General features: G+C 51.6%; 106 protein-coding genes, 7 tRNA genes and 4 pseudogenes (2 of these 117 only partly in view). 39 read left to right on the forward strand and 78 right to left on the reverse strand.

What is annotated here, in order from left to right; genetic code table 11:
* From nfrA to cusR, 4 genes and pseudogenes are all read right to left on the reverse strand, one after another.
* A pseudogene (gene nfrA, locus ACJHWT_RS03570) lies at positions 1-434 on the reverse strand (bacteriophage adsorption protein NfrA); it reaches 2,539 nt to the left of the window's first position.
* Positions 421-2,658 (reverse strand): cyclic di-3',5'-guanylate-activated glycosyltransferase NrfB, encoded by a 2,238-nt coding sequence (gene nrfB / locus ACJHWT_RS03575; protein ID WP_000383921.1) that lies wholly within the window; start codon positions 2,656-2,658, stop codon positions 421-423. The pseudogene nfrA and the gene nrfB overlap by 14 nt, the downstream one beginning before the upstream one ends.
* A gap of 149 nt (positions 2,659-2,807) precedes the next feature.
* The gene (gene cusS, locus ACJHWT_RS03580; RefSeq protein WP_000253850.1) at positions 2,808-4,250 is read right to left on the reverse strand and encodes a Cu(+)/Ag(+) sensor histidine kinase CusS; all 1,443 of its coding nucleotides are present in this window, start codon (positions 4,248-4,250) and stop codon (positions 2,808-2,810) included.
* Positions 4,240-4,923 (reverse strand): copper response regulator transcription factor CusR, encoded by a 684-nt coding sequence (gene cusR / locus ACJHWT_RS03585; protein WP_000770953.1) that lies wholly within the window; start codon positions 4,921-4,923, stop codon positions 4,240-4,242. The genes cusS and cusR overlap by 11 nt, the downstream gene beginning before the upstream one ends.
* Before the next feature lie 156 nt (positions 4,924-5,079).
* On the opposite strand from cusR, the gene cusC reads away from it, so the two are divergent.
* The 5 genes from cusC (at position 5,080) to pheP (ending at position 12,690) form a co-directional block, all read left to right on the forward strand.
* On the forward strand, positions 5,080-6,462 hold the full coding sequence (cusC, locus tag ACJHWT_RS03590) for a Cu(+)/Ag(+) efflux RND transporter outer membrane channel CusC (protein ID WP_000074193.1): 1,383 nt from the start codon (positions 5,080-5,082) through the stop codon (positions 6,460-6,462).
* A 23-nt stretch (positions 6,463-6,485) separates the two neighbouring features.
* A complete protein-coding gene (gene cusF / locus ACJHWT_RS03595) occupies positions 6,486-6,818 on the forward strand; it encodes a Cu(+)/Ag(+) efflux RND transporter periplasmic metallochaperone CusF (protein ID WP_000709877.1) in 333 nt (110 codons plus the stop codon).
* A 15-nt stretch (positions 6,819-6,833) separates the two neighbouring features.
* Positions 6,834-8,057 carry a Cu(+)/Ag(+) efflux RND transporter periplasmic adaptor subunit CusB gene (cusB, locus tag ACJHWT_RS03600; protein WP_000717127.1) on the forward strand — a complete coding sequence of 408 codons (1,224 nt, stop codon included), beginning with the start codon at positions 6,834-6,836 and terminating at the stop codon, positions 8,055-8,057.
* Positions 8,058-8,068: 11 nt separating this feature from the next.
* Positions 8,069-11,212 carry a Cu(+)/Ag(+) efflux RND transporter permease subunit CusA gene (cusA, locus tag ACJHWT_RS03605; RefSeq protein WP_001695523.1) on the forward strand — a complete coding sequence of 1,048 codons (3,144 nt, stop codon included), beginning with the start codon at positions 8,069-8,071 and terminating at the stop codon, positions 11,210-11,212.
* A 101-nt stretch (positions 11,213-11,313) separates the two neighbouring features.
* Positions 11,314-12,690 carry a phenylalanine transporter gene (gene pheP, locus ACJHWT_RS03610; RefSeq protein ID WP_000786320.1) on the forward strand — a complete coding sequence of 459 codons (1,377 nt, stop codon included), beginning with the start codon at positions 11,314-11,316 and terminating at the stop codon, positions 12,688-12,690.
* A 67-nt stretch (positions 12,691-12,757) separates the two neighbouring features.
* Here the strand turns inward: pheP and ybdG are convergent, their stop codons facing one another.
* From ybdG to ACJHWT_RS03640, 6 genes and pseudogenes are all read right to left on the reverse strand, one after another.
* Positions 12,758-14,005: a mechanosensitive ion channel YbdG gene (gene ybdG, locus ACJHWT_RS03615; protein WP_001153132.1), complete on the reverse strand. Its 1,248-nt coding sequence runs from the start codon at positions 14,003-14,005 to the stop codon at positions 12,758-12,760.
* Between the two features lie 107 nt (positions 14,006-14,112).
* A complete protein-coding gene (nfsB, locus tag ACJHWT_RS03620; protein ID WP_000351450.1) occupies positions 14,113-14,766 on the reverse strand; it encodes an oxygen-insensitive NAD(P)H nitroreductase in 654 nt (217 codons plus the stop codon).
* Between the two features lie 78 nt (positions 14,767-14,844).
* Positions 14,845-15,228 carry an MmcQ/YjbR family DNA-binding protein gene (locus ACJHWT_RS03625; protein ID WP_000360948.1) on the reverse strand — a complete coding sequence of 128 codons (384 nt, stop codon included), beginning with the start codon at positions 15,226-15,228 and terminating at the stop codon, positions 14,845-14,847.
* Positions 15,229-15,292: 64 nt separating this feature from the next.
* A complete protein-coding gene (locus ACJHWT_RS03630; protein ID WP_000682518.1) occupies positions 15,293-15,541 on the reverse strand; it encodes a DUF1158 domain-containing protein in 249 nt (82 codons plus the stop codon).
* A 65-nt stretch (positions 15,542-15,606) separates the two neighbouring features.
* Complete coding sequence (locus ACJHWT_RS03635; RefSeq protein ID WP_001130638.1) at positions 15,607-16,725, reverse strand: YbdK family carboxylate-amine ligase; 1,119 nt, start codon at positions 16,723-16,725, stop codon at positions 15,607-15,609.
* 204 nt (positions 16,726-16,929) lie between these two features.
* Positions 16,930-17,198, reverse strand: a pseudogene (locus ACJHWT_RS03640) (hypothetical protein).
* Here ACJHWT_RS03640 and hokE (ACJHWT_RS03645) point away from each other — a divergent pair.
* A complete protein-coding gene (gene hokE, locus ACJHWT_RS03645; RefSeq protein ID WP_000956465.1) occupies positions 17,167-17,319 on the forward strand; it encodes a type I toxin-antitoxin system toxin HokE in 153 nt (50 codons plus the stop codon). The pseudogene ACJHWT_RS03640 and the gene hokE (ACJHWT_RS03645) overlap by 32 nt on opposite strands.
* A gap of 119 nt (positions 17,320-17,438) precedes the next feature.
* Here the strand turns inward: hokE (ACJHWT_RS03645) and ACJHWT_RS03650 are convergent.
* Positions 17,439-17,702, reverse strand: a pseudogene (locus ACJHWT_RS03650) (hypothetical protein); the annotation flags it as partial.
* On the opposite strand from ACJHWT_RS03650, the gene hokE (ACJHWT_RS03655) reads away from it, so the two are divergent.
* Together hokE (ACJHWT_RS03655) and hokE (ACJHWT_RS03660) are read left to right on the forward strand one after the other, a co-directional pair.
* On the forward strand, positions 17,671-17,823 hold the full coding sequence (gene hokE, locus ACJHWT_RS03655) for a type I toxin-antitoxin system toxin HokE (protein ID WP_000956465.1): 153 nt from the start codon (positions 17,671-17,673) through the stop codon (positions 17,821-17,823). The pseudogene ACJHWT_RS03650 and the gene hokE (ACJHWT_RS03655) sit on opposite strands and share 32 nt — an antisense overlap.
* A 350-nt stretch (positions 17,824-18,173) precedes the next feature.
* On the forward strand, positions 18,174-18,326 hold the full coding sequence (gene hokE, locus ACJHWT_RS03660) for a type I toxin-antitoxin system toxin HokE (protein WP_000956465.1): 153 nt from the start codon (positions 18,174-18,176) through the stop codon (positions 18,324-18,326).
* Between the two features lie 121 nt (positions 18,327-18,447).
* On the opposite strand, the gene entD is transcribed toward hokE (ACJHWT_RS03660), so the two are convergent.
* Together entD and fepA are read right to left on the reverse strand one after the other, a co-directional pair.
* Positions 18,448-19,068 carry an enterobactin synthase subunit EntD gene (gene entD, locus ACJHWT_RS03665; RefSeq protein WP_077249492.1) on the reverse strand — a complete coding sequence of 207 codons (621 nt, stop codon included), beginning with the start codon at positions 19,066-19,068 and terminating at the stop codon, positions 18,448-18,450.
* A gap of 174 nt (positions 19,069-19,242) precedes the next feature.
* Positions 19,243-21,483, reverse strand: a pseudogene (fepA, locus tag ACJHWT_RS03670) (siderophore enterobactin receptor FepA).
* 242 nt (positions 21,484-21,725) lie between these two features.
* On the opposite strand from fepA, the gene fes reads away from it, so the two are divergent.
* The 4 genes from fes (at position 21,726) to wzz(fepE) (ending at position 28,376) form a co-directional block, all read left to right on the forward strand.
* Positions 21,726-22,928: an enterochelin esterase gene (gene fes, locus ACJHWT_RS03675; RefSeq protein ID WP_000125799.1), complete on the forward strand. Its 1,203-nt coding sequence runs from the start codon at positions 21,726-21,728 to the stop codon at positions 22,926-22,928.
* A 2-nt stretch (positions 22,929-22,930) separates the two neighbouring features.
* Positions 22,931-23,149: an enterobactin biosynthesis protein YbdZ gene (ybdZ, locus tag ACJHWT_RS03680; protein WP_000885787.1), complete on the forward strand. Its 219-nt coding sequence runs from the start codon at positions 22,931-22,933 to the stop codon at positions 23,147-23,149.
* Positions 23,146-27,027, forward strand: a complete 3,882-nt coding sequence (gene entF, locus ACJHWT_RS03685) for an enterobactin non-ribosomal peptide synthetase EntF (RefSeq protein ID WP_000077757.1) — start codon at positions 23,146-23,148, stop codon at positions 27,025-27,027. Before ybdZ ends, entF begins: the two co-directional genes overlap by 4 nt.
* Before the next feature lie 215 nt (positions 27,028-27,242).
* Positions 27,243-28,376 carry an LPS O-antigen length regulator Wzz(fepE) gene (gene wzz(fepE), locus ACJHWT_RS03690; RefSeq protein WP_410232310.1) on the forward strand — a complete coding sequence of 378 codons (1,134 nt, stop codon included), beginning with the start codon at positions 27,243-27,245 and terminating at the stop codon, positions 28,374-28,376.
* On the opposite strand, the gene fepC is transcribed toward wzz(fepE), so the two are convergent.
* Genes fepC through fepD form a run of 3 tightly spaced genes read right to left on the reverse strand, consistent with a single transcriptional unit; the run spans position 28,373 to position 31,178 of the window.
* The gene (gene fepC, locus ACJHWT_RS03695) at positions 28,373-29,188 is read right to left on the reverse strand and encodes an iron-enterobactin ABC transporter ATP-binding protein (RefSeq protein WP_000140635.1); all 816 of its coding nucleotides are present in this window, start codon (positions 29,186-29,188) and stop codon (positions 28,373-28,375) included. The two genes, wzz(fepE) and fepC, sit on opposite strands and share 4 nt — an antisense overlap.
* Positions 29,185-30,177, reverse strand: coding sequence for an iron-enterobactin ABC transporter permease (gene fepG / locus ACJHWT_RS03700; protein WP_000640943.1), 993 nt, complete (start codon positions 30,175-30,177; stop codon positions 29,185-29,187). Before fepG ends, fepC begins: the two co-directional genes overlap by 4 nt.
* Entirely contained in the window at positions 30,174-31,178 is a 1,005-nt protein-coding gene (gene fepD, locus ACJHWT_RS03705) for a Fe(3+)-siderophore ABC transporter permease (protein ID WP_001317683.1), read from the reverse strand. The genes fepG and fepD overlap by 4 nt, the downstream gene beginning before the upstream one ends.
* 110 nt (positions 31,179-31,288) lie before the next feature.
* Here fepD and entS point away from each other — a divergent pair, with 110 nt between their 5' ends.
* Complete coding sequence (entS, locus tag ACJHWT_RS03710; RefSeq protein ID WP_001041758.1) at positions 31,289-32,539, forward strand: enterobactin transporter EntS; 1,251 nt, start codon at positions 31,289-31,291, stop codon at positions 32,537-32,539.
* A 3-nt stretch (positions 32,540-32,542) separates the two neighbouring features.
* On the opposite strand, the gene fepB is transcribed toward entS, so the two are convergent.
* On the reverse strand, positions 32,543-33,499 hold the full coding sequence (fepB, locus tag ACJHWT_RS03715) for a Fe2+-enterobactin ABC transporter substrate-binding protein (protein WP_001234308.1): 957 nt from the start codon (positions 33,497-33,499) through the stop codon (positions 32,543-32,545).
* A 188-nt stretch (positions 33,500-33,687) separates the two neighbouring features.
* Between fepB and entC the strand changes: the two genes are divergently transcribed.
* From entC to ACJHWT_RS03750, 7 genes are all read left to right on the forward strand, one after another.
* Entirely contained in the window at positions 33,688-34,863 is a 1,176-nt protein-coding gene (gene entC, locus ACJHWT_RS03720; RefSeq protein WP_001317684.1) for an isochorismate synthase EntC, read from the forward strand.
* A 9-nt stretch (positions 34,864-34,872) separates the two neighbouring features.
* On the forward strand, positions 34,873-36,483 hold the full coding sequence (entE, locus tag ACJHWT_RS03725) for a (2,3-dihydroxybenzoyl)adenylate synthase EntE (RefSeq protein ID WP_000026794.1): 1,611 nt from the start codon (positions 34,873-34,875) through the stop codon (positions 36,481-36,483).
* Between the two features lie 13 nt (positions 36,484-36,496).
* Positions 36,497-37,354, forward strand: a complete 858-nt coding sequence (gene entB / locus ACJHWT_RS03730; protein WP_001007147.1) for an enterobactin biosynthesis bifunctional isochorismatase/aryl carrier protein EntB — start codon at positions 36,497-36,499, stop codon at positions 37,352-37,354.
* Complete coding sequence (gene entA, locus ACJHWT_RS03735; protein ID WP_000347657.1) at positions 37,354-38,100, forward strand: 2,3-dihydro-2,3-dihydroxybenzoate dehydrogenase EntA; 747 nt, start codon at positions 37,354-37,356, stop codon at positions 38,098-38,100. Before entB ends, entA begins: the two co-directional genes overlap by 1 nt.
* A gap of 2 nt (positions 38,101-38,102) precedes the next feature.
* Complete coding sequence (entH, locus tag ACJHWT_RS03740) at positions 38,103-38,516, forward strand: proofreading thioesterase EntH (RefSeq protein WP_000637953.1); 414 nt, start codon at positions 38,103-38,105, stop codon at positions 38,514-38,516.
* 180 nt (positions 38,517-38,696) lie between these two features.
* On the forward strand, positions 38,697-40,802 hold the full coding sequence (cstA, locus tag ACJHWT_RS03745; RefSeq protein WP_001043146.1) for a pyruvate/proton symporter CstA: 2,106 nt from the start codon (positions 38,697-38,699) through the stop codon (positions 40,800-40,802).
* Positions 40,803-40,974: 172 nt separating this feature from the next.
* Positions 40,975-41,172, forward strand: a complete 198-nt coding sequence (locus ACJHWT_RS03750) for a YbdD/YjiX family protein (protein WP_000460431.1) — start codon at positions 40,975-40,977, stop codon at positions 41,170-41,172.
* Between the two features lie 9 nt (positions 41,173-41,181).
* Here ACJHWT_RS03750 and hcxA read toward each other — a convergent pair whose 3' ends face one another.
* The gene (gene hcxA, locus ACJHWT_RS03755; protein WP_410232311.1) at positions 41,182-42,270 is read right to left on the reverse strand and encodes a hydroxycarboxylate dehydrogenase HcxA; all 1,089 of its coding nucleotides are present in this window, start codon (positions 42,268-42,270) and stop codon (positions 41,182-41,184) included.
* A 108-nt stretch (positions 42,271-42,378) separates the two neighbouring features.
* Between hcxA and ybdL the strand changes: the two genes are divergently transcribed.
* On the forward strand, positions 42,379-43,539 hold the full coding sequence (gene ybdL, locus ACJHWT_RS03760) for a methionine-oxo-acid transaminase (RefSeq protein WP_000183970.1): 1,161 nt from the start codon (positions 42,379-42,381) through the stop codon (positions 43,537-43,539).
* Here ybdL and ACJHWT_RS03765 read toward each other — a convergent pair whose 3' ends face one another.
* From ACJHWT_RS03765 to dsbG, 4 genes are all read right to left on the reverse strand, one after another.
* On the reverse strand, positions 43,540-44,169 hold the full coding sequence (locus tag ACJHWT_RS03765; RefSeq protein WP_000502941.1) for an IbrB-like domain-containing protein: 630 nt from the start codon (positions 44,167-44,169) through the stop codon (positions 43,540-43,542).
* A complete protein-coding gene (locus ACJHWT_RS03770; protein ID WP_000029774.1) occupies positions 44,142-45,362 on the reverse strand; it encodes a phosphoadenosine phosphosulfate reductase in 1,221 nt (406 codons plus the stop codon). Before ACJHWT_RS03770 ends, ACJHWT_RS03765 begins: the two co-directional genes overlap by 28 nt.
* 146 nt (positions 45,363-45,508) lie before the next feature.
* The gene (citR, locus tag ACJHWT_RS03775) at positions 45,509-46,411 is read right to left on the reverse strand and encodes a DNA-binding transcriptional repressor CitR (protein ID WP_001295853.1); all 903 of its coding nucleotides are present in this window, start codon (positions 46,409-46,411) and stop codon (positions 45,509-45,511) included.
* Positions 46,412-46,616: 205 nt separating this feature from the next.
* On the reverse strand, positions 46,617-47,363 hold the full coding sequence (gene dsbG, locus ACJHWT_RS03780; protein WP_001346360.1) for a thiol:disulfide interchange protein DsbG: 747 nt from the start codon (positions 47,361-47,363) through the stop codon (positions 46,617-46,619).
* A 371-nt stretch (positions 47,364-47,734) separates the two neighbouring features.
* On the opposite strand from dsbG, the gene ahpC reads away from it, so the two are divergent.
* Complete coding sequence (gene ahpC, locus ACJHWT_RS03785; RefSeq protein ID WP_000052796.1) at positions 47,735-48,298, forward strand: alkyl hydroperoxide reductase subunit C; 564 nt, start codon at positions 47,735-47,737, stop codon at positions 48,296-48,298.
* Positions 48,299-48,468: 170 nt separating this feature from the next.
* Entirely contained in the window at positions 48,469-50,034 is a 1,566-nt protein-coding gene (gene ahpF, locus ACJHWT_RS03790) for an alkyl hydroperoxide reductase subunit F (protein ID WP_000887629.1), read from the forward strand.
* Positions 50,035-50,154: 120 nt separating this feature from the next.
* Here the strand turns inward: ahpF and uspG are convergent, their stop codons facing one another.
* From uspG to citC, 11 genes are all read right to left on the reverse strand, one after another.
* Complete coding sequence (gene uspG, locus ACJHWT_RS03795) at positions 50,155-50,583, reverse strand: universal stress protein UspG (RefSeq protein ID WP_001295855.1); 429 nt, start codon at positions 50,581-50,583, stop codon at positions 50,155-50,157.
* A 124-nt stretch (positions 50,584-50,707) separates the two neighbouring features.
* Positions 50,708-50,797 (reverse strand): small membrane protein YldA, encoded by a 90-nt coding sequence (yldA, locus tag ACJHWT_RS03800; protein ID WP_001287361.1) that lies wholly within the window; start codon positions 50,795-50,797, stop codon positions 50,708-50,710.
* Positions 50,798-50,939: 142 nt separating this feature from the next.
* Entirely contained in the window at positions 50,940-51,350 is a 411-nt protein-coding gene (gene rnk / locus ACJHWT_RS03805; RefSeq protein ID WP_000089731.1) for a nucleoside diphosphate kinase regulator, read from the reverse strand.
* 229 nt (positions 51,351-51,579) lie between these two features.
* Entirely contained in the window at positions 51,580-52,386 is an 807-nt protein-coding gene (rna, locus tag ACJHWT_RS03810; RefSeq protein WP_001295857.1) for a ribonuclease I, read from the reverse strand.
* Positions 52,387-52,499: 113 nt separating this feature from the next.
* Complete coding sequence (gene citT / locus ACJHWT_RS03815) at positions 52,500-53,963, reverse strand: citrate/succinate antiporter CitT (RefSeq protein WP_000050340.1); 1,464 nt, start codon at positions 53,961-53,963, stop codon at positions 52,500-52,502.
* Between the two features lie 50 nt (positions 53,964-54,013).
* Positions 54,014-54,892, reverse strand: a complete 879-nt coding sequence (gene citG / locus ACJHWT_RS03820; protein WP_000062476.1) for a triphosphoribosyl-dephospho-CoA synthase CitG — start codon at positions 54,890-54,892, stop codon at positions 54,014-54,016.
* The gene (gene citX, locus ACJHWT_RS03825; RefSeq protein WP_000550407.1) at positions 54,867-55,418 is read right to left on the reverse strand and encodes a citrate lyase holo-[acyl-carrier protein] synthase; all 552 of its coding nucleotides are present in this window, start codon (positions 55,416-55,418) and stop codon (positions 54,867-54,869) included. Before citX ends, citG begins: the two co-directional genes overlap by 26 nt.
* A 3-nt stretch (positions 55,419-55,421) precedes the next feature.
* Positions 55,422-56,954 carry a citrate lyase subunit alpha gene (gene citF / locus ACJHWT_RS03830; RefSeq protein WP_000192246.1) on the reverse strand — a complete coding sequence of 511 codons (1,533 nt, stop codon included), beginning with the start codon at positions 56,952-56,954 and terminating at the stop codon, positions 55,422-55,424.
* Between the two features lie 10 nt (positions 56,955-56,964).
* Positions 56,965-57,873 (reverse strand): citrate (pro-3S)-lyase subunit beta, encoded by a 909-nt coding sequence (gene citE, locus ACJHWT_RS03835; RefSeq protein ID WP_000622357.1) that lies wholly within the window; start codon positions 57,871-57,873, stop codon positions 56,965-56,967.
* Positions 57,870-58,166: a citrate lyase acyl carrier protein gene (gene citD, locus ACJHWT_RS03840; protein ID WP_000700703.1), complete on the reverse strand. Its 297-nt coding sequence runs from the start codon at positions 58,164-58,166 to the stop codon at positions 57,870-57,872. Before citD ends, citE begins: the two co-directional genes overlap by 4 nt.
* Positions 58,167-58,180: 14 nt before the next feature.
* Positions 58,181-59,239 (reverse strand): [citrate (pro-3S)-lyase] ligase, encoded by a 1,059-nt coding sequence (gene citC, locus ACJHWT_RS03845; RefSeq protein ID WP_000467716.1) that lies wholly within the window; start codon positions 59,237-59,239, stop codon positions 58,181-58,183.
* Positions 59,240-59,617: 378 nt separating this feature from the next.
* Here citC and dpiB point away from each other — a divergent pair, with 378 nt between their 5' ends.
* Both dpiB and dpiA read left to right on the forward strand, forming a co-directional pair.
* Positions 59,618-61,276, forward strand: coding sequence for a sensor histidine kinase DpiB (dpiB, locus tag ACJHWT_RS03850; protein WP_001317686.1), 1,659 nt, complete (start codon positions 59,618-59,620; stop codon positions 61,274-61,276).
* Positions 61,245-61,925, forward strand: a complete 681-nt coding sequence (gene dpiA, locus ACJHWT_RS03855; RefSeq protein ID WP_000126500.1) for a two-component response regulator DpiA — start codon at positions 61,245-61,247, stop codon at positions 61,923-61,925. Before dpiB ends, dpiA begins: the two co-directional genes overlap by 32 nt.
* Positions 61,926-61,965: 40 nt before the next feature.
* On the opposite strand, the gene dcuC is transcribed toward dpiA, so the two are convergent.
* Positions 61,966-63,351 carry an anaerobic C4-dicarboxylate transporter DcuC gene (gene dcuC / locus ACJHWT_RS03860; RefSeq protein WP_000955057.1) on the reverse strand — a complete coding sequence of 462 codons (1,386 nt, stop codon included), beginning with the start codon at positions 63,349-63,351 and terminating at the stop codon, positions 61,966-61,968.
* A 588-nt stretch (positions 63,352-63,939) separates the two neighbouring features.
* On the opposite strand from dcuC, the gene pagP reads away from it, so the two are divergent.
* Both pagP and cspE read left to right on the forward strand, forming a co-directional pair.
* Complete coding sequence (gene pagP / locus ACJHWT_RS03865) at positions 63,940-64,500, forward strand: lipid IV(A) palmitoyltransferase PagP (RefSeq protein WP_001317689.1); 561 nt, start codon at positions 63,940-63,942, stop codon at positions 64,498-64,500.
* Between the two features lie 174 nt (positions 64,501-64,674).
* Entirely contained in the window at positions 64,675-64,884 is a 210-nt protein-coding gene (gene cspE, locus ACJHWT_RS03870; protein ID WP_000034825.1) for a transcription antiterminator/RNA stability regulator CspE, read from the forward strand.
* 53 nt (positions 64,885-64,937) lie between these two features.
* Here cspE and crcB read toward each other — a convergent pair whose 3' ends face one another.
* Positions 64,938-65,321: a fluoride efflux transporter CrcB gene (crcB, locus tag ACJHWT_RS03875; protein ID WP_000939738.1), complete on the reverse strand. Its 384-nt coding sequence runs from the start codon at positions 65,319-65,321 to the stop codon at positions 64,938-64,940.
* A 95-nt stretch (positions 65,322-65,416) separates the two neighbouring features.
* Here crcB and ACJHWT_RS03880 point away from each other — a divergent pair, with 95 nt between their 5' ends.
* Entirely contained in the window at positions 65,417-66,205 is a 789-nt protein-coding gene (locus ACJHWT_RS03880; protein ID WP_410232312.1) for a deaminated glutathione amidase, read from the forward strand.
* Between the two features lie 128 nt (positions 66,206-66,333).
* Positions 66,334-66,537 (forward strand): twin-arginine translocase subunit TatE, encoded by a 204-nt coding sequence (gene tatE / locus ACJHWT_RS03885; RefSeq protein ID WP_000503931.1) that lies wholly within the window; start codon positions 66,334-66,336, stop codon positions 66,535-66,537.
* 100 nt (positions 66,538-66,637) lie between these two features.
* Here the strand turns inward: tatE and lipA are convergent, their stop codons facing one another.
* The 15 genes from lipA to leuS all read right to left on the reverse strand — a co-directional run bounded on the left by lipA (position 66,638) and on the right by leuS (position 82,172).
* The gene (gene lipA, locus ACJHWT_RS03890; protein ID WP_000042632.1) at positions 66,638-67,603 is read right to left on the reverse strand and encodes a lipoyl synthase; all 966 of its coding nucleotides are present in this window, start codon (positions 67,601-67,603) and stop codon (positions 66,638-66,640) included.
* 208 nt (positions 67,604-67,811) lie between these two features.
* Positions 67,812-68,765 carry a YbeF family transcriptional regulator gene (locus ACJHWT_RS03895; RefSeq protein WP_000378060.1) on the reverse strand — a complete coding sequence of 318 codons (954 nt, stop codon included), beginning with the start codon at positions 68,763-68,765 and terminating at the stop codon, positions 67,812-67,814.
* A 259-nt stretch (positions 68,766-69,024) separates the two neighbouring features.
* On the reverse strand, positions 69,025-69,666 hold the full coding sequence (gene lipB / locus ACJHWT_RS03900) for a lipoyl(octanoyl) transferase LipB (protein ID WP_000284036.1): 642 nt from the start codon (positions 69,664-69,666) through the stop codon (positions 69,025-69,027).
* A gap of 100 nt (positions 69,667-69,766) precedes the next feature.
* On the reverse strand, positions 69,767-70,030 hold the full coding sequence (gene ybeD, locus ACJHWT_RS03905) for a DUF493 family protein YbeD (RefSeq protein ID WP_000850550.1): 264 nt from the start codon (positions 70,028-70,030) through the stop codon (positions 69,767-69,769).
* A gap of 109 nt (positions 70,031-70,139) precedes the next feature.
* Positions 70,140-71,351 (reverse strand): D-alanyl-D-alanine carboxypeptidase DacA, encoded by a 1,212-nt coding sequence (gene dacA, locus ACJHWT_RS03910; RefSeq protein ID WP_001092082.1) that lies wholly within the window; start codon positions 71,349-71,351, stop codon positions 70,140-70,142.
* Positions 71,352-71,490: 139 nt separating this feature from the next.
* A complete protein-coding gene (rlpA, locus tag ACJHWT_RS03915; RefSeq protein ID WP_001231428.1) occupies positions 71,491-72,579 on the reverse strand; it encodes an endolytic peptidoglycan transglycosylase RlpA in 1,089 nt (362 codons plus the stop codon).
* A gap of 10 nt (positions 72,580-72,589) precedes the next feature.
* Positions 72,590-73,702 carry a peptidoglycan glycosyltransferase MrdB gene (gene mrdB, locus ACJHWT_RS03920; RefSeq protein ID WP_000131719.1) on the reverse strand — a complete coding sequence of 371 codons (1,113 nt, stop codon included), beginning with the start codon at positions 73,700-73,702 and terminating at the stop codon, positions 72,590-72,592.
* A gap of 2 nt (positions 73,703-73,704) precedes the next feature.
* Positions 73,705-75,606 (reverse strand): peptidoglycan DD-transpeptidase MrdA, encoded by a 1,902-nt coding sequence (gene mrdA, locus ACJHWT_RS03925; protein WP_000776191.1) that lies wholly within the window; start codon positions 75,604-75,606, stop codon positions 73,705-73,707.
* A 30-nt stretch (positions 75,607-75,636) separates the two neighbouring features.
* Complete coding sequence (gene rlmH, locus ACJHWT_RS03930; protein WP_000776104.1) at positions 75,637-76,104, reverse strand: 23S rRNA (pseudouridine(1915)-N(3))-methyltransferase RlmH; 468 nt, start codon at positions 76,102-76,104, stop codon at positions 75,637-75,639.
* 3 nt (positions 76,105-76,107) lie between these two features.
* Complete coding sequence (gene rsfS, locus ACJHWT_RS03935; protein ID WP_001161664.1) at positions 76,108-76,425, reverse strand: ribosome silencing factor; 318 nt, start codon at positions 76,423-76,425, stop codon at positions 76,108-76,110.
* A 259-nt stretch (positions 76,426-76,684) separates the two neighbouring features.
* Positions 76,685-77,296, reverse strand: a complete 612-nt coding sequence (locus tag ACJHWT_RS03940; RefSeq protein ID WP_001241901.1) for an adenosylcobalamin/alpha-ribazole phosphatase — start codon at positions 77,294-77,296, stop codon at positions 76,685-76,687.
* A 23-nt stretch (positions 77,297-77,319) separates the two neighbouring features.
* Positions 77,320-77,961, reverse strand: a complete 642-nt coding sequence (gene nadD / locus ACJHWT_RS03945; protein ID WP_000838889.1) for a nicotinate-nucleotide adenylyltransferase — start codon at positions 77,959-77,961, stop codon at positions 77,320-77,322.
* Between the two features lies 1 nt (position 77,962).
* Positions 77,963-78,994, reverse strand: coding sequence for a DNA polymerase III subunit delta (holA, locus tag ACJHWT_RS03950; protein WP_000620512.1), 1,032 nt, complete (start codon positions 78,992-78,994; stop codon positions 77,963-77,965).
* Positions 78,994-79,575 (reverse strand): LPS assembly lipoprotein LptE, encoded by a 582-nt coding sequence (gene lptE, locus ACJHWT_RS03955; protein WP_001269673.1) that lies wholly within the window; start codon positions 79,573-79,575, stop codon positions 78,994-78,996. Before lptE ends, holA begins: the two co-directional genes overlap by 1 nt.
* A gap of 14 nt (positions 79,576-79,589) precedes the next feature.
* Positions 79,590-82,172 carry a leucine--tRNA ligase gene (gene leuS / locus ACJHWT_RS03960; RefSeq protein ID WP_410232313.1) on the reverse strand — a complete coding sequence of 861 codons (2,583 nt, stop codon included), beginning with the start codon at positions 82,170-82,172 and terminating at the stop codon, positions 79,590-79,592.
* Positions 82,173-82,406: 234 nt separating this feature from the next.
* Between leuS and ACJHWT_RS03965 the strand changes: the two genes are divergently transcribed.
* Entirely contained in the window at positions 82,407-82,889 is a 483-nt protein-coding gene (locus ACJHWT_RS03965; RefSeq protein WP_001044880.1) for a zinc ribbon-containing protein, read from the forward strand.
* A 44-nt stretch (positions 82,890-82,933) separates the two neighbouring features.
* On the opposite strand, the gene rihA is transcribed toward ACJHWT_RS03965, so the two are convergent.
* The 5 genes from rihA to gltI all read right to left on the reverse strand — a co-directional run bounded on the left by rihA (position 82,934) and on the right by gltI (position 87,204).
* Positions 82,934-83,869, reverse strand: coding sequence for a pyrimidine-specific ribonucleoside hydrolase RihA (gene rihA, locus ACJHWT_RS03970; protein ID WP_025491897.1), 936 nt, complete (start codon positions 83,867-83,869; stop codon positions 82,934-82,936).
* Between the two features lie 117 nt (positions 83,870-83,986).
* Positions 83,987-84,712, reverse strand: a complete 726-nt coding sequence (gene gltL / locus ACJHWT_RS03975; RefSeq protein WP_000631391.1) for a glutamate/aspartate ABC transporter ATP-binding protein GltL — start codon at positions 84,710-84,712, stop codon at positions 83,987-83,989.
* Complete coding sequence (gltK, locus tag ACJHWT_RS03980; RefSeq protein WP_000272824.1) at positions 84,712-85,386, reverse strand: glutamate/aspartate ABC transporter permease GltK; 675 nt, start codon at positions 85,384-85,386, stop codon at positions 84,712-84,714. Before gltK ends, gltL begins: the two co-directional genes overlap by 1 nt.
* Positions 85,386-86,126: a glutamate/aspartate ABC transporter permease GltJ gene (gene gltJ, locus ACJHWT_RS03985; protein WP_000020941.1), complete on the reverse strand. Its 741-nt coding sequence runs from the start codon at positions 86,124-86,126 to the stop codon at positions 85,386-85,388. The genes gltK and gltJ overlap by 1 nt, the downstream gene beginning before the upstream one ends.
* A 169-nt stretch (positions 86,127-86,295) precedes the next feature.
* Entirely contained in the window at positions 86,296-87,204 is a 909-nt protein-coding gene (gltI, locus tag ACJHWT_RS03990; protein WP_001298614.1) for a glutamate/aspartate ABC transporter substrate-binding protein GltI, read from the reverse strand.
* A 454-nt stretch (positions 87,205-87,658) separates the two neighbouring features.
* Between gltI and ACJHWT_RS03995 the strand changes: the two genes are divergently transcribed.
* Positions 87,659-89,536, forward strand: coding sequence for a rhomboid family intramembrane serine protease (locus ACJHWT_RS03995; protein WP_001276779.1), 1,878 nt, complete (start codon positions 87,659-87,661; stop codon positions 89,534-89,536).
* Between the two features lie 77 nt (positions 89,537-89,613).
* On the opposite strand, the gene lnt is transcribed toward ACJHWT_RS03995, so the two are convergent.
* The 5 genes from lnt to miaB form a co-directional block, all read right to left on the reverse strand.
* Positions 89,614-91,152 (reverse strand): apolipoprotein N-acyltransferase, encoded by a 1,539-nt coding sequence (gene lnt / locus ACJHWT_RS04000; RefSeq protein WP_000853028.1) that lies wholly within the window; start codon positions 91,150-91,152, stop codon positions 89,614-89,616.
* A 24-nt stretch (positions 91,153-91,176) separates the two neighbouring features.
* Positions 91,177-92,055, reverse strand: coding sequence for a CNNM family magnesium/cobalt transport protein CorC (gene corC / locus ACJHWT_RS04005; protein ID WP_001278605.1), 879 nt, complete (start codon positions 92,053-92,055; stop codon positions 91,177-91,179).
* Between the two features lie 89 nt (positions 92,056-92,144).
* Positions 92,145-92,612 (reverse strand): rRNA maturation RNase YbeY, encoded by a 468-nt coding sequence (gene ybeY / locus ACJHWT_RS04010; RefSeq protein ID WP_000084467.1) that lies wholly within the window; start codon positions 92,610-92,612, stop codon positions 92,145-92,147.
* A complete protein-coding gene (locus tag ACJHWT_RS04015; RefSeq protein WP_001018040.1) occupies positions 92,609-93,649 on the reverse strand; it encodes a PhoH family protein in 1,041 nt (346 codons plus the stop codon). The genes ybeY and ACJHWT_RS04015 overlap by 4 nt, the downstream gene beginning before the upstream one ends.
* A 152-nt stretch (positions 93,650-93,801) precedes the next feature.
* Complete coding sequence (gene miaB, locus ACJHWT_RS04020; protein ID WP_000162740.1) at positions 93,802-95,226, reverse strand: tRNA (N6-isopentenyl adenosine(37)-C2)-methylthiotransferase MiaB; 1,425 nt, start codon at positions 95,224-95,226, stop codon at positions 93,802-93,804.
* A gap of 145 nt (positions 95,227-95,371) precedes the next feature.
* Here miaB and ubiF point away from each other — a divergent pair, with 145 nt between their 5' ends.
* Positions 95,372-96,547, forward strand: coding sequence for a 3-demethoxyubiquinol 3-hydroxylase (ubiF, locus tag ACJHWT_RS04025; protein WP_001695539.1), 1,176 nt, complete (start codon positions 95,372-95,374; stop codon positions 96,545-96,547).
* Positions 96,548-96,700: 153 nt separating this feature from the next.
* Here ubiF and ACJHWT_RS04030 read toward each other — a convergent pair.
* From ACJHWT_RS04030 to ACJHWT_RS04060, 7 genes are all read right to left on the reverse strand, one after another.
* A tRNA-Gln gene (locus ACJHWT_RS04030) sits at positions 96,701-96,775 on the reverse strand.
* A gap of 37 nt (positions 96,776-96,812) precedes the next feature.
* Positions 96,813-96,887 (reverse strand) — tRNA-Gln (locus tag ACJHWT_RS04035).
* Between the two features lie 48 nt (positions 96,888-96,935).
* Positions 96,936-97,012: transfer RNA gene (locus ACJHWT_RS04040), tRNA-Met, on the reverse strand.
* 15 nt (positions 97,013-97,027) lie between these two features.
* A tRNA-Gln gene (locus ACJHWT_RS04045) sits at positions 97,028-97,102 on the reverse strand.
* A gap of 34 nt (positions 97,103-97,136) precedes the next feature.
* Positions 97,137-97,211, reverse strand: a tRNA-Gln gene (locus ACJHWT_RS04050).
* Positions 97,212-97,234: 23 nt separating this feature from the next.
* Positions 97,235-97,319: transfer RNA gene (locus ACJHWT_RS04055), tRNA-Leu, on the reverse strand.
* 9 nt (positions 97,320-97,328) lie between these two features.
* Positions 97,329-97,405 (reverse strand) — tRNA-Met (locus ACJHWT_RS04060).
* Positions 97,406-97,736: 331 nt separating this feature from the next.
* Between ACJHWT_RS04060 and ACJHWT_RS04065 the strand changes: the two genes are divergently transcribed.
* Positions 97,737-98,174, forward strand: a complete 438-nt coding sequence (locus ACJHWT_RS04065) for a hypothetical protein (protein WP_000943489.1) — start codon at positions 97,737-97,739, stop codon at positions 98,172-98,174.
* 41 nt (positions 98,175-98,215) lie between these two features.
* Here the strand turns inward: ACJHWT_RS04065 and asnB are convergent, their stop codons facing one another.
* The 5 genes from asnB to nagB form a co-directional block, all read right to left on the reverse strand.
* Complete coding sequence (gene asnB, locus ACJHWT_RS04070; RefSeq protein WP_000337084.1) at positions 98,216-99,880, reverse strand: asparagine synthase B; 1,665 nt, start codon at positions 99,878-99,880, stop codon at positions 98,216-98,218.
* A gap of 395 nt (positions 99,881-100,275) precedes the next feature.
* Entirely contained in the window at positions 100,276-101,028 is a 753-nt protein-coding gene (nagD, locus tag ACJHWT_RS04075) for a ribonucleotide monophosphatase NagD (RefSeq protein ID WP_000153129.1), read from the reverse strand.
* Between the two features lie 47 nt (positions 101,029-101,075).
* On the reverse strand, positions 101,076-102,296 hold the full coding sequence (gene nagC / locus ACJHWT_RS04080; RefSeq protein WP_000187594.1) for a DNA-binding transcriptional regulator NagC: 1,221 nt from the start codon (positions 102,294-102,296) through the stop codon (positions 101,076-101,078).
* Positions 102,297-102,304: 8 nt separating this feature from the next.
* Positions 102,305-103,453: an N-acetylglucosamine-6-phosphate deacetylase gene (gene nagA, locus ACJHWT_RS04085; RefSeq protein ID WP_000271154.1), complete on the reverse strand. Its 1,149-nt coding sequence runs from the start codon at positions 103,451-103,453 to the stop codon at positions 102,305-102,307.
* 59 nt (positions 103,454-103,512) lie between these two features.
* On the reverse strand, positions 103,513-104,313 hold the full coding sequence (gene nagB, locus ACJHWT_RS04090; protein WP_001237072.1) for a glucosamine-6-phosphate deaminase: 801 nt from the start codon (positions 104,311-104,313) through the stop codon (positions 103,513-103,515).
* Positions 104,314-104,645: 332 nt separating this feature from the next.
* On the opposite strand from nagB, the gene nagE reads away from it, so the two are divergent.
* Both nagE and glnS read left to right on the forward strand, forming a co-directional pair.
* Positions 104,646-106,592 carry a PTS N-acetyl glucosamine transporter subunit IIABC gene (nagE, locus tag ACJHWT_RS04095; protein WP_001023120.1) on the forward strand — a complete coding sequence of 649 codons (1,947 nt, stop codon included), beginning with the start codon at positions 104,646-104,648 and terminating at the stop codon, positions 106,590-106,592.
* Positions 106,593-106,794: 202 nt separating this feature from the next.
* Positions 106,795-108,459, forward strand: a complete 1,665-nt coding sequence (gene glnS / locus ACJHWT_RS04100) for a glutamine--tRNA ligase (RefSeq protein WP_001287170.1) — start codon at positions 106,795-106,797, stop codon at positions 108,457-108,459.
* Between the two features lie 30 nt (positions 108,460-108,489).
* Here glnS and ACJHWT_RS04105 read toward each other — a convergent pair whose 3' ends face one another.
* A complete protein-coding gene (locus ACJHWT_RS04105; protein ID WP_000649026.1) occupies positions 108,490-108,648 on the reverse strand; it encodes a hypothetical protein in 159 nt (52 codons plus the stop codon).
* A gap of 258 nt (positions 108,649-108,906) precedes the next feature.
* Here ACJHWT_RS04105 and chiP point away from each other — a divergent pair, with 258 nt between their 5' ends.
* The gene (chiP, locus tag ACJHWT_RS04110) at positions 108,907-110,313 is read left to right on the forward strand and encodes a chitoporin ChiP (protein WP_001258811.1); all 1,407 of its coding nucleotides are present in this window, start codon (positions 108,907-108,909) and stop codon (positions 110,311-110,313) included.
* 49 nt (positions 110,314-110,362) lie between these two features.
* Entirely contained in the window at positions 110,363-110,689 is a 327-nt protein-coding gene (chiQ, locus tag ACJHWT_RS04115) for a ChiQ/YbfN family lipoprotein (RefSeq protein ID WP_000733594.1), read from the forward strand.
* 83 nt (positions 110,690-110,772) lie between these two features.
* On the opposite strand, the gene fur is transcribed toward chiQ, so the two are convergent.
* The 5 genes from fur to ybfF all read right to left on the reverse strand — a co-directional run bounded on the left by fur (position 110,773) and on the right by ybfF (position 113,375).
* Entirely contained in the window at positions 110,773-111,219 is a 447-nt protein-coding gene (gene fur, locus ACJHWT_RS04120; protein WP_000131702.1) for a ferric iron uptake transcriptional regulator, read from the reverse strand.
* The gene (gene uof / locus ACJHWT_RS04125; RefSeq protein ID WP_001695552.1) at positions 111,212-111,298 is read right to left on the reverse strand and encodes a fur leader peptide; all 87 of its coding nucleotides are present in this window, start codon (positions 111,296-111,298) and stop codon (positions 111,212-111,214) included. Before uof ends, fur begins: the two co-directional genes overlap by 8 nt.
* A 209-nt stretch (positions 111,299-111,507) precedes the next feature.
* The gene (gene fldA / locus ACJHWT_RS04130) at positions 111,508-112,038 is read right to left on the reverse strand and encodes a flavodoxin FldA (protein ID WP_001018618.1); all 531 of its coding nucleotides are present in this window, start codon (positions 112,036-112,038) and stop codon (positions 111,508-111,510) included.
* A gap of 139 nt (positions 112,039-112,177) precedes the next feature.
* Complete coding sequence (ybfE, locus tag ACJHWT_RS04135; protein ID WP_001300829.1) at positions 112,178-112,471, reverse strand: LexA regulated protein; 294 nt, start codon at positions 112,469-112,471, stop codon at positions 112,178-112,180.
* 139 nt (positions 112,472-112,610) lie between these two features.
* On the reverse strand, positions 112,611-113,375 hold the full coding sequence (gene ybfF, locus ACJHWT_RS04140) for an esterase (RefSeq protein ID WP_000773272.1): 765 nt from the start codon (positions 113,373-113,375) through the stop codon (positions 112,611-112,613).
* A 184-nt stretch (positions 113,376-113,559) separates the two neighbouring features.
* Here ybfF and seqA point away from each other — a divergent pair, with 184 nt between their 5' ends.
* The gene (gene seqA, locus ACJHWT_RS04145; protein ID WP_000848387.1) at positions 113,560-114,105 is read left to right on the forward strand and encodes a replication initiation negative regulator SeqA; all 546 of its coding nucleotides are present in this window, start codon (positions 113,560-113,562) and stop codon (positions 114,103-114,105) included.
* Between the two features lie 25 nt (positions 114,106-114,130).
* On the forward strand, positions 114,131-115,343 hold the 5' portion of the coding sequence (gene pgm / locus ACJHWT_RS04150; protein ID WP_001317696.1) for a phosphoglucomutase (alpha-D-glucose-1,6-bisphosphate-dependent). It continues 428 nt past the right edge of the window; the window shows 1,213 of its 1,641 coding nt (coding positions 1-1,213); the start codon lies at positions 114,131-114,133; its stop codon lies beyond the right edge, outside the window.

Raw genomic sequence — 115,343 nt, forward strand, 5'->3', positions numbered from 1 at the left:
TCGCACGCTTTTTGCTGGGCAAGCAGTTCTTCAACAGTCGTAACGCTTTTCACTTCAACTGGAATAGCCGCCAGACTGCGCTCAAGTCGGGCATCTCCTGGGTGACGTTTCAGTTGATCCTCAAGCAACAGCCGCGCCCGGTCATCATGACCAAAATGGCGATAGGCTTCCGCAAGGTATAAAGTTAGCGGAATATTATCCGGCACCTGTTGGTGTATATATTCAAATTCGCGGATGGCGGTTGCTTCGTCGTTATTTTTCTGTGCCTTCAGCGCCTTATCGAGACGGGGATAAATAACAAAATGGCGATAATCGCTCAGCCCCAGCTCTTCTGCGCTGGTGCCGATATTGTCTGCGAGTGCGCTGGTACTCAATAAAGACGTCAGCAGTAAACCAGACCATCCGATGACGCGATTAAGGTTATTCTCCTTCATTTTCGGACTCCAGTTGCGCAACCTGTTCTGGGTTTAAACCTGCTTTGAGTAATAGTGATTGCATCGAAACTTGTAATTCGCGTTGAATTGTCAGGACGCGATCCAACGTTTCCTGGCTGATAACGCCTTCGGTGACCAAAAACTTGCCGAGCGGCAGAGAACTGCGTTCATGGCGCAATAACAACACGTTAATTGCTGAACGATTAATATGACCGAGCGTGGTCAGTATTTCGGCGAACAGGAACTGATGCGGCACATATTGCCGCCAGATTTCAACGGCCTGCTGTTCCGTGAGCCACTGATGCTGAACCGCATTGTACAACATTGCCCGCGGATCGTGACCGCGTCGGCGTGCATACCAGTGACGTAACCCCGTGACAATTTGTCCGCGCAGAACAATGACGTAACGCACTTTGCGTCCGACTTTACGCGTCAGGGCTGCCAGCGAAACCGGGTCAATACCATCTTCACTGCCGACAATTAACTCATCATTTTCCAGACGCAGCGGCAGCACTGCATAATGCAGCGCCACGGAAGCCGGCATTTCGGCAATCAGTGATGAAGGGATCTGCCAGGCGTCGATCGACTCCCACGCCACGCCGTTTTGCTCTGCCAGCGCCTGTGCCAGCTGTTCGGCGCTAATCAGCCCCTGCATCAGCATTGAACCGCCCAGGCGTAGACCTTCGACGCGATTACGCAGTGCTGTATCGAGTTGTTCTTCAGTGATGACCTGATTTTCCAGCAGAATTTGGCCTAACGGGCGCAACGAGCGGGTATCGCCAGTCACGCTGGGGAAGTCATGCGTTGTTTTATCCCACGCGACGCGACGTGGATCGCCGTGTTGAAGTACCTGTTTTAACGCGCGCCAGTTGGCCATGAAGTTAATCAGGTTGCCCCAGAAAAGACGCAGGACAGATAGCAGCCCCTGCGTCAGGCCGTAGTAGCCAGTAACGAAAATCACCCGCTGCACGATGCGGTTAATCATCAAGCCAAAGTTTAGCCACAGCAGAGTCATTAACCATGCGCTGCCGCTGAAAATAGAAAGGAAATGCCAGGCATCGGGCCACAAACTTTCATACGCCAGCAACAGCAAAAGCTGTATCATCACCAGCATCGCGAGGAAGCTGACAAAGTTACTGATTGCCCCTTTGCGGTCGCGCCAGAGAAAGTAGTTCAGCGTCAGGCTGGAGGTCCATTTGTGGGTTTTAAAGCCCTGGAAAACAATGCCGATGATCCAGCGAGATTTTTGCCGAACCGCAGTCGAAAAGGTATCGGGGAAATATTCGCGCACGCAGATCATGTTTGACGTCCGCGCATGCTGTAAAAATTTACGCTGCTCGCGTTCTTTGGCTTCGTCCACCACCGGAAAACGGACAAAAATTTCCGTCATACCTTTCTCTTTCAGGCGGAAGCCAATGTCGTAATCTTCAGTCAGACTCTGCACGTCGAAAGCAATACCGTCACCGTCAGCTAACAGTGCGGTCACGGCGCGGCGGCTGAAACAGGTGCCGACGCCTGCGCTGGGCACCTGTCCGGCGAGGGCTTCACGCACCGGAACATCTTTGCCATGCAGTTCTGAAAACTCATCAATGTAGGTCATGCTGGTGAAGTGCGTCCATTCGCGTTCGAACGGATACACTGGGATCTGAATCAGATCTTTACGCTCGACCAGATAGTTGAACAGACGCAATTCCATCGGTGAAATCACATCTTCGGCGTCATGCAGAATAAAACCAGCAAAAGCGAAATTGGCGCTACGTTCAAATTGGGTGATGGCGTCCAGCACGTTGTTCAGACAGTCGGCTTTGCTGGTGGGGCCAGGACGCGCGCAGACTACCTTATGCACGTTCGGGAAGCGAGCGCACACTTCGTCAACATCACGCTGAGTATCGGGGTCGTTGGGGTAGGTGCCAACAAAGATATGATAGTTTTCGTAGTCGAGCGTGGTCGCCGCCAGCTCGGCCATATTGCCGATGACGCCCGTTTCATTCCACGCCGGAACCATAATCGCTAACGGTTTTTCATCTGGTTTATACAGTTCGCGGTAACTCATTCGCGGGTAGCGGCGATAAACACTCAACTTGCGTTTAATGCGGCGTACCCAGTAGACGACATCAATAAAAAAATCGTCCAGCCCGCTGATGAACATAATGACCGCTAACGTTATCGCGATTACTTTTAAGCCGTAGAGCCAGGTAGCAAAAACATCAAGAAGCCAGTCCACACAAAAACCTTACATTAACGCTGGTTATGTTTAGGGTGGCGTATATTAAGGTTTTTTATGAATTGTGACAGCTTTTTATCATTAATAGGTATTACTATTGCGGCATGTTATTTTTACACTGGTTATAAAAGTTGCCGTTTGCTGAAGGATTAAGCGGGTAATATGATAACAAACCTTGTCCCCCGTGCATCTGACGTTACTGCAACAGTGCCTTTATGCGCGACAACAATCGATTTCACTATCGCCAGACCAATGCCGCTACCTTCGCCTTTTCGCTGGCGGGAAGGATCAATGCGGTAGAAACGGTCAAACAATCGCGGTAAGTGTTCGGGCGCAATGGGCGTACCGGGGTTTTCGACGGTAACTTGCACCAGGTGATCGACCGTCTGGCAGCGCACGACAATTGTCTCTCCGGTTGGCGTATAACGCAGGGCATTAGAAAGCAGGTTGCTTAACGCCCGACGCAGCATCAGCGGATCGCCCGCAACCTGACACTCGTCGCCAACAAACCGCAGCTCCACGCCGCGATCTTCTGCTAACGCCTCGAAAAAATCGAACACTTTGCCGACTTCATCCGCCAGGTTGAGCATTTTCTTTTCGGGGATTAGCTGGTTGTTATCGGCCTGAGCGAGAAACAGCATATCGCTGACCATTTTCGCCATTCGCGTCAGCTCTTCGAGATTAGAGTAGTGCACATCTTCCAGCTCCTTCTGGCTGCGCGACTGGCTGAGGGCGATTTCCGTTTGCGTAATGAGATTAGTAATAGGTGTGCGAATTTCGTGGGCGATATCCGCTGAGAAATTGGACTGGCGGGTAAAGACATCCTCAATACGCTCGATCATATGGTTGAACGACAGTACCAGCTGTTCCAGCTCAATGGGCACGGTCTGCGGGTCAAGGCGAACGTCGAGATCTTTCGAGGTAATGTTCTGGATTTGACGGCTGACGCTGCGGATCGGCGCGTGACCTTTATGTACCGCCAACAGCACGATAAAGACGATCAGGATGCTAATGATCGATGCGGTCATTACAAGTTTATTCATCAAATCATTTATGTAATGAAGATGAAAATCGATCGAAAGCGCAATGTAGAGCGTATAAATCGGTTTGCCGTCCACCAGTGGGCCAACCGGCAAGCTAATCATCCGCCAGTTGCTGTGTTCCATATGCCCGTGACCGTGGCCCGGCATCATCATCGTCGGGCCGGAAAGGAGATACACCTCGCCGCCCTGCGCGTCTTTATCGGGTATGGCGTCACGCGTAAACTCGCGGATATCCGGCGCTCCGGGGGAGTGATACACCGTTTTACCGTGGCTATTTGCCAGGGAGATCAACACATTGGAATAACCACTGACGATATCTTCCAGCGTCATTAAGCGTCGGGCTTGCGTTTCGTCAGGGTGATTAAGTACCCGTTCAAGGGTGGCGCTAATCTCCTTTAAATCATTAATATCCTGCTCGGCAAAATGCACTTTTACCGAGTGGATCATGATCCATGCAAAGGCGAAAAACGCCGCGATGGTGGCGAGGCTGATAAAAAAGGTCAGGCGGGTTGCCAGCGAAAACGGGCGCTGAAATGGCTTACTGACCATCCGGCACCTCTAGCATGTAACCCACGCCGCGCACGGTTTGAATCAGCTTCGGCTCAAAGTCGTTGTCGATTTTGCCACGCAGCCGCTTCACCGCCACATCAATGGCGTTAGTGTCGCTGTCGAAATTCATGTCCCACACCTGTGAGGCAATAAGTGAGCGGGGCAGTACTTCGCCCTGATGGCGAAGGAAAAACTCCAGCAGAGTAAATTCTTTACTGGTCAGAGTGATGCGCGTGCCACTGCGGGTGACTTTGCGGCTGACGAGATCGACCATCAGATCGGCAACCTGAAACTGACTTTCGATAATCACCGCCGCCCCGCGCCGCAGTAGAGTGCGCACCCGCGCCAGCAGTTCAGCAAAAGCGAACGGCTTCACCAGATAGTCATCCGCCCCCAACTCCAGCCCCTTGACGCGATGTTCAATGGTGCCAAGCGCGGTAAGCAACAGAATCGGCATCCCCTTATTGGCGGAACGCAACATGCGCACGATATCCCAGCCGTTCACGTCCGGCAGCATAATATCGAGGATTATCAGATCATAATCACCGGTCATCGCCAGATGGTAGCCATTCAGCCCGTTGTCGGCCAAATCGACCACAAAACCGGCTTCGGTTAACCCTTTGGTCAAGTATTCTCCGGTTTTCTTTTCATCTTCGACAATCAACAGTTTCATATTTCCTCCGCATGTTGCCCGGGCAATTCTAGAGTAGCGGGATCAGATGGCAATCGCTTATTGGCAAAATGACAATTTTGTCATTTTCCTGTCACCGGAAAATCAGAGCCTGGCGAGTAAAGTTGGCGGCATAAAATCACCAGAAATTATGAGCCTATGTCTCCTTGTAAACTTCTGCCATTTTGTGTGGCCCTTGCGCTAACCGGTTGTTCACTGGCACCGGATTATCAGCGCCCGGCAATGCCCGTGCCGCAGCAGTTCTCACTCAACCAGAACGGCCTGGTTAACGCAGCAGATAACTACCAGAACGCGGGCTGGCGCACCTTTTTTGTTGATAATCAGGTGAAGACGCTGATTAGCGAGGCGCTGGTGAATAACCGGGATTTGCGCATGGCGACGCTGAAAGTGCAGGAAGCGCGGGCGCAATATCGTCTGACCGATGCCGACCGCTACCCACAGCTCAATGGCGAGGGCAGCGGCAGCTGGAGCAACAATCTTAAAGGCGATTCAGCCTCGACGCGGGAGTTCTCGACTGGCCTTAACGCCAGCTTTGATCTCGATTTTTTCGGTCGCTTAAAGAACATGAGCGAAGCCGAGCGCCAAAATTATTTAGCCACTGAGGAAGCCCAGCGCGCGGTGCATATTCTGCTGGTTTCTAATGTCGCGCAAAGCTATTTCAATCAGCAGCTGGCGTATGCGCAATTGCAAATAGCCGAAGAAACGCTGCGTAATTATCAGCAGTCATATGCGTTTGTCGAAAAACAACTGTTGACAGGTAGCAGTAATGTTCTGGCGCTGGAACAGGCTCGCGGGGTGATTGAAAGTACCCGCAGCGACATCGCTAAACGTCAGGGGGAACTGGCGCAGGCGAATAATGCATTGCAACTGTTATTGGGAAGCTACGGCAAGCTGCCGCAAGCGCAGACAGTAAACAGCGACAGCCTGCAAAGCGTTAAATTACCGGCGGGCTTGCCGTCGCAAATCTTATTGCAGCGCCCTGATATTATGGAAGCTGAACACGCGTTAATGGCGGCTAATGCCAATATTGGTGCTGCGCGTGCGGCATTTTTCCCGTCTATCAGCCTGACCAGCGGAATATCAACCGCCAGCAGCGATCTGTCGTCATTATTTAACGCCAGCAGCGGGATGTGGAATTTTATTCCTAAAATTGAGATCCCCATTTTTAATGCCGGACGCAACCAGGCCAATCTGGATATCGCCGAAATTCGCCAGCAGCAGTCGGTGGTGAATTATGAACAGAAAATCCAGAACGCCTTTAAAGAAGTGGCAGATGCGCTGGCATTACGTCAAAGCCTGAACGATCAAATCAGCGCCCAGCAGCGTTATCTGGCGTCGCTGCAAATTACTTTGCAACGGGCGCGGACATTATATCAGCACGGCGCAGTCAGTTATCTGGAAGTGCTGGATGCCGAGCGTTCTTTATTTGCAACCCGACAAACTTTACTTGACCTGAATTATGCCCGTCAGGTTAACGAAATTTCTTTATATACCGCCTTAGGGGGCGGTTGGCAGCAATAATTTTTAACTCCAGGAGAGAATAAATGAAAAAAGCACTGCAAGTCGCAATGTTTAGTCTGTTTACCGTTATTGGCTTTAATGCCCAGGCTAACGAACATCATCATGAAACCATGAGCGAGGCACAACCACAGGTCATTAGCGCCACCGGTGTGGTAAAAACCATTGATCTGGAAAGCAAAAAAATCACCATCCACCACGATCCAATTACCGCGGTGAACTGGCCGGAGATGACCATGCGCTTTACCATCACCCCGCAGACGAAAATGAGTGAAATTAAAACCGGCGACAAAGTGGCGTTTAATTTTGTCCAGCAGGGCAACCTTTCTTTATTACAGGATATTAAAGTCAGCCAGTAACCCAGGTTTAATGAGATGAAAAAAATCGCGCTTATTATCGGCAGCATGATCGCGGGCGGTATTATTTCTGCGGCAGGTTTTACCTGGTTTGCAAAGGCTGAACCGCCCACAGAAAAAACGCCGACCGCAGAACGTAAAATCTTATTCTGGTACGACCCGATGTATCCCAATACGCGGTTCGATAAACCAGGTAAATCGCCGTTTATGGATATGGATCTGGTGCCGAAATATGCCGATGAAGAGAGTTCTGCGTCTGGTGTACGCATTGACCCGACCCAGACGCAGAATCTGGGGGTGAAAACGGCGACCGTCACGCGCGGGCCGCTGACTTTTGCCCAAAGTTTCCCGGCGAATGTCAGTTACAACGAGTATCAGTATGCCATTGTGCAGGCTCGCGCTGCCGGGTTTATCGATAAGGTGTATCCGCTTACCGTGGGCGATAAAGTACAAAAGGGCACACCGCTTCTCGACCTGACCATTCCCGACTGGGTGGAAGCGCAGAGTGAGTATTTACTGCTGCGCGAAACCGGCGGTACGGCGACCCAGACTGAAGGCATTCTTGAGCGACTGCGACTGGCGGGAATGCCGGAGGCGGATATTCGCCGCCTGATCGCCACGCAAAAAATCCAGACTCGCTTTACGCTCAAATCGCCCATTGATGGCGTGATCACCGCGTTTGATCTGCGCGCGGGAATGAATATCGCCAAAGATAACGTGGTCGCGAAAATTCAGGGTATGGACCCGGTGTGGATCACTGCCGCGATCCCGGAGTCCATCGCCTGGCTGGTGAAAGATGCCTCGCAGTTTACGCTCACCGTTCCGGCACGACCTGATAAAACACTCACCATCCGCAAATGGACGCTGCTACCCGGCGTGGATGCCGCAACCCGCACGCTGCAGCTGCGCCTGGAAGTCGACAACACCGACGAGGCGCTAAAGCCGGGAATGAACGCCTGGTTGCAACTCAACACCGCCAGCGAACCGATGCTGCTCATTCCGTCACAAGCGCTGATTGATACCGGCAGCGAACAGCGGGTGATTACCGTTGATGCCGACGGGCGCTTTGTACCGAAACGCGTTGCCGTTTTCCAGGCATCGCAAGGCGTCACCGCATTACGCTCTGGTCTGGCGGAAGGTGAAAAGGTGGTTTCCAGCGGCCTGTTCCTGATTGATTCCGAAGCCAATATTTCTGGCGCACTGGAGCGGATGCGCTCTGAAAGTGCTACCCATGCGCATTGAGGGAATAACCAATGATTGAATGGATTATTCGTCGCTCGGTGGCGAACCGTTTTCTGGTGCTGATGGGCGCGTTGTTTCTGAGTATCTGGGGCACCTGGACCATCATTAACACGCCAGTGGATGCACTGCCGGATCTCTCTGATGTGCAGGTGATTATTAAAACCAGCTATCCCGGTCAGGCACCGCAAATCGTTGAAAATCAGGTGACTTATCCGCTAACCACCACCATGTTGTCGGTGCCTGGCGCGAAGACTGTGCGCGGTTTCTCGCAGTTTGGCGACTCTTATGTGTATGTCATTTTCGAAGATGGCACCGATCCGTACTGGGCGCGCTCGCGGGTGCTGGAGTACCTCAACCAGGTACAGGGTAAGCTGCCTGCGGGAGTCAGCGCCGAGCTGGGGCCAGATGCCACGGGTGTTGGCTGGATCTATGAATATGCACTGGTGGATCGCAGCGGTAAGCACGATCTTGCCGATTTACGCTCATTGCAGGACTGGTTTCTCAAATATGAGCTGAAAACCATTCCTGACGTTGCGGAAGTGGCGTCGGTAGGCGGTGTGGTGAAAGAGTATCAGGTGGTTATCGATCCTCAGCGCCTGGCGCAATATGGCATCAGTCTCGCCGAAGTAAAAAGCGCGCTGGATGCTTCAAACCAGGAAGCGGGTGGTTCGTCGATCGAACTGGCGGAAGCGGAATATATGGTGCGAGCCAGCGGCTATCTGCAAACGCTCGACGACTTTAATCACATCGTTTTAAAAGCCAGTGAAAATGGCGTGCCCGTTTATCTGCGTGATGTTGCGAAGGTCCAGATTGGCCCGGAGATGCGCCGGGGCATTGCCGAACTGAACGGCGAAGGCGAAGTGGCGGGCGGGGTGGTGATCCTGCGCTCCGGCAAAAACGCCCGAGAAGTAATCGCCGCCGTGAAGGACAAACTGGAAACGCTGAAAAGTAGTCTGCCGGAAGGTGTGGAGATAGTTACAACATACGATCGCAGCCAGCTCATTGACCGCGCCATCGACAACCTCAGCGGCAAGTTGCTGGAAGAGTTTATTGTGGTGGCGGTAGTCTGTGCGCTGTTTCTCTGGCATGTGCGCTCGGCGCTGGTGGCGATTATTTCGTTGCCGCTGGGGTTGTGTATTGCTTTTATTGTCATGCACTTTCAGGGACTGAACGCCAATATTATGTCGCTGGGCGGCATTGCGATTGCCGTCGGGGCGATGGTCGATGCCGCTATCGTCATGATCGAGAATGCGCATAAACGGCTGGAAGAGTGGCAGCACCAGCATCCTGACGCCACGCTGGATAATAAAACGCGCTGGCAGGTGATTACCGATGCGTCTGTTGAAGTGGGGCCGGCGCTGTTTATCAGTCTGCTGATTATCACGCTGTCGTTTATCCCGATCTTCACCCTGGAAGGGCAGGAAGGGCGTCTGTTTGGCCCGCTGGCGTTCACCAAAACCTATGCGATGGCGGGTGCGGCGCTACTGGCGATCGTAGTGATCCCGATCCTGATGGGCTACTGGATCCGTGGCAAAATTCCGCCGGAAAGCAGTAACCCGCTCAATCGCTTTTTGATTCGTGTTTATCATCCGCTGTTGCTGAAAGTACTGCACTGGCCGAAAACCACGCTGTTGGTGGCAGCGCTTTCGGTGCTGACGGTTCTCTGGCCGCTCAATAAAGTTGGCGGGGAATTTTTACCGCAGATCAATGAAGGCGACTTGTTGTATATGCCATCGACGCTGCCGGGGATTTCCGCAGCAGAGGCGGCGAGCATGCTGCAAAAAACCGACAAGCTGATTATGAGCGTACCGGAAGTGGCGCGGGTATTTGGCAAAACCGGGAAAGCGGAAACCGCCACCGATTCAGCTCCACTGGAGATGGTAGAAACGACTATCCAGCTTAAGCCGCAGGATCAGTGGCGGCCTGGCATGACGATGGACAAAATCATTGAGGAACTGGATAACACCGTGCGTCTGCCGGGGCTGGCGAATCTGTGGGTGCCGCCAATTCGTAACCGTATCGATATGCTCTCGACTGGCATTAAAAGCCCTATTGGCATTAAAGTTTCCGGCACTGTGCTGGCGGATATCGACACGATGGCGGAGCAAATTGAAGAAGTGGCGCGAACGGTGCCAGGCGTGGCTTCTGCGCTTGCTGAGCGTCTGGAAGGTGGGCGTTATATCAACGTTGAGATTAACCGTGAAAAAGCCGCGCGTTACGGTATGACGGTGGCGGATGTGCAGTTGTTTGTGACTTCTGCGGTGGGCGGGGCGATGGTTGGCGAAACGGTGGAAGGGATTGCTCGTTATCCAATTAATCTGCGTTATCCGCAAAGTTGGCGCGATAGCCCGCAGGCACTGCGCCAGTTGCCGATCCTCACGCCGATGAAGCAGCAAATCACCCTGGCAGACGTGGCTGACGTTAAAGTCTCTACCGGACCGTCGATGCTGAAAACCGAGAATGCGCGCCCGACGAGCTGGATTTATATCGATGCCCGCGATCGTGACATGGTGTCGGTGGTTCACGATCTGCAAAAAGCGATAGCTGAAAAAGTGCAGTTAAAACCGGGCACCAGCGTGGCATTCTCCGGGCAGTTCGAGCTACTGGAGCGCGCCAACCATAAGCTGAAACTCATGGTGCCGATGACGTTGATGATCATCTTCGTGCTGTTGTATCTGGCGTTCCGTCGGGTGGGCGAAGCGTTGCTGATTATCAGCAGTGTACCGTTTGCGCTGGTGGGTGGCATCTGGTTGCTGTGGTGGATGGGCTTTCATCTTTCCGTGGCGACGGGTACCGGTTTTATTGCCCTTGCCGGGGTTGCTGCCGAATTTGGCGTGGTGATGCTGATGTATTTACGTCACGCCATAGAGGCCGAGCCGTCGTTGAATAATCCGCAAACATTCAGCGAGCAGAAGCTGGATGAGGCGTTGTATCACGGCGCGGTCCTGCGCGTGCGCCCGAAAGCGATGACGGTGGCGGTGATTATCGCTGGTCTGCTGCCGATTCTGTGGGGAACGGGAGCAGGTTCAGAGGTGATGAGCCGGATTGCCGCGCCGATGATTGGCGGCATGATCACCGCGCCTTTGCTATCGCTGTTTATTATCCCGGCGGCGTATAAGCTGATGTGGCTGCACCGACATCGGGTACGGAAATAAAAGCAGGATACCCGGTTTAACCGTGTGGATTGTGTCTTGCGACGATGGGCACTAAATGTTAAAAGGTGCCCCTCAACAAAAAAGACACACAGGGGAAAGGCGTGAAAAACGCGTCAACCGTATCGGAAGATACTGCGTCGAATCAAGAGCCGACGCTTCATCGCGGATTACATAACCGTCATATTCAACTGATTGCGCTGGGTGGCGCAATTGGTACTGGTCTGTTTCTTGGCATTGGTCCGGCGATTCAGATGGCGGGTCCGGCTGTATTGCTGGGCTACGGCGTCGCCGGGATCATCGCTTTCCTGATTATGCGCCAGCTTGGCGAAATGGTGGTTGAGGAGCCGGTATCTGGTTCATTTGCCCACTTTGCCTATAAATACTGGGGACCGTTTGCGGGCTTCCTCTCTGGCTGGAACTACTGGGTAATGTTCGTGCTGGTGGGAATGGCAGAGCTGACCGCTGCGGGCATCTATATGCAGTACTGGTTCCCGGATGTTCCAACGTGGATTTGGGCTGCCGCCTTCTTTATTATCATCAACGCCGTTAACCTGGTGAACGTGCGCTTATATGGCGAAACCGAATTCTGGTTTGCGCTGATTAAAGTGCTGGCGATCATCGGTATGATCGGCTTTGGCCTGTGGCTGCTGTTTTCTGGTCACGGCGGCGAGAAAGCCAGTATCGATAACCTCTGGCGTTACGGTGGTTTTTTTGCCACCGGCTGGAATGGGCTGATTTTGTCGCTGGCGGTAATTATGTTCTCTTTCGGCGGTCTGGAGCTGATTGGGATTACTGCCGCTGAAGCGCGCGATCCGGAAAAAAGCATCCCTAAAGCAGTGAATCAGGTGGTGTATCGCATCTTGCTGTTTTATATCGGTTCACTGGTGGTTTTACTGGCACTCTATCCGTGGGTGGAAGTGAAATCCAACAGTAGCCCATTTGTGATGATTTTCCATAATCTCGACAGCAACGTGGTGGCTTCTGCGCTGAACTTCGTCATTCTGGTGGCATCGTTATCGGTGTATAACAGCGGGGTTTATTCTAACAGCCGCATGCTGTTTGGCCTTTCTGTGCAGGGTAATGCACCGAAGTTTTTGACTCGCGTCAGCCGTCGCGGCGTGCCGATTAACTCGCTGATGCTTTCCGGAGCCATCACTTCGCTGGTGGTGTTAATCAACTATCTGCTGCCGCAAAAAGCGTTTGGTCTGCTGATGGCGCTGGTGGTAGCAACGCTGCTGTTGAACTGGATTATGATCTGCCTGGCGCATCTGCGTTTTCGCGCGGCGATGCGACGTCAGGGACGTGAAACACAGTTTAAGGCGCTGCTTTATCCGTTCGGCAACTATCTTTGCATTGCCTTCCTCGGCATGATTTTGCTGCTGATGTGCACGATGGATGATATGCGCTTGTCAGCGATCCTGCTGCCGGTGTGGATTGTATTCCTGTTTGTGGCATTTAAAACGCTGCGTCGGAAATAAGGCATTCACGCTACATCCGACAAAACGATGTCCGCTCTCATCCATTCGATGAGAGCGTTTTTTTTAATTACTGCTTAAATGCACCCGCCAGAGAGCGAATATCATTGCCGGTTGGCGACTGATGAAGTCGCAGACCAAACTCTTCGACAATCGCAAATATGTGATCGAATATATCAGCCTGAATGCTTTCATATTCCAGCCACACCACGGTATTAGTAAACGCGTAGATCTCAAGCGGTAAACCGTTATCGCCCGGAGCTAATTGGCGCACCATTAAGGTCATATCTTTGCGAATCCGCGGATGATTCCGCAGATATTCGTTCAGATAGGCACGAAAGGTTCCAATATTGGTCATTCGGCGCAGGTTTAATACCGACTCCGTAGAACCTTGCTGGCGATTCCACTCATTAATTTCCTGATGGCGGCTGGTTAAATAAGGCTTTAACAAATGCGCTTTATTCAGACGTTGCATTTCGTCTTCATCAAGAAAACGAATACTGGTGACATCAATACTGATACTGCGCTTAATACGTCGCCCGCCAGATGCTGACATCCCGCTCCAGTTTTTAAAGGAGTCAGAAACCAGAGACCAGGTGGGAATAGTGGTAATGGTATTGTCCCAGTTACGTACTTTGACGGTGGTTAACCCAATATCGATCACCGCGCCATCCGCGCCGTATTTCGGCATCTCCAGCCAGTCGCCCAGTTTCAGCATATCGTTCGCGGAAAGCTGAATACCTGCCACCAGACCAAGAATCGGATCTTTAAATACCAACATCAGCACGGCAGCCATTGCACCAAGACCGCTGATCAGAATCGCTGGCGACTGACCAATCAGCAGCGAGATCATCAAAATGCCGACCAGAATCGCGCCGATCAGTTTAATCCCCTGAAATATCCCTTTCAGCGGTAACTGAGATGCCGCCGGGAATTTCTGCGCCAGATTCAAAATCACATCCAGCAACGAGAAGACTGAAAGCAGCGCATACATCATGATCCACAACTGCGCGCAGGTAGTCAGAATATCTGCCGCTTCGGTGCCTTTTTGTAGCCAGAATACCGCCTGAATATTGACGATAATCCCCTGCAGGGTAAAAGCTAAACGGTGGAAGAGTTTATTCTGGGTAATGATTTGCAACCAAAGCCGTGAACTGGCGATGGCGCGTTTTTCGAAGGTCCGCAGTACCACCCAATGCAAAAAAATATGCACCACGACGGCGGTCAGAAAAATAATACCGAAAATCATCACCATTGAGGTGGTGTGATCGATCTCAATACCCGCTAAATCTTCAACCTGGGATATTAAATCCTGCATAACGTCTCCTTTATACAACAGCAGACTATGATGACGGCTGAAACAGGGTTATGCAAATCAGGAGAATCTGAGGGGAAATAGCCGGGCAGATGCCCGGCAAGAGAGAATTACACTTCGGTTAAGGTGATGTTTTGCGGCAGACGAGATTTCGGCAGCGTAGCGTTAAAATCTTCAACGCTGTGATGACCCACCGGAACAACTACCAGACTGGTGTAGCCTTTCTCTTTCAGACCAAATTCTTCGTCGAGGATGGCGGCGTCAAAACCTTCGATGGGTACCGCGTCCAGACCCAGCGCCGCCACGCCGAGCAGGAAGTTGCCGACGTTGAGATAAACCTGTTTTGCCATCCACTCTGCATCATCATGCAGATCTTTACGGTGCATATCGGCGAAGAACTTGCGACCTTTATCGTTCGCGGCTTTCGCTTCCGGCGTGGCAAAGCGGCCATCGGCATCTTCCTGGTCAACAACCAGCTTCAGCCAGGCATCGTCCATCGCGGTTTTTGCACAGAACACCACGACGTGCGAGGCATCAAGCATTTTACGCTCGTTGAATACGTAATTATCGGCAGCGGATTTGGCAACACGCGCTTTACCTTCTTCCGTGCTGGCAACAATAAAATGCCATGGCTGGGAGTTGGTGCTGGATGGGCTGTATTGCAGTAGCGTTTTTATCTGCTCGGCCTGTTCCGGGGTAAGTTTTTTGCTGGCATCAAATGCCTTAGTGGAATGACGCTTTAAGGCGACAGAAATGATATCCATAAAGACTCCATGTGAAAGTAATTTTGCGTGCCAGCAGATTACAAGGATCGAGATGAAATGGTAAGCGAGAAAAATGCGCTATTGATTTACGGTTGAGTCAGGACGCAGTCGTTTTTGATCGCGTTTAGCCAGACCATCAACCACCAGATTCCACGAATCGTTGATCAGATCGCGAAGTAACGCTTCGGAGATTTCCTCGCCGGGATACACCGAAATCCAGTGCTTTTTATTCATGTGATACCCTGGCTTGATGCTTGGGTATATTTGCTGATTTAGCAGGGATTTTTGTGGATCGGACTTCAGATTGATAAAGGGGACGCCGCGCAGCTCCGACGACAGCATAAAAATCTTGCCGCCAATTTTAAAAACATCGAACTCCGGGCCAAAAGGCCAGCAAAGCTCGACAAAGGGTAACTCAAGAGCCAGGCGTTTCGCCGTTTCGTGCAGTGATTGCTTATCCATAAACGTTCCTTTAGGCGAAGGAGAATAAGCAAAGTATGCCGCGAAGTTCGGCGATAATCGACGTTTAATCCGCCAGCGAGAACCAGCGTCGCCAGATAAAGCGCAGAACAAAATACTCAATAGCGCCCAGCACTAAAAACCACAGACAAAACAATAAAGTGTAAAGCTGGCTAAGATCCATCAGATGGAACATGGTCACCAGTTTTTGTGCCAGCGTCAGCCCCAGTGCGGGGGCGGGCAGCAGCAGGCAAGAGAGGAAAGCCATCAGCAAAATGCCTGCTGCGGTGGTCAAGGTTTCTAAAGGGTGTTTCATAACATTGTTAAATGTAAGTTAAAACACCATTGTCAGGGATATTCTTCTGTAAGGCAATTCCCGGCTTAGTCACCAGCCCAGATCTCACAATGCTTTTTCACCAGCCCAATCAGCGAGCCGCCATCGGCGACGAAATCGCGCATCAGCTGCGCTTCATTCAGACCGCTGACGACCTGGTGATGCAGGGCCTCAATCGCACTCGATGCACCCATTTTATGTGCCGAAGGGGCGATTTTTTCCAGCAATCGCAAGGTGTCTTCCGTCAATGGTCGACGATCGCCAGTGTGCGGATCGGTAATGACGCCTTCCAGCCCATAGCGGCAGGCCTGGAAACGGTTGAATTTATACAGCAGGTAATCTTTCTCCTGATGTTTAAACGGGCGTTCCGTCAGTAACCAGTGGGCGGTAGCCTGAATCAATCCTGCCATATTTACCGCATGGCTAAGAGTTAACGGGGTATCCATTACCCGAACCTCCACCGTGCCAAAATGAGGACTGGGGCGAATATCCCAGTGCAGATCTTTAATGCTGTCGATCATCGTGGTGTAACTCAGGCAGCGAAACAGGGCTTCAAATTGTTGCCAGTTACTGACCCACGGCATCGGGCCATTATCGGGAAAGGCGGAAAAAATATTCGGTCGTGAGGAGGCAAAACGCGTATCCGTTCCTTGCATATATGGCGACGCGGCGGAAAGGGCGATAAAGTGCGGCACAAACCGTGACAAGCCGTGCAGCAAATAAATGGCATCATCGCCACTGGCGCAACCAACATGGACATGCTGACCAAAAACGGTCGCCTGTTGAATGAGATAACCAAAGTTTTCCAGCGTTCGTTGATAGCGTTCGTTATCGCATACCTCCTGACGCTGCCATTTCTGAAACGGGTGCGTGCCACCGCCGCAAATTTCCAGATGATGGTCTGCGGCTGCCTGCAATACGACTTTCTGCATCGCTGAAAATTGCCCGGCAGCCTGGTTGATATCACGGCAAACATCCGTCGCCAGCTCCAGCATACTTTCGGTGATATCGTGCTTTACCTCTCCGGCCGTGATCTTATTTTTAACCGCGTCAATCAGCATTGAAGAGTCCTGGCTTAAGTCATAGCCCGGCGGATTAACCACCTGCATTTCCAGTTCAATACCGAGGGTAAAAGGTTCAGAAACATGAAAATCGGGTAATGGCATAGGTTTCTCTTATGTTGGCGTTTTCTATTCAGTATAGAAGTCGGAGCGGCTGGGCGAGATGCGGAAGTTCTGGAATGTTTCTTTTTTTGATGATGGTGACTGAAGCAAATTGGCTACATTTTGCAATATGACAAGTTATGGCAGTGCGGACTGGTGGCGAAGAATTTTGACGATTGAGGCATGCAGAATAAAACGGGTTCAGCTTCAGTTGATCAAATGAGGATTGAGAAGTCCGAAACAGGACTTACTGTATAAATAAACAGCTGTTTTGCTAAGGAAGGGTAAGATAACGGCGGGTGCCTGAAGCTTTCCGGTTTCAGGTTTACTCTGAGGTCTGGAAAGATGAAGCCCCAGGAGATATTTCTATCAATCCTGGGGCTGCCACTCCAAACCCAAACAATTTGGATGGTAGTCCCTTCTTCGCATGGAGGCAATATAAACATGCTGACGAAATATGCCCTTGTGGCAGTCATAGTGCTGTGTTTGACGGTGCTGGGATTTACGCTTCTGGTCGGAGACTCGCTGTGTGAGTTTACGGTGAAGGAACGTAATATTGAGTTTAAGGCTGTTCTCGCTTACGAACCGAAGAAGTAGCCGTTGTGCGGGGAGTAATCCCCGCATATCCGGTTGTCAGGTCAGGATGGTAAGGCACCTGCTTTACACTTTCGCCCGCGGTCAGTGATGGCTGCGGGCGATGTCGTTTTAAGGGCAATGATCAGTTTTGCCAACAGAAGTCCGAAACAGGATTCACTGTATAAATAAACAGTTATTTTGCTGAGGAAGCGTAAGATAACGGCGGGTGCCTGAAGCTTTCCGGTTTCAGGTTAACTCTGAGGTCTGGAAAGATGAAGCCCCAGGACGATATTTCTATCAACCCTGGGGCTACCTACCCAAACCTGAACAATTTGGATGGTAGTCCCTTCTTCGCATGGAGGCAATATAAACATGCTGACGAAATATGCCCTTGTGGCAGTCATAGTGCTGTGTTTAACGGTGCTGGGATTTACGCTTCTGGTCGGAGACTCGCTGTGTGAGTTTACGGTGAAGGAACGTAATATTGAGTTTAAGGCTGTTCTCGCTTACGAACCGAAGAAGTAGCCGTTGTGCGGGGAGCAATCCCCGCATATCCGGTTGTCAGGTCAGGGTGGTAAGGCACCTGCTTTACACTTTCGCCCGCGGTCAGCAATGGCTGCGGGCGATTTCGTTTTACGAGCAATAACGAGTGTTGCCAACAGAAGTCCGAAACAGGACTCGCTGTATAAATAAACAGTTATTTTGCTAAGGAAGGGTAAGATAACAGCGGGTGCCTGAAGCTTTCCGGTTTCAGGTTAACTCTGAGGTCTGGAAAGATGAAGCCCCAGGAGATATTTCTATCAATCCTGGGGCTGCCACTCCGAACCTCAACAACTCGGATGGTAGTCCCTTCTTCGCATGGAGGCAATATAAACATGCTGACGAAATATGCCCTTGTGGCAGTCATAGTGCTGTGTTTAACGGTGCTGGGATTTACGCTTCTGGTCGGAGACTCGCTGTGTGAGTTTACGGTGAAGGAACGTAATATTGAGTTTAAGGCTGTTCTCGCTTACGAACCGAAGAAGTAGCCGTTGTGCGGGGAGCAATCCCCGCATATCCGGTTGTCAGGTCAGGATGGTAAGGCACCTGCTTTACACTTTCGCCCGTGGTCAGTGATGGCTGCGGGCGAATCGTACCAGATGTTGTCAATTAATCGTGTTGGCACAGCGTTATGACTATTTTTTCTTTTATCTGCCAGTGCACAGCAAACTGCTCATCCTCTAGTCGAATGATGAGCTGCTGTTTATTCCAGCTAATTATTTGATAATCCAGAAAACCTTGAGCGGCCTGTATCTTGCTTGCCTTAAATGCGCTCTCTTTGGCGGAAAATGCCAGTGTCAGCGCCAGAGAAAAGGTTAAACCGCATTCTGCGAGTCGCTCGTGTTCTGCTGGTGTAATAATGTTGTCTGTCAATTCTCTTGCGGTTTGTACAGAGAAAATCTCTTCGATATCAATGCCAATCGGTTGACGAGATACCACGGCTAATGCCGTAGCCCCACAGTGGCTAATACTGCCGTATACCTCCGCAGGCCACACAGGTTGGCGTAGCTCGCCGATTGCGGGCACACATTTATAGCCATATTCCCGCAGCGCATAAACTGCAGCGATCCGTCCGGCTAAATGCTCTGTTTTACGTTTACGTCCAGCGTGTTGCAGTTGCGCGTAGTGCGGCAGCCAGAGTAAATCCTGCTCGCGAAAACTCGCCGGATCAAACTCAACAAAATGCAGCGTATGTCCTACAAAGGGGAGGGAGGTATGCGTAGTTTTCATGTCGACCATATTAGAGAATGATGACAAACGCAAAACTGCCTGATGCGCTACGCTTATCAGGCCTACGTGGTCCTGCAATATATTGAATTGGCAAGATTTTTGTAGGCCGGATAAGGCGTTCACGCCGCATCCGGCATGAATTACGCGCACTTTGTCAACAATCTGACGTTAGCATCAGAAGTGAGTATTAATGCTCATATACCACGTACGTCCCGGCTCGTTATAGGTATACGCCCCGGCACCGGCGATATAGTTGGCTCCTGCCAGATCGCCCGTGGTCTGGGCATTACCCGCACGCCACAAACGTTTGTCGAACAGGTTGTCCACGCCGCCGGTCAGACTGACATTCTTCGTCACATCCCAGGTCGCGCTCAGACCCACAATGCTGTAAGGACTGATTTCTTTGGTTTCCGGTCCAACCGCTGGCTGACCTTTATAGTTGTACTTCTTCGGCTGCTGCTTGCCGTACCAGGTGAAGGTTGTTTGCATCGACAAATCTTCCCGTGCCTGCCAGCTCAGCGTTGAGTTCAACGTATACTCCGGGATGATCGACAAACGGTCGCCCGTGGTTTTGTTTTCACTCTTCAGCATATAAGTGATGTTATTGGTCCACATCACCGTTTCGCTAACCGGTACGTTTAACGATCCTTCCAGACCTTCAACCACCGCTTTCGGTACGTTATCCCACTGATAGAGATCGGTGCCGACTGCGTTTTGCCCTACAGCCACATAGCCCGCTTCAATCTTATTGCGATAATCGTTACGGAACCAGGTGACGCCCGCCAGCCAGCCGTCGCGCTTGAACTCCAGGCCAATCTCTTTGTTAATACTGGTTTCCGCTTTCAGGTCATCATTACCTTGCAGATAGCAGCCGCCCGCGCTGGCATAGCAGCCCTGACCTTTACTGTAGAGAATGTAGTTTGGGTTAGTCTGGTACAGACTCGGCGCTTTATAAGCACGGGCAATGCCCATTTTCAGCGTGAAGTCATCGCCTAAACCTTGCGATATGTTCAGCACCGGACTCCAGTTATTGCCGACAATACTGTGATGATCGAAACGCAGCCCCGGCGTTACGATGGTGCTGTCAGTTAGCTCCATATTGTTTTCGGCAAACAGCGAGAAAATTTCTGCTTTTGAATACGGGCTACGGTCGGTGGCACTCACGCCATCAATAGCGCCGCCGGTATTCGTCCCGGTGAGCGCCTGGGTGTTGGAACTCAAGTCCTTCATCCGCTGCTGATTCCACTCCGTACCCAGCGTCAGCGTCTGGTTAACGAGGAAATCAATCGGCAGGTTAACTTCGCTGTGCAGCATCACGTCATCGAGATCGATATCGACGAAATCCTGTGTCGCTTTTTCGTTAAATTTCCCTTCGGTACCGCCCGCCAGACCTTCCGGAATACGCGAGTTACGGGTGTGTTCGTACTGCACCCAGTTGCTGGTGGTCACGCCGTTATCCCAGCCGCCGTTCCATGTCAGCGAGTAGTTCTGGCGATACAGACGGTTGGTTTCATCGCCATATTTCGAGCGGGTATAGGAGTCAGAGTTGGTGTTCTGGGTATCGCCCGCATACAGGTTACCCTGGCGGCTGTAACCCGCTTCCAGTTCCAGCGATTGCAATGGTGCGAAGTCCCAGCGCACCACGCCGTTAATATCTTTATTGATCACCCCTTCGCGCCCGGCTGGTAACGTCGTGGCATACGTTCCGGCACGCGCGGACTGATGGCCCTGGTTGATATCCCACGCGTCAGCCTGAGTTTTGTCGAGGTTGCCATACAAGCGGAAGCTGAATTCGTCGCCCAGCGGACCGGTGAGGCTAAAGTTAGTGCGTTTGGTGGCACCTTCCTCTTTATGTTCTGGCGCATTGAAATAAGCGTCCCACGAGCCGTGCCACTCACCACTGCCTTTTTTGGTAATGATGTTAACCACGCCGCCCGCCGCGCCGTTGCCATAACGCGCAGCTGCCGGACCACGCAGAACTTCAATACGTTCAATCATTTCAGGTGGCACCTAGGAGGTATCACCACGGGTATCGCGCTCGCCACGCCAGCCCTGACGCACCGAGTTACGGCTGCTTACCGGCTTGCCGTCAATCAAAATCAGCGTGTTTTCCGGACCCATACCGCGAATATCAATCTGGCGGTTATTCCCACGCTGACCACTGGTGGAGTTACCGGTCAGGTTAACGCCTGGCATGGTACGGATGATCTCCGACACATCGCGGGCAACCGGGTTTTTGCGGATTTCATCTGCGGTGATGGTCGAAACGCCAGGTGCCTGCAAGTTCTGCTCGGCGGCGGTAACGACAATGGTATCGTCATGTGAAACAGGAGTATCGGTCGGCTCTTGTGCCTGCGCTACCCCATAAATCCCCAGATTGACCAACAAGGCCAGGGAATGAATCTTCTTGTTCATTGTTTTATTCCTGCATTTTTGCCACGAATTGCAACTGTCGGGCATGGTCGTCATCAACACGACGCATCCCGCTACCGCGAAAACCTTTGATCCTGAAAGACACGCAGTGCAGTTGGTTAATTAATGTCCGCGCTTCCCACGGCGCGCCATTACGCTATTGCAAATGCAAATAGTTATCAATAATATTATCAATATATTTCTGCAATCAATGAAAAATTGCACAGTAAACATGGGGTTATGGTGTGACGGCGTTAAAAGTAGGAAGTGAGAGCTGGTGGCAGTCGAAACATGGCCCGGAATGGCAGCGTCTGAATGACGAAATGTTTGAGGTCACTTTCCGGTGGCGTGATCCCCAGGGTTCTGAAGAATACTCGACGATAAAGCGCGTATGGGTCTACATCACTGGTGTGACCGATCACCATCAGAACAGCCAGCCCCAGTCGATGCAGCGAATTGCAGGCACCAACGTCTGGCAGTGGACGACACAACTTAATGCCAACTGGCGCGGCAGCTACTGTTTTATTCCCACCGAACGCGATGACATTTTTTCTGCACCATCCCCCGATCGCCTCGAATTACGTGAAGGCTGGCGAAAACTATTACCCCAGGCGATAGCCGATCCGCTGAATCCACAAAGCTGGAAAGGCGGGCGAGGGCACGCTGTTTCTGCACTCGAAATGCCGCAAGCGCCCCTACAACCGGGATGGGATTGTCCGCAAGCGCCAGAAACACCTGCCAAAGAAATTATCTGGAAAAGTGAGCGGTTGAAAAATTCACGCCGTGTATGGATTTTTACCACTGGCGATGCAACAGCAGGAGAACGTCCGCTGGCAGTTTTGCTCGATGGCGAATTTTGGGCGCAGAGTATGCCTGTCTGGCCTGTGCTGACTTCGTTGACCCATCGTCAGCAACTTCCTCCAGCCGTGTATGTGTTGATCGACGCTATTGACACCACGCACCGCGCCCACGAACTGCCGTGTAATGCGGATTTCTGGCTGGCAGTACAGCAAGAGTTATTACCCCTGGTGAAAGCTATTGCCCCTTTTAGCGATCGCGCCGATCGCACCGTGGTCGCCGGGCAGAGTTTTGGTGGGCTTTCCGCGCTGTATGCCGGACTGCACTGGCCTGAACGCTTTGGCTGTGTATTAAGCCAGTCAGGATCGTACTGGTGGCCGCATCGGGGCGGGCAGCAAGAAGGTGTTTTACTTGAGCAACTTAAAGCTGGTCAAGTTAGTGCCGAAGGTCTGCGCATTGTGCTGGAAGCGGGTATTCGCGAGCCGATGATCATGCAGGCCAATCAGGCGCTGTATGCGCAATTACACCCCATAAAAGAATCCATTTTCTGGCGTCAGGTTGACGGCGGACATGATGCGCTTTGTTGGCGCGGTGGCTTGATGCAGGGGCTAATCGACCTCTGGCAACCACTTTTCCATGACAGGAGTTGAATATGGCATTCAGTAATCCCTTCGATGATCCGCAGGGAGCGTTTTACATTTTGCGCAATGCGCAGGGGCAATTCAGTCTGTGGCCGCAACAATGCGCCTTACCGGCAGGCTGGGACGTTGTGTGTCAGCCGCAGTCACAGGCGTCCTGCCAGCAGTGGCTGGAAGCCCACTGGCGTACTCTGACACCGGCGAATTTCACCCAGTTGCAGGAGGCACAATGAGCCAGCATTTACCTTTGGTCGCCGCACAGCCCGGCATCTGGATGGCAGAAAAACTGTCGGATTTACCCTCCGCCTGGAGCGTGGCGCATTACGTTGAGTTAACCGGAGAGGTTGATGCGCCATTACTGGCCCGCGCGGTGGTTGCCGGATTAGCGCAAGCAGATACGCTGCGGATGCGTTTTACGGAAGATAACGGCGAAGTCTGGCAGTGGGTCGATGATGCGCTGACGTTCGAACTGCCAGAAACTATCGACCTGCGAACCAACATTGATCCGCACGGTACTGCGCAGTCATTAATGCAGGCGGATTTGCAACAAGATCTGCGCGTCGATAGCGGTAAACCACTGGTCTTTCATCAGTTGATACAGGTGGCGGATAACCGCTGGTACTGGTATCAGCGTTATCACCATTTGCTGGTCGATGGCTTCAGTTTCCCGGCCATTACCCGCCAGATCGCCAATATTTACTGCGCATGGCTGCGTGGCGAACCAACGCCTGCTTCGCCGTTTACGCCTTTCGCTGATGTAGTGGAAGAGTACCAGCAATACCGCGAAAGCGAAGCCTGGCAGCGTGATGCGGCATTCTGGGCGGAACAGCGTCGTCAACTGCCACCGCCCGCGTCACTTTCTCCGGCACCTTTACCGGGGCGCAGCGCTTCGGCAGATATTTTGCGCCTGAAACTGGAATTTACCGACGGGGAATTCCGCCAGCTGGCTACGCAACTTTCAGGTGTGCAGCGTACCGATTTAGCCCTTGCGCTGACGGCTTTGTGGCTGGGGCGATTGTGCAACCGCATGGACTACGCTGCCGGATTTATCTTTATGCGTCGACTGGGCTCGGCGGCGCTGACGGCTACCGGACCCGTGCTCAACGTTTTACCGTTGGGTATTCACATTGCGGCGCAAGAAACGCTGCCGCAACTGGCAACCCGACTGGCAGCACAACTGAAAAAAATGCGCCGCCATCAACGCTACGACGCCGAACAAATTGTCCGTGACAGTGGGCGAGCGGCAGGTGATGAACCGCTGTTTGGTCCGGTACTCAATATCAAGGTATTTGATTACCAACTGGATATTCCTGATGTTCAGGCGCAAACCCATACCCTGGCAACCGGTCCGGTTAATGACCTTGAGCTGGCCCTGTTCCCGGATGAACACGGTGATTTGAGTATTGAGATCATCGCCAATAAACAGCGTTACGCTGAGCCAACGTTAATCCAGCATGCTGAACGCCTGAAAATGCTGATTGCCCAGTTCGCCGCGGATCCGGTGCTGTTGTGCGGCGATGTTGATATTATGCTGCCAGAAGAGTATGCACAGCTGGCGCAGATCAACGCCACTCAGGTTGAGATTCCAGAAACCACGCTGAGCGCGCTGGTGGCAGAACAAGCGGCAAAAACACCGCATGCTCCGGCGCTGGCAGATGCGCGTTACCTGTTCAGCTATCGGGAAATGCGCGAGCAGGTGGTGGCGCTGGCGAATCTGCTGCGTGAGCGCGGCGTTAAACCAGGCGACAGCGTGGCGGTGGCGCTACCGCGCTCGGTCTTTTTGACTCTGGCGCTACATGCAATTGTTGAGGCTGGTGCGGCCTGGTTACCGCTGGATACCGGCTATCCGGACGAACGCCTGAAAATGATGCTGGAAGATGCGCGTCCGTCGCTGTTAATCACCACCGACGATCAACTGCCGCGCTTTGCCGATGTTCCAGATTTAACCAGCCTTTGCTATAACGCCCCGCTTACACCGCAGGGCAGTGCGCCGCTGAAACTTTCACAACCGCACCACACGGCTTATATCATCTTTACCTCTGGCTCCACCGGCAGACCGAAAGGGGTAATGGTCGGGCAGACGGCTATCGTTAACCGCCTGCTTTGGATGCAAAACCACTACCCGCTTACAGGCGAAGATGTCGTTGCCCAAAAAACGCCGTGCAGTTTTGATGTCTCGGTGTGGGAGTTTTTCTGGCCGTTTATCGCAGGGGCAAAACTGGTGATGGCTGAACCGGAAGCGCACCGCGACCCGCTCGCTATGCAGCAATTCTTTGCCGAATATGGTGTAACGACCACGCACTTTGTGCCGTCGATGCTGGCAGCATTTGTTGCATCGCTGACTCCGCAAACCGCTCGTCAGAATTGCGCGACGTTGAAACAGGTTTTCTGTAGTGGTGAGGCCTTACCCGCTGATTTATGCCGCGAATGGCAACAGTTAACCAGCGTGCCGTTGCATAATCTATATGGCCCGACGGAAGCGGCGGTAGATGTCAGCTGGTATCCGGCTTTTGGCGAGGAACTGGCACAGGTGCGCGGCAGCAGTGTGCCGATTGGTTATCCGGTGTGGAATACAGGCCTACGTATTCTTGATGCGATGATGCATCCGGTGCCGCCGGGTGTGGCGGGAGATCTCTATCTCACCGGTATTCAACTGGCGCAGGGGTATCTTGGACGACCCGATCTGACCGCCAGCCGCTTTATTGCCGATCCTTTTGCCCCTGGCGAACGGATGTACCGTACCGGAGACGTTGCCCGCTGGCTGGATAACGGCGCGGTGGAGTACCTCGGGCGCAGTGACGATCAGCTAAAAATTCGCGGGCAGCGTATCGAACTGGGCGAAATCGATCGCGTGATGCAGGCACTGCCGGATGTCGAACAGGCCGTGACCCACGCCTGCGTCATTAACCAGGCTGCCGCAACGGGAGGCGATGCGCGTCAGTTGGTTGGGTATCTGGTGTCGCAATCAGGCCTGCCGCTGGATACCACTGCATTGCAGGCGCAGTTGCGCGAAACATTGCCACCGCATATGGTGCCCGTGGTTCTGCTGCAACTTCCGCAGTTGCCGCTTAGCGCCAACGGCAAGCTGGATCGCAAAGCCTTACCGTTGCCTGAACTGAAGGCACAAGCGCCGGGGCGTGCGCCGAAAGCGGGCAGTGAAACGATTATCGCCGCGGCATTCTCGTCGTTGCTGGGTTGTGACGTGCAGGATGCCGATGCTGATTTCTTTGCGCTTGGCGGTCATTCGCTACTGGCAATGAAACTGGCTGCGCAGTTAAGTCGGCAGTTTGCCCGTCAGGTGACGCCGGGGCAGGTGATGGTCGCATCAACCGTCGCCAAACTGGCAACGATTATTGATGGTGACGAGGACAGCTCCCGGCGCATGGGATTCGAAACCATTCTGCCGTTGCGTGAAGGTAATGGCCCGACGCTGTTTTGTTTCCATCCTGCGTCCGGTTTTGCCTGGCAGTTCAGCGTGCTCTCGCGTTATCTCGATCCACAATGGTCGATTATCGGCATTCAGTCGCCGCGCCCCAATGGTCCCATGCAGACCGCGGCAAATCTGGATGAAGTCTGCGAAGCGCATCTGGCAACGTTACTTGAGCATCAACCGCACGGCCCTTATTACCTGCTGGGTTATTCGCTGGGCGGTACGCTGGCGCAGGGTATTGCGGCGCGACTGCGTGCCCGTGGCGAACAGGTGGCATTTCTTGGCTTGCTGGATACCTGGCCGCCAGAAACGCAAAACTGGCAGGAAAAAGAGGCTAATGGCCTGGACCCGGAAGTGCTGGCGGAGATTAACCGCGAGCGCGAGGCCTTCCTGGCGGCACAACAGGGAAGTACTTCAACGGATTTGTTTACCACCATTGAAGGCAACTACGCTGATGCTGTGCGCCTGCTGACGACTGCTCATAGCGTACCGTTTGAAGGTAAAGCGACGCTGTTTGTTGCTGAACGCACACTTCAGGAAGGTATGAATCCCGAACGCGCCTGGTCGCCGTGGATTGCGGAGCTGGATATCTATCGTCAGGATTGTGCGCATGTGGATATTATCTCTCCAGGGGCGTTTGAAAAAATTGGGCCGATTATTCGCGCTACGCTAAACAGGTAAATTAATATTATCCATAAACCCATAATTACAGGAAATGATTATGGGTTTATCATTTATTTAATTTATAAGTTTGGTGGATATTTCTCTTAAATAGAGTGAATGTTGCATTCAGTGGAAGGAATTTACAAACTTCAGCTTCGGATAATTCTCACCAACTGGTAAAGTGAGCGCCGTGGAGATTTCCCCCTATTGGACTCATTTTCAGGTTATACCCCATGTCATCACTGAATATTAAACAGGGAAGTGACGCTCATTTTCCCGAGTATCCTCTGGCGTCGCCCAGTAATAATGAAGTTGATTTACTTAATCTAATTGAAGTTTTATGGCGGGCCAAAAAAACGGTCATGGCGGTCGTTTTTGCGTTTGCCTGCGCAGGTTTACTGATCTCTTTCATCCTGCCGCAAAAATGGACCAGCGCGGCGGTTGTCACGCCTCCAGAACCTGTTCAGTGGCAGGCGCTTGAGAAAACATTCACTAAGCTTCGTGTGCTGGATCTGGATATCAAAATTGATCGTACAGAAGCATTTAACCTGTTTATCAAGAAGTTTCAGTCGGTTAGCTTGCTGGAAGAGTACCTGCGCTCAACACCTTATGTGATGGACCAATTAAAAGAGGCGAAAATCGACGAACTGGATTTGCATCGCGCAATTGTCGCATTGAGCGAAAAAATGAAAGCGGTTGATGACAATGCCAGTAAGAAAAAAGATGAGTCTGCATTGTATACTTCCTGGACGCTAAGTTTCACCGCACCCACCAGTGAAGAGGCACAGAAAGTGTTGGCCGGGTATATCGATTATATCTCTGCGTTGGTGGTGAAAGAGTCGATAGAAAACGTCCGTAATAAACTGGAGATCAAAACCCAGTTTGAAAAAGAAAAACTGGCTCAGGATCGCATTAAAACGAAAAATCAACTTGATGCAAACATTCAGCGCCTCAATTATTCACTCGACATTGCCAACGCGGCAGGAATTAAAAAGCCCGTATACAGTAATGGTCAGGCCGTTAAAGATGACCCCGATTTCTCTATTTCTCTCGGCGCAGACGGTATTGAACGCAAACTGGAAATTGAAAAAGCAGTCACTGACGTTGCGGAATTGAACGGTGAATTACGTAATCGTCAGTATCTAGTCGAGCAATTAACAAAAACAAATGTCAACGATGTGAATTTTACACCGTTTAAATATCAGTTGCGTCCGTCATTACCCGTAAAAAAAGACGGTCCGGGTAAGGCGATTATTGTGCTCCTTTCTGCGTTGATCGGCGGTATAGTGGCTTGTGGTGACGTGCTATTGCGCCATGCGATGGCATCCAGAAAACAGGATGCCATAATGGCAGACCACTTAGTTTAAATCTTCGCGGTTGAAGGTGTCGTTCGTCCGAGCGGCACCACGAGCGGCGTTCCGGCAACCGGATCGTCAATAATCATGCAGCGCAGACCATAAATGCGCTCGATCAGTTCAGCAGTGACAATCTCCTTCGGCGCTCCCTGAGCAACAATTTTCCCTTCCCGCAATGCAATCAAATGGCTGGCGTAACGACAGGCCTGATTAAGATCGTGCAGCACCGCCGCCAGGGTATAGCCTTTCTCGCGGTTCAGTTCGCTTAACAGTTCCAGCAAATCAATCTGATGACTGATATCCAGCCAGGTCGTGGGTTCATCGAGCAGCATAATTGCCGTTTCCTGGGCCAGCACCATTGCTATCCACGCTCGCTGGCGTTGTCCGCCAGAAAGGGTATCCACGCTTTGATCTGCCAGATGAGTGATTCCCGTGGCCTGCATCGCTTTCGTTACCGCGTCTTCATCTTCTTTGCGCCAGCGGGTAAACAGCGGTTGATGCGGGTAACGCCCACGCGCCACCAGCTCCTGCACGGTGATATCTCCCGGCGTGGTGGCGTTTTGCGCCAACAGGCCAATCCGGCGTGCAACCTCTTTACTGGCGTAATGTTGAATGTGCTCGCCATCCAGCCAGACATGCCCGTGAGCAGGCGTCATCAGGCGGCTTAAGGTACGCAGCAACGTGGATTTACCGCAGCCATTTGGCCCGATAATTGCCGTGAAGTGACCATCAGGTATTTCTACAGTCAGATTTTCCGCAACGGTATATTTGCCATATCCGAGGGTTAACTGTTCGCCGCGCAAACGGGCTACTGATTCGGTCATTTTTTGCGAGACTCCTGAATTAACAAGACGATAAGGTAAATACCACCGAGGCTGACGGTAACGACGCCAACCGGAAGTTGATACGGCATAAACAGTAGTTGGGCGCAGAGATCGGCCACCAGCAGTAACAACGCCCCGCACAGCGCCGCCTGGGTTAGCCCCCAGCGAGCGGTGCCACTAATGCGGCGGGCAATGTGCGGCGCGACTAAAGCAATAAAGGAAATCGGCCCGGCAAGCGCTGTTGCCGCAGCGGTAAGCACTACGGCGACCAGCATCATTAACAGCCGCGAACGTTCGACGCTGACGCCCAGCGCACATGCGGTATCATCGCCCATTTCCAGCAAGCGCATTCGCCGCACCAGCAAGGAGGCGGCAATGAGCATCAATATAATGATTGGCGCGGAAGGTGAGGTTTTTGCCCACGTCAGGCCGTTGAGCGATCCGGCATTCCACAAACCCGCTGTTAGCGCCGTTTCTAAAGACGCTTTCAGCAACAGCCAGGTATTAAAGGCCACCAGCATGGCGCGAACACCGATACCGATAATAATCAACCGAAAGGTGTCGATACCGTTACGCCAGGCGAGCAGCCAGACCAACAGCGAGGTGACAATACCCCCCGCCATTGCTGCCAGCGCGATAGCCGTCAGATCCTGACCAAACAGCACCATCGCCACCAGTACGCCGCTCCATGCCCCGGTGTTAAAGCCCATTACGTCAGGGCTGCCGAGCGGGTTACGCATCAGCGACTGAAAAATCGCGCCGCTGACGCCCAGCGCCGCGCCAATCAACAGCGCCATCAGCACGCGTGGTAAACGCCATTCGGTGACCACCATCGTCATACTGCGCGGCGCATCGCCCATCAGCGCGGCGAATACCTGCGAGGTTTCCAACGTGATGGCACCGCTGCGTAATCCCCAGATACCTGCAACCACACAGGCGGAAACCAGCAGCAAACAGGTGATAATTAATCGGCGAGAGACGTAAATCATGCGCCACCTCGCGTTTTACGTCGCACGAGGAAGATCAGCACCGGTGCACCAATAAACGCACTGACCACGGAAACTCGCAGTTCGCCGGGCACAATCACCCGCCCGATGATATCGGCAAACAGCAGCAGGGCAGGGGTGGCAAGTAGCGTGACGGGCAGCGACCAGCGATGATCTGCTCCAACCAACCAACGCGCCATATGCGGCATCATCAGGCCAATAAAGGCAATCGGGCCAACTACCGCCGTCGCACTACCACAAAGCACGGTAATCGCCAGCAGACCAATCAACTGTGTGCGCGCCACGCGGCTGCCCAGCGCTGTCGCGGTGTCACTGCCGAGGCTTAAACTGTTCAGCGCGCGGCTCAGTAATAGCGCGGTTGCTCCGGCGATCAGCACCGGGATCAGCACAACTTTTAAGGTATATAGATTGCGAATATCCAGCGAACCGGCTTGCCAGAAACGCAGTTGATCGTAGACGTCAGGATTAAGCAGGGCGATGCCGCTGGTCAGCCCTTCCAGCACCGCCGCCAGCGCCACGCCCGCCAGGGTTAAACGCACCGGACTTAACTGCCCGCCGCCCTGGCTGCCGGTAAAGGCAACAATCAACGAGGCCACCAGCGCCCCGGCGAAGGCCATCGCCAGTTGTTCCTGCGCGGATGAGTAACCAAACAGCGCCGCACCCAGCACAATGGCAAAGCTGGCTCCGGCGTTTACGCCAAGCAAGCCGGGGTCGGCAAGTGGGTTTCGGGTGAGGGTTTGCATTAACGCCCCGGCAAGCCCAAGCGCGCCGCCTGCCAGTAAACCGGCAAGGGTGCGCGGCAGCCGCGCGTCGAGCACGATGGTGCAGTCGGCGCTCTGGCAGGTGCCGGAGAGGGCCTCCAGCACTACGGAAGCGGGGAGTGATTTTGCCCCAATGAGCAGGCTTAATGCCGTCGCGATAATCAGTAATAACAGCAATCCGGGCACGGCAATGGCGCGTGTCACGGCAACAGAACCAGACATACGAACTTCCATGATAATGAAATTAATTATCGTTATCGATCTTATTTGGATATGTTAGCATGTGCAGCCTAAGAATAGGTATTTAAAATATTTGATGGCAAGGCATTGTAATGAATAAACAATCCTGGCTGCTTAACCTCAGCCTGTTGAAAACGCACCCGGCGTTTCGCGCAGTATTCCTCGCTCGTTTTATCTCAATTGTGTCTCTGGGTTTGCTCGGCGTCGCGGTACCGGTGCAGATCCAGATAATGACGCATTCTACCTGGCAGGTGGGGCTTTCGGTGACGCTGACCGGCGGCGCGATGTTTGTTGGCCTGATGGTCGGCGGTGTGCTGGCGGATCGCTATGAGCGCAAAAAAGTGATTTTGCTGGCGCGCGGCACCTGTGGCATTGGCTTCATTGGACTGTGCCTTAATGCACTGCTGCCGGAGCCGTCATTGCTGGCAATCTATTTACTTGGTTTATGGGATGGTTTTTTCGCATCACTTGGCGTTACGGCGCTACTGGCGGCGACACCTGCACTGGTAGGGCGTGAAAACTTAATGCAGGCCGGGGCGATCACCATGTTGACTGTGCGCCTGGGATCGGTGATTTCGCCCATGATTGGCGGTTTACTGCTGGCGACCGGAGGCGTAGCCTGGAACTACGGGCTGGCGGCGGCGGGCACGTTTATTACCTTGCTACCGTTGTTAAGCCTTCCGGCGTTACCACCACCACCGCAGCCGCGTGAGCATCCGTTGAAATCATTACTGGCAGGATTTCGTTTTCTGCTCGCCAGCCCGCTGGTAGGAGGGATTGCGCTGTTGGGTGGTTTATTGACGATGGCGAGCGCGGTGCGGGTACTGTATCCGGCGCTGGCTGACAACTGGCAGATGTCGGCGGCACAGATTGGTTTTCTCTATGCGGCGATCCCGCTCGGCGCGGCTATTGGTGCGTTAACCAGCGGGAAGCTGGCACATAGTGCGCGACCAGGGTTATTGATGCTGCTCTCCACGCTGGGATCGTTCCTCGCCATTGGTCTGTTTGGCCTGATGCCGATGTGGATTTTAGGCGTGGTTTGTCTGGCGCTGTTCGGCTGGTTGAGTGCGGTCAGCTCGTTGCTGCAATACACAATGCTGCAAACGCAAACCCCGGAAGCGATGTTAGGGCGGATTAACGGTTTGTGGACGGCGCAAAACGTGACGGGCGATGCCATAGGCGCGGCGCTGTTAGGCGGTCTGGGAGCGATGATGACACCGGTTGCTTCCGCAAGCGCGAGCGGTTTTGGTTTGTTGATTATCGGCGTGTTGTTATTGCTGGTGCTGGTGGAGTTGCGGCGTTTTCGCCAGACGCCGCCGCAGGTGACAGCGTCCGACAGTTAATGCTTAAAACAGCGCCTTAAGTCGTTCCAGCACTTGCATGGCGCTGTAGTAATCCAGTCGGAACGTCTCGGTTCCCAGCGCATAAACCTGCTTGTTTTGTACTGCAGGCAGGTGCGCGAGCAGCGGATTGGCATAAATCGCATCGGCATCTTTCTGATCACCGGCGAACAGGAATAGTGACTCGCCATTTAACCCTGCAGCCAGATTTTCCCCACCAAGCTGAATGATGTCATGGCGTTTACCCTGGCTTTGGCTGGCATTTAACCCTGCGGGTAACTTCGCCAGCGTAAAGCCGAGTTGTTCCAGCATCTGCCCTTGTGCTGATTCCGGCGTCCAGAGATTGGCACTGTGTGCAGCGGCAGTATAGACAATGGCAGTGACCGGCTGCGGCGGTAATTTGATTTGCTCTTTCGCCGCCGCCAGTTGCTTATCAAACTGCGCAATCCGCTCTGCCGCTTGTTTCTCATGCCCGGTAATTTCGCCAAGTTGCGTTAACAGCGCCTGCCAGCTTTTGTCGTCGTAATTGATGATTAATGTCGGGGCGATGGTGGAAAGCTGATCATACAGCGCCAGCGCCGAATCACCGCCGGTTGCGCTAATTAAAATCAGATCCGGCATTTGCGCGGCAACGGCTTCGGCGCTCGGTTCGCCGATATAGAGCCGTTGCAGTTTGCGTTCTTTCGCCACCTTGCTCCACTGGCGTAAAAAGCCCTGGTCATCCGCTACGCGGTTATTCGGCGTGGTCGCGCCGCTGGCGATCACCGGAGCATCAATCGCCAGCAGTGAGCCGGTCAGGGTGACGCTGGTGGAAACAATACGCTGCGGCTGGCTTTCCAGGGTATGAGTGCCCCGGCTGTCAGTAATCTGACGCGGCCAGTCGGCAGCCTGAACTGCGGCTATTCCTGAAAGCAAAAGTCCTGTTAATAGAAGGGCGTTGCGGTAGAGCGGGGCGAGTCTCACAAGTCAGCTTCCTGTTATTAATGAAGTTAATGCTTCTCATTTTCATTGTAACCACAACCAGATGCAACCCCGAGTTGCAGATTGCGTTACCTCAAGAGTTGACATAGTGCGCGTTTGCTTTTAGGTTAGCGACCGAAAATATAAATGATAATCATTATTAAAGCCTTTATCATTTTGTGGAGGATGATATGGATACGTCACTGGCTGAGGAAGTACAGCAGACCATGGCAACACTTGCGCCCAATCGCTTTTTCTTTATGTCGCCGTACCGCAGTTTTACGACGTCAGGATGTTTCGCCCGCTTCGATGAACCGGCTGTGAACGGGGATTCACCCGACAGTCCCTTCCAGCAAAAACTCGCCGCGCTGTTTGCCGATGCCAAAGCGCAGGGCATCAAAAATCCGGTGATGGTCGGGGCGATTCCCTTCGATCCACGTCAGCCTTCATCGCTGTATATTCCCGAGTCCTGGCAGTCGTTCTCCCGCCAGGAAAAACAATCTTCAGCCCGCCGTTTTACCCGCAGCCAGTCGCTGAACGTGGTGGAACGCCAGGCAATTCCGGAACAAGCCACGTTTGAACAGATGGTTGCTCGCGCCGCCGCACTTACCGCCACGCCGCAGGTCGACAAAGTGGTGTTGTCACGGTTGATTGATATCACCACTGACGCCGCCATTGATAGTGGCGTATTGCTGGAACGGTTGATTGCGCAAAACCCGGTTAGTTACAACTTCCATGTCCCGCTGGCTGATGGTGGCGTTCTGCTGGGGGCCAGCCCGGAACTGCTGCTACGTAAAGACGGCGAGCGTTTTAGCTCCATTCCGTTAGCCGGTTCCGCGCGTCGTCAGCCGGATGAAGTGCTCGATCGCGAAGCGGGTAATCGTCTGCTGGCGTCAGAAAAAGATCGCCATGAACATGAACTGGTGACTCAGGCGATGAAAGAGGTACTGCGCGAACGAAGTAGTGAGTTACACGTCCCTTCTTCTCCACAACTGATCACCACGCCGACGCTGTGGCATCTCGCAACTCCCTTTGAAGGTAAAGCGAATTCGCATGAGAACGCACTGACGCTGGCCTGTCTGCTGCATCCGACCCCCGCGCTGAGCGGTTTCCCGCATCAGGCCGCGACCCAGGTTATTGCTGAACTGGAGCCGTTCGACCGCGAACTGTTTGGCGGCATTGTGGGTTGGTGTGACAGCGAAGGTAACGGCGAGTGGGTGGTGACCATCCGCTGCGCGAAGCTGCGGGAAAATCAGGTGCGTCTGTTTGCCGGAGCGGGGATTGTGCCTGCGTCGTCACCGTTGGGTGAGTGGCGCGAAACAGGCGTCAAACTTTCTACCATGTTGAACGTTTTTGGATTGCATTAAGGAGCGAGGATGAGCATTCCATTTACCCGCTGGCCGGAAGAGTTTGCCCGTCGCTATCGGGAAAAAGGCTACTGGCAGGATTTGCCGCTGACCGACATTCTGACGCGACATGCTGCGAGTGACAGCATCGCGGTTATCGACGGCGAGCGGCAGTTGAGTTACCGGGAGCTGAATCAGGCGGCGGATAACCTCGCGTGTAGTTTACGCCGTCAGGGCATTAAACCTGGTGAAACCGCGCTGGTACAACTGGGTAACGTCGCTGAACTTTACATTACCTTTTTCGCGCTGCTGAAACTGGGCGTTGCGCCGGTGCTGGCGCTGTTCAGCCATCAGCGTAGTGAACTGAACGCCTATGCCAGCCAGATTGAACCGGCGTTACTGATTGCCGATCGCCAACATGCGCTGTTTAGCGGGGATGATTTTCTCAACACATTTGTTGCAGAGCATTCTTCCATTCGCGTGGTGCAGCTGCTCAACGACAGCGGTGAGCATAACTTGCAGGATGCGATTAACCATCCGGCTGGGGATTTTACTGCCACGCCATCTCCTGCTGATGAAGTGGCCTATTTCCAGCTTTCCGGCGGCACCACCGGCACTCCGAAACTGATCCCGCGCACTCATAACGACTACTACTACAGCGTGCGTCGTAGCGTCGAGATTTGTCAGTTCACACAACAGACGCGCTACCTGTGCGCGATTCCGGCGGCTCATAACTACGCCATGAGTTCGCCGGGATCGTTGGGGGTATTTCTCGCTGGCGGCACTGTCGTTCTGGCTGCCGACCCCAGCGCCACGCTTTGCTTCCCATTGATTGAAAAACATCAGGTCAACGTTACCGCGCTGGTGCCGCCCGCAGTCAGCCTGTGGTTGCAGGCACTGGCTGAAGGCGAAAGCCGGGCGCAGCTTGCCTCGCTGAAACTGTTACAGGTCGGTGGTGCACGTCTTTCTGCCACGCTTGCGGCGCGTATTCCCGCAGAGATTGGCTGCCAGTTACAGCAGGTATTCGGCATGGCGGAAGGACTAGTGAACTACACCCGACTTGATGATAGCGCGGAGAAAATTATCCATACCCAGGGTTACCCAATGTGTCCGGACGATGAAGTGTGGGTTGCCGATGCCGAAGGAAATCCACTGCCGCAAGGGGAAGTTGGACGCCTGATGACCCGCGGTCCGTATACCTTCCGTGGCTATTACAAAAGCCCGCAGCACAATGCCAGCGCCTTTGATGCCAACGGTTTTTACTGTTCCGGCGATCTGATCTCTATTGATCCAGAGGGTTACATCACTGTGCAGGGGCGCGAGAAAGATCAGATCAACCGTGGCGGCGAGAAGATCGCTGCCGAAGAGATCGAAAACCTGCTGCTGCGCCATCCGGCGGTGATCTACGCCGCACTGGTGAGCATGGAAGATGAGCTGATGGGCGAAAAAAGCTGTGCTTATCTGGTGGTAAAAGAGCCGCTGCGCGCGGTGCAGGTGCGTCGTTTCCTGCGTGAACAGGGTATTGCCGAATTTAAATTACCGGATCGCGTGGAGTGTGTAGATTCACTTCCGCTGACGGCGGTCGGGAAAGTCGATAAAAAACAATTACGTCAGTGGCTGGCGTCACGCGCATCAGCCTGAAGGAGAGAACACGATGGCTATTCCAAAATTACAGGCTTACGCACTGCCGGAGTCTCACGATATTCCGCAGAATAAAGTCGACTGGGCCTTTGAACCGCAACGTGCCGCGTTGTTAATCCATGATATGCAGGACTATTTTGTCAGCTTCTGGGGCGAGAACTGCCCGATGATGGAGCAGGTGATCGCGAATATTGCGGCACTACGCGACTACTGCAAACAGCACAATATCCCGGTTTATTACACCGCCCAGCCGAAAGAGCAGAGCGATGAAGATCGGGCGCTGTTGAATGATATGTGGGGGCCTGGCCTGACCCGTTCGCCGGAACAGCAAAAGGTGGTGGATAGCCTGACGCCAGATGCCGACGACACGGTGCTGGTGAAGTGGCGCTACAGCGCGTTTCATCGTTCCCCGCTGGAGCAAATGCTGAAAGAGAGTGGACGTAACCAGCTGATTATTACCGGGGTATATGCCCACATTGGCTGTATGACCACCGCAACCGACGCATTTATGCGCGATATTAAACCGTTTATGGTGGCAGATGCGCTGGCCGATTTCAGCCGTGACGAGCATTTGATGTCGCTGAAATATGTGGCCGGACGTTCTGGCCGGGTGGTGATGACCGAAGAATTACTGCCAGCACCTATCCCCGCCAGCAAAGCGGCGCTGCGTGAGGTGATCCTGCCGTTGCTGGACGAGTCCGATGAACCGTTCGATGACGACAACCTGATCGACTACGGTCTGGATTCGGTGCGGATGATGGCGCTGGCGGCGCGCTGGCGCAAAGTGCATGGCGATATCGACTTTGTCATGCTGGCGAAAAACCCGACCATCGACGCCTGGTGGAAGCTACTCTCCCGCGAGGTGAAATAATGGATTTCAGCGGTAAAAATGTCTGGGTAACTGGCGCGGGGAAAGGTATCGGCTACGCCACGGCGCTGGCGTTTGTTGAGGCGGGAGCGAAAGTTACAGGTTTTGATCAAGCGTTCACTCAGGAGCAATATCCCTTTGCGACCGAAGTGATGGATGTTGCCGACGCTGCGCAGGTGGCGCAGGTATGTCAGCGACTGTTAGCTGAAACGGAGCGACTGGACGTGCTGGTCAATGCGGCGGGAATTTTGCGCATGGGCGCGACCGATCAGCTCAGTAAGGAGGACTGGCAGCAGACTTTTGCGGTTAATGTCGGCGGTGCGTTTAACCTGTTCCAGCAGACCATGAACCAGTTTCGCCGTCAGCGGGGCGGGGCGATTGTTACTGTTGCGTCCGACGCCGCACACACGCCGCGCATTGGTATGAGTGCTTATGGCGCGTCGAAAGCGGCGCTGAAAAGCCTGGCGTTGAGCGTTGGGCTGGAACTGGCGGGTAGCGGCGTGCGCTGTAATGTGGTTTCGCCAGGCTCCACCGACACCGATATGCAACGCACGCTGTGGGTGAGCGATGACGCCGAAGAGCAGCGTATTCGCGGCTTTGGCGAGCAGTTTAAACTTGGCATTCCGCTGGGGAAAATCGCCCGTCCACAAGAGATCGCCAACACGATTTTGTTCCTCGCCTCTGACCTCGCCAGCCATATCACCCTACAGGATATTGTGGTGGATGGCGGCTCGACGCTGGGGGCATAAGCATGATCTGGAAACGCCATTTAACGCTCGACGAGCTGAACGCCACCAGCGATAACACAATGGTGGCGCATCTGGGAATTGTGTATACCCGTCTGGGCGATGATGTACTCGAAGCCGAAATGCCGGTTGATACCCGTACTCATCAGCCGTTTGGCCTGCTGCATGGCGGCGCGTCGGCGGCGCTGGCGGAAACCCTGGGATCGATGGCCGGATTTATGATGACCCGCGATGGACAGTGTGTGGTGGGCACGGAACTTAACGCCACACATCATCGCCCGGTGTCTGAGGGAAAGGTGCGCGGTGTCTGCCAGCCGCTGCATCTTGGACGACAAAATCAGAGCTGGGAAATCGTCGTTTTCGATGAACAGGGGCGGCGTTGCTGCACCTGTCGGCTGGGCACAGCGGTTTTGGGATGAACCCGACAGAATAAAATGAGATTGCAGGAAAATTCGGTTAACGGAGTGATCGAGTTAACGTTGTTAAGTTAAATATTGGTTTTAACTCTGATTTACATGGTTGCTGTGTTGTTAAATTGTACAAAGATGTTATAGAAACAAAATGTAACATCTCTATGGACACGCACACGGATAACAACTATGAACAAATCAGGGAAATACCTCGTCTGGACAGTGCTCTCTGTAATGGGAGCATTTGCTCTGGGATACATTGCTTTAAATCGTGGGGAACAGATCAACGCGCTGTGGATTGTGGTGGCGTCGGTCTGTATCTATCTGATCGCTTACCGTTTTTATGGGCTGTATATCGCCAAAAATGTGCTGGCGGTTGACCCGACGCGTATGACGCCAGCGGTGCGCCATAACGACGGGCTGGACTATGTGCCGACGGACAAAAAAGTGCTGTTCGGTCACCATTTTGCGGCCATTGCCGGAGCAGGTCCGTTGGTTGGGCCGGTACTGGCGGCGCAAATGGGTTACCTGCCAGGGATGATCTGGCTGCTCGCTGGGGTGGTTCTCGCCGGTGCGGTGCAGGATTTCATGGTGCTGTTTGTTTCTACGCGCCGCGATGGTCGCTCGCTGGGTGAGCTGGTCAAAGAAGAGATGGGGCCAACCGCCGGGGTGATAGCGCTGGTGGCCTGCTTTATGATCATGGTCATTATCCTTGCCGTGCTGGCGATGATCGTGGTGAAAGCTCTGACCCATAGCCCGTGGGGAACGTATACCGTTGCGTTCACTATTCCGCTGGCGCTGTTTATGGGGATCTACCTGCGCTATCTGCGTCCGGGGCGTATTGGCGAAGTGTCGGTGATTGGCCTGGTGTTCCTGATTTTCGCCATTATCTCTGGCGGCTGGGTGGCAGAAAGTCCGACCTGGGCACCGTACTTTGACTTTACCGGCGTGCAGCTGACCTGGATGCTGGTGGGTTACGGTTTTGTGGCGGCGGTGCTGCCGGTGTGGCTGCTGCTGGCTCCGCGTGACTACCTCTCAACCTTCCTGAAAATCGGGACTATCGTCGGTCTGGCGGTGGGCATTTTGATTATGCGCCCGACGCTGACCATGCCGGCACTGACCAAATTTGTTGATGGCACTGGCCCGGTATGGACCGGTAACCTGTTCCCGTTCCTGTTTATCACCATCGCCTGTGGCGCGGTGTCTGGCTTCCATGCACTGATCTCTTCCGGCACTACACCGAAGATGCTGGCGAACGAAGGGCAGGCGTGCTTTATCGGCTACGGTGGGATGTTGATGGAATCCTTCGTGGCGATTATGGCGCTGGTTTCCGCCTGTATCATCGATCCGGGTGTGTACTTCGCCATGAACAGCCCGATGGCGGTGCTGGCTCCGGCAGGGACGGCGGATGTGGTTGCTTCTGCCGCGCAGGTGGTGAGTAGCTGGGGCTTTGCGATTACCCCGGATACGCTAAACCAGATTGCCAGCGAAGTGGGTGAACAGTCGATCATTTCCCGTGCGGGCGGTGCGCCGACCCTGGCGGTGGGGATGGCCTACATTCTGCACGGTGCGCTGGGCGGCATGATGGATGTGGCGTTCTGGTATCACTTCGCCATTCTGTTTGAAGCACTGTTTATTCTGACGGCGGTGGATGCAGGTACGCGTGCTGCGCGCTTTATGTTGCAGGATCTGCTGGGCGTGGTGTCTCCGGGCCTGAAACGGACCGATTCACTGCCTGCTAACCTGCTGGCAACGGCGCTGTGCGTGCTGGCGTGGGGCTACTTCCTGCATCAGGGCGTGGTCGATCCGCTGGGCGGTATTAACACCTTGTGGCCGCTGTTTGGTATTGCCAACCAGATGCTGGCAGGGATGGCGCTGATGCTCTGTGCTGTGGTGCTGTTCAAAATGAAACGTCAACGTTACGCCTGGGTGGCGCTGGTACCAACGGCCTGGCTGCTGATTTGTACCCTGACCGCAGGCTGGCAGAAAGCGTTTAGCCCGGATGCGAAAGTCGGCTTCCTGGCGATTGCTAACAAGTTCCAGGCAATGATCGACAGCGGCAATATTCCATCGCAGTATACTGAGTCACAGCTGGCGCAACTGGTGTTCAACAACCGTCTTGATGCCGGGTTAACCATCTTCTTTATGGTGGTCGTGGTGGTTCTGGCACTGTTCTCGATTAAGACGGCACTGGCGGCATTGAAAGAGCCGAAGCCAACGGCGAAAGAAACGCCATATGAGCCAATGCCGGAAAATGTCGAGGAGATCGTGGCGCAGGCAAAAGGCGCGCACTAAAGTCAGAGTGAGGGGGGAATGTTGGCATAGTGCCGAGGGTTCCCCCTCACCCTAACCCTCTCCCCGATGGGGCGAGGGGACTGACCGAGCGCGTTGATAGCATTTGTAGGCCGGATAAAGCGTTCACGCCGCATCCGGCACTCTTTCAGCAACATGGTTAGCGGAGGCCAAGATGTTTGATTCACTGGCAAAAGCCGGAAAATATTTAGGTCAGGCGGCGAAGCTGATGATTGGTATGCCTGATTACGACAACTATGTCGAACATATGCGGGTTAACCATCCCGATCAAACGCCGATGACCTACGAAGAGTTTTTCCGTGAGCGGCAGGACGCGCGCTACGGTGGAAAAGGCGGCGCGCGCTGCTGCTAAATTGGTACGTCAGGCTTGAAACGATTCCACTTTTTCGAACGCTGCACGTAACGTATCTGGTGTCAGCGTGACCGGCAGGTAATGAATGGATTCCACCGGACGTAAGGTGTGGGCAATCACTTTGTCGATCTCCGCCTGATTATTGATATCCACTTCCAGCTCCGCCAGCGTAGTCGGCAGATGAAAACGCTGATACGCCTCTGTTAATTGCGCCAGCACATCATCCTGACCCAGCAAGGCGCTTTGCACCAGAATTCCGTAGGCGACTTTGATGCCGTGGAGAAACTTCTCGGTTTGCGGCAAAACGGTCAGACCGTTATGCACGGCATGGGCCGCCGCCACACGCGTAAAACGATCGCCCAGACCACCGACCATCCCACCACCAGCAATAATAGCATCCACCACATCGCAAAATGATTGCGTTAACTGTTGTTTTTGCTGATCGCTCAGCGCCTGTTCGCTACTGTTTAACAAGACGTCGCGAATGGCCTGCGCATTATTGATCCCCAGCCGCACGGTTAGCGGCAACGTTTCTGGTTGCGGAGCCAGCACCACCGCTTCATACCATTTCGCCAGCGTGTCACCGATCCCCGCCAGCAGATATTCTTGCGGCGCATTGAGGATAATCTCTGGCTCCACCAGCACCATAAAATTGGCGTCGTCGAAAATCTCATAATGCAGCGCCTGTCCGGCATCGTTATACCAGACGGAGAGCGGTGTCCAGGCGGCGCAGGTGGCGGCGATCGTCGGAACGGCAACAAACGGCAGACCGAGACGGCGGGCGAGGGCTTTCGCGGTGTCGAGCAGTGCGCCGCCGCCGACGCCAATCACCACGCTGCGATCGTCACCGGACTCAGCCGCCAGTTGTTGTACATCGCTTTCGCTGCAATGGCCGCGAAACAAAATATGCTTTGCCCCTGGCAGTTCAAACGCTGGCGGAAGTTTTGTTTGCGCCGCAGCAATGGCGCGTTCGCCGTAGATCCACACCGCGCGAGAAAGTTGTTCATCAGTGAAAAAATCGTGCAGGTGATTGAAACTTCCGGGATGTGAAAAGTAGTTAGCCGGGCCGACGACCACGCGGATAGGATTGTGAGGCATGTTGTGTTGTCCTTATTGTTTTATTTAGACATCTAAACGTCTTGATTGCCAAATACTAGCATCGTGTTATAGTGCCTTCAACACGCAACTTCGTCAGGTACAATAAAAATGACAAATAACCCTCTGATTCCACAAAGCAAACTTCCACAACTTGGCACCACTATTTTCACCCGGATGAGCGCGCTGGCGCAGCAACACCAGGCCATTAACCTGTCGCAAGGCTTTCCTGATTTTGATGGTCCGCGCTATTTGCAGGAGCGGCTGGCGTACCATGTTGACCAGGGGGCAAACCAATACGCGCCTATGACTGGCGTACAGGCCTTGCGCGAGGCGATTGCTCAGAAAACGGAACGTCTGTATGGCTATCAACCGGATGCCGATAGCGATATCACCGTAACGGCAGGGGCGACGGAAGCGTTATATGCAGCGATTACCGCATTGGTGCGCAATGGTGATGAAGTGATCTGCTTTGATCCCAGCTATGACAGTTACGCGCCCGCCATCGCGCTTTCGGGGGGAATAGTGAAACGTATTGCACTGCAACCACCGCATTTTCGCGTGGACTGGCAGGAATTTGCCGCATTGTTAAGCGAGCGCACCCGACTGGTGATCCTCAACACCCCGCATAACCCCAGTGCAACTGTCTGGCAGCAGGCTGATTTCGCCGCTTTGTGGCAGGCGATCGCCGGGCACGAGATTTTTGTCATTAGCGATGAAGTCTACGAGCACATCAATTTTTCACAACAGGGCCATGCCAGCGTGCTGGCGCATCCGCAATTGCGTGAGCGAGCGGTGGCGGTGTCATCGTTTGGCAAGACCTATCATATGACCGGCTGGAAAGTGGGTTATTGCGTTGCGCCTGCGCCCATCAGCGCCGAGATCCGCAAAGTGCATCAGTATCTGACCTTTTCGGTGAATACCCCGGCACAGTTGGCGCTTGCCGATATGCTACGTGCAGAACCTGAGCATTATCTTGCGTTACCGGACTTTTATCGCCAGAAACGCGATATTCTGGTGAATGCCTTAAGTGAGAGTCGGCTGGAGATTTTACCGTGCGAAGGTACATACTTTTTGCTGGTGGATTACAGCGCGGTTTCTTCGCTAGATGACGTTAAGTTTTGCCAGTGGCTGACGCGGGAGCACGGTGTAGCGGCGATCCCGCTGTCGGTATTTTGCGCCGATCCCTTCCCCCATAAACTGATTCGTCTCTGTTTTGCCAAGAAGGAATCGACGTTGCTGGCAGCAGCTGAACGCCTGCGCCAGCTGTAGTTATTTGACAGTCCAGGCACGGGAATATTGACGGTCGGCAAACAACTCTTGCAGGCCGTTAATTTGTTTCAGGCGCAGCACTTCGTCGCTGTCCATTCCCAGCTCTTTGCCAATTTTATTATCGTCCCATCCCAACTGGCTGAGTTCACGAACAATTTCGGACATGGCAGTGATTTGGTGGCGACCACGAGCGCGGTTATGACGAATAGTCGCGGCGATGCGTTGATTACGCGTACCTTCCAGACAGGTCACCGGCAAATAACCTTTTAAGCGTAATTTTAACGATGATGAGCCTTTACCAATTTCATGGCGGTGAAAACCATCCACGATTTCCAGGGCATTTTTATCCGTATGCGTGACCACAATGGGTTGGGTAAAACCATCTATTTCAATGGATTTTTTCAGCAGTTTTTTTTCGGGTGGTGCCACGTTGTTTGGGTTGTAATCATTAGGCATAAGTTGGCTGTTTTTAACCCACAGAACGCAATCCACTGGCTCTTCACGAAAGGGGCTAACCTGATGGATCGCCATGCGGATTTCATTAATCGCTTTGATGCGATCATCTTCCGGCAAGCTGGCGAGAAATTGGGTTAAATCCTGCGTTAATCGTTGTTGCATAGTATCCCCCATTCCTGACGTTTTCCTTTTATCCGTTCGTTATAACGCTGATAGTTCTTCGCTTTCGTAGGACTAAATGATAATGCCCGGCACCAGTAATCGTTATTGAGTAAAACTTTGCATATTCGCCGCCAGGAGGGGATATCTTTCGCGCCAATGTCCCCTTGCTGGGTTTGTGGAACTTCGATGCCTTTTTTCTGATACCAGTGCAAATAAATGGCGATTTTATTGCGGTAATGCTCAGCTGTTTTTTCCGGCATGCTATTGAGCAGCAATAATGCATATTCTTGCCAGTCTAAATGTTCTGGCTTGAGGATTTTCCGATGACCATAAAAATGATTATCATGTCCGGCGTAAATGCCGCCACTTTTTACCCCGCTGACTCGTGCGCACATAGCAGCCCAGCGATCCGGTTCGATAACGTGATAGAGCCATAATCCTTGCCGTTGCTCCGGGCCAAAAGGTTCGCAAATTCGCATATGACGCAGAGGAACGCCTGCCTGATACATTATATTATACAGTGGGTTACAGAGCTGTTGATGGTTAGCATACCAGGTCCAGATATCAGCCACTTTCCAGTCGTAGATGGGGTAAATGTACCAGCTATGACCGCCTGGTGCGGCGGTGGTCCAGGGCATATCATCGGCAAAACGTTGTTTATTTAAACTGGCGATGGCGACAAAACGGTTGTAGGACTCATCTGCACGGATGCCGATCATCATCGCCGCCGGACGTTTTTGTGAAAACCATTCAGCAAACTCACGCACAAATTGTTCGAAGGTCATGCCAGGCTGGTAAAAGGAGAAAAAGTCAGGATCGGTTATCGCATCTTGCGGGGGCTGACGCACCCATTCGACATCAGGTTCCCAGCACTGCCATTCGGGTTGGTATTGAGAAAGGGAATTTTGCGTCGTAAGCGGGAGCGCAACCCAGTAAAACTCTTCGATGACATCGGCGTAAAACTCACGTAATGACTGAACATAGTTAATAGTGCATGAGAACTGCGCTTCCCAGTCGATAAACAAAACGCAGATTTTTTTGCCCATTTGTCGGGCAATTTCGGCTGTCAGATGCAGCATTAATCCGGAATCTTTACCACCCGAAAAAGAAACACAGATACGGGGTAGGGTATTAAGTGTCCAGGTAATACGTTCTTTTGCAGCTTCCAGAATATTCAGTGGAAGCGGGATTTTATAAATAGACATCTAAAAACGCTCTCTGAACGTTACGGGGTGACTCGTGAGATGAATCCGCTAATTATAGGATAAACGAAGCAAGATAGAGCACATTATTTTATATTCACACAATGAATTAATTGATGCGTAATATATTATTTGTCAGTGGTAATGAATCAGAAACTATCATTTAAACGATCTATGAATCGGGAGAAGACAAGGTTGTTCAACGAAGCCTTGTTATAGGAAATATAAAGTTTAACCGCAGGAAGAGGTTGTTCTAGTTTTATTTCTTTTAACTTCAAAAAATCACGATGTAAATCGTACAGTTCGGTGGGCACAATGCCTAATAAGTCAGTAACAGAAATGCTATTAATTATAGTCAACAAAGAAGAACTGCGAAATGAAACTTTACGGTTTATAAAACGTTCATCTATGTCCATTTGAATTTCGTCAATCCCTGCTGATTTAGATATCAACAGGGTGAATTCTTCGGCGATAATTTGTTCATAGTTACTGGTATCAGTAATACGAGGATGTTTGTTGCTACATATAAGGGAATTGCGAATAGTGTGTAACGGCATGCAGATGACAGAGCGACTAATTACTGGTTGCAGTGTAATTGCCAGGTCAGTTTTGCGTTGAACCAACAGTTCTTCGGCATTTTCAGCTGAAAGCAGGATGTCATGGCATTCTATATCGATTGAAGTATCTTGTCTAAGACAGCGGATTAGCATGTTGTTATTAGTACAAGAAATAAGCTGAGGACCGTAGATAATAAAATTTTTCTTTAGTTCAGACTTATTAACGATATTGATCGTTTGTTCAAGGCCTCTGAGATTTTTCTCAAGATGGTGATGCAGGTTTAACCCTGTTGTAGTCGGCGCGATACCTTTCCCTGAGCGAATGAATAACGGGTCATTAAATTGCGCACGTAAACGTTGTAATGACTGACTAACAGCAGAGGGCGTTATATATAATGATTCTGCCGCTTTACTAATGCTGAGATGTTGATAAATACATTCAAATATGACCAGTAAATTGAGGTCAAATTTTTTTAGATCATAAAGATTAGCCATAACATACTCCGTTGTATTGTCTCTTCCATAAATCATTCACTTGATCAATAATGTTTTTTGTATTTATATGTATTATGTTTTTCTGCTTAACTTTGGATTAAGATTTTCTAAAATAGCATAGCTGTCAGGTGGGTTACGAGCAATTCATGCGTTTTTAGGATGGTTGAAAAGCAAGGATATATTTCAACCATCCATGAATTATCCTTTATTTATTCCCCATAATGATATTAAGCATTTTCTGATCGGGTAATCCGACGGCTTGTTGCAGGGTATTTTCCTTACTCATGTAATAGATAGCTGGTGTGACATTTGCCCCCAGATCGTCCATGAGTTTCTCGTTGTCGCTTAACACTTTCATTTGCTCTGTGCTTACGTTTGCAGGCACGCTTAGCTTAAGCTTGCCACCAGAGGCTTCATATTGTTGCCAGGTTTTTGCGGGATCTTTGGAGGCAAGAATTGCCGCTGCTGTCGCCGGGCTTTCTGGCTTGATAACCCCAACCAACAATGTTCTTAATTGCACTTTGCCAGAATCTACCCACGGACGAGCCTGCTGCCAGAATTGTTTACAATATGGGCAGAACGGATCGGCGAAGACGTAGACAATGACCGGCGCATCTTTTTTACCGTCGAGGAGCCAGTGGGATTGTTCCATCCGTTGCCACATTTCACGTCCGGCGGGTGCGTAAATTTCTTTTTCGATAAGCGTGTTACTCAGGTTTTCACCTTTTTCGTTGTACATGTAACCAGAGATAGCGTGCTTACCATCTGGAGTCAGGTAGATGGTGACGCCCATATCCTGATACTTACCGAGATAACCTTTCATTCCTCCAGGGGCATCGAACGTTTTGATGATTGTAATACCCTGTTTTTCAATCGCTTTTACTGGGGCAGGAAGTTCCTCTGCGAAGGCGATTGCAGGAAGCAGAGCCAGTAAAAGTATCTTTTTTAACATTAATTTGTCCTTTTCAGTCAGTGCAAAAGTCGAGTAAAAGGCATAACCTATCACTGTCATAGGTAAGAGCTTAGATCAGGTGATTGCCCTTTGTTTATGAGGGTGTTGTAATCCATGTCGTTGTTGCATTTGTAAGGGCAACACCTCAGCCTGCAGGCAGGCGCTGAAGATACCAAAGGGTAGTTCAGATTACACGGTCACCTGGAAAGGGGGCCATTTTACTTTTTATCGCCGCTGGCGGTGCAAAGTTCACAAAGTTGTCTTACGAAGGTTGTAAGGTAAAACTTATCGATTTGATAATGGAAACGCATTAGCCGAATCGGCAAAAATTGGTTACCTTACATCTCATCGAAAACACGGAGGAAGTATAGATGTCCTTGATTAACACCAAAATTAAACCTTTTAAAAACCAGGCATTCAAAAACGGCGAATTCATCGAAATCACCGAAAAAGATACCGAAGGCCGCTGGAGCGTCTTCTTCTTCTACCCGGCTGACTTTACTTTCGTATGCCCGACCGAACTGGGTGACGTTGCTGACCATTACGAAGAATTGCAGAAACTGGGCGTAGACGTATACGCAGTATCTACCGATACTCACTTCACCCACAAAGCATGGCACAGCAGCTCTGAAACCATCGCTAAAATCAAATATGCGATGATCGGCGACCCGACTGGCGCCCTGACCCGTAACTTCGACAACATGCGTGAAGATGAAGGTCTGGCTGACCGTGCGACCTTCGTTGTTGACCCGCAGGGTATCATCCAGGCAATCGAAGTTACCGCTGAAGGCATTGGCCGTGACGCGTCTGACCTGCTGCGTAAAATCAAAGCAGCACAGTACGTAGCTTCTCACCCAGGTGAAGTTTGCCCGGCTAAATGGAAAGAAGGTGAAGCAACTCTGGCTCCGTCTCTGGACCTGGTTGGTAAAATCTAAATTTCCTTTGTCTTTCGCGCTACTAACTCCGGCGCGAAATACTTCGGAAATTCACCTAATTCTTCGGGTGCTGCGGCACCCGATTTTCTTCCCCGCACCATGATGCAAGCTGCATCCAGGTAGCCGCAGAGGCCGCTTGCATGATGATGTTTAAAGCCCAGGAGATAAACATGCTCGACACAAATATGAAAACTCAACTCAAGGCTTACCTTGAGAAATTGACCAAGCCTGTTGAGTTAATTGCCACGCTGGATGACAGCGCTAAATCGGCAGAAATCAAGGAACTGTTGGCTGAAATCGCAGAACTGTCAGACAAAGTCACCTTTAAAGAAGATAACAGCTTGCCGGTGCGTAAGCCGTCTTTCCTGATCACCAACCCAGGTTCTAACCAGGGGCCACGTTTTGCAGGCTCCCCGCTGGGCCACGAGTTCACCTCGCTGGTACTGGCGTTGCTGTGGACCGGTGGTCATCCGTCGAAAGAAGCGCAGTCTCTGCTGGAGCAGATTCGCCATATTGACGGTGATTTTGAATTCGAAACCTATTACTCGCTCTCTTGCCACAACTGCCCGGATGTGGTGCAGGCGCTGAACCTGATGAGCGTACTGAACCCGCGCATCAAGCACACTGCAATTGACGGCGGCACCTTCCAGAACGAAATCACCGATCGCAACGTGATGGGCGTTCCGGCAGTGTTCGTAAACGGGAAAGAGTTTGGTCAGGGTCGCATGACGTTGACTGAAATCGTCGCCAAAATTGATACTGGCGCGGAAAAACGTGCGGCAGAAGAGCTGAACAAGCGTGATGCTTATGACGTATTAATCGTCGGTTCCGGCCCGGCGGGTGCAGCGGCAGCAATTTACTCCGCACGTAAAGGTATCCGTACTGGTTTGATGGGCGAACGTTTTGGTGGTCAGATCCTCGATACCGTTGATATCGAAAACTACATTTCTGTACCGAAGACCGAAGGCCAGAAACTGGCAGGAGCGCTGAAAGTTCACGTTGATGAATACGACGTTGATGTGATCGACAGCCAGAGCGCCAGCAAACTGATCCCGGCAGCGGTTGAAGGTGGCCTGCATCAGATTGAAACAGCTTCTGGCGCGGTACTGAAAGCACGCAGCATTATCGTGGCGACCGGTGCAAAATGGCGCAACATGAACGTTCCGGGCGAAGATCAGTATCGCACCAAAGGCGTGACCTACTGCCCGCACTGCGACGGCCCGCTGTTTAAAGGTAAACGCGTAGCGGTTATCGGCGGCGGTAACTCCGGCGTGGAAGCGGCAATTGACCTGGCGGGTATCGTTGAGCACGTAACGCTGCTGGAATTTGCGCCAGAAATGAAAGCCGACCAGGTTCTGCAGGACAAACTGCGCAGCCTGAAAAACGTCGACATTATTCTGAATGCGCAAACCACGGAAGTGAAAGGCGACGGTAGCAAAGTCGTAGGTCTGGAATATCGAGATCGTGTCAGCGGCGATATTCACAACATCGAACTGGCCGGTATTTTCGTGCAGATTGGTCTGCTGCCGAACACCAACTGGCTGGAAGGCGCAGTCGAACGTAACCGCATGGGCGAGATTATCATTGATGCGAAATGCGAAACCAACGTGAAAGGCGTGTTCGCAGCGGGTGACTGTACAACGGTTCCGTACAAGCAGATCATCATCGCCACTGGCGAAGGTGCCAAAGCCTCTCTGAGTGCTTTTGACTACCTGATTCGCACCAAAACTGCATAAGAAGAAGTAAGATTCACCTGCAATTGCTTAGCCGCCGGGGTCAAACCTGGCGGCTTTTTTATTGCATTAAAAAGCCCTGCAGGGATGGCTCCGGGCAGGGCGGGAGACTTATTCTGGCAATTAACGCACAACCAGCACCGGCAAATTGGCGTGGCGGATCACGCTCGAGGCGTTAGAACCCAACAGATGAGTTGAAATTGATGGGTTACGCGAACCAATCACTACTACATCTGCATCAAGTTCTTTCGCTAACTCGTTAACTTCATCCCGCACACTACCAAAACGGACATGTTGCTTAATGCGGGAAGGATCGATGGTGAAGTGGCTGACCATCGTTTGCAGACGTTCTTCTGCTTCATGTTGCAGATGCTCTTCAAAACGACGTACATCAGCGGCAAAACGGTGCAGGCTCAGGCTGGCTGACCCCGGTAGTACGTGAAGTAGATGAATAACTCCGTCATCCTGGGCGAGGAATTCAGCGTGGCGAATCGCTTTGTCGCTCAATTCCATTTCGAAAACATCCACTGGCATGATGATTGTTTTGTACATAAGCATTCTCTCCTTGTTTTTGCATGTATACATAACAGCACATTATTGGTTATGAATCTATAATTTGCGAGGCTGATTTGATCTGAATTTGCTATTGAGCTGGAAAATAAATAAAAACCAGGCGCTACCAGCGTTGTTCAAGGTATAGCACTGCAGCAACAATAATTGCTGCTATGAATATATAAAATGCAGTGATACCGAGAGCTTCGCTCATATGAGGTTCCGCAGATGAATAGCCAGTTCAGATTAGAATGCTGCGCTTAAGAGCAAAATGATAAATCTGGTTGATATTTGAGCGGAAAGAGGATGCGAGTGCATCCTCTGGGCAAAGCGAGTTATCGCTTGTGCAGATGGGATTAAAGCAGGTAGTCGCCAGCAGCTTCTGGCTGGTATTCGAGTTCCAGCACTTCAAGGTGGGTTGCAACGCCGCCCGGAAGTTCCCAGTGAATGGAATCGCCAACGCGCAGCCCCAGCAGTGCGGCACCTACCGGAGCCATAACGGAAAGCTGAGTATTGCTGTCGGTCATTTTTGCCGGATACACCAGCGTGCGCACACGCACTTCGCCATCGCTAAGATTGCGGAATTTAACCCGGCTGTTCATTGTCACCACGTCGTGTGGCATCTCTTCTGGCGAACACATTTGGGCGCGATCCAACTCTGCGTTTAACGCGTCGGCGATTGGCAAACCAGCATAGGCGGGTTGCTCCAGCAGAATATCGATGCGTTCGGCATCCAGGTCGTTAATGATGATAGTTGGTCTGGACATTTTTACTCCATGTCGTCGGTACTGCGAGTGTCGCAGATAAACATACCCAAAAGAAAACCCTCACCGTCAGGCGGCGAGGGTTTAACTCACATGATGATACTGACTGTTGCTCACTCTTTGAAGTGATTTGCGTCACATTCAGGGAATTCCTCAATGTAGCGCATTATGTATAAATCTTAATCGTCATGGTTTATGGAAGACGAATTAGCGTGTTTTGTAAATCAGAGGATTAATAACCTGCTTTATCAATCACAAAGGTTTTGCCACAGTTGCCTGGGTGTGGTTGTGGCAAGAATGAGTTGGCAGAAAGCGGAGCGTTGATGGCGTCAGCTTTGATCGAGATCTGAATTTCAGTCAAATACGCAGGGTTACCCTGGCACGTTAGCTTAACTGCTTTCACGTTCTCTTTTCCCCAGCTTTTGGCAAAGGCGGCATCAAAGTCACGGCGGCTCACTGTTTTACCGTAGTTATCCGCAAGGAATTTTCCGGCTTCGCTCTCTTTAATTTCTTGATTCAGGCGTACCATCGTGCCGAAGTATGCGTCTGGATCAAAACCAAAGCAGGCACCGTGTTTGGCATATTCGTAGCGTTCCAGGCAGGAACGTCCGCCAGCTCCTGGCATGACTTCACTTAGTTTAGCGGCCGTTTCCAGTGATAACCCGGTTTCCGGCGATGAACACATTCGGCTGGCGCGCGCTTCTGGTAGATTCGGGATTGGGCGAGTAGCGCAACCGAAGCGCATCCAGCGGCGTTCATCAACACCACGGGCAGCAACCGATTTAGGCAATCCTGGCCACAGACCATGTACGGTCAGAAAATCAGCTTTGTTGGTCGTTTCGGTTTGCAGGCGACATTCATCTCGTTCGTTACGATTTCGATCGTGTTGACTCTGGCAAAATCCGGTTTGCCAGGAGAGGGCCAGGACATAGCGATCAAAATCGCCATACTGTTTTGCCTGCAACGCCACGGCGTTGGCAGAAGAGAAGGGAAGCAGAGAAACCGCGAGCAACGCGGCGTTACGCCAGAATGCTTTCATAATGGGTGTGGAACTCATACATACACTGAATATTATCTATTTAATCATAAAAAAGCCCGCCAGGTGGGTTTACCTGGCGGGCGTGATGATTTATTCAGCGTTTGGCGAACGTATTAGTTCCACATGGCGAGAATCGGCCAGCCAACCAACAGCAACATAGAGATGTAAATCACCCCGAAGATTGCGCCAAGACGCCAGTAATCTTTTGATTTCACATAGCCACAGCCGTAAATAATCACCCCAGGACCGGTTGCATACGGCGTCAGACAGCCCATGATACCGATAGATAGCACCAGCAGGATACACAGTTGTTCCATTGGTACGCCCGGAATACCTTTACCGACGGCCAGAATAACCGGCAGCATGGTTGCGGTGTGCGCAGACAGGCTGGCAAACAGGTAGTGTGCAAAGTAGAACACCAGAACCAGTACAATCACCGTTGCGTTTGGTGAGAATCCTTCCAGGTGCGTACTCATGGTATTGGCGAACCAGTCAATAAAACCAGAACGAGTCAGGCCGTTAGCCATCACAACCAGAGTTGCCAGGTTGACCAGCGTGTTCCATGCGCTGTTATAGCGGGTAATGTCTTTCCACGGCACAACGTGCAGGGCCAGCATTAGCGAAACTGCCAGCAGACCAACCGCAGTAGCATTAATGACTTCACTGCCAAATACCCACAAACCTAAGCTGAGCAATACAAGGCCAATCAGCGTCCACTCTCTGCGTGTCAGCGCACCCATGGTTTTTAGTTCATCACCCGCCCAGGTTGCCACTTCTTCACTGTGTGTGATTTCCGGTTTGTACAGCACGTAGGAAAGCCACGGCGCAATGATAAGCAAGATAACCCCAACCGGCAGGAAGCAGAGGAACCACTGCAACCAGCTAATCTGGATACCGGCAATTTTGCTGACGAACTCCAGACCCAGCACGTTTGGTGCCGCACCGGTGACAAACATGGACGAACTCAGACTGGTACTAATGACCATCATCCACATCAAATAGCCGCCAATACGACGCGCGGACGGATCGTTCGGGAATGATTTAAACAACGGCGGCAGGTTTTTAATGACCGGAAAAACCGTACCCCCGGTACGCGCGGTGTTGGACGGTGTAAACGGTGCCAGCAGAATGTCGATAATGACAATCGCATAACCCAACGTCAGCGTGCGTTTGCCCATGAATTTCACCAGGAAAAGGGCAATACGACGGCCTAACCCGGAAACTTCATACCCTAATGCAAAAATAAATGCGCCAAATACCAGCCATACCGTGGTGCTGGAAAAACCAGCCAGACCCCATTTCAGCGCCTGTTTTTGCGCATTAAACGCTGGGTCAGCTAATTCTTTGGCATTAAAGAGCAGGTAATTACTGCCAATAACGCAAATAGTAACCGCAATAAAACTGATCGCCGTTGCCGGAATTGGCTCGAGGATCATGCCGACAATCATTGCCACAAACACTGCAAAGTAATGCCACGCCTGCGGCGGCATACCGTCAGGTACAGGGATAAGAAACATGACACCCATCACCACCAGGGGCGCCAATAATTTCCATATATTATCTTTTGCTAAAGACATACGGGTTCTCCGAAAATTAATATTTCCAAATTTATCAAGTGCTTAAATAATTAAATCTGTGCTAAAAACCAGGTAAGGATCAGCAGGTCGGCACTGCCGCCTGGACTGAGATTTCGTTCGATACACTCCCTGTCGAACTGCCGGAGATAATCGAGATCGGCGGGGGTTCGAATGCCCCCTTTTTGCAATAATGTTTGCGCCTCGCGCTGTAGCCAGCGCAGGCCCCCCTCGCCACCGCGCGATGCAACGTTGGTATCGCCGTTGGTAGCCATCAGTAGGAGCAAGGTATCGAGCAATGCCAGCTCAGGATCTAACCCCTGATCCAGCAGAGTGAGGTAATGCGGCAAGGCGTGGTTGATCACCAGTGGATAACCCGCTTCGGCTTCACCGCGTGCGCCGGTAAGGCCAAGCTGCTGGTACAACCGTTGACCTGCCGTCAGTCGTGAATTATTGGTACGCAGTTCGCGATCGGTCAGGCCACGGCAGAAACTTGCCGCCGTAGAACAAACGGTTGTTGGCGTTACCGGCTGGTTGAGCTGAAGCAAACGACCAATTGCCGCACACAGTAGCCCTAAAGAAAAAATGCTTCCTTTATGCGTGTTTACGCCCGCAGTGGCGCGGAACATATCACCTTCGCAAGCCATACCAATTGGGCGTAATCCGTTGAGTACCGCTTCCGGTGCCATTTCTGCACTACAGGCACCAAATTCAATGAAACGGGGTAACCAGCCCTGAATCGCCAGCGCGCTGCGGTGGAAATCTTCCAGCGCCATATCTTTGTGCGCACCGCAGTTAATGCGATCCACGAGGCCTGGTTTCGGTGACAGGTTGACTTCAGTCAGCATGGCGCGCCAGCCCAGCAGGGCGTACTCATCGATTAATGACGTCGCAAGCTTTGTGGTTTTAGTTGACGTTGCAGGCATCGACATCGTTTAGCAGCGCCTCCATGCGGTTGAGTAAATCGGTCAGTTGATGGGTTTTTCCACGCGCGCAAACAGCTGCGCTTTGCTCGCACAACAGGCAGCGGCGAGGCGGCAGTGAATAATCGCGGCGGGAGAGAATGTCGCCTTCGGGCGTCAGGACATCGATATCCCATAACCGCCCGAGAGGATGACTATGTTCAAGCTCAATGGTGGCGAGCTTGAGGTCGCGAGCCGGGGCGGCAATGCTCAACATGCCCTCCGGCCCGCTGGCGGAAACCAGTGCAGCCTGCTCCTGAATTTGCCAGCCCTGTTTTGCGGCTAAGGCACGCAAGGCTGTCACGCCATGATTAAAAATTCGGCGTGTGACCTCGCTGTCTTTAATCGGCCCAGGCGCAACCACGGTAAAGGAGACCAGTGGAACAGGATGGCGCTTGAGCCAGGCGTGTTGCCGTGCTTGCCTTTCATCCCGGCTGACGAGCAGCTCGGGAATTGACACCGCATGGTGGCTGGCGAGTTCAGGAAGCAGGTGCATGGCTTATTCCTTCACCTGATGCACAACATCGATCACCGAGCCATCGCGGTAACGCACAACGGCAACGACGCGGTCGGTGAATTCAATCGGCTGTGGTTCACCGGTCAGCAGACGCGCACGTTCACGCAGCCACTCAATAGAAACCACTTTGATCCCCGCTTCCTGCAGACGTTCTGCCAGCTCCGGACGTGCCGGGTTAACTGCGATACCGTGGTCTGTGACCAGAATATCGACACTGGAGCCCGGGGTGATGCAGGTCAGCACGTTATCCACCAGCGTCGGAATACGACCGCGTACCAGCGGCGCGACGATGATGGAAAGCGCAGAAGAAATCGCGGTATCGCAGTGACCACCGGAAGCACCACGCAGTACGCCGTCAGAGCCGGTCAGCACGTTAACGTTGAACTGGGTGTCAATTTCCAGCGCACTCAGTACCACCACGTCGAGACGATCAACCGATGCGCCTTTCGACCCCCAGTTAGCGTACTGGTTGGCGCTGATTTCGATGTGATTGGGGTTACGGGCCAGCGATTGCGCAGCATGGCTGTCAAAGCTCTGCACATCCAGCAGTTTGCGGATCAGACCTTTTTCGTGCAGATCAACCATCGTTGCGGTAATACCGCCGAGGGCGAAGTCGGCGCGAATATCGCGGCTACGCATTTTGTCTTCCAGGAAACGGGTTACCGCCAGCGAAGCGCCGCCGGTGCCGGTCTGCATGGAGAAACCTTCTTTGAAGTAGCCAGAGTTAACAATCACATCCGCAGCGCTACGGGCAATAAGCAGTTCGCGCGGGTTAGTGGTCATACGGGTAGCACCAGCGCCGATTTTTGCAGCATCGCCAACGCGATCAACTTTGACGATCAGATCAACCTGATCTTGCTCAATGCTTGCCGGATTATGCGGATAAGGCAGCAGTTCTTCAGTGAGCATCACAACCTGTTTTGCGTTGTCGGCATCAACCATTGCATAGCCGAGGGAGCCGCAGCAGGCTTTACCGGTGTAGCCGTTGGCATTACCGAATTCATCACAGGACGGGACGCCGAGGAAAGCCACGTCGATATTCAGTTCGCCGCTCTGTACCAGATGCACACGTCCGCCGTGAGAGTGGATTTGCACCGGTTCCGCCAGCAGACCACGGGAGATCTCTTCCGCCAGCGGACCGCGCAGGCCGGAGGTATAAATGCGGGTAACCACGCCCTGGCGAATGTGTTCTACCAGCGGCGCATGGCAATCACTCAGGGAGCTGGAGGCCAGAGTCAGGTTTTTAAAGCCCATCTTCGCGATGACGTCCATCACCATATTGACGGTCAGGTCACCGCCACGGAAAGCGTGATGGAAGGAAACCGTCATGCCGTCCTGTAAACCAGAACGACGAATCGCTTCTTCCAGGTTGGCGCACAGTTTGCGATCGCGCGCTTTTTCAGCCTGGTAGGTTTGCTTTGGCGAGTTCTGGAAAGCGGCAAGATCGCATTCAGCGCGACGATTCCAGGCCGCTACCCGTTCTTGTCGTTGAGATTGTTCAATTTTCTGCGTCATTTTGATTGCCTTATTCTTCGCGGATGCCGGAAAGTTCTGCGCGGGAGAGCACCAGACGGGCGCGATCGATAACCGGACCGTCCACCATCTTGCCGTTCAGGGAAACCACGCCGAGGCCTTCGCGAGCGGCGGCCTCAGCGGCTTCTACGACGCGGCGGGCGTGATCCACTTCTTTCTGAGTCGGTGCGTAGAGGTTGTGCAGCAGATCAATCTGACGCGGGTTGATCAGCGATTTGCCGTCAAAGCCCAGCTGTTTGATGTGGGCGGCTTCTTGCAGGAATCCGGCTTCGTTATTAGCGTCGGAATAGACGGTATCGAACGCCTGAATACCCGCAGAGCGCGCGGCCTGCAAAATGGAACAGCGTGCGAACAGCAGTTCAGTTCCTTCCGGGGAGCGTTCTGTACGCAGGTTGCGCACATAGTCTTCTGCACCGAGGGCGATACCGATCAAACGCTCGGAAGCGTGAGCGATTTCCACCGCGCGGGTAATGCCCAGCGGAGATTCAATCGCTGCCAGCAGGCCGGTGCTGCCGGGTTCACGACCACAGGCTTTTTCGATGCGCAGGATCTCTTTTTCGATATCCAGAACATCCTGAGCGGTATCGGTTTTCGGCAGACGCACAACGTCCGCACCACCGCGAACGACGGCTTCCAGGTCGTTAACACCCCATTCGGAATCCAGCGCGTTTACACGCACAATGGTTTCAATATCGCGATACAGCGGATGTTGCAGCGCGTGGTAAACCATGCGGCGGGCTGTGTCTTTTTCACGCAATGCCACGGAGTCTTCGAGGTCAAACATCAGGGCATCAGCCGGGTAGATGAATGAGTTGCTGACCATCGCGGCATTGGCACCAGGCACAAACAACATGCTGCGGCGGGTGCGAGTTTTACGTTGTTGCAGCGAAGCGGAAATCATTGGCAATCCTCCCATGGCAGAGCCGGGATACCGCTGGCGCGTGCCAGCAGGGCTTCCAGTCGTGCACGTAAAATGCAGTCCAGTGCGCCTTTGTCATCGACATTCAGCTGTACGCCGCGCACGTTGTAGCGGGCGAGAACGTCCAGAATGGTGGTGCGAATGGCATCGCCAAACTGTTTCTCAACGCTGCTGTTGATTTGCAGGTCGATATCCTGCGTATCGAGTGGGGCGATGCGTATCATCACATCCCCAGACTCAAGGGTGCCTGCAACGGCGGGCTGGTTTATTTTCATTTTTCACCTGTTTCTCATGCGGGGGTCTTTTGACGAGCTGCCGCGTCCTGGCGGGAGTGCTCAAGCAGGTTCTGCAAATAATGCAGCGTGACTGCAGGGACCAGCGGCGCGATAGCCGTGAGATCGTTTTTCGCCAGCAGTTGACGTACCCGGGAAGCGGATATCGGCATCTCCTGGTAACGCAGCCGCTCAATTTCAACCAGTTCGATGGGCGGTGCGGAGATAGTCGGCGTTTCCAGCCAGTAGCGCATATCCTGGTTGTACTGGGCGGTAACGCGACAAAAGGGTTCAGTACCGACAAAGCGGTGAGTTACACCCAGCGCGGGAGCGAGGTACTGACGGAAAATCTTCAGATCAATTTCGGTGTAACAATGGTTAATGACGCTCTGTTCTTTAATGAAGTAGCAAGGGAACGTAGCGCGGGATATGATGTATTCGGAGCCGCGATGCACAGTCAGGCGTGGAATATCGGCGGTGCCTTTTAACACCAGATCCAGTCGGTCTTCATAGGGGAAGCGTGAAGAATCTTCTTTGACTAAAAACAGATGCAACCAGTCGCACTGTGCCGCAGCCTGTTGAATCAGATAACGGTGACCATTCGTAAAGGGATTGGCGTTCATCACAATGCAGCCAATCTTGTTCCCTGGATGACAAAATTTTTTCAGCGATTCGGCATAGCGTTTCAGTCGCGTGGCGCTGTTTTCCATCAGCACCATCACGCCGGGTACGCTGGTCAGCGTGGAAAAACCGCACTGGCGGAACAGCGCCTCGTATTCGGTTTTGGTATAAATAAACAGATGCGTGCTGTGCCGTTCATAGGCGAGGTTTATCAATTCAGTGGCTAATGTCAGCGCCAGTCCTTCACCGCGAACGGATTCACTGATAGCAACGCATTTAATAATATTTCCGGCAATTCCACCGCACGCGATAAGATTTTCATCGCGGGTTACGGTAATAAATACTTCGACTGTGGTGTCAACGCTCAAATCATTTTCATGCAGGAATTGGGCGATTTCCGCCATTTTTTTATTTTCTGAACGTTTTACACGGGTGAAAATATCATTGCCGAACATAATGAATAGTATCCTGAAGGTGCATGTTGTTATCGATTTGCAACAAATGCTGTTCGATGTTGCAAACTGATAACCTTTTATTTTCACTTAGGAGAAAGGGGGGCGATCGAGGTATATCTTTTCTCCTTTCGCTATACATCCTAAGGAGTATTGCAGCGTGAAATTTTGATTTATTTCACATAGAGTTAGTGGTTTTTTATTTATTTAATGGTTTTAAGTTTTTTAATTAATGTAATTACGAAATGACCCGCAGGTTTAATTGATTTAATTGATTTAATGAATAAAATTTGCCACGATTATATTTAATATCTATGTATTTTGATTCAACATTTTAATTACATCTGTCAAAGAGGCTCGGGACAACCCGCAAGGAAAACAATGTTGCAGCTTAACGAGAATAAACAGTTTGCATTTTTCCAAAGACTGGCATTTCCGCTGCGTATCTTTTTGCTGATTCTGGTGTTCTCAATATTTGTCATTGCAGCCCTGGCGCAATATTTTACAGCCAGTTTTGAGGACTATTTAACGCTTCATGTGCGCGACATGGCAATGAATCAGGCAAAAATTATTGCTTCTAATGACAGTATCATCAGTGCAGTGAAAACGCGTGACTACAAGAGGCTGGCGACCATCGCTGACAAATTACAAAGAGATACTGATTTCGATTATGTGGTGATTGGCGATCGGCACTCGATTCGTCTTTACCATCCTAATCCGGAGAAAATTGGTTATCCTATGCAGTTCACCAAACCGGGCGCGCTGGAGAAAGGGGAGAGCTACTTCATCACCGGGAAAGGGTCAATTGGCATGGCGATGCGTGCCAAAACGCCAATCTTTGATGACGATGGAAAAGTCATCGGCGTGGTGTCGATTGGCTACCTGGTGAGTAAAATCGATAGCTGGCGGGCTGAGTTTTTATTACCGATGGCTGGCGTGTTTGTCGTGCTGTTAGGGATTCTGATGTTGCTATCGTGGTTCCTGGCCGCGCATATCCGTCGGCAGATGATGGGCATGGAGCCAAAGCAAATCGCACGCGTGGTCCGTCAGCAAGAGGCGCTGTTTAGTTCGGTTTATGAAGGGCTCATTGCGGTGGATCCGCATGGTTACATTACCGCCATCAATCGTAACGCAAGAAAGATGCTGGGTCTGAGTTCCCCCGGACGGCAATGGTTGGGTAAACCCATTGCTGAAGTGGTCAGGCCCGCCGATTTCTTTACCGAACAGATTGATGAAAAACGTCAGGATGTGGTGGCGAACTTTAACGGTCTGAGCGTTATTGCCAACCGGGAAGCTATTCGTTCTGGTGATGATTTGCTGGGGGCCATTATCAGCTTTCGTAGTAAAGACGAAATATCCACCCTCAATGCGCAACTGACGCAAATTAAACAATACGTCGAGAGCCTGCGCACATTGCGACACGAGCATCTCAATTGGATGTCGACGCTCAATGGTCTGTTGCAGATGAAAGAGTATGATCGCGTGCTGGCGATGGTGCAGGGGGAGTCTCAGGCCCAGCAACAGCTTATTGACAGCCTGCGTGAGGCGTTTGCCGATCGCCAGGTGGCGGGGCTGCTTTTTGGTAAAGTGCAGCGCGCCCGGGAACTGGGGCTAAAAATGATCATTGTCCCCGGTAGCCAGCTTTCGCAACTGCCGCCAGGACTGGATAGCACCGAGTTTGCAGCCATTGTGGGCAATTTACTTGATAACGCCTTCGAAGCCAGCCTGCGTAGCGATGAAGGAAACAAGATCGTTGAATTATTCCTCAGCGATGAAGGCGATGATGTGGTGATTGAAGTCGCCGATCAGGGCTGCGGCGTTCCAGAGTCTCTACGAGACAAAATATTTGAGCAGGGGGTCAGTACGCGTGCTGACGAGCCCGGTGAACATGGCATTGGGTTGTACTTGATTGCCAGCTACGTAACGCGCTGCGGTGGTGTTATCACTCTCGAAGATAATGATCCCTGCGGTACCTTGTTTTCAATCTATATTCCGAAAGTGAAACCTAATGACAGCTCCATTAACCCTATTGATCGTTGAGGACGAAACGCCGCTGGCAGAGATGCATGCGGAATATATTCGTCACATTCCCGGATTCAGTCAGATATTACTGGCGGGAAACCTGGCGCAGGCCCGAATGATGATCGAGCGTTTTAAGCCGGGGCTAATCTTGCTCGATAACTATCTTCCTGACGGCAGAGGGATTAATTTATTGCATGAACTGGTGCAGGCGCATTATCCCGGCGACGTGGTGTTTACCACTGCAGCCAGCGATATGGAAACGGTGTCTGAAGCCGTACGTTGTGGTGTATTTGATTATCTCATTAAGCCCATTGCCTATGAACGGCTGGGGCAAACGCTAACCCGTTTCCGCCAGCGTAAACATATGCTGGAAAGTATTGATAGCGCCAGCCAGAAGCAAATTGATGAGATGTTTAATGCCTATGCTCGCGGTGAACCTAAAGACGAACTGCCGACCGGCATTGATCCCTTGACGCTAAACGCAGTGCGAAAACTGTTTAAAGAGCCTGGTGTGCAACATACGGCAGAAACGGTGGCGCAGGCACTGACTATCAGCCGCACCACTGCCAGACGTTATCTTGAATATTGCGCCAGCCGCCATCTGATTATTGCTGAAATTGTTCACGGCAAAGTTGGCAGACCGCAACGCATATACCACAGTGGGTGACATGATAAAGCCGGAGGAAACTTGCCTCCGGCATGACTATTTACTTGCCTGTGACCGCGGCTGCCGTTCCTGGCACCATCAGCTCTGTAGCAACGATAACAATCACCAGCCCAACAAGCACCGGCACCGAGGTGCGTTTTACGACTTCAAATGGTGAGATCTTCGCCATCCCGGCAACCGCAACGACTACGCCAGAAACGGGTGACAGGGTACGGCCGAGGTTTGACGCCTGCAGCATTGGGATAGTCAAATACGCCGGGTTAATGCCGGAAGAGTGCGCCAGTTTCGGGATCATCTCAACAAACGCATAAAACGGCGCATTGCCTGAACCGGTCGTGACTGCCGCCAGCATTGTCAGGATCACTAATACCAGCATCAGGATGATACTCGCCGAACCAAACGAGGTGGCGATAGAAATCAGACTTTGAATAAAGCCGATGGTGCTAAGCCCCTGAGCGAATACCCCAGCGGCAACCAGCAGCATCACCACGTTAGCAAACGCATCGGCCATCCCGCGATAAGCCACTTCCAGACCAGAGAAAACTTTCTGGGTATTAAAGCTGCGGATGAACTCCAGAATGGAGGCAATCAGCATACAAATCACCAGAATAGTGATGATGTGTAATTGCGGACCCCATTTGCCGTCAAAAATCAGCACTCCGATGATCGGCGTGAACGGCAAAATGGCATAAAACGCAGGAGCAGTGGTGGTGATTTCACTGACATCTAACATTTCATGAGAGATGTGCTCTTTTTTATCCAGATAACGTTGCCAGAAGAAGTGGGCGATCGCCATGCCGATAATTGCAGCAATTGAGATAGGCAGCGTCGTTTTGAAGGCGAAGTCAATCAGCGACATTTCGGAAGCCTGCGCCGCCAGCACCACATCCCCTGAAGTCGGTGCGAGAATAATCGCCGCCGGGGAGGCACAAATAGCAGCAGCTGCACCACGGCTGATACCAACGTTTACCATCACCGGAAACAGGGTTGCCATCAGCAAAACACCCAGACCGGTCGCGGAAGAGACGGCCAGAGACATCAGACAGGCGACAAAATAGGCGGCAATCATCAGCAGGTAAGGGGAGTTAATATACTGCAATGGTTTTGACGCCAGCTTGACCACCATATCATTCGCGCCGATATGGGTCATGTAAGCGGCAAAGCCACACAGCATCATAATCATCATGCCGAGGTCGCCGCCGCGGCTCATTAGCAATATTTTAACGTATTCAACGATATCCGTGGCGCTGTAGCCTGTTGAAGCCTGGCTGGACGGTAACACTTTGTGCCCCATAATGGCACTGATAATCAGCAATAACAGGCCACCGACAAATAACACGCCAGTGGCGGAATACCCTTTAATGATGTAGCGAGCTACACCCACAATAACCACAACCCCAATAAGGAGTTCAATGAATGTCAGCATAATTTTTCCTGTCTCCAGGCCCCAAAGTAAATAATAAAAAATTCCTAAAGCTTAAGGAAAAAATATGCCCAATAAATTGGCGATAAATGCTGATTAAAATCAAGAAAAACTGCCATTAAGACATTGAAGTTGCTGTTTTTATACATAGATAACAAAACGCATATTTAGCGGTTGGCAATTATCACATAATAATGTGTGTAAATTGATGGTGGATTGATGCAAATTTGTTAATTGCAATGGTGTTAGCTGCGGCTGTGCGCTCAAAAAATAATCTAATATGAGCATAGGTTGACGATATATATTATATACTTCGTTAAGATGATTGTTGTATCTCGTTAAAAAATAAAATAATTTTTCCTTGATTGCATTTTGTCATCAAAAAAGACTTGATTTTTCTTTTTTGACTATTCCCATCGCAGAAAACGACGCATCATCTTTAATCGATGCGCGGAAATATTTAACTTAAACAAGCGGAAATAAATAGAGCAGCTATTCAGATTATTCTTTATGTTGGGGCTATTAAGGTTATGTTAATTGTAGCTTTGCTATGCTAGTAGTAGATTTTTGATAAATGTTTTATGGTCACAAATGAACGTGAGTAAATATGTCGCTATCTTTTCCTTTGTTTTTGTTCAGTTAATCAGCGTTGGTAAAGTTTTTGCTAACGCAGATGAGTGGATGACAACGTTTAGAGAAAATATTGCACAAACCTGGCAACAGCCTGAACATTATGATTTATATATTCCTGCCATCACCTGGCATGCACGTTTCGCTTACGACAAAGAAAAAACCGATCGCTATAACGAGCGACCGTGGGGTGGCGGTTTTGGTCAGTCGCGTTGGGATGAAAAAGGAAACTGGCATGGCCTGTATGCCATGGCATTTAAGGACTCGTGGAACAAATGGGAACCGATTGCCGGATACGGATGGGAAAGTACCTGGCGACCGCTGGCAGATGAAAATTTTCATTTAGGACTGGGATTCACCGCTGGCGTAACGGCACGCGATAACTGGAATTACATCCCTCTCCCGGTTCTACTGCCATTGGCCTCTGTGGGTTATGGTCCAGTGACTTTTCAGATGACCTACATTCCGGGTACCTATAACAATGGCAATGTGTACTTTGCCTGGATGCGCTTTCAGTTTTGAGACAAATGAAATTTTAGTAAACTCTTTAAAATCAATGAGTAAAATAATTAACATCAAAAATAACGCGACTTTTATCACTTTTTAGTAAAGTTGCACTGGACAAAGCGTACCACAATTGGTGTACTGGTAACCGACACAGCATTTGTGTCTATTTTTCATGTAAAGGTAATTTTGATGTCTAAGATTAAAGGTAACGTTAAGTGGTTTAATGAGTCCAAAGGATTCGGTTTCATTACTCCGGAAGACGGCAGCAAAGACGTGTTCGTACACTTCTCTGCAATCCAGACTAATGGTTTTAAAACTCTTGCTGAAGGTCAGCGCGTAGAGTTCGAAATCACTAACGGTGCCAAAGGCCCTTCTGCTGCAAACGTAATCGCTCTGTAAGATACGTCAGCAAGAATTCAAAACCCGCTTAATCAGCGGGTTTTTTTTGGTCTTTAGTGTGCGGTTGAGGCGGAAAACAGCCAGAAAGCCAGTGCGGTCATGGCAAAAGACCCCAAAAGGTTGACGAAAACGTTCAGTAACGCCCAGCCAAAGCGGCCCTCTTGTAACAAAAACACCACTTCTGCCGAAAATGTTGAGAAGGTTGTTAGACCGCCACAAAATCCGGTGGTGATTAATACTTTCCACACTGGATCAATGTTCGTCATCCTGCTAAACCAGGCGAATCCCATTCCTATGATGAATGCCCCAATCAGGTTTGCAGCCAGCGTCCCCAACGGAATCGCTTGATGCAGCGGGTTAAATCGCATACTTAACAGCCATCTCGCCACGCTTCCCGTACCACCGCCAATAAAAACTGCTAAAAGAAGTTGTAACACTGCAAAATCCTGCTATTTGATTTGTATGAGTGATAAGTGTAACGCCGAATAATCGCCGTTGGCGAATTTTACGACTCTGACAGGAGGAGGTGGCAATGCTGGTTGCCGCAGGACAGTTTGCTGTTACATCTGTGTGGGAAAAGAACGCTGAGATTTGTGCCTCGTTGATGGCGCAGGCGGCGGAAAACAACGTTTCGCTGTTTGTCCTGCCGGAAGCATTGTTGGCGCGCGATGATCATGATGCAGATCTATCGGTTAAATCAGCACAGCTGCTGGAAGGCGAATTCCTCGGACGTTTACGGCGAGAAAGTAAACGTAACATGATGACGACAATTCTGACGATTCATGTTCCTTCAACGCCGGGGCGCGCATGGAATATGCTGGTGGCGCTACAGGCAGGAAACATCGTCGCCCGTTATGCCAAACTGCATCTCTATGATGCATTTGCCATTCAGGAATCACGCCATGTTGATGCTGGTAATGAAATAGCTCCGTTACTGGAGGTGGAAGGGATGAAGGTCGGTCTGATGACCTGTTATGACTTACGCTTTCCAGAGCTGGCGCTGGCACAGGCATTACAGGGAGCTGAAATCCTGGTACTTCCTGCCGCCTGGGTTCGTGGGCCGCTCAAAGAGCATCACTGGTCAACGTTGCTTGCCGCTCGTGCGCTGGATACCACCTGTTATATGGTGGCGGCGGGGGAGTGCGGGAACAAAAATATCGGGCAAAGCCGAATTATAGATCCCTTTGGCGTCACCATTGCGGCAGCGTCAGAAATGCCTGCACTCATTATGGCGGAAGTGACGCCCGAACGTGTGCGTCAGGTGCGCGCGCAACTTCCCGTTTTAAACAACCGTCGCTTTGCGCCGCCGCAATTATTATGATGTTTTTTTACTCGGCGCTTGATTCACCTTGTTACAGATTGCTATTGTGTGCGCGCGTCGAATGACCGTTAATATTCTCTGGTTTTTAAGGCGCGTTCTGTTGCCGGTTATATGTCAAGAAGGTATCTATGGGTGAGATTAGTATTACCAAACTGCTGGTAGTTGCGGCGCTGGTCGTTCTGCTGTTTGGGACTAAGAAGTTACGTACGCTGGGCGGAGACCTTGGAGCGGCCATTAAAGGGTTCAAGAAGGCGATGAATGATGACGATGCTGCGGCGAAAAAAGGCGCAGACGTTGATCTTCAGGCTGAAAAGCTCTCTCATAAAGAGTGACGTGGCGAGCAGGACGCTCCCTCAATATCTTGTTCGATACAAAAAACCCGCTTCAAAAAGCGGGTTTTTTATCAGACAGATGTAAGTAATTATTACAGGATTACTTAACTTCCATCCCTTTCGCCTGCAAATCGGCGTGGTAAGACGAGCGGACAAACGGACCGCATGCAGCATGGGTAAAGCCCATCGCCAGCGCTTCGGCTTTCATTTCGTCGAACTCATCCGGGCTAACGTAACGTTGAACCGGCAGGTGATGGCGGCTTGGCTGCAAATATTGCCCCAGCGTTAACATCGTCACACCATGACGGCGCAGGTCGCGCATTACCTCAATAATTTCTTCATTGGTTTCACCCAGACCCACCATCAGACCAGACTTGGTCGGGATTTCCGGATGCGCTTCTTTAAAGCGTTCCAGCAGCTTCAGCGACCAGTTGTAATCTGCACCAGGCCGTACCTGACGGTAAATACGCGGTACGTTTTCCAGGTTATGGTTGAACACATCTGGTGGTGTGGCGGTCAGAATATCCAGAGCACGATCCATACGACCGCGGAAATCCGGCACCAGAGTTTCAATTTTGATTTGCGGGCTTTTTTCCCGAATGGCAGTAATGCAATCCGCAAAGTGCTGGGCACCGCCATCGCGTAGGTCATCACGGTCAACGGAGGTGATAACCACATAACGCAGCGCCATATCGGCAATGGTCTGCGCCAGTTTCACTGGTTCATTGGCATCCGGAGCTACCGGGCGACCGTGGGCAACGTCACAGAACGGACAACGGCGGGTACAAATAGCGCCGAGGATCATAAACGTTGCTGTGCCGTGGTTGAAGCATTCCGCCAGGTTAGGGCAGGAGGCTTCCTCGCAGACAGAATGCAGGCCATTTTTGCGCATTGCGGCTTTGATGCCCTGGATACGTGTAGAGTCCGCTGGAAGCTTGATTTTCATCCATTCCGGCTTGCGCAGCAGGGCTTCGCGCTCTGTTGCCACGTTTTTAACCGGGATAAGGGCCATCTTATCGGCATCGCGGTATTTAACACCGCGTTCCATCACAATGGGTTTACTCATAGCGTGCGTGTTCCAGTTGCGAATTACGAAGGAAAGCGTTTCAATTCAATAGATTGTTGTAATTATCAACTATTTTTGAATTAACGACTGGCAGTATATCATTGAAACGGACCTGAAAGCAGCCAAAGCGGTCGCGAAAATGTAAAATTGTTGTTGGATTGTGCCATTTTTTCGCTCTTCGCTGTGATCTGGCTGTAACAATACTTTTTCAAAATGCATTACGGATAACATCTATTACCCCGTGCAGGATGGGATCACGCAGGCTGAATTTGTTGTAGTGGATAGAGAAATCTATTTGCTCCTCATTTAAGGACGGAAAAGGCAGTTTTTCCAGCGGCCAACAACGGCTAAACAGGTTATAAAAACGGCTGGGAATAATCGCTAACATGTCACTGTTGGCAACCAGTGCAGCGATTGTCAAAATGTTGTAGCTGGTGAAACTGATTTGCCGGTCCGGAAACATCTCTTGAACTCTCTGCCGCAGACCGCTGAAATTTTGCCCTTCCGGTAACAGGAGTATATGCGCAGCGTTGTCGATAGTCTCCCTGTCATCTTCTAAAGAGAGTAGTGGATTTCCCTCACGGCAAATTAACACCATATTGTCGGTGAACAGAACATGATGTTGCACCGTACGATTGGTGCAAAACATGTTATCGATGATGAGATCGGTTTGAAACTGACTGAGTTGGTTTTCCGCGTCGCTGATGGGCGGGTTGCGCAGTAAAAGCTGCGGATAGTGAGTTTTAATCGCCCGATAGATGACAGGAAGGACCAGGGCTCCGACTGAGGGGGTGGTCGCAATAGTTATCGTTCGTTGCTTATCATAGCTTCCTTCGATATCCAGCGCGCCAAGAATGGACTCAAGGCCCTGACTGATATACTCATGTAGATGCATCGCAAATGCGGTAGGAGTGACACCCTGGCCTTTGCGAATAAACAATGGGTCAGGGAATATAACGCGCAGTTTCTGAATAGACTGACTGATTGCCGAGGGTGTCAGATTAAGCACTTTCGCTGCATTAACGATCCCTTTATGTACATATACAGCTTCAAAAATAGTCAGAAGGTTAAGATCAATATTTCGTAAGGTTGTAAATATTTGTGGTTTACCTTCTGACGACTTTCTGCTTAAACAGGTTTCAATTTGATTATTACTATCCACGCACTTACTCCAATTTTATTCATGGAAAAATAATATTTAAAAAAATTACAATAATCTTATGTCTAATTGGGACGGAACGATTTTGCTCACCATGGTCAATTATTTCAATGGGTTAATCAATTAGGTGGGCTACGGAGCAAGGCGTAGCATCGCATTTCTGCAAGTGATAAAGAAAATATACAAACGCGAAGGAGATGTAAAGCATTAGCAGGTGTTATGAGTAATGACCCAGTGTAAATTGGGCCATTGATGTATGGAATTAAGCGGTAATATATTCGAAGTCAGGATTGTTTAGTAGCGCTAAAATATTTTCCAGTAAACGTGGTGCAATATTATTAGTCGTCGCTTCGGGTTTCCATTGTGATATTTTAGCCATTTCCATTCCTGCATACCCACAAGGATTAATACGTAAAAATGGTGAAAGATCCATATTGACGTTTAATGCCAGACCGTGGAATGAACAACCGCGTCGAATACGTAAACCCAGTGAGCAAATTTTCTTTTCCCCGACATAGACACCAGGCGCGTCAGCCCGAGGATGCGCTTCTATACCCAGTTCAGACAGGGTATTCACCACTGTTTGCTCAAGCAAGGTCACCAGTTCACGCACACCGAGTTTACGGCGTTTCAGGTTAAGCAACACATACATCACCTGTTGCCCCGGCCCGTGATAAGTCACCTGCCCACCGCGATCGCTCTGGATCACCGGAATATCACCCGGCATTAAAATGTGCTCCGCTTTTCCTGCCTGCCCTTGGGTGAATACCGGATAGTGCTCGACCAGCCAGATTTCATCAAGGGTACTATCATCGCGGGTATCGGTGAATTCATGCATAGCCTGGGATATTGGCTCGTAAGGCTGAAGACCGAGCTGGCGGACAAGAATTTTATCCTGATACAAAACGGCATCTCCGTGGAGAATGAGTAAAAGTGGGGGAAAAGTATATCACAGCGAGGAGAGGGGAGTTACCCGACCAGGAGCCGGGTAACGGAGAAGCGAGTTACAGAACCATGCGGACAATATCGATTTTGCCCAGTTCTTCATACAGTGTTTCAACCTGCTCGATATGAGTAGCGTTGATAGTGATAGATACCGAGTGGTAGTTGCCTTTGCTGCTTGGTTTTACCGTTGGGGTGTAGTCACCTGGCGCATGGCGCTGTACCACTTCAACCACCTGATCAACCAGCTCAGGTAACGCCTGCCCCATAACTTTGTAAGTAAAAGGAGTAGGGAATTCAAGCAGTTCGTTAAGTTTGGTTTTCATGTCAGCTCCGGCGTAACGTAATTAAATAGCAACTCCCGCCAGAAGGCGGGAGTTTTTTACTGATGCTTAGTATATGGGGACGGAAATCACACTTTCAAGTGTTCAATTTTTAACCAAACCAGTGATGGAACATTAATTTAATGTAATCAATGATTTTGCCGAAGAAGTTACCTTCCGGTATTTCTTGCAGCACAACCAGCGGGCGTTGTTCGATCGTTTTGCCATCAAGCTGGAAGTTGATAGTTCCGACGACCTGATTCTTTTGCAGCGGCGCATGCAATTCACTGCTGTTCAGCACATAGCTGGCTTTCAGATCTTTCATGCGACCACGCGGAATGGTCAGGTACACGTCTTTATCAACCCCTAACGAAGCGCGATCAGAATCACCAAACCAAACCGGTTCAGAGGCGAACTCTTTACCTACTTTCAGTGGGTTAACGGTTTCGAAGAAACGGAAGCCCCAGGTTAGCAGTTTTTTACTTTCGGCTTCACGGCCTTTAAAAGTACGTCCGCCCATCACCGCAGAGATCAAGCGCATCTGGCCTTCAGTCGCAGAAGCAACAAGGTTGTAACCTGCTTTGTCAGTGTGTCCGGTTTTGATGCCGTCGACATTCAGGCTGTTATCCCATAACAGACCGTTACGGTTCAGCTGGCGAATACCGTTAAACGTAAATTCTTTTTCTTTATAGATCGAGTATTCATTCGGTACGTCACGGATCAACGCCTGGCCGATCAGCGCCATATCTCGCGCGGAGCTGTACTGACCATCAGCATCCAGACCATGTACCGTCTGGAAGTGGGTATTTTTCAGGCCCAGTGCGTTAACGTAGCTGTTCATCAAGCCAACAAAAGCGTCCTGGCTACCAGCGGCAAAATCGGCCATGGCGACACAAGCATCGTTACCCGATTGCAGGTTAATACCGCGGATCAGCTGAGAAACCGGAACCTGCATGCCCGGTTTGAGGAACATCAGCGAAGAACCTTTAAATACCGGGTTACCGGTGGCCCATGCGTCGTTACCGATGGTGACTAAATCAGTTTCTTTAAATTTACCGGCTTTCATTGCCTGGCCGATAACGTAACTGGTCATCATTTTGGTCAGGCTGGCAGGATCGCGGCGGACATCTGCGTTCTGTTCGGCGAGCACTTTGCCGGAGTTATAGTCAATCAGGATGTAGGACTCCGCATCGATCTGCGGTACACCCGGGATCATAGTTTTGATATTCAGGTCATCGGCATGTGCAGCAGAGATAAAGGCTGTGCAAAGAGCCGTGGTGAGCGCCAGGCGCTTCATGATACGAGCGGAAAAAATGGTATTCATGGTCTGAACTACGACATCCGTGATGGAATTAAAAAAAGTGCCCTACTATAGCAAATGCACTACCGGCAGGCATCTGACTTTCCGCGTGACTTTGTTAACGTCATTTACAGAAATTGACACATCAGATGCCTGCTTTACGCTACTGCGCGGTGGTAATAAATGACTGTAATTGGGCTTCGGTTTGCAAACGTTGCTGCAAGGTACTGGCTTCGGCTTTGCTGGCGAATGGGCCAAGCTGGATCCGCCAGACCGCGCCATTTTGAGTTACGCGACCGGGGACGCCGAACTTCTGTCCCAGTTGCTGTTGGTACTGTTGCGCACGAGCCTGATCGCTAACGGCCCCGACTTGCACCATAAAGTTGCCGCTGGCGCTTTGCGAGGCGGCTTGCGGTGTCACCATTGCAGGTGAGGTTGCAGGCGTTGTCGACGGAGCTGTAACAACGGGCTGTGGCGCAGGCGTCGGTTCGCTGCCTTCCAGTACACCAGGCGCTAAGGTCGTTGGTGCGCCGAGGAAACCGCTGCTGGTTACCGGCGCGCCGGTCGGATCTTCGCTTTTTAGCGTCGAATTACTGACCGGAAGAATGTCACCCTGCGGGCCAGACACTGAACTTGTTCCCGCGCCACCGCTTAAATCGGGAGGTGCAGGCAGGGCGTAAGTCTGTTTGGCAACTGTGGTACAAGCCATACCAGGACCAGAAAGCGAACCATCCTGGGCGACAATAATCGGATCGATACGAACTTTGGTGTTGTTTGACGTGTTAAGACGGTCAGCTGCCGCGCGAGAAAGCGAAATAACGCGGTCGTTGCCGTAAGGACCGCGATCATTAATGCGCACCACGATCATTCGCCCGTTAGCCAGGTTAGTGATTCTGGCGTAGCTGGGGATCGGAAGCGTTGGATGGGCCGCCGTCAACTGTGTCGGATCGAAAGCTTCGCCAGAGGCCGTCAGGTTACTGCCGGGTTCGGCATCATAGATTGCCGCCAGTCCCGCCTGGCTAAATCGAGACGGATCCTGCACGATTTTGTAGCTTTTACCGTCGCGCTGGTAATCCTGATTTGCCGTCGCATTCAGTGGTTCGAAACGCGGGTCCGCCCCGCTAATTTCAACTATGGGGCCGTTACATACCGCAGGCTGCGGTACACTTACCGTCTGTTGCTGACCATCATCGCTTGTACATGCCGCGAGCATTCCTGCCGCGATGCAGATCCCGAGCCACTGCTTACGCATTGCGCACCTCTTACACGCTTTTCGACAACATTTTCCTGTGGGTGTGGATTGACATTACAATCCCGAACCCAGCCATCAGCACAATTAGCGCCGATCCTCCATAACTGACCAGTGGGAGCGGAACCCCTACAACCGGCAGAATACCGCTTACCATACCAATATTTACGAAGACATAAACGAATAATATCAGCATTAAGCCGCCAGCCATGACGCGACCAAAGGTGGTTTGCGCTCTGGCGGCTATCCACAGCCCGCGCATGATCAGCAGAATGTAGAGAGCGAGCAGAATCAAAATGCCCACTAATCCCAGCTCTTCCGCCAGTACCGCGAAGATAAAGTCGGTATGGCGTTCGGGGAGAAATTCAAGCTGTGACTGAGTGCCGTGCAGCCAGCCTTTGCCGCGTAATCCGCCGGAGCCAATAGCAATTTTAGACTGAATAATGTGATAGCCTGCGCCGAGTGGGTCTGATTCCGGGTCCAGGAGCATCATTACGCGCTGGCGCTGGTAATCATGCATCAGGAAGAACCACAGAATCGGAATGAACGCCGCTACCAGCACTACTGCGACGCCAATCAGACGCCAGCTAAGGCCAGAGAGGAACAGTACAAACAGGCCGGAAAGCGCAACGAGGATTGATGTTCCCAGGTCAGGCTGTGCAGCCACCAGCAGCGTGGGCATAAATATCAGCACCAGCGCGATGCCAGTGTTCTTCAACGATGGCGGGCAAACGTCGCGGTTGATAAAGCGCGCAACCATCAGTGGTACGGCTATTTTGGCAATTTCCGACGGCTGAAAACGAACAATACCGAGGTCCAGCCAGCGTTGAGCGCCTTTAGAGATGGCACCAAAAGCATCTACCGCCACCAGCAAAATAATACAGATGATATAGAGATAGGGGGCCCAGCCTTCATAAACGCGTGGAGGAATTTGCGCCATCACCACCATGATGACCAGGCCCATCGCGATTTGGCCTATTTTACGCTCCATCATGCCAATATCCTGACCGCTGGCGCTCCAGATAACCAGGGCGCTGTAAACCAGCAATGCCAGTAAGATCAGCAGCATTGTGGGATCGAGATGGACTTTATCCCAGAATGTTTTTTTATTCGGATTATCCGTCATGATTAATGGTCCTCCGCTGCGGCAACCGCTGGATTTTCCGCAGGCAGATCGGTGTTGTTATCACCCAGCATAATGTGGTCGAGGATCTGGCGCATCAGCGTACCAACCGCCGGACCCGCACCGCCGTTCTCCAGAATCATGGCGACAGCGACTTGCGGATTGTTGTATGGCGCAAAGGCGGTCATCAGTTTGTGGTCACGTAAACGCTCGGCAATTTTGTGCGCATTATAGGTTTCGTTCGCTTTCAGACCGAAGACCTGAGCTGTACCAGATTTCGCCGCAATTTTGTACGGTGCGCTGGCAAAGTATTTATGCGCAGTACCGTTAGGGCGGTTAGCAACACCGTACATACCGTCTTTTGCCAGCTCCCAGTAACCGGAATGAATATCGCCGACGGGCGGTTCATGCGGTTGTACCCATGGCACCTGTTTGCCGTCTTCGGCGGTGCTCATCAGCAAATGCGGAACCTTCACGATACCGTCATTAATCAGGATCATCAGTGCCTTACTCATCTGGATTGGGGTCGCTGTCCAGTAACCCTGACCGATACCAACCGGAATGGTGTCACCCTGATACCACGGTTTTTTAAAGCGTTTCTGTTTCCATTCGCGGGTAGGCATGTTGCCGGAACGTTCTTCCGCCAGGTCGATACCGGTGTAATGACCATAACCGAATTTACCCATCCATTCGGAGAGGCGATCGATTCCCATATCGTAGGCCACCTGATAGAAGAAGGTATCCGCAGATTCTTCCAGCGATCTTGTGACATTCAGACGCCCGTGGCCCCATTTTTTCCAGTCACGATAACGTTTTTCCGACCCTGGCAGTTGCCACCAGCCAGGGTCAAACAGCGTCGTATTGCGCGTGATCACTCCGGCGCTCAATGCCGAAACCGCCACATAGGGTTTAACTGTAGACGCGGGAGGATAAACCCCCTGTGTGGCGCGGTTCACCAGCGGTGTATTCGGGTCGTTCAGCAAGGCGGAATAATCTTTGCTGGAGATACCGTCAACAAACAGGTTTGGGTCATAACTAGGCGTGGAAACCAGCGCCAGCACCCCACCTGTACGCGGATCGGTGACTACCACAGCTGCGCGGCTACCCGCCAGCAGCGTTTCGATATATTGCTGGAGTTTGAGATCCAGCGTCAGGTAAATATCGTGTCCGGCTTGCGGTGGCACTTCTTTTAACTGGCGGATAACACGCCCACGGTTGTTAACTTCAACCTCTTCATAACCGGTCTGACCGTGCAGCACGTCTTCATAGTAACGCTCAATGCCCAGCTTACCGATATCATGCGTTGCCGCATAGTTGGCCAGTTTGCCGTCATTATTCAGGCGTTCGACGTCTTTATCGTTGATTTTCGACACATAGCCGATGACGTGGGTCAACGCTGAACCGTAAGGATAGTAACGACGTTTATAGCCTTTAACTTCAACACCCGGAAAACGGTACTGATTGACGGCAAAGCGAGCTACTTGTACTTCGGTCAGGTTAGTTTTCACCGGAATGGAGGTGAAACGGTGTGAACGTGCGCGCTCTTTTCGGAATGCAGCAATATCGTCATCGGTCAGATCAACCACGCTGCGCAAAGCGTCCAGCGTTTGCTGCACGTTATCGACTTTCTCCGGCATCATTTCTATCTGGTAGATAGTGCGGTTGAGGGCCAGAGGGATACCGTTACGGTCGTAGATAATGCCGCGGCTGGGCGCGATAGGCACCAGCTTAATGCGGTTTTCATTAGAGCGGGTCTGGTAATCGGTAAAGCGAACAATTTGCAGATTATACAGGTTGGCGATAAGCACGCCGGTCAGCAGCAAAATCCCCAAAAAGGCGACCAGCGCCCGGCGCACAAACAGCGCGGACTCTGCCGTATAGTCGCGAAAAGAGTTCTGTAGTTTCATCCGCTGCGTTTTCTACTCAAAGCTCCCTTATCACTCACGGTGATAAGGATGGTTGGTGGTGATGCTCCACGCCCGGTACAGACTCTCTGCGACCAGCACGCGAACCAGCGGATGGGGGAGGGTAAGCGCCGACAGCGACCAGCTCTGCTCCGCCGCCGCTTTACAGGCAGGCGACAACCCTTCAGGCCCGCCAATCAGTAGACTGACGTCGCGACCATCCAGCTTCCAGCGTTCCAGCTCAGCGGCTAACTGCGGCGTATCCCAGGGCTTGCCTGGAATATCGAGGGTGACAATGCGGTTTTTGCCTGCGGCCGCCAACATCTGCTCACCCTCTTTGTCGAGTATGCGCTTGATGTCCGCATTCTTGCCGCGTTTTCCGGCCGGAATTTCAATCAGCTCGAAGGGCATATCTTTCGGAAAACGACGCAGGTACTCGGTAAAACCGGTTTGTACCCAGTCCGGCATTTTCGTTCCCACGGCGACAAGTTGCAGCTTCACGCATTAACTCCAGAGTTTTTCCAGTTCATACAGGCGACGGCTCTCTTCCTGCATGACATGGACAATCACATCGCCCAAATCCACGACAATCCAGTCGGCGCTGTTTTCACCTTCTACGCCGAGCGGTAACAGGCCCGCTGCGCGAGACTCCTGCACAACGTGATCAGCAATGGACATAACATGGCGGCTGGACGTACCCGTACAGATGATCATGCAGTCGGTGATGCTGGATTTGCCCTGAACGTCTAAGGCGATGATGTCCTGACCTTTGAGGTCATCAATTTTGTCGATAACAAAATCCTGGAGTGCTTTACCCTGCAAGTTTTCCCCCTGGGTGAATCAAATAGATAAAAATGGTCTGTCAGTATACCTGAACCAGAGGCGATTTCGGGACAATTGTCGCCGAATCGGCTTTCGAAAGTGGGCTATCATCCCACCCCGCGCCGCAGATTGCATCGCCATTTTTGTAAAACAATTTCTACAAAGTCGTGTCTGGCGAAAAAAGTCTGGCTGCGGAGAATATCAGCCTGCCCGGGGCTGTCAATGGTCGTTGCGGCTTACCCGTAAAAAAACAGAAAAGTCATGCATTCTCGACCCCGATGGCACGGCTATTGAGGACGCGTAGCGTCGCGAATTTTTGGTTGATATCAATGGCGCTCCAACACCCCTGGTCAACGCGAAAATGCCACATAGCCTCGGCAGGCATGCCAATTAAACGAGCGATTAACAGACTCAGTACACCCTGATGGCTGACGACTAAAATATTCTGATAGTGCTGAAATTCACTAAGCCTTGCGATAAACCGTTCCACACGTTGTGAAAATGCCTGAAATCCTTCACCGTTCGTGGGGATAGCATGCTGCCAGTCATTGCACCACGCGCTATAGTTTTCGGCATCTTCTTGCATGAGGTCGCGATGATGTCGCATCTCCCAGTCGCCAAAAAACATTTCGTTGAGTTCAGGGATGATTTGCACGGGGAGCTGGCGATCACTGAGAACCCGTCGCGCGGTATGCTGTGCCCGTTCCAGTTCACTGCATAAAACCAGGTCAAAGGAAACACCATGTAGCAGCGTATGCAGATTTTGCGCTTGCTCAATACCGCGCGCGGTCAGGGGAGTGGGCGCATGACCGCTGTACAGACCATCGACATTCGCTTGCGTTTCGCCATGACGAATTAACCACAGTCGCATCATGCCCTCCGTAACGACAGGTATCAGCGATACAAGCCTTGTTGGTTAATGTAAGTCAGTACCGGTTCCGGCAATAAATCCTCACACGATTCACCGTTTTGCAAACGTTCGCGGATGATGGTCGCCGAGATGTTAAACCACGGCGTTTCAGCCAGATAAATTTTACCGGCAGGCTGAAGGTGAAGATCTTCCGGGTTATGTGTCAAATGATCTTCCAGCCATTGCTGGTATTGCGGTTGCGCCATTTCAAGTGGGTAACCTGGACGCCGACAGACGATCAAATGTGCATTGTCGAGTATCGTTTCGTATTCGTACCAGGTCGGAAAGGTCAGCAATGAATCCTGACCTATAATAAACGCCAGCGGCACGTCCGGCCCTTGTTCCTGCCGCCACTCTTTCAGTGTTTGCGCAGTGTAAGAGGGGGCATTGCGCTTTAGCTCGCGTTCATCAAGAGTAAATAATGGCTTGTCGGCAATCGCCAGTTCAAGCATGTGTTTACGCTGTACGCTGTTCGCTTCCGGCTGGGGACGATGCGGAGGAACATTATTAGGGATGATTGTGACCCGTGTCAGACCAATCAAATTCGCCAGCGTTTCCACGGGTTTAAGATGACCATAGTGCACCGGATCAAAGGTGCCACCAAACAGAGCCTGTAAAGATTTCATATCAACCGTCGATAAATACGTCCGCCAGGGGTTTATGGCACAACAGAAGAGATAACCCTTCCAGCTCTGCCCACACTGACTGACCGTAATCTTGTTTGAGGGTGAGTTCCGTTCGTGCCAGGAGTTGCACGGCCTGACGTAACTGCGGCTGGCTTAAGCGATTTAACGCCTCGCCCATCATGCCCCGGCGGTTCTGCCATACCCGATGCTTATCAAACAACGCACGCAGTGGCATATGGGCAGACTGGCGTTTCAGGTTAACCAGTAACAACAGTTCACGTTGTAATGTGCGCAACAAAATAACCGGTTCGCTGCCTTCCAGACGCAGTTGCTGAAGAATATGCAACGCGCGCTTACTTTTTCCCATCAACAAAGCATCAACCCAATGAAAAGGGGTGAAATGCGCGGCATCATTCACCGCCTGTTCAACGCGAGGTAATGTCAGTTTGCCGTCTGGCCAGAGTAGCGATAAACGCTCCAGTGCCTGAGCCAGCGCCAGCAGGTTACCTTCATAACAGTAGCAGAGCACCTGATTCGCCGCGTCATCCAGCTCTAAGTTGAGCTGTTTTGCGCGCACAGCAACCCAGCGGGGAAGCTGAGCCTGCTCCGGTGTCTGACAGGTCACCTGCACGCTGCGATTCGCAAGAGCAGTAAACCAGGCGGCATTTTCTTGCGCTTTGCTTAATTTATTGCCGCGGACGATCAACAGCAGGTCGTCATGCAGAAGTCCGGTGAGTGTGAGAAGTTGTTCATTGATCGCCGCATTCGGTCCGTTTTCTGGTAACAACAGCAATAGCGTTTGTCGACTGGCAAACAGACTCATGGCCTGGCATAACGAAAAGATCGCATTCCAGTCAGTGTTGGGATCAATGGAAAAAGTGTGGTGTTCTTCGAATCCTTGTACCGCAGCTACCTGACGAATAGCGTCCTGGCTTTCCTGCAATAACAGAGGATCGTTACCAAGTAAAAGATACGCCGCGCGCAGCCCTTCATTGAGCTGCGCGCGGAGTTGTTCCGGGTACAACCGAATCATCAGTTACCCAGCGTGGTAGAGACGCGTGCAGGCGTTGCCGGAGTATCCGTTGTGGTCGACGTCTGTTCTTCGTCGGAACGAATATCCGCAGCACGGATGCTTGGCAGCTTACGAATCAGCTGTTCGGCAGCACGGTCGTACATCTCTTTTACGATCATGTCTTGTTCGTTATCTTTCGCTAACGCCATTTGCGGGTTATCGAAGAACGAACGGAAGACTTTGGCGCTAATCGGGTAGATGTCACGGCCGGGGATCAACACGGTCGCATTGACCGTCATGATCATCTGATACTCTGCTGTTTGACCGTTACGGAATACCGATGCGGTATCTTTCGCGATGCTCACTTTACCCAAACGCAGGGATGGAACGTCCTTACGCGTGGTTTCTTTATCAAGCAACTCGACACCATTTAGACGTAACTGGTTACGCACCGCACGGCTTAATGGCCCGTTCGGATCGCCTGAGTCCAGGATCATGACCTTCATAGTGGAAGGAACCTGCGTGGTATCACGCAGATGCCAGCCACACCCGGCGGTGATTAACACCGCCAGAGATAACAACAATGTTGCCAGATATCGCACGCTTCCTCCCGCGCTTAGCCAACGACCAGATTGAGGAGTTTACCGGGTACGTAAATCACTTTACGCACGGTAACGCCATCAAGATATTTTGCTACCAGATGTTCCTGGCCAGCACGTTCGCGAACCTGTTCTTCCGTTGCGTCCACCGGAACGGTGATTTTTGCACGGACTTTACCGTTAACCTGCACCACGACCAGCGTGGAGTCTTCCACCATCGCTTTTTCGTCAGCAACCGGCCACGGCGCGTTGTCGATATCGCCTTCGCCTTTCAGTTCCTGCCACAGCGTGAAGCAGATGTGCGGGGTGAACGGGTTAAGCATACGGACAACGGCCAGCAGTGCTTCCTGCATCAGGGCGCGGTCCTGCTCGCCATCGGTCGGTGCTTTCGCCAGTTTGTTCATCAGCTCCATAATCGCCGCAATTGCGGTGTTGAAGGTCTGACGACGGCCGATATCATCGGTCACTTTAGCGATCGTTTTATGCACATCGCGACGCAGCGCTTTCTGATCTTCAGTCAGCGCATCAACGTTCAGTGCCGCAACATCACCTTTCGCTGTGTGCTCGTAAACCAGTTTCCAGACACGTTTCAGGAAGCGGTTAGCCCCTTCCACGCCGGATTCCTGCCATTCGAGAGTCATATCAGCCGGAGAAGCAAACATCATAAACAGACGAACGGTGTCCGCGCCGTAACGTTCAACCATCACCTGCGGGTCGATACCGTTGTTCTTCGACTTGGACATTTTGCTCATGCCGGTATAAACCAGTTCATGGCCTGCCGCATCTTTCGCTTTCACGATACGGCCTTTCTCGTCACGTTCAACGATAGCATCAACCGGGGAAACCCAGTTACGTTCGCCGTTTTCGCCAACATAGTAGAAGGCATCTGCCAGCACCATACCCTGACACAGCAACTGTTTTGCTGGTTCGTCAGAGTTCACCATGCCTGCATCACGTATCAGTTTGTGGAAGAAGCGGAAGTAGAGCAGGTGCATAATGGCGTGTTCGATACCACCAATGTAGATATCCACCGGCAGCCAGTAGTTAGCCGCTTTGGAATCCAGCATACCTTCTTTGTACTCCGGGCAAGTGTAGCGCGCATAGTACCAGGAGGACTCCATAAAGGTGTCGAAAGTGTCGGTTTCACGCAGCGCTGGCATACCGTTAACGGTAGTTTTTGCCCACTCCGGATCTGCTTTAATCGGGCTGGTAATGCCGTCCATCACCACATCTTCCGGCAGGATCACCGGCAGCTGGTCGTCCGGGGTCGGCATTACGGTACCGTCTTCCAGCGTCACCATCGGAATCGGCGCGCCCCAGTAACGCTGACGAGAAACACCCCAGTCGCGCAGGCGGTAGTTCACTTTACGCTCGCCAACGCCCATCGCAGTCAGTTTATCGGCGATGGCGTTGAAGGCCGCTTCATGGTCAAGACCGTTGAACTCGCCAGAGTTGAACAGCACGCCTTTTTCAGTCAGGGCTTGCTGAGAAAGATCTGGCTCAGAGCCGTCAGCTGCCAGGATAACCGGTTTGATGTTCAGGCCGTATTTAGAGGCAAACTCGTAGTCGCGCTGGTCGTGACCCGGAACCGCCATAACTGCGCCCGTGCCGTATTCCATCAATACGAAGTTTGCTGCCCAAACGGGAATTTCTTCGCCCGTTAATGGGTGAACCGCTTTAAAGCCAGTATCGACGCCTTTTTTCTCCATCGTCGCCATTTCAGCTTCGGCAACTTTGGTGTTACGGCATTCGTCAATAAAGGCGGCCAGTTCAGGATTATTTTCCGCCGCTTTCTGTGCCAGCGGATGACCCGCAGCCACCGCCAGGTAGGTACAACCCATAAAGGTGTCCGGGCGGGTAGTGTAAACGGTCAGCGTGTTGTCATAGTCGTTAACGTTGAAGGTGATTTCCACGCCTTCGGAACGACCGATCCAGTTACGCTGCATGGTTTTAACGGTGTCTGGCCAGTGATCCAGTTTATCCAGATCGTTGAGCAGCTCGTCAGCGTAAGCGGTGATTTTGATAAACCATTGCGGGATCTCTTTACGCTCAACTTTGGTATCGCAGCGCCAGCAGCAGCCGTCGATAACTTGTTCGTTCGCCAGTACGGTCTGGTCGTTCGGGCACCAGTTGACTGCAGAAGTCTTCTTATATACCAGGCCTTTTTTATACAGCTCGGTGAAGAATTTCTGTTCCCAACGGTAGTATTCCGGCGTACAGGTTGCCAGCTCGCGGCTCCAGTCATAACCAAAGCCCAGCATTTTGAGCTGGTTTTTCATGTACGCGATGTTGTCGTACGTCCACGGTGCCGGTGCGGTGTTGTTTTTCACCGCCGCGCCTTCCGCAGGCAGACCAAACGCGTCCCAGCCGATCGGCTGCAGGACGTTTTTGCCCAGCATACGCTGGTAGCGGGCGATCACGTCACCGATGGTGTAGTTACGTACGTGGCCCATGTGTAGTCGACCAGAAGGATAGGGAAGCATAGACAGGCAGTAATACTTCTCTTTGCTCTCGTCTTCGGTTACTTCAAATGTGCGCTTCTCATCCCAATGAAGCTGTACTTTGGATTCTATCTCTTCCGGGCGGTATTGCTCTTGCATGGCAGCCAGTGGTCCTGTTTTCAATACGGCTACAAATGTAGCGTTGAGGTGGTTTTTCAGATCCGCATAGCATAGCCCAAACGTCCGCGTCAAAACAGCCTTTCGCGCACTCGACGTTGAAATGATGCCCGGATTATTCATACATTAATTTACAGAGTTTGTGGGCGTATTAGCAAAGCAAGGAACAAAGAACGTCTATTATTATAGTCAGTTAACGACCCGGGAGATGAAACGATGAACAAGGTTGCTCAATATTACCGTGAACTGGTCGCGTCACTGAGCGAACGCCTGCGCAATGGCGAACGTGATATCGACGCACTGGTGGAACAGGCGCGCGAGCGCGTAATAAAAACAGGGGAGTTAACGCGAACCGAGGTCGATGAGCTGACGCGAGCTGTCAGACGTGACCTGGAAGAGTTCGCCATGAGCTATGAAGAGAGCCTGAAAGAAGAATCTGACAGCGTCTTTATGCGGGTGATTAAAGAAAGCTTGTGGCAGGAGCTGGCAGACATCACCGATAAAACGCAGCTTGAATGGCGCGAAGTTTTCCAGGACCTCAATCATCACGGGGTTTATCACAGCGGAGAAGTGGTAGGGCTGGGAAATCTGGTCTGCGAGAAATGTCACTTCCATCTCCCGATCTATACACCGGAAGTGCTGACGCTATGCCCGAAATGTGGTCATGATCAGTTCCAGAGACGTCCGTTCGAGCCGTAATGAAATGAGTGGTGCCGGATGGCGTGATGTCATCCGGCGAGTGATTAAGCGTAAAATTTCAGACGATCAGCCAGTAAATCAACAAAGCCCTGACGATCAACATCGACCATTAAGGTGGCATTCGGTTTATTGCCAGTCAGATAATAATAATCAACAACCGTCATACCCTGGGTATATTTCCCTTGTGTTTCCACGCCAACCCAGCGCTCAACAGTGGTAAACAACTCCGGTTTCAACAGCCAGGCGATGGTGCATGGGTCATGCAGTGGTGCGCCGACAAAGCCCCATTTTTCGTCTTTATGATATTCGAGGAAGAAATCCAGCAGTTCGGCAACAATGGTTGAAACAGGGTTGCCAATCGCGCGGAAACGCTCAGTGTCTTCAACGTGGATTTGTGCTTTGTGAGTAACATCCAGACCGGCCATCACCACCGGAATTCCTGACTGGAAGACAATTTCTGCCGCTTCCGGGTCAACGTAAATATTAAATTCAGCCGCAGGCGTCCAGTTACCAAGCCCCATTGCGCCGCCCATAATCACGATACGGGCAATTTTGCTATGCAGTTCCGGGTGGCTATTGAGCAGCAAGGCAACGTTAGTTTGCGGTCCGGTTGAAACAATGGTGATAGGTTCCTCACTTTCACACAGCGTTTTCGCCATCAGCTCCACCGCCGTACAGTTTTGCGGTGCGAACGTCGGTTCCGGTAATGCCGGGCCGTCGAGACCGCTTTCGCCGTGCACATTGTCCGCAATAATCAAATTACGCATTAACGGTTTTACCGCGCCGCCTGCTACCGGAATATCGGTGCGATTAAGCAAGGTCAGCATACGCAGAACATTGCGTAAGGTTTTTTCTGGTGTCTGGTTTCCGGCGGAAGACGTAATTGCTTTGACATCAAGCTCTGGTGAGGCGAGGGCAAGAACTATTGCGATAGCGTCGTCATGACCTGGGTCGCAATCTAACAGAATTGGCAGTGCCATTGTTGCTCCTTGTTGTGTGCTTCTTTGCGACAAGGGTACCGCCAGGATGTAACAGATACGAGGAGCGAAACGATAAAGCGTGAGATGGCGCGCACTTGGGTATGCGCGCCAGAGTGATTAATGCAGGATTTTCGCGAGGAAGTCTTTTGCGCGGTCCGATTTCGGATCATCGAAGAAAGCGTCTTTCGGCGAGTCTTCGACAATTTTACCCTCGTCCATAAAGATCACCCGATTCGCCACTTTACGGGCAAAGCCCATTTCGTGGGTCACCACCATCATGGTCATTCCTTCGTTCGCCAGTTCCACCATCACGTCCAGCACTTCGTTGATCATCTCCGGATCCAGCGCCGATGTCGGTTCGTCGAACAGCATGGCAATAGGATCCATACACAATGCGCGAGCGATCGCCACACGCTGCTGCTGACCGCCGGAAAGCTGCGCCGGAAACTTATTGGCATGTGCGGAAAGCCCGACGCGCTCCAGCAATTTCAATGCTTTTTCACGAGCCGGCGCTTTATCGCGTTTAAGCACTTTCACCTGCGCCAGGGTCAGGTTTTCGATAATCGACAGATGAGGGAACAGCTCGAAATGCTGGAATACCATCCCGACGCGGGAACGCAGCTTTGCCTGATCGGTTTTCTTGTCGTTAACCACGATGCCATCGACGGTGATTTCACCTTGCTGCACCGGTTCGAGGCCGTTGACGGTTTTAATCAGCGTTGATTTGCCGGAACCAGACGGGCCGCAAACCACCACCACTTCGCCTTTTTTCACTTCGGTTGAGCAGTCGGTCAGCACCTGAAAGTGACCATACCATTTTGAAACATTTTTCAGGGTAATCATTATGCTGTCCTTCTTTTCAAGTAGCTGACCAACAACGACGCGCTAAGGCTAATAACGAAATAAACAAATCCGGCAAACAGGATCATCTCAACCTGCGTACCATCACGCTCACCAATGGTTGAAGCGGTACGGAAGAAATCGGCCAGAGATAACACATACACCAGCGAGGTATCCTGGAACAGTACGATGCCCTGAGTGAGCAGCAGCGGCACCATCGCGCGGAAAGCCTGCGGCAGAATAATCAGTTTCATCGACTGCCAGTGAGTCATCCCCAACGCCAGCGCGGCGCTCGACTGACCACGGGAAATACTTTGAATACCGGCACGGATAATCTCTGAATAGTAGGCCGCTTCAAACATCGAAAACGCCACCATTGCCGAAATTAAACGGATATCATTTTTTGGCGATAATCCCAGCACGTTTTGCAGAAATCCCGGCACAATCAGGTAAAACCACAGCAAAACCATGACTAAAGGAATCGAGCGGAATACGTTAACATAGGCTTTGGCAAACCACGCAACAGGCGCAAAGCTGGACAAGCGCATCACCGCCAGCATGGTGCCCCACAAAATACCAATCACCACTGCCGTGACGGTGATTTTCAGCGTGATCACCAGCCCGTCGAGCAGATATGGCAGGGAAGGAACAATGGAACTCCAGTCAAACTCGTACATTATTTGCCCCCCATGTTGCCGGGCAGACGAACTTTACGTTCAACCAGCGTCATCACCAGCATGATAAAAGCGTTAATCAATACATACGCCAGCGTGATGGCGGTAAACGACTCCCAGGCGTGGGCCGAGTAATCGAGCAATTTACCCGCCTGCGCCGCCATATCCACCAGACCGATAGTCGAGGCGATGGCGGAGTTTTTCACCAGGTTCATCATCTCTGAGGTCATCGGCGGGACGATAACGCGATAAGCATTAGGCAGCAGTACGTAGCGGTAAGCCTGCGGTAGCGTCAGACCCATCGCCAGCGCGGCATTTTTTTGCCCACGCGGCAGCGACTGAATAGCGGCGCGTACCTGTTCGCAAACACGGGCGGCGGTAAACAGCCCCAGGCAGAGCATGGATGAAAGGAAAAACTGAATATTGGGATCCAGCTCTGCCTTAAACCACATGCCGATTTTCTCTGGCAGCAGCTCCGGGATCACCAGGTACCAGGTAAAGAATTGCACAATCAACGGCACGTTGCGGAACAGTTCGACATACAACGTACCCAGACCGGAGAGAAAACGGTTTGGAACGGTACGTAAAATGCCGAAAAATGAACCGACGAGGAAAGCGATAATCCAGGCGCAGATCGACAAAGCGATCGTCACCTGAAAACCACTCCAGATCCAACCAAGATAGGTGGTGTTGCCGAACGGGGCTTGTTGTAAAAAAATACCCCAGTTCCAGTCTATAGACATAAATCTACTCCAGAAAAAAGAGGGTAGCAGCGTTAACTGCTACCCTCGAAGATTGTTACCCAGCGTATTGCGGTTTTCAGGCCCGATGGGGAACGACCACCAGGCGTATAGTCTGTCCGTGCTACGTAACAATCGAGAGGGCTGGAATTTCCGCCCCTGGTTCTTGTAATTAGTTCAGTGCCTTGTCATTCGGTTCTTTGAACAGTGCTTTCATTTCGTCTGACAGTTCGAAATTCATGTTCAGGTTTTTCGGCGGAATTGGATTTTTGAACCACTTATCAAACCATTTTTCCGCTTCACCGGAGGTCTGCACCTGAGCGATGGTATCATCCATCAGCTTTTTGAACTGCGGATCGTCTTTACGCAACATGCAACCATAGGCTTCCTGAGACTGCGGCTTGCCGACGATTTCCCAGTTGTCTGGTTTCTTCGCTTTCGCACGTTCACCGGCCAGCAGAGCATCATCCATCATAAAGGCAACGGCACGACCGCTTTCCAGGGTACGGAAAGAGTCACCGTGATCTTTGGCGCTGATGATGCGCATATTCATTTTTTGCTCTTCATTCAGTTTGTTGAGCAAAACTTCAGAGGTGGTGCCGGAAGTGACGACTACGGCTTTGCCTTTCAGGTCGGCAAAATCTTTGATATCGCCGCCCTTTTTGGTCAGCAGGCGCGTACCGACCACGAAAATAGTGTCAGAGAAAGCCGCCTGTTTTTGGCGTTCGGCATTGTTGGTGGTAGAACCGCATTCAAAATCGAAAGTGCCGTTTTGCAGCAGTGGAATACGGTTTTGTGAGGTGATCGGAATCAATTTCACCTGTAAGTCTGGTTTGTTGAGTTTCTTTTTCACTGCTTCAACAATGGCGTTGGAGTAATCCTGCGAGTAGCCCACCACTTTTTGCTGATTGTCGTAATAAGAGAAAGGTACTGAAGATTCACGGTGACCGACGACAATCACGCCGTTTTTGGCGATTTTGTCCAGCGTACTGCCTGCTGCCGGGGCGGCGTCATCTGCCTGTGCCAGTCCTGCGGAAAGCGCCAGGGCCAGGATTGCTGTGGCAGGTTTACGTAATTGCATATCCAACTCCTTTATCTTCTGCGTTAAGAACGCATGGATACCCGTTGTGAGTGTTTGTGTTGTTATCATCTGCAACTTTATTGTGCAGTGTTGTGCTTGTTAGGTAACATTTAGTTTGGATAAATGTAAAGATATTGCTGTTTTATTGTTTGTTTTTGCGAGATGCGCCGCACCATTCCGAAGCAAAATTCTTAAATCGCACCTTTTTGGTGCTACCGCTGATTTGTGGTGGTGCAACCCGGTTGCGTCGCGGCTGATTTCATTGCTTACACAGTAAATAAAGCAACTTACATGCCAAAAAATACTTATAGGTGAATTAATTACGATTGTAATGTTAGGCTGAAATAGTCATATTTCGGACAGGGTTATCTTTTCGGCATGGGACGTTTGCCGGGATGATAACTGCACACGGGAAAAATGCTTTTTACCTGTCTTTTCAAGGAAGAATCACCTTATGTCTGCATCTTCGGTTAAGCCGTTAAATGTTCAATTACCCGCAATAACCCTTATCCTTTTTGCGCTCTGTGTTGGGATATTTTGTTACCTCGCACAATGGATGAGTTATGAAGAAGTCGATCAATCCGCACTTATCCATCTCGGTGCTAACGTTGCTTCTCTCACGTTGTCGGGTGAATCCTGGCGCTTATTGAGCAGTGTCTTTCTGCACAGCAGTGTTTCTCATTTGCTGATGAATATGTTTGCACTCCTGGTGGTGGGGGGAGCGGTGGAACGTATTCTGGGGAAATGGCGACTCCTGATTATCTGGTTATTCTCCGGCATCTTTGGTGGGCTGATCAGCGCCTGTTATGCGTTACACGAAAGTGAGCAGATAGTCATCAGCGTTGGGGCATCCGGGGCAATTATGGGAATAGCGGGCGCTGCGATAGCAACACAGCTTTCTTCAGGTGCGGGTACACACCATAAAAACCAGCGGCGAGTATTTTCTCTGTTGGGTATGGTGGCGCTGACACTGTTGTATGGTGCCCGGCAAGCAGGAATAGATAACGCTTGCCACATTGGCGGCCTGATTGCGGGGGGCGCGTTGGGTTGGCTGAGTGCGCGTTTAGTTGGGCAAAATCGGCTCGTTACGGAAGGCGGGATTATTGTTGCGGTCACTCTTCTTCTGACCGGGACTATCTGGTTTGTGCAGCAGCAGATTGATGAATCAGTTTTACAGGTCAGGCAAAGCCTGCGTGAAGCGTTTTATCCGCAGGAGATTGAACAAGAGCGACGACAAAAAAAGCAGCAGTTAGTGGAGGAGCGCAACGCCCTCAGGGAAACATTATCCGCTCCGGTAAGTCGTGAGCAGGCCAGTGGTGATTTACTCGCTGAGATTGCCGATATCCATGATATGGCGATCAGTCGGGATGGTAATACGTTGTATGCCGCAATTGAAAACACCAACAGCATTGTTGTTTTCGACCTCGGACAAAAGAAAATCCTGCATACCTTTACAGCGCCCATAGCGAAAGAAAAGTCAGTCAAACATTGTGGTGGCTGTAAAGATCAGGGCGTCAGATCGCTGGCATTAAGCCTGGATGAAAAGTTGATTTATGCGACTTCATTTGAAGCGAATGCAGTATCGGTCATTAACGTGGCGACGGGGGAGATTATTCAGTCGATTACCACCGGCGCCCATCCTGACAGCCTTATCCTCTCGCGTGATGGCACAAAAGCCTGGGTGATGAATCGCACCAGTAATAGTGTGTCAGCCATTGATCTGGTGACTTATCAGCATGTGACGGATATCCCGCTGGAGAAATACGACGGGACGGGGACGAGCGGTAAACCAGGCGCCTGGGTTATGGCACTTTCCCCGGATGAAAAAACATTGTTGATACCCGGTATGGTCAGAGGCGACATTGTACGCATCAATACCATCACGCATCAGAAAGAAGACTTTCCCACAGGTGATGCGCGTGGTATCGTTTCTGCGATGGGATTCCGACCAAAAAATGGCGAGATTATTTTTGCCGATAGCCAGGGGATTTCACGTATAAGCGTAGGGGATCAACAAGCCAGCATTATGACGCAATGGTGTAGCAGGAGCGTTTATTCCGTTGAGGGTATTAGCCCGGACGGTCAATATTTAGCGTTGGTGTCATATGGCCTGCAAGGTTATGTCATCCTGCTCAATATTAATGCCGGGCAGATTATTGGCGTTTATCCTGCCAGCTACGTTAATCACCTTCGTTTTTCAGCGGATGGTAGAAAGATATTTGTTATGGCGAAGAACAGGTTAATCCAAATGGACAGGACGCGCTCGCTTGATCCGCAGGCAATTATTCGGCATCCCCAATATGGCGATGTGGCTTGTATCCCTGAACCGTAAGAAAAAAGGGCATGATAATCATGCCCCACAACTCAATGAGAAAGTATGTTTTGTTCATGCCGGATACATCAGGCACATTAATGTTTACGTGCTCGCAGACTCATCAGCACAGCTGCAAAACCAAACAGTGCCGTCAGCACCCACAGCGGCCAGTTGCCGGTACGTGCGTACGGTGTGAGTCCGGTAGTCGGCGTCACGTTAGTGGTTAACACCTCGCGGGTGAACTGCGGGATCATCGCCTGAATCTCACCCTGCGGGCCAATCACCGCCGTAATGCCGTTGTTGGTGCTGCGCAACAGTGGGCGCGCCAGCTCCAGCGCACGCATTCGCGCCATCTGGAAGTGCTGCCATGGACCAATAGACTTACCAAACCACGCATCGTTGGAGATAGTCAGCAGATAGTCGGTATCCGGGCGGAAGTTATCGCGCACTTGCTCGCCGAGAATGATTTCGTAGCAAATGGCCGCAGTAAGTTGAATGCCATTCAACGACAGCGGTGGCTGAATATATGGTCCGCGGCTGAATGAAGACATCGGCAAATCAAAGAACGGTGCTAACGGACGCAGTATCGACTCCAGTGGGACAAACTCGCCAAACGGCACCAGATGGTTTTTGTTATAGCGATCGGCTGATTCATAGCTGTACGGTGCGCCTTTACCCAGTGTGATGATGGTGTTGTAGGTATCGTAGCGGTTCTGTTTATTGAGACGCGCGTCGACAATCCCGGTGACCAGCGAGCTCCCTTTATCGCGCAACTCACCGTCCAGAGCTTTGAGGAACGGTTGCTGATTAATTTCCAGATCGGTTATCGCCGACTCCGGCCAGATAATCAACGATGATTTGCCCATCAGCGGTGCCGTTGCGTTGTAGTATATCTTCAGCGTATTAAGTAGCTGGTCTCCGTCCCATTTCAGCGATTGCGGAATATCGCCCTGAACCATCGAAACCTGAATAGTTTTTTCCGGTTGCGGGGTAAACCACTGGATGTAACGCAGCGGGAAGGGAAGGGCAAACAGCACGACGGCCACCACCAGCGGACGCCAGTTGCGTTTGACCAACGCCAGTGCCAGCAGGCCGCTAACCATCATCAGCAGGAAGTTAATGGCTTCCACGCCCATTATCGGTGCCAGCCCTTTTAACGGGCCATCAATCTGGCTATAGCCGAACTGTAACCACGGGAAGCCTGTTAGTACCCAACCGCGCAGAAACTCGGTCACTTGCCAGAGAGCAGGGGCGGCAATCGCCACGCGCAGCCAGGTGGTTTTCGGCCACAGACGCGACAGCACGCCAGCAAACAGTCCGGTATACAGCGACAAATACGCCGCCAGCAGTACCACCAGGAAGATGTTAACCGGGCCAGGCATTCCGCCAAAGGTCGCGATGCTGACATAGACCCAGTTAATACCGCTGCCAAAGAGGCCAAATCCCCAGCAAAAGCCAATAGCGGCAGACTGGAGTGGACGGCGGTTAAAGGTCAACGCCTGAAGCCCCATCAGCGAAATAATCGCCGCAGGCCAGACGTCGTAAGGAGAGAAGGCCAGCGTTCCGCAGGCACCGAATAATAACGCCAGCAGCAGGCGAATGCGCTGGCGTTCAATTAATGAGGCAAAAGCCATGTAGTTATCTATCCAGTTTCGGTTTTATTCATCCAGCTTCGGCTGGGGTGAGTCATCCGGGATTTTGACATGAACCTGAATAATACGCCGACTGTCGGCCATCGCCACTTTGAACTGGTAACCGTCGATGTCGATGGTTTCGCCACGCGCCGGAAGATGCCCAAATGCCTGCATCACCAGACCACCGATAGTGTCAACCTCTTCATCGCTAAAGTGGGTGCCGAACGCTTCGTTGAAGTCTTCAATAGAAGCCAGTGCGCGCACGGTCCAGGTATGACGACTCAGCTGACGGAAGTCGATATCATCTTCTTCGTCATACTCGTCTTCAATCTCACCAACAATCAGTTCCAGGATGTCTTCAATGGTCACCAGACCGGAAACCCCACCGAATTCGTCAATGACGATCGCCATGTGGTAACGCTGAGAGCGAAACTCTTTCAGCATCCGGTCTACGCGCTTACTTTCAGGAACGACAACCGCCTGACGTAACACTTTGTCCATGCTGAAGGCTTCAGCATCGCTGCGCATAAACGGCAGCAAGTCTTTCGCCATCAGAATCCCTTCAATGTGATCTTTGTCTTCGCTAATCACCGGGAAACGTGAGTGGGCGGACTCGATGATGACATCAAGGCATTCGTCCAGCGTCTGGTTGCGTTTCAGGGTAATCATCTGGGAGCGGGGGATCATGATGTCGCGAACGCGTTGGTCTGCGATGTCCATCACCCCTTCGAGCATATCGCGCGTATCTTCGTCGATAAGGTCGTTCTGCCCGGAATCACGGATCAGCGCCAGCAGTTCGTCACGGTTTTTCGGTTCACCGTGGAAAAGTTGGCTGAGTAACAGGGAGAAAAATCCCTTCTTGTTGCTTATCGTGTCACTACTGTGTGAATTGTCGTCGCTCATGGCGTCGTATGGGTTCTCATGTTAGTTAATCAAAACGCCGTCGTTAATCACCAACGGCGGGGACGTCTGCCAGTCAAATGCCTGGCAAATTATTCTTTCTCGGCAATGTACGGATCCTCATAGCCCAGAGCAAGCATAATCTCTGTTTCGATGGCTTCCATTTCTTCTGCTTCGTCATCTTCGATGTGATCGTAACCTAACAAATGCAGACTGCCGTGCACCACCATATGCGCCCAGTGCGCCTCCAGTGGTTTGCCTTGCTCCTGAGCTTCCTTCTCAACCACCTGACGGCAGATAACCAGATCGCCCAGTAGCGACATTTCCATGCCAGGCGGTACTTCAAACGGGAAGGAGAGCACGTTGGTCGGCTTATCCTTACCGCGATAGGTCAGATTCAGACTGTGGCTTTCGGCGGTATCGACCACGCGAATAGTCACTTCCGATTCTTCCTGAAACTGCGGGATCACCGCATTCAGCCATGTCTGAAACTGGCTCTCTTCCGGTAACCCGGAATTATCTTCACATGCCAGTTGTAAATCGAGGATCACCTGACTCATTTTTGTTCCTGTTCTTCGCGCTTGCGTTCTGCTGCCAGCGCCGCTTTACGTTTTTGTTCGGCTTCTTCCCAGGCTTCATAGGCGTTAACGATACGCGCCACCACCGGGTGACGAACCACGTCTTCGCTGTGGAAGAAGTTAAAGCTGATCTCTTCGACATCAGCCAGTACTTCGATGGCATGACGCAAACCAGACTTGGTATTACGCGGCAGGTCGATCTGTGTGACGTCGCCGGTGATAACCGCTTTTGAGTTAAAACCGATACGGGTCAGGAACATCTTCATCTGTTCGATGGTGGTGTTCTGGCTCTCATCAAGAATGATAAACGCGTCGTTCAGCGTACGACCACGCATATAGGCCAGCGGTGCGACTTCAATAACGTTGCGCTCAATCAGTTTCTCGACTTTCTCAAAGCCCAGCATTTCAAACAGCGCGTCGTACAGCGGGCGCAGATACGGGTCTACTTTCTGGCTTAAATCGCCAGGCAGGAAGCCCAGTTTCTCACCGGCTTCTACTGCCGGACGAGTCAGCAGAATACGGCGAATTTCCTGACGCTCCAGGGCATCAACTGCCGCAGCCACTGCCAGGTAGGTTTTACCCGTACCCGCCGGGCCAACGCCGAAGGTAATGTCATGGTCGAGAATATTGGCGATGTACTGCGCCTGGTTTGGCGTGCGCGGCTTAATTACGCCGCGTTTGGTTTTGATATTGACCGCTTTGCCGTACTCCGGCACGCTCTCCGCGCTTTGCTCCAGTACCCGCGCTTCTTTAATCGCAAGGTGGATCTGTTCCGGTTCGATATCCTGAATCTGACCGCGCATCGGGGCGGTATCGACATACAGGCTACGCAGAATGTCTGCCGCAGCGGTGACGCAAATCGGACGGCCGGTCAGTTTAAAGTGGTTATCGCGGCGATTGATCTCGATGCCGAGACGGCGTTCGAGTTGTTTGATGTTGTCATCAAACGGGCCGCACAGGCTCAACAGACGCGCGTTGTCTGCTGGCTCCAGGGTGATTTCGCGAGTGTCTATGTTCAAACCGTTCCTCTTATCTGTATGCCGCCGGAAGCTGAACATTCACCGGCCTATAAGGAAATTATTCACGCCACAGGAAAAAGGCGCAAGCATTGCGATAAAGATGGGGATAAAGAGAGAAAAAACAAGGCCCACCGGAACGGCGGGCCTGAGTATTACGGCTGATAATAACCCACGCCAAGGTCGTTTTCTTTGCGGGTACGGGCAATCACCGATTCCGGTGTTTCTGCCACGCGCAGACCCATTTCATCTTCAGTTCGCACCACTTTACCGCGCAGAGAGTTCGGGTAGACGTCGGTAATTTCTACATCGACGAATTTACCGATCATATCCGGCGTACCTTCGAAGTTGACGACGCGGTTATTTTCAGTACGGCCGGAAAGCTCCATGATGCTCTTACGCGATGTACCTTCTACCAGAATACGCTGGGTGGTACCGAGCATCCGGCGGCTCCATGCCATTGCTTGCTGATTGATACGTTCTTGTAGAATATACAGGCGCTGCTTCTTCTCTTCTTCCGGAACATCATCAACCATATCGGCGGCTGGTGTACCTGGACGAGCGGAGAAGATAAAGCTGTAGCTCATGTCGAAATTGACGTCGGCAATCAGCTTCATCGTTTTCTCGAAGTCTTCGGTGGTTTCGCCAGGGAAGCCAACGATGAAGTCAGAACTGATCTGAATATCCGGACGCGCCGCACGCAGTTTACGGATGATCGCTTTGTACTCCAGCGCTGTATGGGTACGTCCCATCAGGTTCAGAATGCGATCGGAACCGCTCTGTACCGGCAGATGCAGGAAACTCACCAGCTCCGGCGTGTCGCGGTACACTTCGATGATATCGTCGGTGAATTCGATCGGATGGCTGGTGGTAAAGCGAATACGATCGATCCCGTCGATCGCCGCAACCAGACGCAGCAGGTCGGCAAACGATCCGGTGGTGCCGTCGTAGTTCTCACCACGCCAGGCGTTCACGTTCTGACCGAGCAGGTTGACTTCACGCACGCCCTGAGCCGCAAGCTGGGCAATTTCAAACAGAATATCGTCGGACGGACGGCTTACCTCTTCACCACGGGTGTAAGGCACTACGCAGTAGGTGCAATATTTATTGCAGCCTTCCATGATGGAGACAAACGCGGTCGGCCCTTCGGCGCGCGGTTCCGGCAGACGGTCAAACTTCTCGATTTCCGGGAAGCTGATATCTACAACCGGGCTGCGGTCGCCGCGCACGGAGTTGATCATCTCCGGCAGACGGTGCAGCGTTTGCGGCCCAAAAATAATATCGACATAGTGGGCGCGCTGGCGAATGTGCTCGCCTTCTTGCGATGCCACGCAGCCGCCGACGCCGATAATCAGGTCTGGATTCTTCTCTTTTAACAGTTTCCAGCGACCCAACTGATGGAAGACTTTTTCCTGAGCCTTCTCGCGGATTGAGCAGGTGTTCAGCAGCAGCACATCCGCTTCTTCCGCCACATCGGTCAGTTGATAGCCGTGGGTGGCATCCAGCAGATCGGCCATCTTCGATGAATCGTACTCGTTCATCTGACAGCCCCAGGTTTTAATATGGAGTTTTTTGGTCATCGACTTGCTCTTGCGAAATAGTAGCCAGGAATGCAGGGCGCATAGTGTAATGCTTTGCTGCCGTTGTGACCAGTATGAGCGTTATCAGCCCTTGGGGGTAAAAATCCTGTAAACTTAAAGCATATTGCTAACAGGATGATTGACCATGACAAATCAACCAACGGAAATTGCCATTGTCGGCGGAGGAATGGTCGGCGGCGCACTGGCGCTGGGACTGGCTCAGCACGGATTTTCGGTAATGGTTATCGAACATGCCCAACCTGCACCGTTTGTCGCTGACAGCCAGCCGGACGTGCGGATCTCGGCGATTAGTGCGGCTTCGGTATCATTGCTTAAAGGGTTAGGGGTCTGGGATGCAGTACAGGCTATGCGTTGCCATCCTTACCGCAGACTGGAAACGTGGGAGTGGGAAACGGCGCATGTGGTGTTTGACGCCGCTGAACTTAAGCTACCGTTGCTTGGCTACATGGTGGAAAACACTGTCCTGCAACAGGCGCTGTGGCAGGCGCTGGAAGCGCATCCGAAAGTAACGTTACGTGTGCCAGGCTCGCTGATTGCGCTGCATCGCCATAATGATCTTCAGGAGCTGGAACTGAAGGGCGGTGAAACGATCCGCGCGAAGCTGGTGATTGGTGCCGATGGCGCAAATTCGCAGGTGCGGCAGATAGCGGGAATTGGCGTTCATGCCTGGCAGTATGCGCAGTCGTGCATGTTGATTAGCGTCCAGTGCGAGAACGATCCCGGCGATAGCACCTGGCAGCAATTTACTCCGGACGGACCGCGTGCGTTTCTGCCGTTGTTTGATAACTGGGCATCGCTGGTGTGGTATGACTCTCCGGCGCGTATTCGCCAGTTGCAGAATATGAATATGGCGCAGCTCCAGACGGAAATCGCGAAGCATTTCCCGTCGTGTCTGGGTTACGTGACACCGCTTGCCGCTGGTGCGTTTCCGCTGACGCGCCGACATGCGTTGCAGTATGTGCAGCCGGGGCTTGCGCTGGTGGGCGATGCCGCGCATACCATCCATCCGCTGGCGGGGCAGGGGGTGAATCTTGGTTATCGTGATGTCGATGCCCTAATTGATGTTCTGGTCAACGCCCGCAGCTACGGCGAAGCGTGGGCCAGTTATCCGATCCTCAAGCGTTACCAGATGCGGCGCATGGCGGATAACTTCATTATGCAAAGTGGTATGGATCTGTTTTATGCCGGATTCAGTAATAATCTGCCGCCGCTGCGTTTTGTGCGTAATCTTGGTTTGATGGCGGCGGAGCGTGCTGGCGTGTTGAAACGTCAGGCGCTGAAGTATGCGTTAGGGTTGTAGCCTTACAACATTGCCGGAAGCATGCCAACCGTAGGTCGGATAAGACGCGCCAGCGTCGCATCCGACTTTGAAGGATAAGACGTGTCAGCATCACATTCGGCATTGAATATACGCAGAAAAGCAAAAAGCTCGCCGAAGCGAGCTTTTTTAATGTGGCTGGGGTACGAGGATTCGAACCTCGGAATGCCGGAATCAGAATCCGGTGCCTTACCGCTTGGCGATACCCCAACTGGGTGCACTTACGATGTAAGCGTCTTGAATAAAGTGGCTGGGGTACGAGGATTCGAACCTCGGAATGCCGGAATCAGAATCCGGTGCCTTACCGCTTGGCGATACCCCAACAAATTGGTTTTTGAATTTGCCGAACATATTCGACACATTCAGAATTTGGTGGCTACGACGGGATTCGAACCTGTGACCCCATCATTATGAGTGATGTGCTCTAACCAACTGAGCTACGTAGCCAGATTGTTTCTTCGATGGCTGGGGTACCTGGATTCGAACCAGGGAATGCCGGTATCAAAAACCGGTGCCTTACCGCTTGGCGATACCCCAATAACCGGGCGGTGAACCGCTTACTCGAAGAAGATGGCTGGGGTACCTGGATTTGAACCAGGGAATGCCGGTATCAAAAACCGGTGCCTTACCGCTTGGCGATACCCCATCCGTACAACGCTTTCTGGTGAATGGTGCGGGAGGCGAGACTTGAACTCGCACACCTTGCGGCGCCAGAACCTAAATCTGGTGCGTCTACCAATTTCGCCACTCCCGCAAAAAAAGATGGTGGCTACGACGGGATTCGAACCTGTGACCCCATCATTATGAGTGATGTGCTCTAACCAACTGAGCTACGTAGCCATCTTTTTTTCGCGATACCTTATCGGCGTTGCGGGGCGCATTATGCGTATAGAGCCTTGCAGCGTCAACCTCTTTTTCAAGGAAAATTGCTCGAAAGTGACTGTTTGGTTAGGTTGCGAACAGCATGGCGCTATATTCGTCAATTATTGTTTACTTTGTGTTTTTTCCCCACCCTACAGCCATTCTTTTGTCATACAGGATGAAATTCGGAATTCTACAATAGTGGTGGGAAATTAATCTATGAAATACTGGCCCGTTGCAACAGGACAGGGCAGGGATCGCTACGCCTGCATCTCTGCTACCACTTCAGGCGATTTATTGAGGGAATACTATGCTGCGTTTTATGACGGCGCTGATGGGTGCGTTATTACTTATGCAATCTGCGTTTGCCGATACGGTCAAACCGGAAATCGGTAAATATGTTTTTGGCTATCGTGGGCAGGAAGGCGCTGTGGTGTGGATGATGCGGATAGGGCCGAAAGCCTCTAATGAAGCCCTCATTCAGGTATCGCATGTTGATAATGACATCGATGGCCAGATTTTTCGCTGTAAAGTGAAAGCATTACAGGAAGGTGAAAAATCCTATACCGCCGTAATTAAGGGCAAATCTTTTGAGTTATTACGCCTGAAAGAGGGGAATGGCAGCCTGCATATTCCGAATGAGCAGGCGACCTGGTCGGTGGCCTACAGTGATGAGTTGTCAAACAGTGATGTGGCAAACCCGGAACATTTCCTTACTGCATATCAGAATCAACAAGCACCTCAATAACTGAAACAGCCCCGGATTTTACCGGGGCTGTTTCGCATTTCTTACTTATACGCCGACTGGTGAACACCAACCGCACGACCAGATGGATCGTCCATTTTTTTGAACGCTTCATCCCATTCGATCGCTTTAGCGGAAGAACACGCGACGGAAGGACCGCCCGGCACGCACTCAGCGGCGCTCGGAAGCGGGAACAGTTCTTCAAAGATCTCGCGGTACAGATACGCTTCTTTGGACGTCGGCGTGTTGTACGGGAAGCGGAAGCGGGCAGTTTCCAGCTGTTGATCAGAAACCTGCTGCGCCGCCACTTCTTTCAGGGTGTCGATCCAACTGTAACCGACGCCATCGGAGAACTGCTCTTTCTGCCGCCAGGCCACGCTTGCGGGCAGATACGCTTCAAAACATTCACGCAGGATGTGTTTTTCCATTTTGCCGTTACCGCACATTTTATCCTGTGGGTTAATGCGCATCGCCACGTCGAGGAATTTTTTGTCGAGGAACGGAACGCGTGCTTCCACGCCCCAGGCTGACATCGCTTTGTTGGCACGCGCGCAGTCATACATATGCAGGGCCAGCAGTTTACGCACCGTCTCTTCATGCAGTTCTTTGGCATTCGGCGCTTTGTGGAAGTATAGATAACCGCCAAACACTTCATCAGATCCTTCACCGGACAGCACCATTTTAATGCCCATCGCCTTGATCTTACGCGACATTAAATACATCGGTGTTGAAGCGCGGATTGTCGTCACGTCATAGGTTTCGATGTGGTAAATCACGTCGCGGATGGCGTCCAGACCTTCCTGTACAGTGAAGTGAATTTCATGATGCACAGTGCCCAGATGGTTTGCCACTTCCTGGGCTGCCTTCAGATCCGGTGAACCCGGCAGACCTACAGCAAAGGAGTGCAGCTGCGGCCACCAGGCTTCAGAGCGTTCCTGATCTTCCACGCGACGGGCTGCGTATTTCTTGGTGATAGCGGAAATAATTGAGGAATCCAGGCCACCAGATAGCAGCACACCGTAAGGCACATCAGACATCAGATGGCTTTTAACGGATTCTTCCAGTGCCTGACGCAGCTCGTTTTTGTCGGTCACGTTATCTTTCACCGCATCGTAGTCGAACCAGTCGCGGTGATAATAAGAACGGATCTCGCCGTCCTGACTCCACAAATAGCTCCCCGCCGGGAACTCTTTAATCGTGCGGCATACCGGCACCAGGGCTTTCATTTCTGAGGCCACATACAGCTGACCATGTTCGTCATAGCCCATATACAGTGGGATGATCCCCAGATGGTCGCGACCAATCAGGTAGGCATCTTTTTCGCTGTCGTACAGGGCAAAGGCAAACATGCCCTGCAAGTCGTCGAGAAATTCCGGCCCTTTTTCCTGATACAGCGCGAGGATCACTTCACAGTCAGACCCGGTCTGGAACTGGTAACGATCGCCATATTCAGCGCGCAATGCCTGGTGGTTGTAGATTTCACCGTTTACTGCCAGCACGTGGGTTTTTTGTTGGTTGTAGAGAGGTTGCGCCCCCGCGTTAACGTCAACAATGGACAGACGTTCGTGGGCGAGAATGGCGTTATCGCTGGCATAAATACCGGACCAGTCCGGGCCACGATGACGCATCAGGCGTGACAGCTCGAGTGCTTTCTTGCGCAGCTCAACTGCGTCTGTTTTGATATCGAATACGCCAAAAATTGAACACATAACCTTCTCCGTTAACCTGGTATTTGTTGCTTGTTGTGTTTGCTTGTTTAAAAAAATGCCGCAAAGCAGCACTGTGCGCAAGCGATTTGGCGGTGAAAAAATAAAAAACGTAATGGTGATTGTCGATTGATGAAAAAAGGTCTGGTGTGAGGATGTAATTATTGATGAATCGATAATTTTTAGCGGGTTTTATTGAATGGTTGTATTTTACGGGAGCCAAATTGCTGACAAAGTGCGATTTGTTCATGCCGGATGCGGCGTGAACGCCTTATCCGGCCTACAAAGCATGAAAATTCAATATATTGCAGGAGCTGCGTAGGCCTGATAAGCGTAGCGCATCAGGCAGTTTGGCGCTTGTCATCAGAGCCAACCACGTCCGCAGACGTGGTTGCTATTCAGATAACGTCGATTTCAGCGACCGACGGGTAAATCCAGCTTGGGCGGAACGGCATACTGTCGATATCGTCGAGTGACGAAACACCAGAAAGCACCAGAATCGTCTCCAGACCGGCCTGGAAGCCCGCCAGAATATCGGTACGCAAGTTATCGCCGACAATCACCGTTTCTTCCGAATGCGCCTGCATTTTGTTTAATGCCGCGCGGATGATCCACGGACTCGGCTTTCCAACATAGAACGGTTTGCGCCCGGAGATTTTCTCGATCCCTGCACACAACGCGCCACAGGCCGGATAAAAACCGCGCCCGTGGGTGTCCGGGTTGGTGGCGATAAAGCGTGCACCGTTAGCGACGAAATAGGCTGCTTTATGCATCATGTCCCAGTTGTAGGAACGCGTTTCGCCAACAATCACAAAATCAGGGTTCACATCGGTAATAGTGAAACCGGCTTTGTACAGTTCATGAATCAGTGCGCCTTCGCCCACCACATATGCTTTCTTGCCTTCCTGGCGACGCAGGAAATCGGCGGTCGCCATCGCGGAGGTATAAAACACGCTATCCGGTACATCGACACCGGCAGTGGCAAAGCGATTCGCCAGATCTTGCCCGGTCTGCGAAGGATAGTTGGTCAGCAACACCAGCGGCAGGCCTTTATCCATAATCCCGTGCAAAAATTCCGCTGCACCCGGTACGGCGACGTTATCGTGCATCAGCACGCCGTCGATATCGCAAATTACATTTTTAATGGTCATGGACTACCCAGAATATTGACAACAATAAGCGCCACTATAAAAGCACATTAATTTTCCAGCAAATGCTGGAGCAAAATACCGTTGAGCATGGCGCGTTTTACCAGCGCAAAAGCGCCGATTGCCGAGCGGTGATCCAGCTCAGAACGTACCACCGGCAGATTAGTGCGAAACGCCTTCAGCGCCTGGGTATTAATGCAGCTTTCAATAGCAGGGAGCAGCACTTTATCGGCTTCGGTGATTTCTCCGGCAATAACAATTTTTTGCGGGTTAAACAGGTTGATGGCAATGGCGATGGTTTTGCCCAGATGACGACCGACATACTCAATCACTTCCGACGCCAGGCTATCGCCTTTGTTCGCAGCTTTGCAGATAGTTTTTATGGTGCAGTCGTCCAGCGGCACGCGGCTCTGGTAGCCCTGCTTTAACAGATTCAACACCCGTTGTTCAATGGCAGCGTTGGCAGCGATAGTTTCCAGGCAGCCAAAGTTGCCACAGTGGCAGCGTTCACCCAGCGGTTCGACCTGAATATGGCCAATTTCACCGACGTTACCGTTGCGGCCAATAAAAATGCGCCCGTTAGAGATAATCCCGGCCCCGGTTCCGCGATGTACACGCACCAGAATGGAGTCTTCGCAATCCTGACTTGCACCGAAGTAGTGCTCCGCTAGCGCCAGACTACGGATATCGTGACCGACGAAACAGGTCACTTTAAAACGTTCTTCCAGTGCTTCTACCAGCCCCCAGTTTTCTACCTGAATATGCGGCATGTAATGAATTTTGCCGCTGTCCGGGTCAACAAGCCCTGGCAGGATCACGGAAATGGCGATCAGCTCGCGCAGCTTGCGCTGGTAGCTATCAATAAACTGAGCAATGGCATTCAGCAGGGCATGTTCCAGCGTCTGCTGGGTACGTTCCGGCAGCGGGTAATGTTCTTCTGCCAGCACTTTGCTACTGAGATCAAACAAAGTGATGGTGGCGTCGTGACGACCAAGCCGTACGCCGATTGCGTGGAAATTGCGGGTTTCGGTGACAATAGAGATAGCGCGGCGGCCCCCGGTGGAGGCCTGCTGATCAACTTCTTTGATCAACCCGCGTTCGATAAGCTGACGCGTAATTTTGGTTACGCTGGCGGGGGCAAGCTGGCTTTGCTCGGCAATCTGAATCCGCGAGATTGGCCCGTACTGGTCAATCAGGCGATAAACCGCCGCGCTGTTAAGCTGTTTTACGAGATCAACATTACCTATCTGAGCTTGTCCGCCTGGTGTCATACTTTCTCTTATTGAGTTACGACCTCGTTACCGTTAACGATGGTCCTGGTGATTTTAAAATCAGGTGTGAATGCAGTCAGGTTGGCTACTTTACCTGCGGCGAGTGTACCGAGACGTTTCTCAACGCCAATCGCACGCGCCGGATAGAGCGTCGCCATACGCAGCACTTCATCCAGTGCGATACCGCAATGTTCGACCAGATTACGCACGCCTTCAATCATGGTTAAGGATGAACCGCTTAACGTACCGTTCTCATCCACACAAAGTCCATTACGGTAGTATATTGTTTTACCCGCAAAAATGAACTGTTCAATGTTGGCACCTGCTGGCGCGGTGGCGTCAGTAACCAGACACAGTTTGTCGCCTTTCAGACGTTTAGCGTTGCGAATGTTGGCGTAATCAACATGCAGGCCATCAGCGATAATACCGCAATAAATGTCAGCTTCGTCGAGGATCGCGCCCGCCAGGCCCGGTTCACGACCGGTAATATACGGCATCGCGTTGTACAGATGGGTGGCAAAGGTAATCCCCGCGCGGAAACCGGCTTTTGCTTCTTTCAACGTCGCGTTGGAGTGACCAGCAGAAACCACAATCCCGGCATTTGCCAGTTTACTGATCACTTCCGCAGGAACCATTTCCGGTGCCAGGGTCACTTTGGTAATGACATCGGCATTTTCGCACAGGAAATCGACCAGCGCGGCATCAGGCTTACGCACAAAATTCGGATTATGGGTGCCTTTTTTTACCAGATTCAGCCACGGACCTTCCAGATGCAGACCTAACGCCTGATTCGGATGTTTTGCCAGGTACTCGCGCATAACGCGCACGCCCTGTTTCATCAGCTCGTCGCTGGTGGTGATAAGCGTCGGCAAATAGTTAGTACAGCCTGATTTCTCATTGGCTTTCTGCATGATTTCCAGCGTTTCTACGCTGACTGCTTCAGCAGTATCGTTAAACTGCACGCCGCCGCAGCCGTTTAACTGCACATCGATAAAACCGGGGGAGAGAATGGCCCCGTTCAGTGAACGTTGTTCGATCTCTGGCGGCAGTTCCGCTACCGGACAGACGCTTTTAATCAGGCCATCAGCGATAACAACCGCGTGGTCATCAAGAAATTCGTGGCCGGTAAAGATCCGGCCCTGGGTTAATGCATACATTCTGACCCCCGATTTTAAAAAATATTGCCCTGAGCAAGGAGCCAGGGCAGGGATAACAATTACAGACCTTTGATATTTTCTGCTTCTAATTCATTGAAATATCTTAAAGTCTTAACTTTCAGCTCCATGGTGGAAGGTTCATCGCACACCATGATCGCTTTTGGATGCAGTTGCAGACAGCTGATGGTCCACATGTGGTTCACGCAACCTTCAACGGCGGCCTGCAGTGCCAGTGCTTTCTGGCTACCCAGCACCAGAATCATCACTTCTTCGGCATCCAGCAATGTACCAACACCGACAGTCAGGGCATATTTTGGCACCTGATTGACATCGTTATCAAAGAAACGAGAGTTCGCGACGCGAGTGTCATGAGTCAGGGTTTTGATACGAGTACGAGAAGCCAGAGAAGACGCCGGTTCGTTAAATGCAATATGGCCGTCGTTACCTACACCGCCCATAAACAGATGAATTTTTCCGTAAGAACGGATTTTTTCTTCATACTGGCGGCACTCGGCGTCGATATCCGGGGCGTTGCCGTTGAGAAGGTTGATGTTTTCTGCTGGAATATCAACGTGATCGAAGAAATTACGGTGCATAAAGCTGTAGTAGCTTTCCGGATGCTCTTTCGGCAGACCGACATATTCGTCCATGTTGAAGGTGACAACGTGCTTAAAGCTGACCTGGCCTGCTTTATGCATTTCGACTAACGCTTTATAGGTGGTCATCGGCGTGCCGCCAGTCGGCAGGCCCAGAACAAACGGGCGATCAGCAGTCGGTTTGAACGCATTGATACGATTGACGATATGGCGAGCAGCCCATTTGCCGACCTGTTCAGCGGTAGTCAGGGGGATCAGTCTCATTATTCACCTCAATAAGTAAAATGTAAGCCGTTGGCGGATTAGGCATCTTTAAGCGTAACCTGGATTTGCGCAGACAGGCGTCAATCCGACCTGATTTTTTGAATGATAAAATAAGTTTTCTGGTTTAGCCAGTAAAAGGGAGTGATGATAACGATATTTGGTGACAAAACTCACAAAAGACACGCGTTTAATTTGCGATACGAATTAAATTTTCACACACTCTGTAGCAGATGATCTAACAATCTGATTACAGAACATCGGCAGTACAATTTGCAGCAAAATAAAAATACGGCTTTAAACGAGCCAAATAGGGTTCTCGTAGGGGGAATAAGATGAATATTTTAGGTTTTTTCCAGCGACTCGGTAGGGCGTTACAGCTCCCTATCGCGGTGCTGCCGGTGGCGGCGCTGTTGCTGCGATTCGGTCAGCCAGATTTACTTAACGTTGCGTTTATTGCCCAGGCGGGCGGTGCGATTTTTGATAACCTCGCATTAATCTTCGCCATCGGCGTGGCATCCAGCTGGTCGAAAGACAGCGCAGGTGCGGCGGCACTGGCGGGTGCGGTAGGTTACTTTGTGTTAACCAAAGCGATGGTGACCATCAACCCGGAAATTAACATGGGTGTACTGGCGGGTATCATTACCGGTCTGGTCGGTGGTGCAGCCTATAACCGTTGGTCCGATATTAAACTGCCGGACTTCCTGAGCTTCTTCGGCGGCAAACGCTTTGTGCCGATTGCCACCGGCTTCTTCTGCCTGGTGCTGGCGGCCATTTTTGGTTACGTCTGGCCGCCGGTACAGCACGCTATCCATGCAGGCGGCGAGTGGATCGTTTCTGCGGGCGCGCTGGGTTCCGGTATCTTTGGTTTCATCAACCGTCTGCTGATCCCAACCGGTCTGCATCAGGTACTGAACACCATCGCCTGGTTCCAGATTGGTGAATTCACCAACGCGGCGGGTACGGTTTTCCACGGCGACATTAACCGCTTCTATGCCGGTGACGGCACCGCGGGGATGTTCATGTCCGGCTTCTTCCCGATCATGATGTTCGGTCTGCCGGGTGCGGCGCTGGCGATGTACTTTGCAGCACCGAAAGAGCGTCGTCCGATGGTTGGCGGTATGCTGCTTTCTGTTGCTGTTACTGCGTTCCTGACCGGTGTGACTGAGCCGCTGGAATTCCTGTTCATGTTCCTTGCGCCGCTGCTGTACCTCCTGCACGCACTGCTGACCGGTATCAGCCTGTTTGTGGCAACGCTGCTGGGTATCCACGCGGGCTTCTCCTTCTCTGCGGGGGCTATCGACTACGCGTTGATGTATAACCTGCCGGCCGCCAGCCAGAACGTCTGGATGCTGCTGGTGATGGGTGTTGTCTTCTTCGCTATCTACTTCGTGGTGTTCAGTTTGGTTATCCGCATGTTCAACCTGAAAACGCCGGGCCGTGAAGATAAAGAAGACGAGATCGTTACTGAAGAAGCCAACAGCAACACGGAAGAAGGTCTCAATCAACTGGCAACCAACTATATTGCTGCGGTTGGCGGTACTGACAACCTGAAAGCCATTGACGCCTGTATTACTCGTCTGCGCCTTACCGTGGTTGACTCAGCTCGCGTCAACGATGTGATGTGTAAACGTCTGGGGGCTTCTGGGGTAGTAAAACTGAACAAACAGACTATTCAGGTGATTGTGGGCGCGAAAGCAGAATCCATCGGCGATGCGATGAAGAAAGTCGTTGCCCGTGGTCCGGTAGCCGCTGCGTCAGCTGAAACTGCGCCTGCAACTGCCGCGCCTGTAGCAAAACCGCAGGCTGTACCAAACGCGGTGTCTATCGCGGAGCTGGTATCGCCGATTACCGGTGATGTTGTGGCACTGGATCAGGTTCCTGACGAAGCATTCGCCAGCAAAGCGGTGGGTGACGGTGTGGCGGTGAAACCGACAGATAAAATCGTCGTATCACCAGCCGCAGGGACAATCGTGAAAATCTTCAACACCAACCACGCGTTCTGTCTGGAAACCGAAAAAGGCGCGGAGATCGTCGTCCATATGGGTATCGACACCGTAGCGCTGGAAGGTAAAGGCTTTAAACGTCTGGTGGAAGAGGGCGCGCAGGTAAGCGCAGGACAACCGATTCTGGAAATGGATCTGGATTACCTGAACGCTAACGCCCGCTCGATGATTAGCCCGGTGGTTTGCAGCAATATCGACGATTTCAGCGGCCTGATCATTAAAGCTCAGGGCCATGTTGTGGCGGGTCAAACACCGCTGTATGAAATCAAAAAGTAATCTGCTTTATGCCTGATGCGACGCTTGAGCGTCGCATCCAACAATGACAAGCGGTGGAGATCTTCTCTGCCGCTTTTTTTTTCATCAATCATCCCCATAATCTCAGTGAGATTTTCGATTTTCACTAACTAACAGTTGTCAGCCTGTCCCGCTTATAAGATCATACGCCGTTATACGTTGTTTACGCTTTGAGGAATCCACGATGAGTGAGGCAGAAGCCCGCCCGACTAACTTTATTCGTCAGATCATCGATGAAGATCTGGCCAGTGGTAAGCACACCACAGTACACACCCGTTTCCCGCCGGAGCCGAATGGCTATCTGCATATTGGCCATGCGAAATCTATCTGCCTGAACTTCGGGATCGCCCAGGACTATAAAGGCCAGTGCAACCTGCGTTTCGACGACACTAACCCGGTAAAAGAAGATATCGAGTATGTTGAGTCGATCAAAAACGACGTTGAGTGGTTAGGTTTTCACTGGTCTGGTAACGTCCGTTACTCCTCCGATTATTTTGATCAGCTCCACGCCTATGCGATCGAACTGATCAATAAAGGCCTGGCGTACGTTGATGAACTGACACCGGAACAGATCCGCGAATACCGCGGCACCCTGACGCAGCCGGGTAAAAACAGCCCGTACCGCGACCGCAGCGTTGAAGAGAACCTGGCGCTGTTCGAAAAAATGCGTACCGGTAGTTTTGAAGAAGGTAAAGCCTGCCTGCGTGCGAAAATCGACATGGCGTCGCCATTTATCGTAATGCGCGATCCGGTGCTGTACCGCATTAAATTTGCTGAACACCACCAGACTGGCAACAAGTGGTGCATCTACCCGATGTACGACTTCACCCATTGCATCAGCGATGCGCTGGAAGGTATTACGCACTCTCTGTGTACGCTTGAGTTCCAGGACAACCGTCGCCTGTACGACTGGGTGCTGGACAACATCACCATTCCTGTTCACCCGCGCCAGTACGAATTCTCGCGCCTGAATCTGGAATACACTGTGATGTCCAAGCGTAAGCTGAACCTGCTGGTGACCGACAAGCACGTTGAAGGCTGGGATGACCCGCGTATGCCGACCATTTCCGGTCTGCGTCGTCGTGGTTACACTGCGGCTTCTATTCGTGAGTTCTGCAAACGCATCGGCGTGACCAAGCAGGACAACACCATTGAAATGGCGTCGCTGGAATCCTGCATCCGTGAAGATCTCAACGAAAACGCTCCGCGCGCAATGGCGGTTATCGATCCGGTGAAACTGGTTATCGAAAACTATCAGGGCGAAGGCGAAATGGTCACCATGCCGAACCATCCGAACAAACCGGAAATGGGGAGCCGTCAGGTGCCGTTTAGCGGTGAGATTTGGATCGATCGCGCCGATTTCCGCGAAGAAGCTAACAAGCAGTACAAACGTCTGGTGCTGGGTAAAGAAGTGCGTCTGCGTAATGCTTACGTCATTAAGGCTGAACGCGTGGAGAAAGATGCCGAAGGCAATATCACCACCATCTTCTGTACTTATGACGCCGACACCTTAAGCAAAGATCCGGCAGATGGTCGTAAAGTGAAAGGTGTTATTCACTGGGTGAGCGCGGCACATGCGCTGCCGGTTGAAATCCGTTTGTATGACCGTCTGTTCAGCGTGCCTAACCCAGGTGCTGCGGATGATTTCCTGTCGGTGATTAACCCGGAATCGCTGGTGATCAAACAGGGTTTCGCTGAACCGTCGCTGAAAGACGCGGTAGCGGGTAAAGCATTCCAGTTTGAGCGTGAAGGTTACTTCTGCCTCGACAGCCGCCATTCTACGGCGGAAAAACCGGTATTTAACCGCACCGTTGGGCTGCGTGATACCTGGGCGAAAGTAGGCGAGTAATTTTAAGTTCTACCAGGCCGGGTGAGGCATTTACGCCGCATCCGGCAAGAAACATGCAAACAATCCCAAACGCCGCGCTCTGCGGCGTTTTTTCTGCTTTTCTTCGCGAATTAATTCCGCTTCGCAATTTATCCATAAAATAAATTTAAAATCACAAAACATAATTAAATAAAATGTAACCGCTTTCATCTTGCTGGAATTTCACGCTTTTATTCTTCTGCAAGCCTTTCAACCGCAAACTTAAGCCTTGTAACAAAAATCATCAAAATATGTGCGGTTGCTCATGTTCTTACATTCTGGTTACAGAAAGAGATTGATAATTCGCGTCGCGAAAAATAGTCTGTTCCTGTAGTCAGCGAGACTTTTCTCAACGCTATTTTTTTAATTTTTATTTTTTTCGCTGTTCACCTTTGGTGCAGCAATTTATACGTCAAAGAGGATTAACCCATGCGTACGTTTAGTGGCAAACGTAGTACGCTGGCGCTGGCTATCGCCGGTGTTACAGCTATGTCGGGCTTTATGGCAATTCCGGAGGCTCGCGCCGAAGGATTCATCGACGATTCAACCTTAACCGGCGGTATCTATTACTGGCAGCGTGAACGCGACCGTAAAGATGTTACCGACGGCGATAAATACAAAACCAACCTTTCTCACTCCACCTGGAACGCCAACCTCGATTTTCAGTCTGGTTATGCTGCTGATATGTTCGGCCTTGATATTGCCGTGTTTACGGCGATTGAAATGGCGGAAAACGGCGACAGCTCTCACCCGAACGAAATCGCGTTTTCAAAAAGTAATAAAGCCTATGACGAAGACTGGTCCGGCGATAAAAGCGGTATAAGCCTGTATAAAGCAGCGGCCAAATTTAAATACGGTCCGGTTTGGGCGAGGGCAGGTTATATTCAGCCAACCGGTCAGACGCTGTTAGCGCCACACTGGAGCTTTATGCCGGGTACTTATCAGGGGGCGGAGGCCGGGGCGAATTTTGATTACGGCGATGCTGGTGCGTTGAGTTTCTCCTACATGTGGACCAACGAATACAAAGCACCGTGGCATCTGGAAATGGATGAGTTTTATCAGAACGATAAAACCACCAAAGTTGATTATCTACACTCCCTTGGGGCGAAGTACGACTTCAAAAATAACTTCGTACTGGAAGCGGCGTTTGGTCAGGCCGAAGGGTATATCGATCAATATTTTGCCAAAGCCAGCTACAAATTTGATATCGCCGGTAGCCCGTTAACCACCAGCTACCAGTTCTATGGTACGCGCGATAAAGTTGACGATCGCAGCATCAACGATCTTTATGACGGCACCGCCTGGCTGCAGGCGTTGACCTTTGGTTACCGGGCGGCTGACGTAGTGGATTTGCGCCTCGAAGGTACCTGGGTTAAGGCTGACGGTCAGCAAGGATACTTCCTGCAACGTATGACTCCAACCTACGCTTCCTCGAACGGTCGCCTGGATATCTGGTGGGATAACCGTTCCGACTTCAACGCCAACGGCGAAAAAGCGGTCTTCTTCGGTGCGATGTATGACCTGAAAAACTGGAATCTTCCAGGCTTCGCCATCGGCGCTTCCTACGTTTACGCATGGGATGCTAAACCTGCGACCTGGCAGAGCAATCCGGATGCGTACTACGACAAGAACCGGACTATTGAAGAGTCTGCCTACAGCCTGGATGCGGTTTACACCATTCAGGACGGTCGTGCCAAGGGCACGATGTTCAAACTGCATTTCACCGAATATGACAACCACTCCGACATCCCAAGCTGGGGCGGTGGTTACGGCAACATTTTCCAGGATGAGCGCGACGTGAAATTCATGGTAATCGCACCATTCACCATCTTCTGATGCCCGACGCGGCAGGTTTTGTGCCTGCCGCACGTTTGAGGAATTTGCTATGAAAAAACTGATTCTCATCGCCATGATGGCATCGGGGCTGGTAGCTTGTGCGCAATCAACCGCACCGCAGGAAGACAGTCGTCTGAAAGAGGCTTACAGCGCCTGTATCAACACCGCGCAAGGTTCGCCGGAAAAAATTGAAGCCTGCCAGAGCGTGTTAAACGTGCTGAAGAAAGAGAAACAACATCAGCAGTTTGCCGAGCAGGAAAGTGTCCGCGTACTGGATTATCAGCAGTGTATTCAGGCAACGCAAACCGGAAATGATCAGGCGGTGAAAGCCGATTGTGATAAGGTCTGGCAGGAAATTCGCAGTAATAACAAATAAGTGAGAGCTGTAACTCTCGCTTTTCTTATTTTCCTTGTATAAAAAAGCCAACCTGCAGGTTGGCTTTTCTCGTTCAGGCTGGCTTATTTGCCTTCGTGCGCGTGCTCATCTTCGCGGCAATCGCCTTCGGCGCAGTGACCGTAAAGATAGAGACTGTGGTTAGTCAGGCGAATGCCATGTTTTGCGGCGATTTCACGCTGACGCGCTTCGATGGAATCATCACTAAATTCGATAACCTTGCCGCAGTCGAGGCAGATCAGGTGATCGTGGTGATGTTGCTGTGTCAGTTCAAATACGGATTTACCGCCTTCAAAATTGTGGCGGGTGACGATACCAGCATCGTCAAACTGGTTCAGTACGCGATATACCGTAGCCAGACCAATTTCTTCACCCATATCGATCAGACGTTTGTATAAATCTTCCGCACTGACGTGATGGTTGTCCGGCTCCTGAAGAACTTCCAGGATTTTTAAACGAGGAAGCGTTACTTTCAGGCCAGCTTTCTTTAGGGCGGTATTGTTATCAGTCATGCGGAATCTGTCCTGTTACTAAGCGGTTCACTTCATTAGGAGAAGTGACAGAATTTGCTCTTGAGATAATGCGTATCATTATAGAATTGCCACGCCTAAATGAAAACCACAAGTCCCTGGCAAATATTGTTAATAAAAACGTGGCACAGCTTACATTTACAACGGCAAGGCCACTTGAACACCGGGACATTGTACAGGTACAACAGCAAAAGTTACAAATTTGTAGCAATTATTTTGATTGGCATTATCTATTAATACGGCGTAGACATGAGTCTACGCCGCATCACATCAGGCATTGAGAATTTCGTCGAGATGCAACTCTTCAGAAATCTGTTTAACCCATTTTTCTACACGTTCAGCGGTCAGTTCCGGCTGACGGTCTTCGTCGATAGCCAGACCGACAAAGTGGTCGTCATCTGCCAGACCTTTTGACGCTTCGAAATGGTAGCCCGCAGTTGGCCAGTGACCAACGATGGTTGCACCGCGCGGTTCAATAATGTCGCGGATGGTGCCCAATGCGTCGCAGAAATATTCGGCGTAATCTTCCTGGTCACCACAACCAAACAGCGCAACCAGTTTGCCATTGAAATCAATCTCTTCGAGAGTCGGGAAGAAGTCATCCCAGTCACACTGCGCTTCGCCGTAATACCAGGTTGGGATGCCCAGCAGCAGAATGTCATAAGCTTCCAGATCTTCTTTGCTGCTTTTTGCAATGTCATGGACATCGGCAACGTCTTTACCAAGCTGTTTTTGAATCATTTTTGCGATATTTTCGGTATTACCGGTGTCGCTGCCGAAAAAGATGCCAGTGATAGCCATGAGTGAAATAACCTCTTGAAACTTATTGAAATGGGGGTGGAAAATTGCCCACGGATAAAGGCAATCATAGCAGAACAGGCAGTCTTGCGGAATCAGCAAACGAGCAGAACTGCACACTGTGCTACATGAAAGTGGAAATTTAAACGATGCCCTGACTACGCAGCGCCGCCAGTTGCTGCATTAACATCTCTTCGATCAGTTCGCTACGGCTCATATTGCGCGATTCCGCCAGCTCGTTCAGCGCCTCGACAGCTTCCGCGTTCAGCTTCAGTTCGACACGCTTAAGGCCACGTACTTTGTCGCGTTTTAGCTGGTTGCGTTTATTAATACGCAGCTGTTCATCGCGCGAAAGCGGATTAGTTTTCGGTCGTCCCGGTCGACGCTCGTGCGCGAACAGATCTAATGTCGTACGGTCCGTTTGTTCTTTGGCCATGATCTTGGTGACTTCGGGGGAAACAATCAGCCAGGCCTCTGCCCGGATGGATAGCGCGCCATAATACATCAGCGCGATGAGTCACGCCAACGCCCACGCGCGGAAAGCGACGCGGACGCTGGGTTTTTAATCAGTTGCGTTAATCATTGAGATAGCGACGGATAGCGCGTAATACCGCATCCGGTTTTTCAGCATGGACCCAGTGACCCGCGCCAGCAATCACATGCGCCCGCGCCTGTGGAAATTGCGCCAGTAAATCATCACGGTACTGCTCGCTAACATACGGAGAATTGCCGCCAGGGATAAACAGGGCAGGGTGATCCCATGCCGGGATTTTCTCCCAACCCACAATATGCGGATACTGATCCCACAATACCGGCACGTTAAAGCGCCACTCCCCGTCAACAAAAGATTTCAGCAGAAACTGAATCACCCCTTCTTCATTAAGATGCTGGCGCATTATTGCTGCTGCTTGCTGGCGAGTTTGTGCGTCCGATTCACTGACTGCGTTGATGGCCGCGAAAATCTCATCATGCCGGCGAACGTGATAATCGACCGGCGCAATATCAATTGCCACCAGCTTGTCAATCCGATCGGGGGCCAGTGCAGTAAGTGCCATTACCGCTTTACCGCCCATGGAGTGACCGATAAATGTTGCTTTGTCGATCTGCAGTGCATCCAGGGTATCAACAAGATCCTGGGCCATCGCCGGGTAATTCATTACCGGATCTCTCGGTGAAAGACCGTGGTTACGCATATCAACCTGGATGATATTGTGATCGTTTACCAGATCGCGAGCCAGTACGCCAAGGTTGTCGAGGCTGCCAAACAGACCGTGGACAAGAACGATGGGAGAATTATTGTGCTGGTTTTGTGCAGTTTGCGCGCGGATATTCAATTTCATGGCAAAGTTCTTTTTTTCGCGTTGTCGGGTTAGGGTATTATGTTGACCATTGTGCCACAGGGCTGCAACAAATAAGGTTTATTCCGAGTTTTTCTGCAAGCTAGGCTTGACGCTATCCGCTGCCGGGATTTATTCATATACTCCTGGCGACTTGTATTCAGCTAAGACACTGCACTGGATTAAGATGAAAACGATTGAAGTTGATGATGAACTCTACAGCTATATTGCCAGCCACACTAAGCATATCGGCGAGAGCGCATCCGACATTTTACGGCGTATGTTGAAATTTTCCGCCGCATCACAGCCTGCTGCTCCGGTGACGAAAGAGGTTCGCGTTGCGTCACCTGCTATCGTCGAAGCGAAGCCGGTCAAAACGATTAAAGACAAGGTTCGCGCAATGCGTGAACTTCTGCTTTCGGATGAATACGCAGAGCAAAAGCGAGCGGTCAATCGCTTTATGCTGCTGTTGTCTACACTATATTCTCTTGACGCCCAGGCGTTTGCCGAGGCAACGGAATCGTTGCACGGTCGTACACGCGTTTACTTTGCGGCAGATGAACAAACGCTGCTGAAAAATGGTAATCAGACCAAGCCGAAACATGTGCCTGGCACGCCGTATTGGGTGATCACCAACACCAACACCGGCCGTAAATGCAGCATGATCGAACACATCATGCAGTCGATGCAATTCCCGGCGGAATTGATTGAGAAGGTTTGCGGAACTATCTAAAACGTTGCAGACAAAGGACAAAGCAATGGCAATCCACAATCGTGCAGGCCAACCTGCACAACAGAGTGATTTGATTAACGTCGCCCAACTGACGGCGCAATATTATGTACTGAAACCAGAAGCAGGGAATGCGGAGCACGCGGTGAAATTCGGTACTTCCGGTCACCGTGGCAGTGCAGCGCGCCACAGCTTTAACGAGCCGCACATTCTGGCGATCGCTCAGGCAATTGCTGAAGAACGTGCGAAAAACGGCATCACTGGCCCTTGCTATGTGGGTAAAGATACTCACGCCCTGTCCGAGCCTGCGTTCATTTCCGTACTGGAAGTGCTGGCAGCGAACGGTGTTGATATCATTGTGCAGGAAAACAATGGCTTCACTCCGACACCTGCCATTTCCAATGCCATTCTGGTTCACAATAAAAAAGGTGGCCCGCTGGCAGACGGTATCGTGATTACACCGTCTCATAACCCGCCGGAAGATGGTGGTATCAAGTACAATCCGCCAAATGGTGGCCCGGCTGATACCAACGTCACTAAAGTGGTGGAAGACAGGGCCAACGCACTGATGGCTGATGGCCTGAAAGGCGTGAAGCGTATCTCCCTCGACGAAGCGATGGCATCCGGTCATGTGAAAGAGCAGGATCTGGTGCAGCCGTTCGTGGAAGGGCTGGCCGATATCGTTGATATGGCAGCGATTCAGAAAGCGGGCCTGACGCTGGGTGTCGATCCGCTGGGCGGTTCTGGTATCGAATACTGGAAGCGTATTGGCGAGTATTACAACCTCAACCTGACCATCGTTAACGATCAGGTCGATCAAACCTTCCGCTTTATGCACCTAGATAAAGACGGTGCGATCCGTATGGACTGCTCCTCCGAGTGTGCGATGGCGGGCCTGCTGGCACTGCGTGATAAGTTCGATCTGGCGTTTGCTAACGACCCGGATTATGACCGTCACGGTATCGTCACTCCGGCAGGTTTGATGAATCCGAACCACTACCTGGCGGTGGCGATCAACTACCTGTTCCAGCACCGTCCGCAGTGGGGCAAAGATGTTGCTGTCGGTAAAACGCTGGTTTCATCTGCGATGATCGACCGTGTGGTCAATGACTTGGGCCGTAAGCTGGTAGAAGTCCCGGTAGGTTTCAAATGGTTTGTTGATGGTCTGTTCGACGGCAGCTTCGGCTTTGGCGGCGAAGAGAGCGCAGGGGCTTCCTTCCTGCGTTTCGACGGCACGCCGT

The sequence above is a fragment of the Escherichia sp. WS338 genome (assembly GCF_046486405.1).
GTDB classification, from domain to species: Bacteria; Pseudomonadota; Gammaproteobacteria; order Enterobacterales; family Enterobacteriaceae; genus Escherichia; species Escherichia coli.

What these genes read in the sequence shown, in the direction of transcription:
- citE (WP_000622357.1), bottom strand. Translation starts at nt 57,873, where the DNA reads ATGATTTCCGCTTCGCTGCAACAACGTAAAACTCGCACCCGCCGCAGC.
- gltK (WP_000272824.1), bottom strand. Translation starts at nt 85,386, where the DNA reads ATGTACGAGTTTGACTGGAGTTCCATTGTTCCTTCCCTGCCATATCTG.
- ACJHWT_RS03940 (WP_001241901.1), bottom strand. Translation starts at nt 77,296, where the DNA reads ATGCGACTGTGGTTAATTCGTCATGGCGAAACGCAAGCGAATGTCGAT.
- chiP (WP_001258811.1), top strand. Translation starts at nt 108,907, where the DNA reads ATGCGTACGTTTAGTGGCAAACGTAGTACGCTGGCGCTGGCTATCGCC.
- ACJHWT_RS03750 (WP_000460431.1), top strand. Translation starts at nt 40,975, where the DNA reads ATGTTTGATTCACTGGCAAAAGCCGGAAAATATTTAGGTCAGGCGGCG.
- entS (WP_001041758.1), top strand. Translation starts at nt 31,289, where the DNA reads ATGAATAAACAATCCTGGCTGCTTAACCTCAGCCTGTTGAAAACGCAC.
- gltJ (WP_000020941.1), bottom strand. Translation starts at nt 86,126, where the DNA reads ATGTCTATAGACTGGAACTGGGGTATTTTTTTACAACAAGCCCCGTTC.
- gltL (WP_000631391.1), bottom strand. Translation starts at nt 84,712, where the DNA reads ATGATTACCCTGAAAAATGTTTCAAAATGGTATGGTCACTTTCAGGTG.
- miaB (WP_000162740.1), bottom strand. Translation starts at nt 95,226, where the DNA reads ATGACCAAAAAACTCCATATTAAAACCTGGGGCTGTCAGATGAACGAG.
- fur (WP_000131702.1), bottom strand. Translation starts at nt 111,219, where the DNA reads ATGACTGATAACAATACCGCCCTAAAGAAAGCTGGCCTGAAAGTAACG.
- dcuC (WP_000955057.1), bottom strand. Translation starts at nt 63,351, where the DNA reads ATGCTGACATTCATTGAACTCCTTATTGGGGTTGTGGTTATTGTGGGT.
- hokE (WP_000956465.1), top strand. Translation starts at nt 17,671, where the DNA reads ATGCTGACGAAATATGCCCTTGTGGCAGTCATAGTGCTGTGTTTAACG.
- entH (WP_000637953.1), top strand. Translation starts at nt 38,103, where the DNA reads ATGATCTGGAAACGCCATTTAACGCTCGACGAGCTGAACGCCACCAGC.
- leuS (WP_410232313.1), bottom strand. Translation starts at nt 82,172, where the DNA reads ATGCAAGAGCAATACCGCCCGGAAGAGATAGAATCCAAAGTACAGCTT.
- ybeD (WP_000850550.1), bottom strand. Translation starts at nt 70,030, where the DNA reads ATGAAAACCAAACTTAACGAACTGCTTGAATTCCCTACTCCTTTTACT.
- rlpA (WP_001231428.1), bottom strand. Translation starts at nt 72,579, where the DNA reads ATGCGTAAGCAGTGGCTCGGGATCTGCATCGCGGCAGGAATGCTCGCG.
- lnt (WP_000853028.1), bottom strand. Translation starts at nt 91,152, where the DNA reads ATGGCTTTTGCCTCATTAATTGAACGCCAGCGCATTCGCCTGCTGCTG.
- entA (WP_000347657.1), top strand. Translation starts at nt 37,354, where the DNA reads ATGGATTTCAGCGGTAAAAATGTCTGGGTAACTGGCGCGGGGAAAGGT.
- ybfF (WP_000773272.1), bottom strand. Translation starts at nt 113,375, where the DNA reads ATGAAATTGAATATCCGCGCGCAAACTGCACAAAACCAGCACAATAAT.
- ACJHWT_RS03770 (WP_000029774.1), bottom strand. Translation starts at nt 45,362, where the DNA reads ATGTCTATTTATAAAATCCCGCTTCCACTGAATATTCTGGAAGCTGCA.
- corC (WP_001278605.1), bottom strand. Translation starts at nt 92,055, where the DNA reads ATGAGCGACGACAATTCACACAGTAGTGACACGATAAGCAACAAGAAG.
- cspE (WP_000034825.1), top strand. Translation starts at nt 64,675, where the DNA reads ATGTCTAAGATTAAAGGTAACGTTAAGTGGTTTAATGAGTCCAAAGGA.
- fepC (WP_000140635.1), bottom strand. Translation starts at nt 29,188, where the DNA reads ATGACCGAATCAGTAGCCCGTTTGCGCGGCGAACAGTTAACCCTCGGA.
- uspG (WP_001295855.1), bottom strand. Translation starts at nt 50,583, where the DNA reads ATGTACAAAACAATCATCATGCCAGTGGATGTTTTCGAAATGGAATTG.
- entD (WP_077249492.1), bottom strand. Translation starts at nt 19,068, where the DNA reads ATGAAAACTACGCATACCTCCCTCCCCTTTGTAGGACATACGCTGCAT.
- dacA (WP_001092082.1), bottom strand. Translation starts at nt 71,351, where the DNA reads ATGAATACCATTTTTTCCGCTCGTATCATGAAGCGCCTGGCGCTCACC.
- cusR (WP_000770953.1), bottom strand. Translation starts at nt 4,923, where the DNA reads ATGAAACTGTTGATTGTCGAAGATGAAAAGAAAACCGGAGAATACTTG.
- cusS (WP_000253850.1), bottom strand. Translation starts at nt 4,250, where the DNA reads ATGGTCAGTAAGCCATTTCAGCGCCCGTTTTCGCTGGCAACCCGCCTG.
- fepD (WP_001317683.1), bottom strand. Translation starts at nt 31,178, where the DNA reads ATGTCTGGTTCTGTTGCCGTGACACGCGCCATTGCCGTGCCCGGATTG.
- nagB (WP_001237072.1), bottom strand. Translation starts at nt 104,313, where the DNA reads ATGAGACTGATCCCCCTGACTACCGCTGAACAGGTCGGCAAATGGGCT.
- ACJHWT_RS03995 (WP_001276779.1), top strand. Translation starts at nt 87,659, where the DNA reads ATGTCTGCATCTTCGGTTAAGCCGTTAAATGTTCAATTACCCGCAATA.
- dpiB (WP_001317686.1), top strand. Translation starts at nt 59,618, where the DNA reads ATGTTGCAGCTTAACGAGAATAAACAGTTTGCATTTTTCCAAAGACTG.
- citT (WP_000050340.1), bottom strand. Translation starts at nt 53,963, where the DNA reads ATGTCTTTAGCAAAAGATAATATATGGAAATTATTGGCGCCCCTGGTG.
- ACJHWT_RS04065 (WP_000943489.1), top strand. Translation starts at nt 97,737, where the DNA reads ATGCTGCGTTTTATGACGGCGCTGATGGGTGCGTTATTACTTATGCAA.
- mrdB (WP_000131719.1), bottom strand. Translation starts at nt 73,702, where the DNA reads ATGACGGATAATCCGAATAAAAAAACATTCTGGGATAAAGTCCATCTC.
- cusF (WP_000709877.1), top strand. Translation starts at nt 6,486, where the DNA reads ATGAAAAAAGCACTGCAAGTCGCAATGTTTAGTCTGTTTACCGTTATT.
- lipA (WP_000042632.1), bottom strand. Translation starts at nt 67,603, where the DNA reads ATGAGTAAACCCATTGTGATGGAACGCGGTGTTAAATACCGCGATGCC.
- asnB (WP_000337084.1), bottom strand. Translation starts at nt 99,880, where the DNA reads ATGTGTTCAATTTTTGGCGTATTCGATATCAAAACAGACGCAGTTGAG.
- yldA (WP_001287361.1), bottom strand. Translation starts at nt 50,797, where the DNA reads ATGAGCGAAGCTCTCGGTATCACTGCATTTTATATATTCATAGCAGCA.
- ACJHWT_RS03965 (WP_001044880.1), top strand. Translation starts at nt 82,407, where the DNA reads ATGAACAAGGTTGCTCAATATTACCGTGAACTGGTCGCGTCACTGAGC.
- ACJHWT_RS03635 (WP_001130638.1), bottom strand. Translation starts at nt 16,725, where the DNA reads ATGCCATTACCCGATTTTCATGTTTCTGAACCTTTTACCCTCGGTATT.
- ACJHWT_RS03880 (WP_410232312.1), top strand. Translation starts at nt 65,417, where the DNA reads ATGCTGGTTGCCGCAGGACAGTTTGCTGTTACATCTGTGTGGGAAAAG.
- seqA (WP_000848387.1), top strand. Translation starts at nt 113,560, where the DNA reads ATGAAAACGATTGAAGTTGATGATGAACTCTACAGCTATATTGCCAGC.
- rnk (WP_000089731.1), bottom strand. Translation starts at nt 51,350, where the DNA reads ATGTCCAGACCAACTATCATCATTAACGACCTGGATGCCGAACGCATC.
- citG (WP_000062476.1), bottom strand. Translation starts at nt 54,892, where the DNA reads ATGTCGATGCCTGCAACGTCAACTAAAACCACAAAGCTTGCGACGTCA.
- fepG (WP_000640943.1), bottom strand. Translation starts at nt 30,177, where the DNA reads ATGATTTACGTCTCTCGCCGATTAATTATCACCTGTTTGCTGCTGGTT.
- chiQ (WP_000733594.1), top strand. Translation starts at nt 110,363, where the DNA reads ATGAAAAAACTGATTCTCATCGCCATGATGGCATCGGGGCTGGTAGCT.
- cusB (WP_000717127.1), top strand. Translation starts at nt 6,834, where the DNA reads ATGAAAAAAATCGCGCTTATTATCGGCAGCATGATCGCGGGCGGTATT.
- nfsB (WP_000351450.1), bottom strand. Translation starts at nt 14,766, where the DNA reads ATGGATATCATTTCTGTCGCCTTAAAGCGTCATTCCACTAAGGCATTT.
- citC (WP_000467716.1), bottom strand. Translation starts at nt 59,239, where the DNA reads ATGTTCGGCAATGATATTTTCACCCGTGTAAAACGTTCAGAAAATAAA.
- mrdA (WP_000776191.1), bottom strand. Translation starts at nt 75,606, where the DNA reads ATGAAACTACAGAACTCTTTTCGCGACTATACGGCAGAGTCCGCGCTG.
- cusC (WP_000074193.1), top strand. Translation starts at nt 5,080, where the DNA reads ATGTCTCCTTGTAAACTTCTGCCATTTTGTGTGGCCCTTGCGCTAACC.
- rihA (WP_025491897.1), bottom strand. Translation starts at nt 83,869, where the DNA reads ATGGCACTGCCAATTCTGTTAGATTGCGACCCAGGTCATGACGACGCT.
- hcxA (WP_410232311.1), bottom strand. Translation starts at nt 42,270, where the DNA reads ATGCCTCACAATCCTATCCGCGTGGTCGTCGGCCCGGCTAACTACTTT.
- ACJHWT_RS03625 (WP_000360948.1), bottom strand. Translation starts at nt 15,228, where the DNA reads ATGGATAAGCAATCACTGCACGAAACGGCGAAACGCCTGGCTCTTGAG.
- ACJHWT_RS03765 (WP_000502941.1), bottom strand. Translation starts at nt 44,169, where the DNA reads ATGGGGGATACTATGCAACAACGATTAACGCAGGATTTAACCCAATTT.
- ahpC (WP_000052796.1), top strand. Translation starts at nt 47,735, where the DNA reads ATGTCCTTGATTAACACCAAAATTAAACCTTTTAAAAACCAGGCATTC.
- cusA (WP_001695523.1), top strand. Translation starts at nt 8,069, where the DNA reads ATGATTGAATGGATTATTCGTCGCTCGGTGGCGAACCGTTTTCTGGTG.
- tatE (WP_000503931.1), top strand. Translation starts at nt 66,334, where the DNA reads ATGGGTGAGATTAGTATTACCAAACTGCTGGTAGTTGCGGCGCTGGTC.
- ybdG (WP_001153132.1), bottom strand. Translation starts at nt 14,005, where the DNA reads ATGCAGGATTTAATATCCCAGGTTGAAGATTTAGCGGGTATTGAGATC.
- holA (WP_000620512.1), bottom strand. Translation starts at nt 78,994, where the DNA reads ATGATTCGGTTGTACCCGGAACAACTCCGCGCGCAGCTCAATGAAGGG.
- ybdL (WP_000183970.1), top strand. Translation starts at nt 42,379, where the DNA reads ATGACAAATAACCCTCTGATTCCACAAAGCAAACTTCCACAACTTGGC.
- rna (WP_001295857.1), bottom strand. Translation starts at nt 52,386, where the DNA reads ATGAAAGCATTCTGGCGTAACGCCGCGTTGCTCGCGGTTTCTCTGCTT.
- ybeY (WP_000084467.1), bottom strand. Translation starts at nt 92,612, where the DNA reads ATGAGTCAGGTGATCCTCGATTTACAACTGGCATGTGAAGATAATTCC.
- entF (WP_000077757.1), top strand. Translation starts at nt 23,146, where the DNA reads ATGAGCCAGCATTTACCTTTGGTCGCCGCACAGCCCGGCATCTGGATG.
- pagP (WP_001317689.1), top strand. Translation starts at nt 63,940, where the DNA reads ATGAACGTGAGTAAATATGTCGCTATCTTTTCCTTTGTTTTTGTTCAG.
- dsbG (WP_001346360.1), bottom strand. Translation starts at nt 47,363, where the DNA reads ATGTTAAAAAAGATACTTTTACTGGCTCTGCTTCCTGCAATCGCCTTC.
- entC (WP_001317684.1), top strand. Translation starts at nt 33,688, where the DNA reads ATGGATACGTCACTGGCTGAGGAAGTACAGCAGACCATGGCAACACTT.
- citR (WP_001295853.1), bottom strand. Translation starts at nt 46,411, where the DNA reads ATGGCTAATCTTTATGATCTAAAAAAATTTGACCTCAATTTACTGGTC.
- gltI (WP_001298614.1), bottom strand. Translation starts at nt 87,204, where the DNA reads ATGCAATTACGTAAACCTGCCACAGCAATCCTGGCCCTGGCGCTTTCC.
- nagC (WP_000187594.1), bottom strand. Translation starts at nt 102,296, where the DNA reads ATGACACCAGGCGGACAAGCTCAGATAGGTAATGTTGATCTCGTAAAA.
- hokE (WP_000956465.1), top strand. Translation starts at nt 18,174, where the DNA reads ATGCTGACGAAATATGCCCTTGTGGCAGTCATAGTGCTGTGTTTAACG.
- glnS (WP_001287170.1), top strand. Translation starts at nt 106,795, where the DNA reads ATGAGTGAGGCAGAAGCCCGCCCGACTAACTTTATTCGTCAGATCATC.
- dpiA (WP_000126500.1), top strand. Translation starts at nt 61,245, where the DNA reads ATGACAGCTCCATTAACCCTATTGATCGTTGAGGACGAAACGCCGCTG.
- citD (WP_000700703.1), bottom strand. Translation starts at nt 58,166, where the DNA reads ATGAAAATAAACCAGCCCGCCGTTGCAGGCACCCTTGAGTCTGGGGAT.
- ACJHWT_RS04105 (WP_000649026.1), bottom strand. Translation starts at nt 108,648, where the DNA reads ATGAAAGCGGTTACATTTTATTTAATTATGTTTTGTGATTTTAAATTT.
- hokE (WP_000956465.1), top strand. Translation starts at nt 17,167, where the DNA reads ATGCTGACGAAATATGCCCTTGTGGCAGTCATAGTGCTGTGTTTGACG.
- nagD (WP_000153129.1), bottom strand. Translation starts at nt 101,028, where the DNA reads ATGACCATTAAAAATGTAATTTGCGATATCGACGGCGTGCTGATGCAC.
- fldA (WP_001018618.1), bottom strand. Translation starts at nt 112,038, where the DNA reads ATGGCTATCACTGGCATCTTTTTCGGCAGCGACACCGGTAATACCGAA.
- ahpF (WP_000887629.1), top strand. Translation starts at nt 48,469, where the DNA reads ATGCTCGACACAAATATGAAAACTCAACTCAAGGCTTACCTTGAGAAA.
- nagE (WP_001023120.1), top strand. Translation starts at nt 104,646, where the DNA reads ATGAATATTTTAGGTTTTTTCCAGCGACTCGGTAGGGCGTTACAGCTC.
- ubiF (WP_001695539.1), top strand. Translation starts at nt 95,372, where the DNA reads ATGACAAATCAACCAACGGAAATTGCCATTGTCGGCGGAGGAATGGTC.
- nagA (WP_000271154.1), bottom strand. Translation starts at nt 103,453, where the DNA reads ATGTATGCATTAACCCAGGGCCGGATCTTTACCGGCCACGAATTTCTT.
- citF (WP_000192246.1), bottom strand. Translation starts at nt 56,954, where the DNA reads ATGACGCAGAAAATTGAACAATCTCAACGACAAGAACGGGTAGCGGCC.
- entB (WP_001007147.1), top strand. Translation starts at nt 36,497, where the DNA reads ATGGCTATTCCAAAATTACAGGCTTACGCACTGCCGGAGTCTCACGAT.
- citX (WP_000550407.1), bottom strand. Translation starts at nt 55,418, where the DNA reads ATGCACCTGCTTCCTGAACTCGCCAGCCACCATGCGGTGTCAATTCCC.
- nadD (WP_000838889.1), bottom strand. Translation starts at nt 77,961, where the DNA reads ATGAAATCTTTACAGGCTCTGTTTGGTGGCACCTTTGATCCGGTGCAC.
- ACJHWT_RS03630 (WP_000682518.1), bottom strand. Translation starts at nt 15,541, where the DNA reads ATGAAACACCCTTTAGAAACCTTGACCACCGCAGCAGGCATTTTGCTG.
- uof (WP_001695552.1), bottom strand. Translation starts at nt 111,298, where the DNA reads ATGATACGCATTATCTCAAGAGCAAATTCTGTCACTTCTCCTAATGAA.
- entE (WP_000026794.1), top strand. Translation starts at nt 34,873, where the DNA reads ATGAGCATTCCATTTACCCGCTGGCCGGAAGAGTTTGCCCGTCGCTAT.
- cstA (WP_001043146.1), top strand. Translation starts at nt 38,697, where the DNA reads ATGAACAAATCAGGGAAATACCTCGTCTGGACAGTGCTCTCTGTAATG.
- ybdZ (WP_000885787.1), top strand. Translation starts at nt 22,931, where the DNA reads ATGGCATTCAGTAATCCCTTCGATGATCCGCAGGGAGCGTTTTACATT.
- ybfE (WP_001300829.1), bottom strand. Translation starts at nt 112,471, where the DNA reads ATGGCCAAAGAACAAACGGACCGTACGACATTAGATCTGTTCGCGCAC.